Raw genomic sequence first — 115343 nt, forward strand, 5'->3', positions numbered from 1 at the left:
CTCTGAACTGGGATGCAATACCAATTTCTTCGGTCCAAACTCGCCGCAGATCGCGATCATTTCGGTCAGAAATCCGATGTTGGCCATCCGTGCGCTGTCGCTGAGCACCGAAATATCCAGCGTCCGCGAGAATGGCAAGTGACACGACCATACCTTCAACCCAGCCTCATCGGCCTTTCGGGAGCGCCTTTTCGCGAATCTCGGTCACGGTTCCGCAGCCGCTGATACCGATCTCGACATATCCGATGCCCGCCTGCACTGCTTGCGCCATCTCTTCGAGACTCATGCTGCTGGTCGAACTGCCGACACCAAGACACTGAGCCGAGAGGTTCGCCGCACACAGCAGCATGGCTGCCGTCAACAGAATCTTTTTCATCACTTCGGCTATTTGGTATAGTTTTTCACGCAACGAACGCTCAAATAAATATCCTTTGCCGCCTCACTGTTGGTCTTAGTCTGCAGGTTCAAGCTCGTGCCGCTGATCACCAGCGACCGTGCAACTGTTTCGCTGGTCTGCCCGATAAACCACATGTAGCCCCACTTGCCCAACGCACTGCTGTTAAAACTGCCGTCGGCCTTCTGATAACCCAACGGCCACCAGCCGAAACCGATGCTTTCAGCCCCTTCGACGAATTGCAGCAATGCCTCACCGGCATCGGTAAGCGTCAGGCTCGACTGAATCCAGATACCGCCGTCGGCCACACGACCATTGCCGCCGCGCAACCACGCCCCGACGTTGCCCATGTTCTTGACCGTGCAGCCAGATTTGTAGAATCCGGCCTTCGTCACTGCGTTCTCCGGTTTCCCATCGTGGCCACCGGAGAAGGTATAGCCACCCAACGCAAAATCGTCAGGAATGGCATACTCGCTCTTGATGGACATCAACATGTCCCACCAGTCGTTGGCGTTGGCCACATGCCACCCCTCGGGGCAGCAGCCGCGTATCTGGATGCCAAATTCACCGTCCTCCGTACCGTCGAGTTTGAACGGGTTGCCCACATCATCCACACCTTCGTAGCCCGGAACATAAGGACACTGCGCCGGCGTACAACCCGATATGCCGGTCATCGCCTCATACCAGGTGTAGTAGCGCCCCTTGGCTGCATCGAGCCGCAGGAGGTGCGAAGCCTCAAGTCCGGCAACAGTGAAAGCCGTCAGGTCGGGTGCAACACCCAGACGGCCGTCCTCGCCCGCCTCGTGGCAGTCCTCGGTCATCCACCAGCGCTTGCCGTATTTCTTGATCGTATAGCCCGGCAACTCGATAGGAACCGACACGGTAATCGCCGCGAAATATTCGCGCACTTTGCTCGTCCCCAGTTCGTTCTTGGCCACGACCGAAATCGACTGTGCCGGAATCACTACATCGTCGTTAACCACCCGAACGGTGATTACGTTAGTTCCCTGGCCGTCGATGATCGATATTTTTTCCTTTTCCTGCTCGGCGATCGTCCATTCGTAGGTATCGGCCCACTGAACCTTAGGCACCGAAAAGATGAACTCCTCGCCGCCGTTGCAGGTCAGCGTGGCGGGGACCTTGGAGATCGGTCCGGGCTTCTTGGGAACGGTCATCTCCTGAATATCTTCTTCGATATCGCGTTTCACGGCCTCAGTGCAGGCAACCAGCGCCGACACTGCGGCCATACATGCCGCGGCCACTATGTATTTTTGGATATTTTTCATGTTTTTTTGTTTTAAGCGTTACAAAGTATGCACTTCGGGATACCCAAACGGGTTCTCCACATACCAGCGGGCTTTATAAATCTGGTAGCCCGCACGGTTGAACAGACGGTTGCCGCCAAGGTCGCAAACCTCGGCCGACCACCAGTTGCTCCCGCCCGACGTGGGGCGCATGACGATCGTGGAATAACCTTCGGGCCCCGTCGAAAGGCTCTTGATGTCCTTCTGCTGGAAAATCTGTACGTCAGAGAACTTCGCCGTCTTGCAATCAAACTTATAGACGTGCTCGACCGTAGTGACGTACATCGCCTCCTCGCCGTAAACCGGCGCGAGGTCGTGTGCCATGGTATTTCCCGTCCCCATGTCATAAGAATAGACCTGCGAGAGTTCAGGAGCCGTACGGTTGCCATTGTAGGAAAGTTTCAGCAACTGGGCGCCCGTCGCCGTCCACAGACAGTTGCGCGTGCGGTCCCAAACGACGTTATGGGCCGAATAGACCGGCATAGTGAAGGCGGGTTTCGAAACATAACTGGCGTCCTCATTGTAGACGTAGACGCTCAGCAGGTTGCCCGTGCTCGACGCCACGACGATGTTCTTATCGGGAAGCACCTCGGCCGAGTGGGGATTTCCACCCGGCTTGGCGTAGAAAAGCACCTTCTTGTCCGCAATGCGGATCAAGGCTACGCCGCCGCCCGAGGCCGTAACAAGTACACATGTGCGGTTGTAGACTGGCTTGGCCTCGTCGGGCGTATTGAACCACGCCTGCTCAGAGACCGAAAGTCCGCTGTCGGCAGCCTTCCACTCCCAGGCGATCTTCCCCGTCGGCTGGTCGATCATCAGGATGCGGTTCTTGCTCTGCTCGGTCAGGATCATCACTTTCGTGGCCTTGTCCAGCTCGATCGTCTCCTCCGTCTGATCTCCGGGCCTCCAGGGCACATAAGGCCCCTCCTCCTCATCCTTGCTACAAGCCGAGAGGAAGCATACGGCTACCAGCATCCACAGATACTTTTTCATAATCACAAATTACAGTTTATCGGATTAATAATTGGGGTTCTGTTCGAGTTTCTTGTTCAGCAGGATCTGATCCGCCGGAACAGGCCACCAGTAGTCGCGGTCGGGATCGAACGCACGCACGGCGATGTCCGTGCCCGCATAGTCCTGAATCACGGCGTTCATCACCCGTTCTGCGGTCATCCAACGACGGATGTCGTTATAATAGAGGCCCTCACCGGCAAACTCGATCCGACGTTCATGGCGGATGATCTCGCGCATCTCCGCCTGACTTTTCGTTCCAAAAGTGTAAGTAGGCATGCCGACACGCTCGCGCACGCGATTTACCGCATCGTAAACCTCCTTCGACGGCGTGGCATCGACCTCGTTCTGCGCCTCGGCGAACATCAGCAGCACGTCGGCATAGCGGATGAACATGTAGTTGGTCTCGCCGTTGCCATCGTCCGAATCCCGCTTCTGTTCGTCATAAATCGTGAGCTTTTTGTGTGCAAAGCCTGTGAACTGACACACCTCCGAAGCCGGGCAGTTGGCTTTGCCGAGGAACGTACTGCCAGGATAGAAGTTCGTCGCAGCGAAACGCGGGTCGAGGTTGTCATACTTGCCCATCGTGGCCGCGCCATCGGTCGTCGTCCGGTAATCCATTACCAAATCAAGCAGCGGCGCGTTGTTGCGATACTGAACGCTATAGACATTGAACGAATTGACAGCCGTGTTCTTGGTCTTCGAAAACTCAACATTGAAGACACACTCGCAGCTGTGCTCGTTTGCCGGCAGGAAGAGCTTCCGATAGTCGCCGAACAGGTCGTAGCCTGTCTGCGCCTCTTTTTCGATCAGGTCGCCGGCCGCCTTGGCCGCAGCCTGCCACTTCGCCGAGTCGTTCGAGGGATTGACCAGCTTGCTGGCCTCGAAGAGCAACAGACGGGCCTTGAGTGCCATTGCCGCGCCGAGCGTGGCGCGCCCCCGGTCGGCCGTCTTCGACCACGTCCAGTCGAGTAGCCTGCGGTCGATGATGTCGTTCAGGTCGTCAAGGATCGCCTGCACCACCTCCTTGCGCGAGGCGCGGGGCAGCGAACCGTGAGCATAGACAGGTTCTTCAAGGATCAGCGGCACACCGTTGTAATAAGTCACCAGCATATAATAATAGAGTGCGCGGAGGAATTTGGCTTCACCCTCCATCTGGACGCGGCGGTCGTCCGCCACCACGGCGCCGGACAGACGATTCAGATGGGTGTTGCAACGCCCGATGCCTTCGTAACACTTCTTCCAACGGTTGGCAATGATACCCGAACTGTTGGCCGTATGCGTGCCTTGTGCGATGACGTTATATCCACCTGCATTGTTGTAATTATAAGCATTGGGCGTGCAGGTCTCTTCGAGTAGCGGTGCCGAATCGCCGAACAGTGCACTGCTGGTCAAAACGTTGTAACAGCCTGACATAGCGGCTTCAGTTCCCTCCTCGGTTTCCCAGAACGTCTCGACCGTATATTTGTCGGTAGGAATAGTGTCAAGGTTGCAGGAGCCCAGCGTCACTGCACCGCAAAGCATCAATCCGAATACTGTCTTTTTCATAATTTTCCGTATTTGAAGCGATTAGAAAGTGATGTTAAACCCGAAGTTGATCGTCCTGAGCGAGGGATACTGCATCAGGTTGGTCGACGAGAGGTCGATCTCGGGATCGAACATCTTCAGCGGGGAGATCGTAAAGAGGTTCTCGCCGTTGACGAAGATCTGGCACTGGCTCATGCCGAGTTTCGAAATCCACTTCTTGGGCAGGGTGTACGAAAGTTGCAGCTGCTTGCAGCGCAGGTACGACGCATTGTAGAGCCACTGCGTATTCTTATAGTCGTGCATCTCGGGAGCGCCCGTGGCTGTGTGGAGGATCGGCAGTCGGGTGTTGTGGTTCTCGGGTGTCCACGCGTCGGTCGCCCACTCCTTCAACACGCCTGCGCCGTTCCAGAACGGGGCAGCCAGGTTGCCCGAAAGGTAGGTCTTCACGTCAGCGACGCCCTGGAACTGTGCCGAAAGTTCAAGGCCCTTCCAGCCCAGCGAACAGTTGAAGGCATAGGTGATGCTCGGAGTCAGGTTGCCACTGACTGCGCGATCGTTGTCGTCGATCTTATCGTCATTGTTGAGGTTCTTGTAACGGATGTAACCCGGCTTCACGCCGCTGCCGACAGTCACCGAATTGGCGATCTCCTCGTAGCTGTTGTAGAACCCGTCGGCCTGGTAGAGATACCATGCGTCGATAGGCTCACCCTCACGGATGATATTGAAGGTCTTGATGTACTCCTGCCCGTCGAGGTCCACGACGATGTTCTTATTGTAGCAGAAGTTACCGCCCACGCTGTAATGGAAATTCTTGATCGTACTCCGCCACTGGAGGTTCAGTTCGATACCATCGTTGGCCACCACGCCGATGTTCTGCTTCGGACCGTTCAGGTTGCCAATCTGCGCCGGAATCTTCACGTCGCGCAGAATACCCTCGGTGCGCTTCTTATAGAGGTCCACACTGAACAACAGTCGGTGGTCGAAAGCCTCGAAGTCCAGTCCAAGGTTGTAGGTGCGGGTTGTCTCCCACGAAATGTTCTCGTCGACGAAGTCCTTGATCGCCGCGCCACCCGCAAGCACGTCGCTGAAACTGTAATTGTAATCCTTGCTCGCCAGTACGGACATCAGATATTCATAGTTTCCGATGGCCTGGTTACCCATCTCGCCAACCGAGCCGCGAAGCTTGAGGACGTTGATCTGCCGGATGTTCTGCATGAAACTCTCCTTGTCGATACGCCAGCCGACCGACACGGCGGGGAAAAAGGCCCAACGGTTACCCTTGGCGAATTTCGATGAACCGTCGTAACGCGCCGTCACGTCGATCAGGTATTTCTCCTTGTAGTCGTAGGTGATACGTCCGAAGTAGGAGAAGAGCAGTTCGAGCGACGATCCGCCCGAGATCTCATCCATCGTGGCTCCGACCGACAGGGCCGTAAGCTGGTTGTTGAAGTAATCGCGCTTCTTAGCCTGGAAGTTCTTGGCATCGTAACGCTTATACTCCGTGCCGACCATCACGTTGAAGTTGTGGCTGCCGCCGAAACTCTTGCCCCACGAAAGGGTGTTATAGAAGGTGTAGTTGATCGAGTTGTTGTCCCAATCCTTGGCCGACACATAGGCGCTGAAGTCCTTCCGTTCGAGGGTTTTGGGGTTGTAGGTGTACATCGCGTGCTTGAAATCCTTCGAATAGTGGTCGATCTTCACATAGCCCAGGTTGGCGTTGTACTTGATGCCCCACGGCAGGTCGTAGCCGATATTGATCCGGCCCAGAATGCGGTGGTACTGGCGACGGGTGTTACCTTCGTTCAGATACATAAGCGGGTTCTCGGGATTGTTGCGTCCGGGAGTCGAGAGCCACGTCGAGAGCCACTTGCCGTCGGGCAGCTGCGTACCGAAGATCGGCAGGGCACGGTTGATGATGTTGACCGTTGTCGAAACACCGTAGATCGGGTCAGTATTGTAACGCAGGTTGCCCAGCAGGCTGACACCCACCCTCAGGCGCTTGGTCACCTGCGCGTTAATCTTCATGTCCCACGAAAAACGCTCGGCATCGTCATTGGCGATCATAATGCCACGCTGATTCATGTAACCGCCGCCCAGCGAGTAGGAAATCTTGTCCGTACCGCCCGAAACGCGGGCGTTGTATTGCTGGAGGAAGCCGTTCTCGTAACAAAGGTCGTACCAGTCCGACGCAGGATAGATGTAGCGGTCATGCTTCATACCCTCCTCATATTCGAGGATATCATCGTCGTTGTAGGTCACCGTCAGTTTGCCTTCGTTGCGCTCAGCCTGGTTACGCATGCGCATATACTGGATCGGATCGGTCACCACGTCGGGAACGTACGTCGCCGACTGAATACCGAAGTTGGCGCTGAACTTCACCACGGGAGCGCCTTTCTTGGCCTGCTTCGTGGTGATCAGAATAACGCCGTTCGCCGCCTTCGAACCATAGATTGAGGCTGAAGCGTCCTTCAGCACCGAGATCGTCTCTATATCACCTGGATTCAGTTCATTAAGCGAATACTCCATGCCGTCGACCAGTACCATCGGGCTCGAGCTGCTCATCGTCCCGACGCCGCGGATGCGGATCGTCGCGCCGTCACTGCCGGGCTTCGCCGAGGCCTGGTTGATGTAGACACCCGGCATCGAATAGAGGGCCTGCGAAGCGTGGGTCATCGGCTGGTTCTCGATCTCCGACATCTGACGCACGGCGATCGAACCGGTCAAGTTGACCTTTTTCTGCACGCCGTACCCGATCACCACCACGTCGTCGAGCATCTGCGTATTCTCCTTCAACACCACTGTCAGGCGCGTCCGGTTGCCGACGGCCACCGTCTCGGGATTGTATCCGATAAACGAGACGTTGAGATGCGCGCCGGGCGTCACGCTGAGTATGAATTCACCTTTCGAATTGGTCACCATACCGTTTGTCGTGCCGTCAACCAAAACGTTCGCACCCACGACAGGATCACCGGACTCCGTCTCGACACGACCCGTCAGTTGGTATTCGGCCTCCGAACGCCCCGGTTCGGGCTTGTACAACACGATGTGGCGGCCTTCGACCTTCGCCTGAATTCCCTGGTCGGCCAACACGCCGTTCAGGAGTTTCACGACGTTCTGCTCGCGGGCATCGACCGAAACGCGTTTCCGCAGGTCGATTTCACTCTCGCGATACCAGAACGAGTAGCCGCTCTGCGCCTTGACCGCTTCGATCACCTCGCGCACAGTGGCATCCTTCAGCGTCAACGAAATCACGGGATTCTGCGCGTAAAGGGCCTGCGTCGCGACCGTGAACCAACACAGCGTCAGCAATCCGCTCAGTCGGCACAGCGTCCGCCGCCCGAAAAGGCCCCGAAAGGGCCTCCTGCTGGTAGAATTTGTACTCATAAGGTTTAAAATTTAGGTTGTAGTGAAAAAAGTTAGGTTGACTCTCTCTTTGTTCCTATCGGTTTCTGTAAAGTTCGAAACGGTTCTTGCGGTTCCGGTAGAGGATGCGGCTGTCGGCTGAGATAATCCGCATGATCTCATGGATGTTCTCGCCGTCGACGAATTCGCCCGTGAAACAGATTTTGCGCAGCCGTTCGTCCGCAATCACAATGTCGACGTTGAACTGCCGTTCGAGCGTCTGAGCGATCGACGCCAGCGGTTCGGCCCGGAAATAGAGCTTATCCTCCTGCCACGAAAGTACATGATCGACATTCACCCGGCGCAGCGACAACATCCCGGAGGTGCGTTCGAAGAATCCCTGCTCGCCGGGCCGCAGCCGTACGCTCCGCGATTCGCGTCCACCGTCCACCAGCAGGCTGCCCGTCGCCAGTGTGATCTGGTAATCTTCGTCCTCGGAATAAGCATGCACGTTGAAGGTCGTACCGAGCACCGTCGAAGAGACTTCTCCCGTGACAACAACGAACGGCCTGCGGGCATCGTGCTCGACCTCGAAATAGGCTTCGCCGTCCACCTCCACGCGGCGCTGATCGCCGAACAAGGTCAGATAAACGATGCGCGTACCACCATTGAGACGCACCCGCGAACCGTCGGGCAGTATCACATCGGACTTCACACCCCGCGGTGTCGAGATGACCACAGGATGCGCCTCGGCCACGAGACGGTTCTCGACCCTCAGCCCACCCATAAACCAACTGCCGCAGATCACGCCCACCATGACGGCCGCAGCCGCAGCATAGCGTGCAATCCGCATCCGGAGTCCTCGGCGGCGGATGCGCAAGCGGACATCGGCCCACACCACTTCCCGCATCTCATCGGCCATGGCATCAACTCCGGGGCCCACCCGAATGCCGTCCAGCAATTCGGACAGCCTGCGGCGATCGCCTTCCGAACCTTCGATCATCTCCGCTATCTCCGGCTCCTTTTTCGTATCCTCAATTCGCATGATTTCTCCTTTAGTCGTGTATATAGTTAGAGAGTACGAAATCCGCGATTCCGTTTAAGGGAACCGCGGATTTTTTCGTATTTTTTCGATCTTATCGTCAGAAACGCGACGAGAACAAGAACATGAGCAGCGAAACCAGCTTCAGGTCGGGATAATGTTTGCGAATCCCCGCCACGATCCTATCGACGGCGATCTTGATCTGAACGCGCACCGTGCTTTCCGACAGCGACAGCACCTCGGCAATCTCACGCGACGACAACCCTTCCTGCCTATTGAGCAGGAATACCGTGCGGCAGCGTTCGGGAAGGTCATTGACCAGACGTCCCACCAACTCTTCTATTTCCGATTCAATCAGGCCGCTATCAGGCGTATCTGCATCGTGGGGGGGGGAATTGCGGTCTATCACCGCGACGGGAATCTCTTCGAGCGACAAACATCGTCGCTGCGCCTGGCACTCCCTCAGGTAACGGTTCGATTCATTGCGGGCGACGACATAGAGATAGGCTTCGACGTTGCCGATCCGCCGCAATGAGACACGCGATTTCCAGATCGCGACGAAGACGTTGCTCACGACCTCACCGCACACCTTCCTGTTGCGCAGAAAATAGTAGGCGAACCGGAAAACGCTCCGGTAATAGAGATCATAGAAAACCCGAAAAGCATAATCATCATTCTCGCTCACAGAAATAAGCAAATCGTTAAGGTCGTTTTTCTCCATGCCCGGCTTATTCAAACTTTTTTACTACAAAAATAATCAGAAATGCAGTTTTCAGGTTACATGTATATTAAATATAGACATCTATATACTTTAATGTATCAAACTGAAAATAGGATGCCCTATATGCAAATATAAGAATTTTAAGTATTTATACAATAAATACAACCAAATTATTTTCTACTAATTCCCGTTATAAGAAATAAACAAAAGAGCCACCTTGCAAAATTGCAAGGTGGCTCCAATTAGATACAGGAATTGTTTTATGACACAGCAATCATGTCTTGTATCCAAGAAGTAACACTGCTCCCAGATTCATTTTTTATTTGGACTGGTTCTGTCCATGTCTCACCATCAGAAGAGGTCGTCATGTACCCATTTTGACTAATGGCCACAAACATACCATCTTTATATATCAGAAATGACCAACTGATTGACACCGCTTGCACAAGAGTTTTCCATGATTGACCATCAACAGATGTAGTTAATACCCATAATATATTATGATTTATTTGCGATTTGGCAGATTTGTGCGGATTTTGACTTTTCAATACCGGCTCCGGGTACAGGACGAATCGCTTAATTCGCCATTATCAGCGAATTAAGCGATTCCTGTTTCGAGGATGTTCTCCACACTTTCCCCACCGCGTCGATTCAGACAGAATTTTGCTTTTTCGTGTCCGCACCATATCCGCAATTTTTCCAAGACGACAAAGGCCGAGACCTGACCCGCGATTTATTTTCGCCCCTCCCCGGCCGCTTACCTCGCACGGCGGGGTGTAATCTCCACAAGACATGATTTTTCATGTCGGCAGGGAACGACACCCTCCACAGCCGTCATCCGTTAAAATTTCAACACCCAGCCGCAATGCGCAGATACGACGTGCACGATGCGATGCGGGAAAAATACGACCGGTGTCCGGACACCGCCTTGCGATCCGCCCGCAGCCATGCGACGAAACGAGGGAGCCCGCTTCAAAACGGACTCCCTCGTACTTATCGGGCGACTGCCGCTATTTCTTCACGATCGACACATCGTCGATGAAGAAACGCCCCTTGCCGGCCTTCGCCTCGTTCGTCTTACCCATGATCGTGATCGTATCTTCCGGTTTGAGATTGGGAATCTCCACCACGACCTCTTTCCACACCATATCCGTCAACACGGCCGGATCTCCGTCGGCGGCATCGGAATCGGTGATGCGGACATCGGCAGCCACGACTGCATCGTTCACATAGACGTCTACCAGCTTGTTGTCCATCGTGTACCCCGCACCGGTGGTCACCTCGCTCCACGGCGTCGCCTTGAACGTCAGCGTCACGGCGTCGCCCTCCGCGCTCAGCTTCTCTGCGCCCAGCGCGAGGATGCGGAACGCGCCCACGTTGCTGCCGTTGCCGCACTTCGTGTAGCCCGGACAGGGCTGTATGTCGCCCTTGCCGGTGCCCCGATCCCAAATGCGGGTATAGCCGATCCACTTGTAGACTTCGGCGTTGAAATTGGCCGCCGTGTAATAGTTGCCGTAGGTCGTCACGGCAGCTTTCACGGCCGTATCCCATTGCAGTTTCCAAATACTCGTCTGCGTATTGTCGTTCTTCGTACGGGCGCACGCAGCCTGATTGAGCCAGTCGCCGCCGCCCACGCAGGCCCGGTCGAACCCTTCGTAGAAGATCTCGCCCGCAGGTGCAGTGCGCGTCTCGGGCGTCGCCGAAATCCACTCCGACCACTTGGCCTCGTCGTTCGCACCGCCGCCGCGCACGCGGAAATAGTAGGTCTTGCCCGGGCGGATCAGATTCTCCTCCGAACCCACCGAACGGTCGCCGCCCTTCATCAGGCCGAGGAAGGTCATGCGCGTAGGATAGTCGTAGGGCCACTTGTCGGAGGTCGATTTGGTCGTCCACGTGTAGGTATACTGCGCCATCAGCTCGGCATCCTCCGAAGGTGCGTCCGCACACTGCACCGTGTAGGTGCGTGCGGCGTTCGTATCGTCCCACGCGAAGGTCAGCGACGAGGTGCTCTTGGCATAGAGCCGTACGTTCGTAGGCGCCGCGGCGAGATTCTTACCCTCCTGCCCGATACCGATGTAGCGGAACTCGCCGTTGCACGTCACCTTCAAGTCGGCTTCACGCAGGGCGTCCAGATTCTCCGAATAGTCGATCGTGATTTCGCGCGAGCCGTCCGCCTCGGTCGGAACCACCGTCACCCATTCGGGAATATCGGTGATCGTCCACGCTCCCGGAGCCGAAACGATCACATGTACCGTCCCCGCATCGCTGTCGAGCAGCAGCGTATCCTGCGACACCTCGAAAGCGACAGGTCGTTCGTCGTCATCGCTGCATCCGACCGTCGTCGCGGCCCACCCGATGCAGAGGGCATATATCAATAGTCTTTTCATCTTTTCACCATTTAATGTGCGTTATCATCCTGTTTTTCAATAGCCCGGGTTCTGCACCAGCTGCGGATTCTTGTTGATCTGGTTCAGCGGAATGGCCAGCCAGTAGCTCTTCGGCGATTCGAACACGCGCACGCGGCCTCCCTGAGCGGCCTGGATCACCTGATAGAAGTCGTCCTGCGTCTTGGCGTCGCGGTTCCACGAACGCGGCTGCTTGTTCATCACCTCGGGCGCCTCCTTCCAGCGGCGCAGATCGTGGAAGCGGCGGCCTTCGAACAGGAATTCGATCGAACGCTCCTGATGCAGCACCTTGCGCAGTTTCTGGCCCGAGGGAATACCGCCCGCGAGCGCCCACGAATCCTCGAAATCGGGCAGACCGCAACGTCTGCGCACCCGATTGATGTATTCCAGCGACTTGCCGCTCAGCGATCCGTTGTACTCGAAATCGGCCTCGGCGTAACTCAGATAGAGCTCCGCCAGCCGCAGATAGGGATAGGCATAGCGGGTGTAGGTATAGGTGTTCAGCGACTTGTCGTAGTAACTCGTCCGGCTGATCCATTTCTGGCAGACGTATCCCGTGCAGCTCTGATACTCGTCGGTCTCCTTCAACGTGCTGCCGTGCAGTTCGCCGCCGCGCAGTTTGAGCGTGATGGTCGTACCGTCGATCTCGAACGTTCCGCGGTCGAAGCCGATGCAGGCGTAGAAGCGGGGTTCGCGGTTGCGGTGCAGCAGCGCCGTGCTGTCGCCCGGCGCGACACGGTAGAGGTCGGCGTCCTTGGTCAGCGGGTCGTCTTCGAGCGGCAGTCCGTTCTTGGTGTAGTACATCTCGACGGCCTCCATCGTCGGCACGCACGTCGTCTTCCAGCCTTTCGACATGTCGCCCGCGATCGAACGCGGTCCGCCGTAACGCTGTATGTTCTGAATGCCCGTTTCCGCGCCTTTGGCCATGATGAACTCCTCGCCGTTCCACAACTGATCGACGAAGGCGCCGTGGTAGTTCTTCACGCCCTGTTCGAATTCATCGAGCGTCGAATCGATATTCGTGTAGAGGTAGTAATTCTGCTTGCCGCCGTTCTGGCCGGTCTTCTCCGAGAGCTGGATCGCCGCCTCGGCGGCATCCATCGCCAGCTTCCATTTCTCCCTGTCGTAGGTGGTGTTCATCAGCGGCGTACCGTCGGGATTGTTGAATCCCACGTAATCGGGATTGCCGTTGACCAGCGGCGAGGCGGCGTAGAGCAGCAGGCGCGCCTTGTAGCTGAGCGCCGCCATCTTCGTCGGCATACCCAGTTCGGCCGGCACGACCGTCTCGGGCAGCAGTCCGGCCGCCTTGTCGTAGCAGTCGGCGATGAACTTCACGCAATCGTCGTAGGGCGTGCGGGGTACGAAAATCTCCTCTTCGGGCGCATCGATCGGGATAAATCGTTTCACCAGAATCACCGGCCCGTAGTATTCGAGCAGACACTGGTGGTAGTAGCCGATCAGGAACCACGCCTCACCGGCATAACGGTCGGCGTTCTCGGGCGAGATGACCGGCACTTTATAAACGTTGTCGAGCATGTAGTAGCAGTAACGGATACCCCGGTAGATGTCGTAGTTGGTACCGCCGCTCACGCTGCTCGGCTCCCAGCGGCCGAAATAGGTGTTGCTCGACGTCTCCTCGTTGTAGAGGAGGCTCTTGCTCGAGAAATAGTAGGTCGTGCCGCGCGCACCCGTTATGAAATCGTCGCCGGCGAACTGGTCGGGCGACCAGTCGTAGCCGATCAGATTGGGCATGTAGGTCTGCAAGTAGTAGCGGAACTTGTCGGCCTGCTCGGTCGTTTTCCAGATGTCCTCCTCGGTCGCCTTGCCTTCGGGCACGACGTCGAGATAGTCGCACGAGCAGCACAGCAATGAGGTGAATGCGAGTATGCTGATTATCTTTTTCATGATCTGTCGAATGGTTGTAGGGTTAGAAGGTGAATTGGAAACCGAGGTTGCACGTGCGTTGCAGCGGGTAGCTCAGGCCGTTGCCCGATCCCTTTTCGGGATCCCAATACTTGAACGGAGAGAAGGTGAGCAGGTTGGTGCCCGACACATAGACGCGCATGAACTTGTAGGTATAGCCGATCTCGGCATTTTTCAGACGCAGCATCCGGCCGTTGCGCACGTAGAGCGAGTTGGCCTGCGTGTTGTTGGTATTCCACTCGGGCGACAGACGCGGATAACGGGCGTTGGGATCGGGCGCCTCTTCGCGCCAGTGCTCGTCGGCCATCCACTGCATCAGGCCGCCGCCCGGCGTCGCCTTGGTGCCGAACGGATGGGAGTCGTACATGATGATCGACACCTTGCCCTGTCCCTGGAAGAAGGCCGAGCAGTCGAAGCCCTTGTATTTGAGCGAAAATCCGAATCCGTAGATGATTTCGGGCACGGTCGGGTTGCCGTACCAGCACTTGTCGTTGTCGTCGATCACACGGTCGCCGTTGAGGTCTTTGAACTTGATGTCGCCGGGTTTGAGGGGGAACACCGTCGCATAGGCGGCCTGCGAGGGCGACGAGGCGATCTCCTCCTCGTCCTGGAACAGTCCTTCGGCGATCAGGCAGTTGATCGAGTTGATCGGATGGCCCACCTTCGAGAGGTAGTCCCATTTGTAGGCGGGTTCGTCCATCTCGACCACCTCGTTGTGCGCGTAGGTGAACGAACCGCGCAGCGAAAGGATCAGATCCTTCGAGAAGGCCTTGTTGTAGTCGATCGAGATGTCGACGCCCCGGTTGTCGACCTTGCCGATATTGGCCCAGGGCGTGATGTTCGACATGCCGAACGACGAGGGAAGCGACGCGCGCTGCATGAAGATGCCCGAACGCTTCTCCTTGAACCAGTCGAAGATGATGTTCAGGCTGTCGAACAGGCCGATCTCCACGCCCACGTCGAGTTTGCGGCTCTCCTCCCACGTAGCGTCGGGATTGCCGTAGACCGACAAGATGGGTCCGTATTTCCGAATATGGTTCGTGCCGATGTAGACGTCGTACCCCTGATCCATATCGACGGTGGTCAGATAGGGGAAGCGGTCGGCATACTCCGACGAGATGACGTCGTTGCCGACCAGACCGTACGAAACGCGGAATTTCAGCAGATTCACCTTATCCTTGATGGCGCGCCAGAAGGGTTCGTTCGAAACGACCCACCCTGCGGCCACCGAGGGGAAGAAGCCGAAGCGCTTGCCCGGCGCGAAGTTCTCCGAGCCGTTGTAGCCGAAATTGGCCTCCACCAGATAGCGCTTGTCGAATCCGTAGGTGATGCGGCCGGCCAGACCCTGCTGGCGATAGGGCAGCACGGCGTACTCCTCCGAGTCGGAGATGTGCATCATGCGCTCCTTCTGGTGGTAGACCAGCGTGGCGCCCACGTCGTGTTTCTCGTTAAAGGTGCGGTTATAGTCCAACTTCACCTGAAAGGCCAGCTCGCGGTAACCGTCCTTGCCGCGCGAGGTGCCCAGATAGGTTGTGCCCGTGTTGGCCGATTCGCTCACGTAGCTGTAATTGCCCGCATCGTCGATGCTGTAATCGGTCAGCTTGTACAGGAACGGCGTGAACGAGCGGTAGACGGCCGAATAGACGCGGTTGTAGAAGGTCGCCATTCCCGTCGCGCTCAGGCCCTTGGTGATGAACCCGAGATCCTGATCTACGGTCAGCGCCGAGGTGAAATGGCCGCGGAACTGGTCGCCGTACCCGCGGCACAGCTGGGCATAGGGATTGGTGAACAGACTGCCGTTCCAGGCGTCGGTCACGCCGAAGCGCGTGAAGGTGTCGGACGATTCGCCGGGCAGCGTGGCCGGGAATTCGCTGGGCATGGCCGTCAGCGCATACTTGAAGAGGTCGGAGACGTCCTCGATCGGCGCATGGCGGTAGTGCAGCTGGGTGTTCATTTTCAGCGACACGCGCGTCGTCGGCGTGGCGTCGGCCGAGACGTTGGCCTGGAAGAGGTACTTCTGCGCGTTGATGTTCGTGTCGTATTTCGAAATATCGGGCTTGCGGACGATGCCGTTCTCGTTATAGGCCGTGGCGTTGAGGAAATAGTCGAGCTTCTTGGAACCGCCCGTCATGTTGAAGTTGAAATTCTGGTTGAACGAAGCGTCCTTGAAGAGCATGTCGTACCAGTCGACGTTGGGATAGACATACGGATCGAGCCCCAGCCGCGTACCCATGATCTTCTGGTCGCTGTAACGCGGCGAACGTCCACGCGTGAGACTGGCCTCGTTGTAGGTCTCCATGAAGGTGACGCCGTCGGCGATTTCGGGCACGCGCGTCGGCGCCGACATGCCGACCTCGGCGCGCAGGTTGATGGTCATCTTCTCCGAGTCGCGGCCGCTCTTGGTGGTGATGATCATCACGCCGTTGGCGCCGCGCGAGCCGTAGAGGGCCGTGGCCGTGGCGTCTTTCAGCACCGAAAACGATTCGATCGTCTCGGGCGGGATGTTGTTGAGCATCTGGCTGGTGATCTCCACGCCGTCGAGAATCAGCAGCGGCGACTGTCCCGAACCGAAGGTCGAGATGCCGCGGATCCAGAAGTTCGCCCCGTCGGCGCCCGGCTCGCCGGTCTTCTGCACGGCGATCACGCCGGCGATCTTACCTGCGAACGAGGTCGAAAGGTTGCTCGACGACACCTGCAACTCGCTGGGCTTGACCGACTGGACGGCACCCACCAGCGACTCCTTCTTCTGCACGCCGAAGCCGACGACCACGACATCCTCCAATTCGTTCGAGGCGTCGACGAGCGTCACCAGCTTGAAAAGTTCGCTGTCCTTGACCGCGATCTTCTTCATGTCGTAGCCGAGGAACGAGAAGGTCACCTGCCGTGTCGAGGCCGGCACGGTAAGCGAATAGTTGCCGTCGATGTCGGTCGTCACGCCGAGCGTCGTCCCCTCGACATAGACGTTGGCCCCCACGATGGGCTGGTTGTCCGACGAGGAGATGACCGTACCGGAGAGTGTCACCGAACCGTCCTTCGCCACGGTCGCACCCTGCCGGGGCCGCTGCGAAATGGTCACCAGCTTGTCGTTGATCGTGTAACGCAGCGATCCGTCCAGTACTTTGTCGAGCACGGTCTGGATCGTTGCATTTTTGAACGAGGCCGTGACGGGTTTGTCGACATCGACCTCTTTGCTTTCGAAAAGGAACGAGTAGCCGGTCTGCTTTTCGACCTCCTCCAACACCGTTTTCAGGGGAACGCCCCGAAACGACTTGGTAATGACCTGCGCATGGATCGACAGGGTCAGCAACAGCCCCGCGACCAATGCGACGATCCGTCTGAATCGTAGATGTAAATGCATAAAGTTTAAGGATTAAGGTTAGTTAGTGAATCAGGTTTCAGTTGGATCGGAGCGGCGGCATCACTGCGGCAGGGCGTCCACCACATAGCGGCAGCCTTCGCACGAGACCGAAATGGGCAGGATGTCGCACAGCGCCCGCATGACCGATTTGATATTTTGGGCGGACGAGAGCGAGATGCGGAACGTCGTATCGTCGAACCTGCGCGTGCGCAGGTCGATCTCCACGTCGTACTCGCGGGCCAGCCTCCTGAGCAGCGACGGCAACGTAATGGCGTCGTAACGGATCACCCCGTCGATCCATGCCCGGTACTGCCGCACGTCGACCTGCTCCCGACGCACGGTCGCTGTCGCACAGTCGTAAGTGACCAGATCGCCCGGCGTCATCGCCTCCTGCTTGTCCTCCGACTCGAAACGCAGCGCCCCTTCCAGCAGCGCAGCCGTCACGGCGGGATCTTCGGCATAGGCCGAGATGTCGAACTTCGTGCCGAGAACGGTGAACGTACAACCGCGCGCTTCGACACGGAACGGCAGTGCCGCATGGCGCGCCACCTCGAAATAGGCTTCGCCCGAGAGGGAGACCTCGCGCGAGGTTTCGTTGAAACTCGATCCGTAGCTCAACGCCGATCCCGCATTGAGCCACACCTGCGTACCGTCGGGCAGCGAGATACGGCTGTGCGTGCCCTGCGGCGCCTCGACCGTAAAAAGCTGTTCGGGCCTTTCTGCCGGAAGGAGATGCAGCACGAGCGTCGAGACGAGCGCCAGCACCGCGGCCGCAGCCGAGATACGCAGCCACAGACGGCGCAGCGGACGCCGCCGCCGAATCTTCCGCCTCAGCGAATCGAGCGAATCGAGCACGTCGGCCGGCGGAACATGGTCGCGCTTCCAACAGCTCTCCCACTCCCTCATCTGCGCGAGGCCCTGCGGATTTCCGTTGAGAAATCCATACAGTTCGCACTCCTCTTCCGCCGTGATCGTCCCCTCGAAAAACCGGAGGGCGATCTCTCTGATCCGTTCGTTCATGGCCCGTATTTTCGTTGCTCGTTCTAAATCTTATAACAACTCAAAGAGCCTTTACCCAACCTGCCTTATCGAAAAAAAACGCTCCTCCGGCATTTCGTCCGCTCGTTCGCGCCGGCTGCACCTATTTTTATTACGACGCCCGTTCGCCGCCCGTCCCGGCAGTTCCCAATCTTCGCGACCGCACGGCATAAAGAATAAAAAAGAGAAGCCGACGCACGCCGGAACGGTCGCGCGAACGACGAGGCACGTACGGAATCCGGACGAGTCCGGTTCGGCACACGCCTCAGCGAAAGCCCTTCGGGATCAAAAGTTCAGGGGAAAAATCCGCTGTTAGAGCTTCCCCCCCCCGAAAGAAGCTGTGAAATTTTCTGCCGGAAACAGGTCGGGATTCGCGGAGCGCACGCCCGATACGGCAAGCCGCCGCGGCTGCCGACCGCGACCTGAAAAAATGAAAGCACGACTCCGAACTTCGACCAAAGCAGACGTGAACCCTGCGGGATCGGACGGAGTTCGGCGACCGCGCCGCATCAGCGGTTCGCGTTCATCATCCACAGCAGAATCAGAATCGTATAGAGGGAATTCTCGCGGCCGAGCATCTCGGAAAAAATCCGGAGCGCCTTCTGGATATGCTTTTCGACGGCCTGCAACGAAATATGCAGCCGCTCGGCGATCTCCCGGTTCTTCATCCCCTGAAAACGGCTGAGGATGAAAACCTCGCGGCAGCGCTGAGGAAGCGAATCCGTGATACGCTGGATCTCGCGCTCCAACTCCTGATAAAGATAAGGGTATTCGGCCTCGTTATAGGAAAAACAGAGATTATAGAGACGTTCTTCCCCCCCCCTCCGGTCGGGACGTATTCGGGAGATCTGACGGTCGGCATACTCCCTGACGATACGTTTGTGCTTCAAAAAATTCAGACAGCGATGCCGCATCATGGTGAAGAGCAGCATCGGCGCCTCGTCCTCTTCCAGTTCGGCATAGTCGTCCCACAGTCTCACGAAACAATCCTGCACCAAGTCCTGCGCTTCGACGGAATCGCCCACGAACCGCAGCGCATAGGCGATCAACCGCGGCTGATAATCGATATACAACCGCTCGAAATTATTCCATATGGCCCTGTCGTGCATCCCTAAAACTCTTTAACGCCGGACTGTCGTTCAGACCGAGTTTTTCGCATAAATCTAAACAAAGATAAAATTTTTTCCATTTCCCGCCAAGCGCCGCTGACAAAAACAGGGCGCCGCCCCGCTGCGGAACCGAACATCCGCACGGTAGGCCCCTTCCGCAGAACACGCGGCATCCCGACCGGATGTCTCCGACAATCACGACGAAAAGCCGTGTCCCCGAATAGGCGATTCCATCTTTATTTTCCCGTATTCCAACTTCATCTCAACGATTTCATCCCGACAGCATCGCATCGTCATTTGCTTCTGCACCCGACTTTTCGTATCTTCGGCTGCGTCTTAGATACTCCGTCTCGGCAATGTTCGAATAAAATTTGACATTGCCCTCGCTTATTCGTATTTTTGTCGGAACCCAAACTTCGGAACCCCGAACTCCGCCATGATCCGACCGCACTGCACCCTATCGCTTCTGACGGCCGCATGTCTGTACGGCCTTCTCGCCGTCTCCTGCTCCCCGACCGTCGACTACGGCTATGCGCCGCAGACGCTCCGCGCCCTGAACGAGCTGGACGAAGCGATGCTCCGCGGCGGGGAGTACGACGCCGGACGGCAGCGGCGCATCGCGTCGCTCCGTCGCAACCTGACGGCCGCACGCAGCGACGAAGAGCGCGTTCGGGCACTGCTCGACCTGCAACAGGTCTTCGTCACCTACGAACTCGACTCGGCCGCCCGTTTCGTCGACAGCCTCTACGCATTCGCCCGCAGCAGGGAATCGCACAACTTCGAACGGATCGCCGCACTGGCCGAGACCGACGTCCTGATGGGACGCGGACTGACCGACCAGGCCGAGACGCTCTTCCGGCAGATCGATACGGCCGGAATGACGACGCTCGAATACCGGAACTGGTATGCGCGGTACAATGCGATCGTATGGCGGCGGCAGGCCGAAGCCACCGATCCCGGCGAACACCGGGCATGGCTCGATTCGTTGCGCCGCATCCGGCACATCCGCATCGGCGTCGAATCCCTTCCTGCATTCACCCGCATTCGGGAACGGGCGCTCGAACTGGCCGACAACGGCCGCTACGACGAAGCTTATGCCGAGCTGGAACCCCTCCGGCACAAGGAACTCGCCCCCTGGAACACGGCGGTGCTCTATTACGACATGGGGCAGATCGCCGAACAGGCAGGACAGGAAGAGCGCGCCGTCGAGTACTACACGCGCTCGGCCATCGCCGACCTGCAAGCCGGAACGCGCTCCTACTTCTCGCTCTACAACCTCGCGCTGCGGCTCTTCGAGCGCAACGACCTCGAACGCGCCTCGCGCTACATGCAGCGCACGCTCGACGATGCGCTCGCCTGCAAATCGGGCGCCCGCATCCCCCTCACTTCGTCGGCCGCCACGGCGATCAACCGCGCCGTGGTCAACGACCTGGCCGTGCGCAACCGGTTGCGGCTGTGGACGACGGCCGTCACGTCGCTGCTGCTGGTCACCTTCGCCGCAGCCTTCGCCAACGCACTCCGCCAGCGGCGGCGGTTGCAGCACAGCCGGCGGCAATTGGCCCTCACCAATGCCGAACTCCGTGAAAAGAACCGGCAGCTGACGCGCATGAGCGACCGGGTGCGCGACATCAACGCCGCGCTGGTCGACTCCAACCGCATCAAGGATCGTTACGTGTGCCAGTACGTCGACCTCTCCGTCTACTATATCTCGCGGCTGGACGACCTGCGGCGCATGATCTGCCGCCAGGCCAAAACCGAAAGTCCCGAAGCGCTGATCCGCCGGCTGAGCCTGCCCCAAAACAGCCTGCGGCAGGAGTTCGCCGAATTCTACCGCCGCTTCGACGCCTCGTTCCTCGAAATCTTCCCCCGCTTCATCGAACAGGTCGACGCACTGCTGCTTCCCGAAGCGCGGATCGAACCCCGTTCGCCGCGCTCCCTCACCACCGAACTGCGCATCCTCGCCGCAATCCGCCTGGGCATCACCGACAGCGGCCGTATCGCCCGCTTCCTGAACTGCGCGCCGACGACCGTCTATACCTACCGCACCAAACTCCGCAACATGGCCCTCGACAGGGAGGGATTCGAGGAGCGAATCCGCCGGATCGGGCTGTTCGATGCCGAAGAGCATCTATATAAGACGGACAACGAAAAATAGTCAATCCGCTTTTTATCAGCATATTCACAGAAATATCAGTCTATATTTCTCCCCCGAAAGGGAAGAGAATCCGAAAGAATTGCCTAATTTTGAATTCGAAGCCGCACCGAATCCTTCCGACCAGGATCCGGCCGGCGCCCCGACCGAGAAACCTTTATAACTATTCGTAACCATGAACTTCATCTCGACCTTCAACTGGCGCCCGACGCTTTCGGGCATCGCTCTCTCGCTGCTGCTGGCGACGGGATGCGCACAACGACACAACACGCTCAGCGAGCAGGAGATCGCCGACGGCTGGGAGCTGCTCTTCGACGGCAAGACGCTCGACGCGTGGAAAGACTACAACGGCGACTCGCTCACCATGCCCTGGCGCGCGGTCGACGGCTGCATCCAGGCGCACGGCGACGGCAGCGACCTGTCGGGCTACATCGTCACCCGCAAGCAGTACGAAAACTTCATCCTCGACTGGGACTGGAAACTCTCCTACGGCGGCAACAGCGGAATGCTCTACCACGTGGTCGAAGACCCCTACTTCAAGGTGCCCTACGTCACGGGGCCCGAATACCAGCTCATCGACGAAGCGGGCTGGGAGGAGACCAACGCCCCCACCAAGCTCGAACCGTGGCAGCGGCTGGGCGTCGACTACGCCATGCATCTGCCCGACGCCGCCAAGATGCGGCTCAATCCGCAGGGCGAATGGAACAACTCGCGCATCGTCTACGACAACGGCCACGTCGAGCACTGGCTCAACGGTGAGAAAATTCTCGAATTCGACGCCTACACCGACGAGTGGTTCGCATTGAAGAACAGCGGAAAATGGGCCGACGCCCCCGAATACGGACTGGCGCAGCGCGGTGTGATCTGCTTGCAGGATCACGGCTATCCGGCATCGTTCCGCAACGTGAAGATCAAGGAGCTGCCGCGCAAGGCGGGACGCACGGTCGAACTCTTCAACGGCCGGGATCTCACGGGCTGGGAGAAGTACGGCACCGAACTGTGGTACGTCGACGATGCGGGCAATCTGGTCTCCGAGAGCGGCCCCGACAAGAAATACGGCTATCTGGCCACGCGCGAATATTACGACGATTTCGATCTGACGGTCGAGTTCAAGCAGGTGGCCAACGGCAACTCGGGCCTCTTCTTCCGTTCGTTCGTCGAACCTCCCGTGAAGGTTCACGGCTGGCAGTGCGAGGTGGCGCCGCGCAACCACGACACGGCGGGCATCTACGAATCCTACGGCCGCGGCTGGTTGCAGACCATCCCCGACGAGAAAGAGTCGATCCTCAAAGAGGGCGAGTGGAACACGCTGCGCCTGCGCGTCGAGGGCGACCGCGTGCAGACGTGGCTCAACGGCGAGCCGATGGTCGACTTCCGCGACGCGAAGATCGGCGCGGCACAGGGACGCATCGCCTTGCAGATCCACGACGGTGGCGGCATCAAGGTGCTGTGGCGCAACTTCCGCCTCGAAACGTTGTAAACCCCGACGCCGGGAAATATCCGTCTCTTCGACAAGGCCCGAACGAGTTTTGCCGAAGAGACGGACAACCGCAAAAGCGAACCTTAAACGACATCATATCATGAGTATCAATCGAAGAAACTTCATCAAGCTGCTGGGCGGTGCGACGCTGCTGACCGTCGTGCCGCGCCGTGTGCTCGGCGGTCCCAACCACGTGGCTCCGAGCGACCAGCTCACCAAGGGCATCATCGGCGTGGGCGGCATCGGCAAGAGCAAATACCACTTTACCAGCGACGAACGCTGCCGGCTGGTGGCCGTCTGCGACGTCGACCGACGACATCTCCGTTCGGCCGTCGAACTGGGACACAAGAAATTCAACGAGACGCTCCAAGCCTACGAAGACTACCGCGACCTGATCGCCGACCCCAACGTCGACATCGTGCACATCGCCACGCCGCCCCACTGGCACGGCATCATGGCCGTCGAAGCCGCGCGCGCGGGCAAGGACATCTGGTGCGAGAAACCCATGACGCGCACCATCGGCGAGAGCCGCCGCGTGGTCGAAGCCGTCAAGCGCAACAACCGCATCTTCCGCCTCAACACGTGGTTCCGCTTCAAGGACACCTTCTACGGGCTGGGGACGACGGTCGAACCGCTCAAAAAACTCGTCGACAGCGGGATGCTGGGCTGGCCGCTGAAAGTGACCATTTCGGGCGCCACGGGCTTCGCCTGGAAATTCTACTGGGTCGGCAAGGAGAACCTCCGGCCGCAGAGCGTCCCCGCCGAACTGAACTACGACATGTGGCTCGGCCCCGCGCCCTACAAACCCTACAACGAACACCGCGTGCACCAGACCTTCCGCGGCTATTGGGATTACGACGGCGGCGGCCTTACGGACATGGGGCAGCACTACATGGACCCCGTACAGTATTTGCTGGGCAAGGACCGTACGTCGCCCGTGAAGGTCGAGGTCGACGCCCCCGAACAGCACCCCGACGCCGTGGGCATCTGGCGCAAGATCGTCTACACCTACGACGACGGCTGCCAGATCGTACTCGAAGGCGAGGGTTTCGAGAGCAAAGACGACACGCCCTACATCGAAGGGCCGCTGGGCAAGGTCTACAAAGGGTTCCGCTGCACGATTCCCGACGTCATGGAGAAGCTGGCCGAACTGCCCGATCCCGAGCCGCAGAACACCGATTTTCTGGAATGCGTGCGTACGCGCCGGCGCTTCGCGCTCGACGAGGAGATCGGCCACCGCAGCTGTACGCTGGTCAACATGGGCGCCTGCGCGCTGCGTCTCAACCGCACGCTGCATTTCGATCCCGTCAGCCAGCTCTTCGTCGGCGACGACGCGGCCAACCGCCTCGTCGACCAGCCGATGCGCCGCCCGTGGCAAATCTGAACATCGCTAACCGTAACGAACACCGACTCATGAAAACGATAAGACAAACGTTGATCCTGCTGACGTTCGCGCTGTTTTTCGCCGCGAACGTCACGGCCGCACCGCTCGACGAACGCCAGCGTACGGTCGAAACCGTCGTCGCCGACGCGCTGGCGCAGCTTCCCGCCGCCACTGCCGGGGATTACGACAAGATTATGGGCGAACTGGCCGCCACCGGCGCCGAGGGCGTCGGCATCCTGGCCGACATGCTCGTCCCTGCCTCGCAGGGCGAGAACGCCGCCGTGGAGTACGCCCTCAACGGCGTGGCGAGCTTCGTCACCGCCGCCGGACGGGAGCAGCTGCGCCCCGCCGTATGCGAGGGGCTGCTCGCCGCACTGGCACGCTGCAAGGACGACGCCAACCGCGCCTTCCTCGTCTCGCAGCTGCAACTTTGCGCGACGGCCGACAATGCCGCCGCACTGGCCGCCTACATCGACGACCCCTATCTGGGCGACCCCGTCCTGCGCGCGCTGATCTCCATTCCCGACAGCGAAGCGACCCTGTTGTCGCTCGCACGCCGCAGCGACCTTAGCGATGCGCAGCGCGCTGCGCTGGCCTATGCCTTCGGGGAGAAACGCACCGCCGCGGCCGAACCGATCCTGCTGGGCTGGATCGACGGCGCCGACGACGCGACCCGTGCGGCCCTCTACCCCGCGCTGGCTTCCTGCGGCACGGCCGCCTCGGCCAAGGCGCTCGAAGCGGCAGCCCGCGCCGTGGATTACGGCTGTGACGAAACCGCCGCGACCGACTCCTACCTGCGCCTGCTCGACCGCATGGTCGACGAAGGCGCGGCACGCGACGCAGTGAAGGCGGCCAAACGGCTGCTCAAATGCGAACGCGCCAACGTGCGCGGCGCGGCGCTCGAAGTGATCGTCCGCGCCGAAGGCACCCGAGCGATGCCCTACGTGCTCGCCGCACTGGAAAAGGGCGACATCCAATACCGCAACGCCGCTCTGCGCTACATCGGCGACAAGGCCGACGACGCGGTCTACGCCGCGATCGCCGCCGACCGCAAACGATTGAGCGACGAGGCGTGGGCCGACGTGATCGAGTGGTTCGGCGTGCGTCACGCCGCGTCGCAGACCGGAGCGGTGACCGAAGCCGTCGGCTCGTCGAACGACGCCGTGGCTCTGGCCGGCATCCGCGCCGCAGGCCGCCTGGGCGGCGACGAGGCGCTCGCCGCGCTGATCGCCGCGCTCGGCGGCCCGCACTCCGACGCCGCGGCACAGACGCTGCTGGCCTTCAACGGCCGTATCGACGAAGGCGTCGTCAAGGCACTCGACGGCCGAGGCACGATGCAGGTACAGGCGCTCAACCTCGCTGCCGCACGGCGTATCGATGCCGTCGCGGACAAGGTCTTCGCCCTGCTCGACGCACCGGACGCCGCCGTCTCGGAGGCCGCCTACCGTGCGCTGGCCAGCATCGCCGCTCCCGCCGACGTCGACCGCCTGAGCCGGCTGCTCGACACCGCCGACGCGGCACATGCCGGGCAGCTCTCGGCTGCGCTCACCCATGCCGTACGCACGCTCGCACCTGAAAAGCAATACGAGACCGTCTACGCCCGGATGAGCGCCTCGCCCCGTCCCGAACGTTACTACCCCACACTGGCACAGACCGGTACGCAGCAGGCGATCGACTGCCTGGTGGAGAACTTCGCCGGCACCCGCCGCGCCGAAGCCTTCGACGCGCTGCTGCGCGTCGACGCTCCGCAGATCGCCGGCGTGCTCTATACGATCGCCGCGGGCAATCCCGATCTGGCCGACCGCGCGCTGACGCGCTACACGGCCTGCGTGGCGGCGCTCGACGCGACGCCCGTGCGCAAATATCAGCTCTACCGCCAAGCGCTCGAACTGAATCCCTCGCCGAAGATCGCCGTCGGCATCCTGCGCAAGCTGGAAGGCATCCGTGAATTCCCGGCGCTCGTGCTCGCCGGCCGTTATCTCGACGACGAGGCGACGGCGCGCGCCGCTGCGGCTGCCGTCAAGACCATCGCAGCGAAAAGCGCCCGCCCGCTCGGCGGCGACACGGTACGCGCCCTGCTCGAAAAGAGCCGCGACATCTACCGCGAATGGGCCAAGAGCGACGCCGACGCCGGCTATGCCGTCGACGAGCTGACGCTGATGCTCTCGAAACTCCCCGCCGAAGGGTTCGCCGCCGTCGCGACCGACCTTGCGCAGTGGAGCGCCGTCACAGCCGATCCCGCCCGCCGCGCCACGATGAAGGCCGCTGCGCTCAAACGGGCCGAGGCGGCCGCCGCGAAGGCGATGCAGCAGAGCTGGACCACGGCCGACGGCACGATCGCCTATGCGGGCGGCGAGCCGAGCACGATCGCCGCACCCGGCACCTACGAGAACTTCGAATTCTGGATCGACTGCCGCACACGAGGCGCCGCCGGCATCGCCGTGCGTTCGACCAACCGGATCGGTCTGGGCGGCGACGCGGGGTCGGGCGCACTGACCGGCAACCGCACCCACGCATCGACCCCCGCGGTCGATGCCGACAACGCCGACGGGGAGTGGAACACGCTCCACGTCAAGGTCGTGGACGACCGCGTGACCGTCGAGGTCAACGGCCGCACCGTAACCGAAAACGTCATCTTGGAGAATACCTGCGCGCCCGGCGAAGCGGCCTACGCGAGCGGAGCGATCGAGCTGCTGGGCGAAGGCGATGCTGCGGAGTTCCGCGACTTCTACCTGTGCGAGCTGCCCGCGACGCCCGTCTTCGAACTCTCGCCCGAAGAGCGGGCCGAAGGCTACGAAGTGCTCTTCGACGGCCGTTCGCTCCACAAGTGGACGGGCAACACGACCAATTACGTCCCGCAGGAGGGAACGATCTACGTCACCGCATCCTACGGCGGCAAGGGCAATCTCTACACGGTCGAGGAGTACGGCGATTTCATCCTGCGCTTCGAGTTCCGCTTCCTGCGCGAAGGGGTCAACAACGGCATCGGCCTGCGTACGCCGATGGGCGTCGACGCCGCCTACCACGGCATGGAGATCCAGATCCTCGACCACGACGCCCCGATCTACAAGAACCTGCGCGTCTACCAGCAGCACGGCTCGGTCTACGGCATCATTCCGGCCAAGCGGATCAAGTTCGGCGAGCTGGGCACATGGAACGTGGAGGAGATCCGCGCCGTGGGCGACCGCATCACCGTGACGGTCAACGGCGAGGTGATCCTCGACGGCGACATCCGCGAAGCGTGCCAGGGACACAACGTCTCGGAGGACGGCTCCAAGAAGAATCCCTACACCGTCGACCACCGCAACCACCCGGGACTCTTCAACAAGAAGGGGCACATCGGTCTGCTCGGACACGGCGCAGGCATCCAGTTCCGCAACATCCGCATCAAGTCTCTCGACGCGAAGACACAGAACGGGAAATAGACGACCTCGGCGGGACGCGCTCCCGCGACGAACAACCCACCGGCCGGAGACACCGCGTCTCCGGCCGGTATCGAAACGACCGTTCCCGACCGGCGAAGGCAGCGCACCCGAAAACAGGCTGCCGGACGCAGGAAACGGCCGCAAACACAAACTCCGATCCATGAATTTCCAGAAAGTCCCCGAAGGGCGTCCGCTGCGCATGGCGGTCATCGGCGCGGGCAACCGGGCCAATAAATACTTGGAATACGCACGGCGGCACCCCGAACGGCTGCAACCGGTTGCCGTCGTCGACGGCAACGAACTGCGGCGCAACGAAACGGCCGAGCGGTTCGGGCTTGCGGCCGAACGCCGCTACGCCGACTACGACGCATTCTTCGCCCGACCGACCGACACCGACGCCGTGCTCATCACCACGCCGGACGACGTCCACTTCGATCCCTGCATGAAGGCGATCGACGCCGGACTCCACGTGCTGCTCGAAAAGCCGATCGCACAGCGGCTCGACGAATGCCGCGCCATCGCGCGCCGCGCCCGCGAACGGGGTGTGCTGGTAGGCATCTGCCACGTGCTGCGCTACCACCCCTACTTCGCCAAGATTCGGGAGATCGTCGATTCGGGCGAGCTGGGACAGATCATCTCCGTCAATCACGTCGCGGCGGTGGGTATCGACCGCACGACGCACAGCTACGTCCGCGGCCCCTGGCGGCGCGAAGAGACCTCCAACCCGATGCTGCTGGCCAAGTGCTGCCACGACGTCGATTTCCTGCTCTGGATCACCCGAAGCCCCTGCCGCAAACTCAGTTCGTTCGGTTCGCTGCGCTGGTTCCGCGCAGCCAACGCGCCGCAGACGAGCGCCGAACGCTGCATCGACTGTCCGGTGGAGCACGACTGCCCCTATTCGGCCGTCGACCTCTACTGCACGCGCCGCGACTGGATCTCGAACTTCGACGTACCGCAGGGACGCACGCTCGACGAGGTGCTCCTGGAAGAACTGCGCCACGGCCCCTACGGCCGCTGCATCTACCGCTGCGACAACGACGTGGTCGACCACCAACTGCTCACCATGGAACTCGCGGACGAGACGATCCTCTCGCTCTCGATGGACATCTTCACGCAGGACGACTGCCGGCGCACCCACATCAAGATGACGCACGGCGAGATCTTCGGCGACGAACGCAAGCTCCACGTGCATCGCTTCCGCCGCGGCCACAACCGCGTCTACGATTTCGAGGAGCTGGCGGGGCACCCCTTCCATGCGGGCGCCGACCTGCGGCTGATCGAAGATTTCGTCGACGCGCTGACCCGCCCCGGCCACCCTTTTCTCTGCACGATCGAGGATTCGATCGAGAGCCACCGCATCTGTTTCGAGGCCGAGCGCAGCCGCCGCTGCGGCGAAACGATCCGGCTGGAATAACGTCCGAGGGGCACGGAACGCCCCCCCCGAAGCCGTATGAAGCGACACCCTCTTTCGCGATAGGCGCGAAGAGGGTGTCGCCGTTATCGCCCGTTTCGTCGACGGAAAAAGCCCGTCCGTCTATTTTAATTGCATTCGCGCGCGCCGTGCGGTAGCTTCGCGGCAAAACGGAATGCCATGAATCGCAAACTGCTGACAGGATGCGCCGCACTGCTGGTCTGGCACGCGGTCGCGGCGCAGGACTCGCTGAAAGTCTGGACGCTGCAAACGTGCCTCGACTATGCGCTGGAAAACAATATCCAGTTGCAGCAGAGCCGCAACGACTACCTCTCAGGGCTCGAAGATACCCGCGAAGCGAAGGCCGCACTGCTGCCGTCGCTCGCAGTCTCGGCGACACAGGGCTACACGAACTACCCTTCGTCGAACGCCGAAAACAACAACAGCTACACCGGCACTTACGGAATCAACGCAGGGCTGACGCTCTACGAAGGCGGCAAACTGCGCACGGCGGTCAAGGAACAGAGGCTCCAAAACCGCATCGACGCACTCTCGGTCGCCGAAGCCGCGAACGACATCCGCATCGCCATCGTCGAAGCCTACATGCAGGCGCTCTACGCCGCCGAAGCCGTGGAGGTAGCCGCCGGTACGGCCGAAGTCTCGCGCGCCCAGCGCGACCGCGCCGAGCAGATGTGGCAGGCGGGATCGATCAGCAAGGTCGATTTCGCCCAGCTCGAAAGCCAGTATGCGAGCGACCTCTACCAAGTAGTCGTCGCCCGGTCGTCGCTCGACGACTACAAGTTGCAGCTCAAACAGCTGCTCGAACTCGACATCACGGAGGAGATGAATCTTGCCGCGCCCGCAGAGGGAGAAGAGACCGTCTTGCAGGCCCTGCCCGCCAAAACCGACATCTACGCGACGGCGCTCGACGCCATGCCGCAGATCGAACGGGGGCGGCTGGGCGTCGAGACAGCGGAGTTGGGGATAAGAGAGGCGCGTGCAGGATTCTATCCCTCCGTTTCGCTTACGGCCGGTCTCGGCACGGGACACATGACGGGCGGCGGATTCCAGTCGGGAAGTCAGGTCTGGAACCGCTTCAACGAGAATGTCGCGCTCTCGGTCAGCATCCCGATCTTCTCGAACCGCAAGAACCGGACGGCCGTCAACAAGGCGCGCATCGCCGCCTCGAACAGCCGTCTCGAACAGCTCGGTCTCGAAAAGGAGCTGCTCCGCAAGGTCGAGTCGGCCTACCTCGACGCCATCTCGTCGCAATCGCGCTACACGGCCGCCCGGCAGAAGGAACGTTACGCCCAGCAGAGCTACGACCTCACCGACGAGCAGTTCCGCGTCGGCCGGAAGAACACCGTCGAACTGATTACGGCGCAGAACGAACTTTCGTCGGCACGGCAGGAGGTGTTGCAGGCCAAGTACATGGCGCTGCTCAACATCGGGCTGCTCGACATCTATCAGGGACGATAGCCCCTCCGGAGATCGAAAACGACCGCTGAAAACAAACGAAAAGCACATGAAGATGAAACGAAAAAGCACGGCCGTCCTCGTCGCGGCCCTCGTCGCGGCCTGCGGGCTCTGGTTCGCGCTGCGCCCTTCGAAGCAGACCGGAATCACGTTGGAAACAGCTGCGACGAGCCGCATCACGATCCGCAACTCCGTCACGGCTACGGGAACGGTGGAACCGGTCACCGAAGTGGAGGTGGGTACGCAGGTATCGGGGATCATCGACCGGCTCTACGTCGACTACAACGACGTGGTGAAAGCCGGACAACTCATCGCCGAAATGGACAAGGTGACCCTGCAAGCCGAACTGGAATCGTCGCAGGCCGAGCTGGCGAGCTGCAAGACCGAATACGAATACCGCATGAAGGAGTACTCGCGCACGCGCACCCTCCACGAGAAGGAGCTGGTAAGCGACGCCGAATACGACGAAGCCCTCTACCTCTACGAGAAGGCGCGCAACGCCTACGAACAGGCCCAGGCCGCCATCGTCAAGGTCAAACGCAATCTGGGCTACGCGACGATCACCTCCCCGATCGACGGCGTGGTCATCAGCCGCGCCGTGGAGGAGGGGCAGACCGTGGCGGCGGGCTTCGAGACGCCGACGCTCTTCACCATCGCCAACGACCTGACGCAGATGCAGGTCGTGGCCGATGTCGACGAAGCCGACATCGGGCAGGTATCCGACGGACAGCGGGTGGAGTTCACCGTCGACGCCTACCCCGACGACACCTTCGAGGGGGTGGTGGAGCAGGTCCGCCTCGAAGCGACGACCGAATCGAGCGTCGTGACCTACGAGGTGGTCATCACGGCCTACAACCCCGAACTGAAACTCAAACCGGGGCTGACGGCCAACGTGACGATCTTCACGCTCGAAAAGGACGATGCGCTGGCCGTCCCGACCAAAGCCCTGCGGTTCGTCCCCGACGGGGAGCTGCTCGCGGCGCTCGGCCTGCATGCCGAAGCCGCCGCAGAGGCCGAACCAAGCAAACGGGAGCTGTGGGTAAAACAAGGGACGACGCTCGTACCGCGGTACGTGACCGCCGGCTCGGCCAGCGGCGAACTGACCGAGATCGTCGACGGGCTGAACGACGGCGAGGAGGTGGCCGTCTGCCTGACGGCGGAGCGGACGGAGCCCGAAGCCGCCGCCGAACGGAGTCCCTTCATGCCTGCCCCTCCGGGCGGCGACAAAAAGAAGAAATAAACCCATGAAAGAGATCATCAGGCTGGACGACATCCGGCGCGATTTCCGGGTGGGAGACGAGACGGTACATGCACTGCGCGGCGTCACCTTCACGATCTGCGAAGGGGAGTTCGTCACGATCATGGGTACCTCCGGATCGGGCAAGTCGACGTTGCTCAACACGCTCGGCTGCCTCGACACCCCCTCCGCGGGCGAATATTACCTCGACGGTACGGCGGTGCGTTCGATGGACAAGAACCAGCGCGCCACGCTGCGCAACCGCAAGATCGGTTTCGTCTTCCAGAACTACAACCTGCTGCCCAAGACGACGGCCATCGAGAACGTCGAACTGCCGCTGATGTACAACCCCTCCTGTTCGTCGGCCGAACGGCGCGACCGCGCCGTGGCCGCGCTCAAAGCCGTCGGACTCGGCGACCGGCTGCTGCACCGCAGCAACCAGATGTCGGGCGGACAGATGCAGCGCGTGGCCATCGCCCGCGCACTGGTAAACGATCCGGCGGTCATTCTGGCCGACGAGGCGACGGGGAACCTCGACACGCGGACGAGTTTCGAGGTGCTGGTGCTCTTCCAGCAGCTGCACGCCGCGGGACGCACCATCATCTTCGTCACGCACAACCCCGAAATCGCACAATACAGCAGCCGCAACATCACCCTGCGCGACGGCCGCGTCACGGGCGACGTGCGCAACGCCGCTATTCTCGACGCGGCCGAGACGCTGGCTCAGCTGCCCGAACAGGAGGATTGAACATGAATTTCACGAATCTCTTCAAAATAGCCGTCAAGGCGCTCGGAAACAACAAACTGCGCGGATTTCTGACGATGCTCGGCATCATCATCGGCGTGGCGTCGGTCATCACGATGCTCGCCATCGGGCAGGGATCGAAGCAGAGCATTCAGGCCGAGATCAGCGAAATGGGGTCCAACATGATCATGATCCATCCGGGCGGCGACATGCGGGGCGGCGTCCGGCTCGACGCCGACGACATGGAGTCGCTCAAACTCAAAGATATGGAGGACATCCGCGAAAAGACCCGCTACGTCTCCTACGTCTCGCCGGCGGTCAACAGCGCCGGACAAGCGGTCTACGGCGCCAACAACACGCCCACGACGGTCTACGGCGTGAACCTCGACTACTTGGAGATCCGCCGCTACAAGATCGCCGACGGCGATGCCTTCTCCGAGCAGGAGATCAAGACGGCCGCCAAGGTGTGTCTGGTAGGCAAGACGGTCGTCGACGAACTCTTTCCCGCCGGCGAGAACCCCGTGGGGCGTGTCATCCGCTTCGGCACGATCCCCTTCCGGATCGTCGGCGTGCTCGAAAGCAAGGGCTACAACAGCATGGGCATGGACCAGGACGACCTGATCGTGGCCCCCTACACGACGGTGCAGAAGCGCATCCTCGCCATCACGCACTTGCAGGAGATCGTCTGCTCGTCGCTGAGCGAAGCCTGCACGGACGAGGCGATCGCCGAGATCAGCGACATCCTGCGCACGAACCACCGCCTCAAAGCCACGGACGACGACGACTTCTCGATCCGTTCGCAGCAGGAACTCTCGTCGATGCTCACCTCGACGACCGACATGATGACCGTCCTGCTGGCGGCCGTGGCGGGCATCTCGCTGCTGGTGGGCGGCATCGGCATCATGAACATCATGTACGTCTCCGTGACGGAGCGCACGCGCGAAATCGGCCTGCGGATGTCGATCGGCGCCAAGGGACGCGACATTCTGGCGCAGTTTCTCATCGAATCGATCCTCATCAGCGTCACGGGCGGCCTGATCGGCGTGGTATTCGGCATCGGGGCCGCCGTGGTGGTCAATCTGGCGGCGGCCTTCCCCATCTACATCCAGCCGTGGAGCGTCCTCCTCTCGTTCGCCGTCTGCACGCTGACGGGCGTCTTCTTCGGGTGGTACCCCGCGCAGAAGGCGGCGATGCTCGACCCGATCGAGGCGATCCGTTATGAATAATCGGAAATAATCGTTAATTTTGTTCGGCTATGACCGCTCTGCAATCGAAATATTCGGGCTGGCTGATCCACCTGACGGCATGGGCCGTGATCTTCGGGATGCCGCTGTTCGTCACCTCCCCCGACCGGCCGCTGATGACCGGTTCGGAGTACCTGCGCTTCCTGCTCGTACCGCTCTCGTTCATGGTGGTCTTCTACACGAACTATTTCCTGCTGATCGAACGATACCTCTTCACCCGTCAGACAGGCCGTTTCCTGGGCGGCAACGCGTTGTTGATCGCCGCGGTGATCGTCGGGCTGCACCTCCTGTTCCGCTACGTGCTGCCGCCCGATGCGCAGCACCCGCCCCTGCCGCGGCCGTGGCAGGACTCCGTGCGTTTTTTCGCCGGAAACGCCGCGCTCTACCTGCTGGTGGTGGGTGCGGGAGTCGCCATCCGCATGACGGGCGGCTGGTACAAGGCCGAAGCAGCCCGGCAGGAGCTGGAACACAGCCGCACGCAGGCCGAACTGCAAAACCTCAAAAGCCAGCTCAACCCCCATTTTCTGTTCAATACGCTCAACAACATCTATTCGCTCATCCAGATCGACGCCGACCGCGCGCAGCAGGCCGTCCACGACCTGAGCCGGATGCTGCGCTACGTGCTCTACGAAAGCAGTTGCCCCACGGTGCCGCTGGCCGCCGAGGTCGAGTTCCTGCGCGACTACATCGAACTGATGCGCATCCGCCTGCCGCGCCACGTGGAAGTCGGAGTCTCGCTGCCCGAAGAACCGTCGCCGACGCCCGTGGCCCCGCTGCTGTTCATCTCGCTGATCGAGAATGCCTTCAAACACGGCACGAGCAACGACAGACCGTCGTTCATCCGGATCGACATCCACGAGCGAGGCGGCGAACTGGTCTGCCGCATCCGCAACAGTTGTTTCCCCAAGACGGCTTCGGATCGGAGCGGTTCGGGCATCGGGCTGAAAAACCTCTCGAAACGGCTGGAGATGATCTATCCGCAACGCCACACTTTCGAATACGGAGAGCGGGGCGGCACCTACACGGCGTTGCTGCGCATCAAACTGCACGAACGATGAAACTGAACTGCGCGATCATCGACGACGAACCGCTGGCCGTGGAGCTGATGGAGGGATACGTGCGCAAGACACCGTTCCTGACGCTGTGCGGCTCGTTCGGCAGCGGCTCGGCGGCCTTCGACATGCTGCGCGACCGCCCCGTCGACCTGCTTTTCTGCGACATCCAGATGCCGGGGCTGAGCGGCATGGAACTTTCGCGGATGCTCCCCGCCGACACGCGCGTGATCTTCACCACGGCTTTCAGTCGCTACGCCGTCGAAGGCTTCCGCGTCAACGCGGTCGACTACCTGCTCAAACCGATCAGCTATGCCGACTTCCTCGCAGCGGCGAACAAGGCGCTGGCATGGTTCGAACTGAAAAACCGCGCCGAAACGCCCCCGCCGGCCGCAGCTCCGCAAAGCCTCTTCGTCAAGACCGAATACCGGCTGCGGCAGATCGGATTCGACAGCATCCTCTACATCGAGGGGCTGAAAGACTACGTGAAGATCCACGTCGAGGAGGAGACGCATCCCGTGCTCACGCTGACCAGTCTCAAATCGCTGGAAGAACAGCTGCCCGCCGACCGGTTCGTCCGCGTCCACCGCTCCTTCATCGTGCAGCCTTCGAAGATCCGCTCGATCGAACGCAACCGCATCGTCTTCGGCAAGGAGTACATTCCCGTCTCGGAGAACTACCGGCAGGCGTTCTTCGACTTTCTGGCCGAACACTCGCTGCTCTTCTGATCTCCGCACGGCATGCAATCGGCAGACCCGCCGCTCGACAAGCCTACCGCTCCATCCGCTCCGCCTCGCGGTCGCGGATCGCGCGCAGCTCCTCCCGTCCGACGGGAAGACCGACGAAATCGGCCGGATAATCGGTTTCGATAATATCCGGTTCGGAGAGGAGCGTGCGCAGGTACTCCACACGCCGGTCGCGGCGATCCTTCACCCGATCGGCCGATCCCGTGACAGAGACGATCACCATCACGCCGCGGTCGTGGAGCTTTTCGTAGATCTCCGTCATGGCGGGATCCATCGCCTTGCGGCTCGCGGCGATGAGGTAGCTCCACGGAATCCCGCTCCGCTCGAAAGCCCGAAACTGCTCGGGCGTACTGATCTCGATGCAGAACATTGCGTTGCGCACCCCCGCATTCCAATAGTACAGCGCCTCGTCGAGCGAGCGGACGCTCAGGAAGATGTTGTGGTATTCCGACCATGCGCCGCCCGGCAACAACTGCTCGACGTAATAATCCAGCGCCCGCCGTCTCTCCGCCTCACCGACGCCCTTCGTGTTGATATACTTGTTGTCGAAATTGAACGCCACCTTGTCTTTCCCCCATTCGAGCACCTCGGCGAGCGTCGGAATGCGGTAGTCGGTCACGTTTCCGTCGCGGTCGACCAGCCGGAACCGCTGCAACTCCTCGTAGGTGTAGTCGGCCACGCGCCCCTTGCCGTCGGTCGTGCGGTCGATCGTCAGGTCGTGCATGAGCACCATCACGCTGTCCTTCGTGAAGCTGAAATCGATCTCGAAGAAGGTCGGCATCATCGACAGCGTCTTCTCGCACGAAGCGATGCAGTTCTCGGGATACCCCTCCTGCATACCGCCCCGATGGGCGCTGATGATGATGTCCCGCCCGGGGACATAGCGGAAATAGGACTGGAACTCCTCGAACGAGGCGATCTTCACCGCGTGGTCTTCGCCCGCGACCGGATAACCGGCCTGCCGGCCGCCGCAGGAGAGCATCGTCGCCGCGGCGAGTATCGTCAAATAGCGTTTCATCGGTTGTATTCGTTACGAAAAATTACATGCGACCCGTCCGTCACGCCCCGACGGCCGACGGCACCCGCGCATAAGCGTCGACCAGCGCCGCCACGAGCCTGTCGTCGTCGATGCCGGTAATCCGCCGCACGGCAGCCGGCAGACCGATCCGGGCGATCGTCTCCCTGATCTCGGCACACTGCCCGTCGGCCGGATCGTCGAAATGCAGCGCTGCGGCGGCCGCGAGCGCCAGCTTGTCCACGGCAAGCCCGTAGCCCGCCGCCAGCGTGATCGGATAGGAGAAATAGAGCGGTGCGGAGAGCTTGCGGGCGGGATCGTGCCCCACGCGGGCTACCGTATCGCGCAGCCACGGATTGCGGAACCTCCGCAGCACGGAGTCGATGTAGGCGGCGTGCTGCGCCCTGCCGAAACCGAACTTGCGGATCAGCGCCTCCCCGCTCTGCCGCATCGCACCTCGCACCAGCCCGAAAATCCGCTCGTCGGCGAGCGCCTCGGCGATGGTGACATACCCTTTGAGATGTCCCAGATAGGCCGTCGCGCAGTGTCCCGTGTTCAGCGTGAAGAGCTTGCGTTCGATGTGCGCCTCCAACTCGTCGGTCAGGTGCATTCCCGACAGTTGCGGCGGTTCGCCCACCCACGCGCTCCGCTCGACGTTCCATTCGTGAAACGCCTCGGCGGCCACGTCCAGCGGTTCGGGAAAGGCGACGGGCGGCACGATGCGGTCGACCGAACAGTCGGCGAATCCGACCGTGCGCTCCGCCCATGCGGCCGTCGGCGCATCCAGCGCCTCGTATACGGACGCTTTGAGGCGCGAGGTCGCACGCACGCCGTTCTCGCAGGCGACGACGTTGAGCGGCGCAGCGACTCCGGCCGCTTTACGCGCCCGCAACCCTGCGGCGATGACCGGTGCGACCCGAGGCAGGACACCCAGCCCGACGGCCGTCGTCACCAGATCGGCGTCGACCAGCCGCCGTACCGCCTCCCCGCTGTCCGCCCGCACGGCCGACACGCCGGCGATCCGCAGCTCGGCGCAGATTTCGTCCGTCACATGGACCGTATAGCCCCGCCGCCGGTTGATCTCGTCCACCAGCTGCGGATCCGCCTCCGCGAAACAGACCTCGTATCCGGCCTGCGACAGCAGGGCGCCGATAAAACCGCGGCCGATCTTGCCGGCCCCGAAATGAATGGCTCTCTTCATGATCGTCGTTCGTTTTCGGCAGTCGCTTCCCCGTACCGGACTCCGCCTTCGCGGAACGGAGCGGAGGACTGCATTTTCAGAAAAGAATAGGGAACCGGAGTCCCCCATTCGCGTATTTTCGAATCACTTCGCAGTCGAAACGCAGGTGATCGCTCCCTGCTCGACGACCAGCTTGGAAGCCGCATCCTGCAACGCACCGTAGAGATAGTTGTCGGCCGGCACCGTCGTCGTGAAATCGATCGTCCTGGTCTGCCCCTCGGCGTTTATCGTCCGCGTCAGCTTGCCGTAGATCTTCACCGATTCGACCGTTACCTCGATCTTCGACTTGATGCGTCCGACCAGAATGCCCGCGCAGCTGCTGTTCTCGTGCGCCGGATCGGCAGTCGTACCCTTGTCGCCGTCGTAATTGTAGAGCGTCGTCGACACCACGTCGGCATCCAGCGCGCAGTCGGTGATCGTGAAGGCGAGCGTCGCCCATCCGAACAGACCTCCGGTATGGGCGAGAAGATTCTCCCTGCCGGTGTTGTTGAGCACGTCGCCGAAGTTGCGGCAGCCGGTCGCATCGTGCGCGATCATGCCGCTGATACCGCCGATCGAGAACTCCGATGCGCCCTTGCCGCCGCCCCGGGCCTCGACCTTGCCGTAGTTGGTATTCCCCTCGAAGACCGCCGTACCGCCGCAGATACCGCCCATGCGGGCCTGACCGGTCTTCGCCTTGTCCGACACGGGGGCATCGGCCAGAACGTCGCCCCGGTTCTCGCAGTTGCGGATCGTGTTGGGCGTATCGCGGTTCTCGCCGTTGGCGTAGGCCGCGATGCCGCCCAGCAGGTTGTTGGCCGCCTGCGCGGTCGCCAGCGTGACGGGGGCCTCGTTGCGGCAGTCCTCCACGACATACCCCTTTCCGATATCGAGCCGTCCCAATACGCCGCCCACATAGACGGCCTTGGCCGCCGACACCTCGTCCGAGTAACGGATCTCGCCCTTGTTGACGCATCCCGTAACGTCCGAGTAGGCCCAGCCGCCGACACCGGCCACGGCCGCAGCGTCGCCCGGCGTCTTGCGGCGGACGGTGATCCGCCCCTCGTTGGTATTGTCCGCGATGACGTTGCCGGCAGCTCCCTGACCGAAGATTCCGCCGATCACGGTCGTACCGCTCGCATCGACGTTCATCGCGATGCCGGCCGTATTCGTACACCCCACGATCTGCGCCTTCTCGCCCAGCTTGCCGGCGACGGCACCCAGCGTCACCTTGGCCGTCGCGGTCGTCGTGAACGAGCCTGCTACCCGCAGGTTCTTCACCGTACCGTCGAGCGTGGCGAAGATTCCCGCCTGTTCGTCGCTGCCCGAATAGTTCACCGTGAGCGTCTTGCCGTTGCCGTCGAACACACCCGCGAATCCGGCGATCGGCGTCCATGCCTCCGACACCGCGATGTCGGTGTGCAGGACGACCTCGCCCGCCGCGTTTTGGAAACGTTCGGCCGTGGGATCGACCGCCACTTCGGCCGCGAAGGCCCGCAGGTCGGCCTCGGAGCGGATGCCGTCGTAGACCTTCGTCGCGGCCTCGACCTTTTCGATCAGCCATGCGGGATAGTTCGTGCAGAGCGCCTTGAAACGCCCGGCCGCCGAGCAGTAGTAGTCGACCGCTTCGGTCGTATAGACGGCATTGCCGTCGCCCGCCTGCCGGTCGACGTTGAAGACGCTCAGCGCCACGCCCTCCTTTTCGAACTCTTCGAGCGTCCGCGTACCCTTACCTCCCGCCTCGGCCGACATGTAGCTCGCCGCCGAGAGGTTGGCCCAGGAATACCCCAGTCCGACGTATTCGCCGGCCGGGCGGTTGCTCATCCAGCCGATCGGTATGCCGGCCGCCTTGGCATAGGCGAATGCCGACTTCATCACGGTAGTGTTTCCGGTGCAGATGAACTCCACGAAATGTTTCGCCCCCATCTCCGTCGCGATCTCGCACGAACGGCGCGCGGCGTTGATCGCATACTCGGTCAGCGTCGAGGGATAGGTGATGTTCTTGATGTCGAGCCACAACCGCGTGGGGCATCCCTCCTTCATCACCTCGCCGAGGAAATCTTCCAGCGAGGGCAGCTGTTCGCCGTTGGAGAGTCCGCCTCCCGCGCGCAGTTCAGCCAGCGTATGCTCCCACGGGTGCATCCCGTTGATCTGGCACTTGCCGTCGGCATGGGCCACGACGACGTTGTCGTCCTTCGTCCAGTAGATGTCGCACTCCGAGCCGTAGCATCCCTGCCCGATGGCATAGCGGAGCGAAGCCAGCGAATTGTCCGGCGCCTTGCACTCGGTCGCGCCGCCGCGGTGGGCGACGATGTTATTGGTACACGCGGCTGGCTTCAACAAGCCGTCGTCGACCTCTTCGTCGGGATTGGGAATCTGGCTCCAATCGGGCTGCGCGGGCCACTCGTCGTCGGTGCAGGCGAAAAGCAGGAGCGCGGCCGCAGTCAGTGAAAATATCTTTTTCAACATGGTTTTCGTTTTTTGAACATGCTATTCGTTTGCGATCGTTTCGCCGCCGCTCCGTACCCCCGATCCATCCGCAAAGGGAGAATCGGGGGCCGGACGGACGACGCAGAGAGATCGGACATTACTTCTTGTAGTTCTTGACGCACCGCACGGCACCGCCGCATCCGTTGCCGAAATCGAATCCGCCGTTGGTGCGCATGTTGGCTTCGCGGCTCTGGTTCCAGATGCGCCAGCCGGCCTTCTTCGTGGCCGAATAGTCGCCGATGAGCGGGATGAACGAGTACATGCGCGGATCGTTGTCGCCCGGACCGTAGTCGTAACCCGTCTTGTAGAGGCGCCAGCCCTGACTGAACATGTTGAATCCGAAATCGGCGGCCGCTGTCGAAATCTTCTCGGCCGGACAGTCCGGATTGTAGATGTTCCAGTCGGAGGTGAAGAGCAGCGCTGCGAAGTTGGTCAGCGTACCGCCGCCGAAGGCGCGGTAGGTGGCCGTTGCGGCATCGACGGGATAATCCGCCGCGCCCTGTGCATGGGCCGCCCAGACGAGGTCCTTCCAGTCCTGCATGTTGGCGATGTGCCAGCCGTAGGGGCAGATGCCCTGGATCTGCATCTTCAGGTTGGGATGCTCGGCTTCGGCCTGCGCGTCGCCCGCGGCCGTAGCCGCATAGACGGCCAGATCGGCCGGCATGATGCTTTCCAATACATAGCGATCGCCCACGGCATCGATCAGCGTCGTGCCCGGTTCGCCGAACGGACAGTTTATCAGCACCGACGAACCGCCCTCGCAGGCGTTCAGCGCACCGTTGGCGGAACCCGTCAGCGACTCGTAGGAGCTGTACAGACGACCGTAGGTCTCGGCCAGCGGCCGGCCCGAGCCGTCCTTCGCCTCGACGATCGATCCGCCGTTCTCCTCCGTATCGTAGGCCGGATTGCGCGAAGCGTAGGGCGCTTCGTTGCCGTAGCCTCCCGTCTGATGACCGCTCACCAGCCCGCTGCCGAGCTTGTAGCGGCCGATCGTCGCGTCGCCCGCCCAGTGCAGACCGACGGTCATCCACGTCTTCGTACCACCGTCGCGCGTCACGTATGCCTTGGTCGGATAGGCCGCCACCTCCGTATCGGGCATGCAGTTGGGCGTCGTCACGCGCTCCCACGACCAGGTCATCGCATTGAAATCGACCGTGAACCTGCGCACGCCGTCGATGTCGATGTCGGGGCCGGCGGGCAGCTGCGTCTCCGCCGTCGGTATCTCCGCGACGGTACCCTCCTTCGTCAACGCATAGCAGGGATAGGAGACCGTGCGGCCGTTCTTGTTGAGCAGCACGGGATTGCCGCCGTCGGCCGAACGCAGGAAGTAGAGCGTCCCCGTATATTCGCCGGCCGCCTTGCGCGTCAGCTCATAGGCATCGCCGACGGCCAGCGCGTCGGCCGACGCGCCGTACATGTAGTAGTAGTCGTAGGCGGCATTCTGCGTCACCGGAATTTCGAGCGTCGCCATACTCGTATCGGCCGATCCCACGACGATGCGGAGCGTCGCCGCACGCGGCCGTTCCTGATCGTCCCACTGCGAGGCGGTCAGCGTCAGCGTGCCGACGCCGCCGTCGCCGACGGTCAGCCAGTCGGCGGAGCCCTCGCCATAGACGACTTCATACGCATAGGCATCGCCCATGTTGCTCGTATAGGTCACCGTCTCCGACCCGCCGGCAGCCATGAACACGAGCTGTGCGGTCTCGGACGTAACCGCAGCGTCGGCCTTCTGACCGAGCTGCGTGAATTCGTAGTCGGCCGTCGTACCGTCGGCCGCAGCGATCGTGACGACCACCGTGCGGCGATACTCCGTGTTGGGTTGCAGCACCAGTTCGATGCCGTCCGCCGAGAGATCGTGGCGCGCGCCGCCGGTCGCCTCCTCGAAGATCGACGCCACGGTCGTCCTGCGCACCGTCGCCCATACGGCCGAGGCCGGAACGGAGGCCTCCCACGCCATATCCGAAACCGCAGGCCCGACGTTGACGGTCACGGCCGAAACGAAGCTCTCGTTCCCCGATGCGGTGGTGCCGTCGGCATTGAAAAGTTCCACGTCGGGATAGAGCGAGATCCGCGTCGCGGTGTCGAAGCAATCGGTGCCGTCGTCGTAGCACGACACCGAAACGAGCAGGATCGCACAGATCCATGCCGCTGTTTTTATCGTAGATTTCATGTTTCTGTCGAATTAGATGTGTATCAATACCAGCCCTCGGTCTGCGTGAGATTCGAGTTCTTGTCCCGCGCGGATTTCGAGATCGGCCACAGAAGGATGTTCGTGTTGTTCCGGTTCGCCGCAAGGTAGTCGTTGTAGTCCCATATCTTGTCGAGCCGGATCAGCGCCCACCAGATGACGCCCTCGGCCGGAAATTCGAGGAAATACTCGTCCACGAGCGCTTCGAGCACGGCTTCCTGCGAGGCATCGGTATAGTAGTCGTCTTTTCCGTAAGCACGTTTTGCGATGATGTTCAGCGATTTGAGCGCACCGCCGTAGTCCTTGCGGTAGTACTTCAACTCGGCATCCATCATCACGGCCAGCGCCGCACGATAATAGATCAGATCGGCGTCGAGCACCATCTTGCCGGCACTCATGTCGCCGAGGAACTTGCGGCAGAAGGTCAGCCGGCCGCCGTCGGCACCGTAGTCGCCCTCGCCCAGATTGTACTTGACGCGGGTGTCGCCCCGATTGTCGCGGCTGTCGCGGAGTTTTGCGAGGAATCCCTCGCCGTAGTCGAGCCACTGCGTCTCGTAGATCGGCACGGGATTGCCCTGATAACCCTTGGCCACGTAGGCTTCGGGAAAGGCGAAATACCAGCTGTAACCGCCCGTCTTGGATTCGGTCTGGTCGTTGTAGAGGGCGAAGACCACCTCCTTGCTGTTCTTCGAAGGCTTCGCGTTGTCGGCCATGCGGTCGAAAATCTGGCCGTAGTCGTCGCACAGCAGCGACGGGGAGATGCCGATCGCTTCGAGCGCATCCTCGGCACCGTCCAGGTAGGCGTCGCCGCCCTTCTGGGCGGAGTACATCCAGAGACAATACTCCGCTTTGAGCATCAGCACGGCCGTCTTCGTAGCCAGATACTTGTCCGATCCGAGCGCGTCGGAGAGCGCCAGCGCCGATTCGATGTCGGAGCCGATCCGCGCATAGACGTCGGCTTTCGGCGCACGCACGGGGTAGGTCTCGGGTTGGTCGACCGATTCGATCGGCCGCAGGTTCAGCGGCACGTCGCCCCACAGGCGCGCGGCCCAGAAATAGGCGTAGGCACGGGCGAAATAGGCCTGTCCCATCGCCCAGTTGCGCTTGGCGTCGGTCATCGGGATCGCGGTGTCGGGCGCGTATTTGAGCACGGCGTTAGCCTGATCGATCGCCGAGTAGAGGCCCGACCACCCGCAGGAGGTGATGTTGGCCGTCATCGTGTTCTGGATCACCTCGCGGCCGACCCATACGTTGAAGAGCGACGACGGCCCCCACATGTATTCGCCCACGCGCAACTCGCCCCAGTAGAAGACGTTGATCTGGCTCTGGACGAAATTCGAGCGGAGCTCGGAATAGATGCCGTAGGTGGAACCTTCGACCTGCTCCGCCGTTTTCCACATGTTGCTGACAGACAGCTTATTGTCTTGCGTTATATCGAGCATGTCGCAGGATACGGCCGAGACGGATACCGCGACGACCGCGAACCATCCCTTTATGCTGCTTTCGATTCTCATGGTTGATTCGATTTAGAAGGTGACTTTCAGGTTGAAGAGGAACTTGCTCGTAGGCGGGAAGATGTTCGGCCGCGAGTCGGAGCTCGAATTGGCCGTCGACACCGAGGTGTAGTGGCCCGAACTCGACGTGGCTCCCATACCCGTTTCGGGGTTGATCGCACCCGTGACGCCCGTCCAGTAGGCGATCGTATTGCAGGTAATGCCCACCGTCAGCTTCTTCATGTGCAGCTTGCGCACCCACCGTTCCGGCAGGTCGTAGTAGAGCGACACGTCGCGCAGACAGAGGTAATCGGCCTTCTCGACGTTGAAGTCGGAGGCGCGGCCCCAGTTGGCATTGCCGTAATCGCCGTCGTTGGGGAAATAGCGGGCGTATTTCGCATTCGTGTCGCCCGGGTACTTCCAACAGTCGTAGACGTAGGAGGCGATGGCCGAGTTGCTCTGCCCGATCGTGTTCTGGATCATGCGGGTCTTCATGTAGTTGTAGATCGAATGTCCGAGCGCATAATCCAGGTAGATCGACAGCGTCAGCCGCTTGTAACGGAACGTGTTGCTGATACCGCCCGTCGAGTGCGGCACGACGTTGCCCAGGTAGAACATGTCCTCGGCGTTGATGATTTCATTGCCGTCGGCATCGCGCGCCGAACCGTAACGGTTGCACCACTCGTAGTCGCCGGCGTCCTTGCGGCCCGGAATCTGCTGTCCGTCGCTCACGCGGTGGCCTTTCGACAGGGCGTCGTAATAGGCTGCGTCGGCCTCGGCCTCGGTCTGGATGATGTGGTCGATCTTGTAGCCGTAGATACGCCCCAGCGACTCGCCGACAGCCGTGCCGCCGAATCGGTATCCCGTCTCCGACATCTTGTAACCGCCTATGCGGTAGGCCTTCCGGCCGGTAGGGTTGCCGTACATGTCCACCTCGTCGTAGGCGTACTCCTCGGGCAGCGACAGCACCTTATTGCGGTTGTAGGAGTAGGTCAGCCCGAGGTTCCACGAGAAGTTCTTGGTACGGATCACCTCCGCGTTCAGTTCGGCCTCGAAACCGTAGAAACGGGCGCTGCCCACGTTGGCCTTCACGCTCGAATAGGGGCCCGTGTCGGGCATGGTGATCGAGAAGAGCATGTTGTCGGTCTTCTTGTTGTAGTAGTCGAAGATGAAGCGCACGCGGTCGTTGAGGAACCCGACGTCCAGCCCCACGTCGAGCTGCGTGGTCGACTCCCACTGCATGTCGGCGTTCTGCATGGCCGACGGCAGGAAGGTCGTATGACCGTTGTACTGCCCCGTGGCGAAGGCGCCGTAGGTGTCGTAGAGTCCGATGCCGTTGTTACCCGTCTGACCGTACGACACGCGGAGTTTGAGGTTGTTCATCGTGCGTCTGACCCCCTCGAAGAAGGGCTCTTCGCTGATGACCCACGCCGCCGAAGCCGCCGGGAAGAATCCCCACTGGTTGCCCTTGGCGAATTTCGAGGAGCCGTCGTAGCGGAACGTGGCCGAAACGATGTATTTCTGTGCGAAGTCGTACGACACGCGGCCGAACAACGACATGAGCGCCTGCTTTTCGTCCTTGTTCGACGCCTTGAAGTTGATGCCCGAATCGAGAATGGGCACGTCGTCCGAAGCCGAACCCGTCGAGTTGGAGGTGAGGTACCAGTAACGCTGGCTCATCAGCTCGTAACCGAGCGTCGCCCCTACCGTATGTTTGTCGGCGAAGGTGCGGTTGAAGGCCAGGTGCGCCGTGAAGGTGTCGCGGACGGTCTGCGTGCGCGTCTCGGTAGTCGAACGCGTCTGGCTGATGAGGTTCGGGTAGCCGTCGACCTCGCCGCGGGCGTAGTAGCTGCCGCGGTAGTTGTTGCCGTAATAGTTGTACTGGGCCGTCGCCGTAAGCCCGTCGATGATCCGCCATTTGAGGTTGAAGGTGCTCGAAATACGATCCGTGGCGGCCTCGCGGTCGTAGAACGCTTCGTAGAACGAGGCCAGCTGGGCGTTGGCGTTGCCGCCGCTGGACATCCAGCCGACCTCTTCGTCGAAGCCGCGCGCCGTCGGGGCGAACATGATTCCCCGGCCGAAGGCGTTGAAGTAGTTGTCCACGAACTTGCTGCTCCGCTGGCGCGAAATGTCGAACGTCGTGGAGGCTTCGAGGCTCTTGGTGATCTTGAAGCTGGCATTGCCGTGCGTGGTGAAGACGTCGTAGTCGCTCATGGCGAAGACGCCGCCGTCGTCGAGGTAGCTGATCGACGCGGCGTAGCTCATCCTGTCGCTGCCGCCGTTGACGCCGATATACTCCTTCTGCCAGAAGGCTTCGCTCATCCATTGATCCTGGAAATCGGTATCCGTGAAGATGATGACCTTGCTGTTGTCGAGCGGATCGAACATCCACTCGTAGCCGTCGGGCACCGTACCGCCGTATTCCAGATAGCGCGTGGTGAACTGGTTCCTGTTCGACGTGTTCCCTGTTCCCACGGCGACATTGGCGCCGTCCAGCCACGAACTGGCGGCCAGCGTGCCGGTCGACTTGGCGTAGATGTTGGCGATGGCCGGACGCACCAGCGCGATCTGCTCGCGCGAACTGAGCAGGTCCCACTTCTTGGTCGGCGCCGAGAAACCCACCTGTACGTCGAAGACGACCTGGGGTCCCTGCGAGGGGCTGCCCTTCTTCGTCGTGACGATGATGACGCCGTTCGATGCGCGTGCGCCGTAGATCGCGGCCGAAGCGGCGTCCTTCAACACCTCCATCGACTCGATGTCGTTGGGGTTGACGCCGCTCAGGTCGTCGCGCAGCGCCCCGTCGACGATATAGATCGGGTCGTTGCCCATGTTGATCGACGATCCGCCGCGGATCAGGAAACGGGGCGCCTCGCCCGAAAGCGAGCTGTTGGTGGCCACCCGCAGACCCGCGACCTTGCCTTTGAGGGCGTCGCCCACGGTCGAGACGGGAGCGCCGTAGAGCTTGTCGCCGTCGATTTTGGAAATCGAGGTGGTCAGCGTCTTGCGCGACTGGGTACCGTAGCCGATGACGACCACCTCGTCCACCATTTTGAGATCCTCCTCCATCGCCACGTCGATCGTCGTGCGTTTGCCGACGGTCTCCTCGACGTTCTTATAGCCCAGATAAAGGAATTGCAGCACCGACGCCTCACCGTCGACACGCAGCGCATAGCGCCCGTCGTTGTCGGTGGTAACGCCCTTGTAGGTTCCGGCCACCATGACCGTAACGCCCGCCAGCGGATTGCCCGACCCGTCGCGCACGACGCCCGAAACCGCGATCGTCGACGCGGAGGAGGGGGGGGTACGGCCGCCTTGGAGATGCGCACCAGCCGCCCGTCGAACTCGAAGGCGACCTCCTGCCCGGCGAAAATCCGGTCGAGCACCGCACGGAGCGGTTCGTCGACCACGTCGATCGAAACGCGGGCGTTGGTGTCGACGTTGGCCGTGCGGGTGATGAAGGCGTACTGGTAACGTTTGGTGATGTTTTCGAGGATGTCCGAAATCGCGGTGTCGCGCATCGACAGCGTGATGCGCTGTTCGGCGCCCTGCTGTTGGGCCGCCGCTCTCCCGATTCCGCAGCATGAGAAGAGGATCAGCAACAGCAGGCCTCCGAATATTCCCACGCTTCTTCGGTTCGTGTAGAGATAATTCATAGGTTTGTTCAGGTTTTGCAGATTTAATTTAGGTCTCAAAATTCGAGTCGGAAAATGGGCAACGACATTTTCCGGCTTTTTCCATCATTCCTTTCCCATAGGCATATATGCGTGTTTCAGGTTCGTTTTCAACAGTCGGCTTCGGTGCGTCATACGGCCCCTACCGGCGGGCGCGCTCGATCTCGATGATGCGGCCGTCGCGCTGGATGTGCAGCGTGTGGTGGATATTCAGCGCGTCGAGCAGTTCGTCGATCTCCCAGCCGCTGGCGAACGTGGCGAAATACTCCTCGCCGAGCAGCGACGTGTCGCGGATGACGATCTGCACGTCGAACATACGTTCCAGATCGCGGGCGATCTCATCGAGCGTCTTGTGGCGGAAGACGTGGAAACCGTCGCGCCACGAGATGTAGTGCGCACAGTCGAACCGCTCGCGGACGACCGCGTTCGTGGCGTTGTCGACCAGAATCTTGTCGCCCGGACGCATCAGGATGGTCGCGCCGCCGTCGCGCTTCAACCCCAGCGCGACGCTTCCCTCCACGAGCGACGTCTCGACATACTTGTCCTCGTTGTACGAGCGGAGGTTGAAACGGGTTCCCAACACTCGGATACTGACGTTGCGCGTATCGACGTGGAAGGGCCGCTCGGGATCCTTGGTCACGTCCATGTAGACTTCGCCGCTGACGAAGAGCTGCCGCTCGCGATCGAAACGGTCGGGGTAAAAGACATAGGTCCCCGAATTCAGCCATACGCGGCTCCCGTCGGGCAGCGTGATGCAGCGGGTCTGCCCGTAGGGCGCGTAGACCTCGACCCACTCCGGCTGCTCCGCGACCTGCCGCGACGCGAGCAGATAGGCGCAGACGATGAGCGGCACGAGCAGCACCGCCGCAGCCTGCGACAGCCTCCGCCACAGCCGTTGCAGGCGGAGTTTTCGGCCGAAGAGCCGCCCGGCCAGAGCACGGTAACGCTCGTCGAGCGTCCGCTGCGGCGCAGACCGTTGCAGCGAACGCTCCCAGAAGGCGTACAGCTCCCCGCTCACGGGATCGTCTTCCCGCAGGGTAAATTCCTCCTCGGCGTCGTGTTCGAGAAACCATTCGCGCAAACGTTCGCGCACGCCGGCATCGCCCCCGTGTTCGAGGTAATGCCTGAGCAGCTCCTTATCTATTTTTTCCATCGGACTTCCGGCTTTTAATACTAATACGCAACAAGGCAGCAGGCACACCCGGTCGGACATGCGTTTTTTTCGAAAAATTCGTTCTGCTGTAAAATACGGCCGTCGGTTTTCGCCGTTTTCGCAGTGCGATCCCGCAGGCCGAAAGCCTGCTAAAACCGAATAAAAGGAATCAAAATCATGGTTGCACGAAGCGCACAACAGTCTCCGCCTTGCGAAAAGTGCGGAAAAAGAAACGAGCAGCGACGAGCGTTAAAAAACGGGGCCGGTTTGCTTGCAAACGACGATCAGCAGGTGAGCGCAAAGTTTACTTTGCCGAGCCGCCACAGTCGAAACGACACTTCGTGTCGTAACCCGCGGCAGGCGCCCGTTTTAGCGAGGCGCTGTGAGTTTCCCGCAGCTTTTCGCCTGGCGGACACTTTTGGTACCACCTTTTGGTGACAAAAGGTGGTAAAAACTGCTCCTCGCAGGAAATGCCCAATCGAAAGTCGGGATATTTCTGACATGTTCACAGTCAAATTCTGCTAAAAAGATTCACTCTTCGGTCAAAACCCGAAGAGCGGCAGCCCGCGGAAGAACGATGCGGGAACGCCCCCCCTTCCGGCGGAAACTACTGCAACAGGATAAAGAAGGTGAGCCAACAGACGAACTTCCCGACTTTGACGCGCAACGTTCTGAGCGCCGCGTTCAGATGGCCTTCGACAGTGCGTTTCGAGATGCGGAGCCGCCGTGCGATCTCATCGTTCGTCAGCCCCTCGATGCGGCTCAGCCGGAAAACCTCCCGCCGCTGGGCGGGCATCCGGTCGATCTCGTCCAGCACCAGCTGCCGCAGCCGGTCGGCATCGTAGGCCGCGGCGAACTGCTCCTGCACATGTTCCGCGTCGTGGAGCAGGTCGAGCCGGAGCCTGCGCCGGTCGTAGCGATCCGAACGGAAGTAGTCGGCGATTTCGTGTCTGGCGAGCGTGTAGAGGAAAGCTTTGAAATTGCGGGAGGGATCGAGCGCCTCCCGTTTGAGCCAGAGGCGGATAAAGACGTTCTGCGTGATCTCCTCGGCATGGAACCCGTTATCGACGACCCCGCGCGTAAAGGCATGGACACCGCCGTAATACCGTTCAAACACCGCTTTGAACGATACGAGATCGCCGCGGCGAATCCGTTCTATCAGTTCCTGTTCCGATACCATTGGGGCAGTTCTCTCCACGCACTCCGTTTCACGCCGCCCCGTTGCCGGACGTTGCATCCGCAACAAGGCCGGCGGCATGGATTTCAATGTAAAAGTAGGGATAATATCTTATTTTTACAACTTCACCGCCTATTTTCGGGAGCGCCCGCACCTTCCCCGAAAGACGAGAAAAGGGAGAGCATAGCTCTCCCTTTTCTCGAAGGCACCGCAACCCGCTACTCCCGGACGATCAGGATACCCAGTTCGTAGAGCAGGTAGAGCGGCAGGAAGACGACCATCAGCGTGAACGGATCGCCCGAAGGGGTAATGACGGCCGAAAGTACCAGCAGGATGACCACCGCATGGCGGCGGTAGGTGCGGAAAAAGGTCTTGTTCACCAGCCCCAGCTTCGAGAGCAGCCATGCCAGCAGCGGCAGTTCGAAAACGATCCCCATGACGAAAACCAGCATCAGGAAATTGCCCATGTAGGAGTTCAGCGAGATCTGGTTGACGATCGACGCGCTGAGCTGGTACTCGGTCAGGAAACGGAACGTAAAGGGGAAGACCAGACAGTACCCCACGGCGCAGCCCAGAAAAAACATAACGGTTCCGCCCAGAAAGGCCAGCCCCACGCTGCGCCGCTCGTTCTCGAAGAGCGCCGGCTGCACGAAGCGCCACACTTCGAAGATCAGGTAGGGGAACATCAGCACCAGCGCGAACCAGAACGACGTGCTGATGTGGGTCAGGAACTGCGAAGCGACGTTGATATTGATGATCTCCACCGCGAAATCGTCGTTGCTGAAATCGGGAAGGAACATCCCCGTACCGCCCAGGTTCGACAGCCACCGGTAGAGGAAAAAATCCGACGTCGTCGGCCCCAGCACGAACGAATCGAACAGGTCGGGCATGACGCAGAAACACGCGATCATGAATACGAGCAACACCGCCACCACGCGGAACAACGTACGGCGGAGCTCCTCCAAGTGGCCCCAAAATGACATTTCCTTCTCTTCCATCGTTCAGGTTTGCTTGTTTGCAGCCGTTTTCCCGCCTCGGCAGAATCCGCGCAAGTCGGCGTTACGCTCGGTTCAGTGAAAACGGATAGTTCCACTCTTCATTTTTCCGCCTCGACAAAACCCGCGCAAGGCGAATCGGTACTCGGCTTATCGAAAACCGCGCTTACGTTCACTCGCCGGTCACAGCTTGTCGATCAGGCGATACCGCAGCCGGCCGTCGTCTCCGCCGGTCGGAGACACACGTCTACGGGCGTTCTCCCAACAGCGGAACCCCGCCGCATGCACAGCGGAACGGGTCTCCATGCGACGGACGATCCGGTTATCCTGCGACAACCGAATCGTCCCGATCCGACCGCAGGGCCGGACTATTTCGCATAGGAAGCCTCGACGAAGGGGGCTTCGTTCAGGTAGTCGACGCACTCGCGCACGCTGCGCAGCACGTCGCCGTAGCTCGATCCCTCCATCTCGACGATGATGTTCTCCACGCCGGCGGTCGCGGCATTGCGGAAAATGGCGTCGTAACCGACCATTCCGCTCTGTCCCACCTCGCGGCGATCCTTGATATGAAGCAGCCGGAAACGGCCCGGATACTTCGTGAAGTAGTCGACCGGACTGGCCTGCCCCATCACCGTCCAGTAGACGTCCATCTGGAAGAAGACCTTGTCGGGATCGGTATTTTCGAGCATGTAGTCCAGCATCACGCGATCCTCGACCTTCTCGAACTCCCGCGAGTGGTTGTGGTAGCCGAACTTGATGCCGGCGGCCTTGCAGCGGGCGCCGACCTCATTGAAATAACGGCAGTAGGTCGCCAACCCGTCGAGCGTCTCGATACGCCGCATCGACGGCACGACGATATACTCCACGCCGGCTGCCTTATGCGCCGCGATGCATTCGTCCCACCATTTGAGCGCCTCGGTGAAATCGCCCGTGGCCAGCTGCTTGTCCGAAAGGTTGAGCGTGCAGTGGGTCGACAGCACCTTCATGCCCGTCGCCTCCACGTCGCGGCGGAACTGTTGGGGGGGGGTTCCGTAAAGCAGTCCGTCCTTGTAGCTGGCGGCCTCCACGAAGGTATATCCCATATCGGCGAGCGCCTGCAACACGGGCTTATAGTCTCCCTCGCTCTTGCCGAACACCCCGATGAGCGAGCGTACCGAATAGAGCTGGATGCCGACCTCCTTCTTGGGCCCCTTCCCCGCGCCTGCGGCGGATGCCCCCGAAGGGAGCATCGCCGCAGCGAGCAGGAAGCAGACCGCTGTAAACAGTTTTCGTTTCATCGCACGAACGGCCGTTTAGTCGAGCACCTTGACGCGGATGTTGCGGAACCAGACGTCGTCGCCGTGATCCTGCAAACCGATGTACCCCTCGTGGTTCTCGCCGCCGCAATTGTTGAGCAGCTCGAATGCGAGCGGCCACTTCTGCGACGAGAACTTGCTGTTTTCGAGCATCTCCGTCCACTGGGGCGTCCAGAGGTGGTACTCCACGACGTTCTGACCGTTCTGGCCGTGAACGACCGTACCCTTGTAAACCATGATCTTCGCCTTGTTCCACTCGCCGAAGGGCTTGGCGTTCTGCGGCACGGCGGGGATCATGTCGTAGAGCGACGCCGACTTGCGGTTGCCGTCCACGCCCAGTTTGGCGTCGGGGTGATTCTCGTTATCCAATACCTGATATTCGGGGCTGGAAATATAGATCGGCTGCAATTTCATCTGGCCGTTCTTCTCGGCCTCGACCTCCTGGGCCAGGTAGAGGATACCCGAATTGCCGCCCTTGGAGATCTTCCACTCCAATTCGAGTTCGAAATTCTTGAACTTGTGCGCGAAGATCAGGTCGCCGCCGTCGGCCTTCTGCGCTTCGCCGCCGCCCGTGCCGTTGAATTTGATCGCACCGTCGTCGATCGTCCACTTGGCCGGAACGTTGTCCTTGCCGTAACCGCGCCAGCCGTTGAACGTCTTGCCGTCGAAGATCACGTAGTAGCCCTCCTTGTCGACCGGAAGCGTCGCCAGGTCGACCTGCGGCTTGTCGATTACGTTGTAGACGGGAGCGGCTTTCGCTTCGGCCTTCGTTTCGGCAGCCGCCTCGGCGTTCTTCGCCTTATTGGGGTTTCCGCCGCAAGCGACCATCGACAGGCTCAGCGCGGCACATGCAGAGAATAAAATCGTCTTTTTCATATTCGTTTTATGATTTTAAATTGGGTTTGTTTTCATACACCTTTTCTTGCCTCGGCACAGCCCGAACAAGTTCGGCTCTGCACCCGGCTTGACGAAATGGCTGAATTTCTTTCGTCCATTTCTCGCCTCGGCAATTCGAGCGAGCTCGATTGCGCTCGGCCTGACGAAATGGTTCTGAAAAATTACATCGGCATGTCGGGCAGCTTCCAGCCTTCGCGGTAGTTGTGCTTGATAAGCTCCTCGGCGAACTGGTTGGCGTTGACCGGATCGGTCCACGTCTTCTTGAAGGTGGGGTGTCCGTCCTTGATGCTGAAACCGTCCTTGATGACCGTCTTGATCGTAGCGTCGGCGGGGATGTTCGTGAAACGCATCTTCTCGCCGTCCCAGTGCAGCTCCTGATTGAGTCCCTGCAAACGCACGGCCAGCACGCCCATGACGACCATCTCGTTGAACGGGCCTGCCTCGCTGAAATCCGATGCCGACAGTGTACGGTCGTCGGCGTCCTCCTTGCAGGCGCGCACCCAGTCCATCTGGTGCGACTCCTTCACCTCGCGCATCACCGGCGGGCACTTGGGCTCGCGGCCCGACACCAGATAGGGATCGGCGCCGTAGCAGCCGCAGATCAGCGTATCTTTCGTACCGTAGAAGATCGCACCGCCGCCCTTGACATTGAGATCCTTGCCTGCGGGCAGCCCTTCGGGACGCGTCGGCATCAGACCGCCGTCGTACCAGTATACCTCGACTTCGGGCATGGCGACCTTCGGCATGTTGTCGCGTGCCGGGAAGACGAACTTCACGGTCTGCGCCGTCGGGCACGACTCGGAGAGCAGCAGCGTCGAACTGCCCTGCACCTTGGTCGGATAGCCCAGTTTCAACCCCTTGAAAACGGGATGCAGGATGTGGCAGGCCATGTCGCCCAGCGCACCCGTGCCGAAATCCCACCAGCCGCGGAAATTCCACGGGGTATAGATCGAGTTGTAGGGACGCATCGGCGCCGGCCCGATGAAGGCGTCCCAGTTGAGCGTCTTGGGCACGCGCTCGTCGTTTTCGGGACGCATCAGCCCCTGCGGCCAGATCGGGCGGTCGGTGAAGGCCTCGACCTTGCGCACCTCGCCGATTTCGCCGTTCCATATCCATTCGCAGACCTTGCGCACGCCTTCGGCCGAAGCGCCCTGGTTGCCCATCTGCGTGGCTACCTTGTGCTTGGCGGCCAGTTTGGTCAGCAGACGCGATTCGTAGACCGTGTGCGTCAGCGGTTTCTCGCAATAGACGTGCTTGCCGGCCGTAATGGCGTCGGCCGCGATGATCGCGTGGGTGTGGTCGGCCGTAGCCACCATGACCGCATCGGCCGATTTGAGCATCTCGTCGTACATGCGGCGGTAATCGTTGTAGCGTTTGGCCGCAGGGTAACGCTGGAAGACATGCTCCGCGTATTTCCAGTCGACGTCGCACAGGCCGATGATGTTCTGGCTTTCAAGGCCCTTCAATACCGAAGCGCCGCGACCGCCGATGCCGACACCCAGGATATTGAGTTTGTCGCTGGGCGCGGTATGCCCGAATTTCTTACCCAGAACCGTGCTGGGTACGACCGCCAGCCCGATTGCGGCGGCAGCCCCCTTTTTCAGGAAGCTTCTTCTCGACATTTCTTTTGCCATCGTTCTAAGATTTATTGGGTTAGGTTAACAATTGATTGCATTCGACAACGAGTTCCCGCTCCCGCCGGAGAAACGGCGCATCCCGTCGGCCGCACTCCGTGCACGGCGTCCGCCGCCTGCGAAAAACCGTCCGCCCTCCGTCTCCGGGCGGGTCCGCCGAAACGCCCCGCCCGTTTCGAAGCAGGGCAACGGCCCCGTCCGCGTCCGGCCGATCGGCAGGCTCCTCCGCCCCGGCGGCCGGAACCGTCTATTTCTTCTCCTGATCGGGGTTCTCGATCTCTTTCTCGATGTTGTTCATCCCCTCCTTGAAGCTGCGGATGCCCTTGCCGAGCCCTTTCATCAGCTCAGGGATCTTCTTGCCGCCGAAAAGCAGCAGGACTACGAGCGCGATGACGAAGATTTCGCCGGCGCCCAGGTTACCGAGAAACAGTAATTTGTTCATGATCCAAGTTTTATAAGGTTAAATTCAGGTCTCGTCCGAAATGCGGTCACGCGCGCTTGCGCAACAGGCCGTAACCGTTCTTCATCGTCCGCCGCCGTTCGCGAATCTGCTGCAACGTCCGCAGGTCGCCGATGGCCGGCAAGTCGTGCGTCCGTGCATCATGGATGAACTTCCACGCATACTCCGAAGCGACCGCCGCATCGCGGAAACGGGGAAGCTCCTCGCACCGCCGCCCCGACTCGATCGACTGCGCGAACCGTTCGCAGAGCACGTCGATGTTCTTGCCGCCGTAGGGGCGCTCAATCCGGTGCGTCTGCGTCACGCCGTGAAGTTCGACCACCGCCGTCTTGAAATCGTGCGTCATGCGCGCGATACCCTTCGTCCCGACGATGTCCACGTAGGAGTTATGCGTCTGCTTCGCGGACAACTGCCCGTAAACATGCCCCTGCGTGATGTCGAACACCACGCCGTTTTCGAACGTTCCGTGACACTGCAACCACCACGGGTCCTTGTAGTTCCACATGCGCACGGCCTGCGCGTTCCATGTCTTGAACTCCGATTCGGCGTACCAGCGCGCGATATCGACGTAGTGCATCCCGCAGTCGTGGAACGCAGGGCCTTCGTATTCGTGCCCCTCGCCCGGCGCCAGCCCCGGCGTCATGTGGCATACGCGGATGATCGCCAGTTCGCCGATCTCGCCCGAGGAGATGAACTCCTTGATCGTATTGTGATACCACGAATTGCGCAGATAGAGGTTGACCGTGGAGAACAGCGGCGCCTTTTCGACGAGCGACACCGCCTGCCATTCGCGTTCCACGCTGTCGGCGATCGGTTTCTCCGCGATGATATGCTTGCCTGCCGCGACGGCCTTGCCGATCTGCGACAGACGGGAGTCGGCCAACGCGAAGAGACCGACGACCGCCACCTCGGGATCGTCGAAGATGATCTGTTCATCGGCGATTACCTGCGCCTGCGGAGCCAGCCGGCGGGCCTCCTCCCGCGATTCGGCAGAGACGTCGCAGATGTAGGCCACCTCCCACCGTCCGCTCTTCTGCATCTGTTCGAGATAAAACCCGCCCATTCTGCCGAAGCCGATCATACCGATTTTAATAGGATTCATTTCGTTTTGCAGTAACTATTATTTTAGGTTGTAGAAAACATGCCCGTCGGACGGCCCGCTTCCGGAGCCTGTCCAGACCGGAGCCCTCCGCCCGTTGTACAAAATTAAGTTAATTTTACAAGATAAACAAACGTTTGAAAATATCGCTCTTAAATATAGCGGATATAAACCTTCAATCACAAGATATACAATCGATTGAGCCAGATCGAACGCTAAAAAAATATAGTCCTTTCAGAGAGGATAATCCATCGTTTCCGAAGTCGCTGGCCCGATCCGGCCGGCATTCCGGAGAGGTGAACGGTCCTGCTCCGACAAACAGTCGTGGGCGGCGGCGCCCCCCACGGAAAGCCTCGATGATTCCTTCATTTTCATGCTCCATTTCTCGCCTCGGCAATTCGAGTAAACTCGATTGCACTCGGCTTAACGAAATGGTTCGTTTGTTTTCAACTGTCGTTTTCCCGCCTCGGCATAGCTCGCGCAAGCGCGGCTCTGCTCATTTGGCTTAACGAAAACGTTGAATTTCATTCTTCGTTTTCTCGCCTCGGCATAGCCTGAACAAGTTCGGCTCTGCGCTCGGCTTAACGAAAACGTTCCGTTTTCCGGAACAGGCAAGGGCTGGCTCAGGGTACGGAACATGGAACAAAGCCAATGATACCGGAACCCGCCGATACCCCACCGCTCCGTCCGGACGAACGGCACCTCTCCTAAAAATTCCACCGCACCGCCTTTTCCGCATCCCCGCAACGGTCGTAACCATCTCCTCCGTCCGAATCGGTCGGAAACAGGATCATCCGCCAAAATACCCCGACGAGGTTTCGTATCGACAGTCCTGCACGCTGCATGATGTCGGGCGATCCGAACGCCCGACGAACGAACCATAGGTATGGATAAGCGTTATCGAAAACGATCGTCCCGCAAAACGGCAGCAAGCGGAGCAGTCTTCGCAAAAGATTGCGCCAAACCGTTGTGCAACGAAAATCGAGTGCGGGAAAATCCTCCGGAAACAGGAGAAACGGGGACTTCCGCACAGATCCGTTTTTTTAATTTTATTATTAATATAAATCGATCGCTTCTCATAATTTCATGATTTATAACGAAATAATTCAAGGAAACGATTTTTCAAAAAATTTAATTTCATTCGAAAGCGAAAAATATATTTTATTTGATTGTGAAATTTACAGTGAATTTTTATATTTGCACAAACGTTTGCGCAATACGGAATACACCAACCGGATACGCGACAGAAAGATCGCTATCAAAATCCGATGGAATAAAAACCGCATGAAATGAACGTTTTCGCCAAGCCGAGCGCAGAGCCTAACGCAGTTCGGACTATGCCGAGGCGAGAAAACGAAGAATGAAATTCAACGTTTTCGCCAAGCCGAGCGCAGAGCCTAACGCAGTTCGGACTATGCCGAGGCGAGAAAACGAAGAATGAAATTCAACGTTTTCGCCAAGCCGAGCGCAGAGCCTAACGCAGTTCGGACTATGCCGAGGCGGGAAAACGAAGAATGAAATTCAACCATTTCGTTAAGCCGAGTGCAATCGAGTTTACTCGAATTTGCTGAGGCGAGAAATGGAGCATGAAAATGAACGTTTTCGTTAAGCCAAATGAGCAGAGCCGCTCTTGCGCGAGCTATGCCGAGGCGGGAAAACGACTGTTGAAAACGAACGAAAAAACTCGACCGTTATGAAAAGACCTTACGACGCTATGAAACCGCTCGGCCGCCTCCTGGGAGTCTTCGCATTGCTCCTGTCGACCAGCACGATCTGCCTCTGTTGCAGCTCCGATCCCGCTACGCCCGACGCTCCTGCCGAGGAGGGGGGGGGAATTTAGATCCCGACGAACCTGACAAGCTCCCCGATGTCGCCGCCTACAAGGTTCCGGATGTCGTGGAGATGGGCTTCGCCGACACTTTCTTGCTTCCGTGCAGCGGCGCCGGCACCGACGATTACCTGCTGCTGACCGCACGCAGCGATGCCTCCGAAATCCACCGGATGCCGGTGACGGAGGTCGACCAAACGCAGGGGGCCTCCCTGCAAACGCCCGCCGGTTTCATCGGGGGCATGTACGACTTCACCTTCTATAAAAACGGGAAAGCCCTCGACCTGGGCACGGCCTTCGTCGACGTGGTCGACCGCACCGACGTGCCGCAGGTACCCGGCAGCACCGTCTACGGCCGCGTGATCGACCATACGGGCAAACCGATCGCGGGCGTTTCGATTTCGGACGGCGTCTTCGTGACCGCCACCGACGACGAGGGGCGTTACTACCTCTCTTCGCTCAAACAGCGAGGCTACGTCTTCATCACCGTCCCCGCCGGATACCGCGCAGCGGTCAACCGCACCATTCCCCAGTTCTTCCGGCGGCTGAGCGGTTCGCCCCAGACCTACGAACAGCGCAGTTTCGTACTGGCGCCCGAAGCCAACGAACGGCACCGCATGATCGTCTTCACGGACACGCATCTGGCCAACCGCACCAACGACATCCACCAGTTCGAAAACGGCTTCAAGGCCGACCTCCGCAAACAGATCGCACAGGCGAAAGCCGAGGGCGTGAGCCTCTACGCCATGGCGCTCGGCGATCTGACGTGGGACGAATACTGGTACAAGAACAGCTACCAGCCGTCGCACTACGTGCGCCAAATGGCCGATCTCGACATTCCGATCTACAACATTCCGGGCAACCACGACAACGATCCCTACGTGGCCGACGATTTCGAATCCGAAAATCCGTGGCGCGAAAATCTGGGCCCTACCTACTACTCCTTCGACATCGGCGACATCCACTACATCCAGCTCGACAACACCCTCTTCACCAACACGGGCGGCGCACAGGGAACCGTCGGGAAACTCGACTATACGGAGGGACTGACGGCCGACCAGCTCCGGTGGCTCGAAGCCGACCTGCAACGGGTTCCGGCAGGGAAAACAGTCTTCGTGGGGATGCACATCCAGTTCACGAACCGCTACCGCATCGCCGACGGCAAACTCTCGTGGAGCTATGCCATGCCGGCCGACTGCCGCGCGAAGATGCTCGACCTGCTCGCTCCCTACACCGTCCATTTCGTGACGGGCCATACCCATATCAACTACGCCAACCGCATCACCGAGCGCATGACCGAACACAATATCGCCGCCGTATGCGCCACATGGTGGTGGACGGGCAACTACACCAACGGCCGCACCCAGATGTGCCGCGACGGCGCACCGGCCGGCTACGGACTCTTCGAGATCGGAACCGCCGGAGCGGACGACGTGCAATGGCATTATCAGGGCATCGGCAAGGCAGCCGACTATCAGTTCCGCGCCTACGACCTCAACCGCTGCCTCATCACGCGCGACAAATATTGCCCCGACATCAAGAACAATTTCGGGACGGTCAGCGCCGAATTCTTCGCGCAGTACGCCAACGGCTACGACCGTCCGCGCTCGGACAACGCCGTGCTGATCAACGTCTTCAACTGGAACGAGAAATGGAAGGTGGAGGTGCGCGAAGTCGAGACCGGCAACCGACTCCCCGTCGAACAGGTCGACACCTACGACCCGCTGCATACGATCCATTTCAACATGAACCGCATGAACACCAATTCGACGGCCATGACCTTCCCGACGCTGCTCACGTCGCACATGTTCGAGGCGGTCTGCTCCTCGCCCACGACCACGCTCGAAATCACCGTGACCGACGAATTCGGCCGCAGCTATACCGAAACGATGTCGCGCCCGCGCGAACTCTACGATATGTCCGTCTCCCCGCAGTGGTAACGGCCGCCGTCCGGACGGAAGCGGAGCGAGGGGGAAGGCTCCGCTCCGACCGGCGGCCCTGCGCGGCGGCAGAGGGCGTCCGCATCCCGATTCATCTCTTCATCTAACCTAATAATTTATCTCACTATGAAAAAACTACTGACCATGTTCGCAATCGTATGCGCGTTCCTCGCGTCGTGCGATTCGGAAGGGGGCGACCTGAACCGCACGCCCCTGCTCAAAGTCGTCGGTCCCGACGGCTCCGATCCGTCGCAGCCGATCTCGATCGACGGCAAGAGCCAGGAGGTGGCCTTCACCGTCCTGGCCACGGCCGACTGGACGGCCGACATCGCGGGCGACGAGGGCTTCGCCCTCTCCGACCGCAGCGGCGCGACGGGCAACACCAAGGTGACCGTCGTAGCGGCCCGCAACCTCAGCGGCGCGACCCGCTCGGCTACTGTGTCGTTCCGTCTCGGCGGCGAGGAGCGTTACGCCTACACGATCTCGCAGACCGAGGAGCAGCCCTATCTCGACGTCGATCCCGCGACGATCTCGATCGTCGGCGACCGTACGGAGTTCACCGTCGCCGTCTCGACCAACCAGAGCCCGTGGAAGGTCGAGATCGACAGCCCCGACGGCGACGGCTGGCTCACCCAGCAGTCCAAAGAGAGCGCCTCGATCACCTTCCTGGCCGAAGAGAACACGACGGGCAAGAACCGCACGGCGACGCTCAAATTCGTCTCGGAGCTTCACCCCGAAGTCTTCAACTACGTCACCGTCACGCAGGGGTACGTGGTTCCGGCCCCGACGGCCGACCTGCTCGACGTGGTCTTCGCCGAAGACGGCACCGCGAAGGATGTCTCGGCCATGGGCATGACCGTCGAACTGCTTCCCGACCCGACCCTGTCGACCGTCTTCCTCGAAAAATACGACCGGTACGCCGCACGCTTCACGCGCGAACCGAGCGGTCCTTCGGCCGTGCTGGAAAGCGGATTCTACAAGGTGGAGTACAACGACAACGCCGCCTTCAAGAGCAAACTCGAAGACGGCTACGCAATGGAGGTGCTCCTGCGCCGTTACGACGATCCCCAAAAATTGCAGATCAAACCTTTCGCTTCGAGCGAAGGCGGCGGCGTCAGCATCTGTTTCTGGGCCGACGACTCGAACCAGATCGTCATGGAGACGGGCACGAAGAATGCCACGGGCGGCAACGTGTGGAAAACCGCCAAGAGCGGCGTCACCCCATTGAAGGATGTCTATTACCACATCGTCGCCGTATGGGACAAGGCCGCCGGCACGCAGAAAATCTATGTCGACGGAGAGTTGAAGGCCACCAACAATTCAGCCGGCGGCGAATTCCGCCACATGAACACCAACGTCGACAAACGCTGGTTCGGAATCGGCGCCGACCCCAATCCCAACGACAAGGGGCAGATATCATTCAACGGAGAGGTGGTCATCGCACGCATCTACGACGATCCGATCAACGCCGATCAGGTTCACGCCCTCTGGAAACTCGTGAAGTAACTAACCCAAATACGAACGCGATATGAAAAATCGAAAACAGATATTCGCAATCATGGCCGCAGGACTGCTCGCGCTTCCCTTCGGCACGGCTCACGCCGCAGAAACGCCGGTGTACGACACCTCGCAGGCCGCACTCGCCCAATCGCAGCTGCGCGACGTCACGGGGCGCGTCACCGACCGTGCGACCGGCGATCCGATCGTCGGCGTCACGGTGGCCAACAACTCGACCGGTTCCGGAACGGTGACCGATGCCGCCGGAGCCTTCACCGTAAAGGCAGCCACGGGACAGCTGCTGACGATCTCCTGCGTGGGCTATACCTCGTGGACGGTCAAGGTGCCCGCCTCCGGCGCGATCGACGTGGAGCTGAGCGAAGACGCGCAGCAGCTCGACGACGTAGTGGTCGTGGGCTACGCCACGCAGAAGAAGATCAACGTCACGGGCGCCGTCTCGTCGATCTCGGGCGAGGAGCTGGCCCAGCGGCCCGTGGTCTCGACCATGCAGGCGTTGCAGGGCATCGATCCCTCGCTCAACATCAGCATCGACTCGGGCAACCCCACGGCAGGCAACAGCCTCAACATCCGCGGCGTGCCCTCCATCAACGGCGGTTCGCCGCTGATACTGGTCGACGGCGTGCCGGGCGTCTCGCTGCGGCTGGTCAACGCCGCCGACATCGAGTCGATCTCGGTGCTCAAAGACGCTTCGGCCAGCGCCATCTACGGCGCCAAGGCTTCGGCCGGCGTGATCCTCGTCACCACCAAGAAGAGTGCGGCGGGCAAAGCCACGGTGAGCTACTCCAACAACATCGGCTGGACGCAGCCCACGACGCCCACCGACTTCATCACCAACGGCTACGACTACGCCACGATCGTCAACGACCTCTACTTCTCGCGTTACGCCTACAACGCCTTCAACTACACCGACGCCGACTGGGCGGCGCTCGAAGCGCGTCGTTACGACACCACCGAACACCCCGACCGGCCGTGGGTCGTGATCGGCGACGACGGCAAGTACCACTACTACGGCAACTTCGACTGGTACCACAGCATCTACAACACCAACCGCTTCCATCAGGAGCACAACCTCTCGCTCTCGGGCGGCGGCAAGGACGTCAACTACTACGTCAGCGGCCGCTACTACCAGCAGGACGGCGTGCTGGGCGGCAACATGATCCGGAACAAGGAGAACTACAAGAACTACTCGTTCCGCGCCAAGTTCGACGCACAGCTCTTCAAATGGGCCAAGTGGTCGACCAACGCCTCGCTCAACGCCGTGAACCAGAAGTATCCGGGGCCGCTCAACGAGGCGCAGACCATCGCCGCGCTCGAAGAGAACGTCGCACCGATGTTCGTCCCCTACAACCCCGACGGTTCGATCGTGATGTATCCCGCCGACCTGCGCAACGTGGCGCTGGGCAAGGGACGCACGGCGGCGCTGGCCGACCCCACGAACAAGCACACGATCGAGAACCTCTCGCTGACGCTCTCGAACAGCCTGCAACTCAAACTCCACAAGGATCTGACCTTCGACGCCAGCTACAACATCAACAACTACCGCCGCCTCTACAAGGATCGCACGGCGGCGAACATCTACTCCGACGCCGTGGGCGTGACCAAGACCACGACCCACTACCAGAAGGACACCTACCGCGAACGCCCCTACGAGTACACCTACCACAACGTCGACGCCTACTTCACCTACGAACACAGCTGGAACAAGGAGCACAACTTCAAGGCGGTCGCGGGTATGAACTACGAAAAATACCGACTCGTGGACAACATCGTCGAGCAGTTCGGACTGGGCAGCGACCAGATCGATTCGTTCAACTCGGTCAACGACGACACCTACTGGCTCGTACAGCAGGATATCTCGGCCTACAAGACGCTCGGGTTCTTCGCCCGCATCAACTACGACTACAAGGGCAAGTATCTCTTCGAAGCCTCGATGCGCGCCGACGGCACGTCGCGCTTCGCCAAAAAGGATCGATGGGGCTACTTCCCCTCGGTGTCGGCCGGCTGGCGCTTCACCGAAGAGCGGTTCATGGAGGGCGTCCGCCACTGGTGGGACAACGGTAAGATCCGCCTGTCGTACGGTGCGCTGGGCAACCAGCAGGTGAGCAACTACCTCTACCTGCAAACGATCGGCACCGGCACGCTCAACTACCTCTTCGACGACAGCGGCAAAGCCAGCTATGCATCGGTATCCGATCCCATGTCGTCGAACCTCACGTGGGAGACGGTCTATACCTACAACCTCGGCCTCGACCTGAGCTTCCTGCAAAACCGCCTTTCGTTCACGGGCGATTTCTTCATCCGCGACACGAAGGACATGCTCACGCAGTCGCTGACGCTGCCTTCGGTCTACGGCGCGGCGACGCCGACCGAGAACTGCGCCGACCTGCGCACCAAAGGGTGGGAGCTCTCGATCACGTGGCGCGACCAGTTCAAGCTGGGCGGCAAACCCTTCCACTACGCCCTGACGGGTCAGATCGGCGACTACCAGACCGAAATCACGAAGTACAACAACCCCACGAAGCTCTTCGACAGTTACTACGAAGGCAAAAAGCTGGGCGAGATCTGGGGCTACCACGTGCCGAAACTCTTCGACACCGACGAGGAGGCCGCCGCCTACCAGGTGGCGATCAACAACAGTTCGAACGTCTACCAGCGCGTCTACAACATGCAGAACAACCTGGGCAGGCTGATGGCCGGCGACGTGATGTTCGAGGACCGCGACGGCAGCGGCTCGATCGGCACGGGCGCGGGGACGGTCGACGATCCGGGCGACATGATGATCATCGGCAACACCACGCCGCGTTACAGCTACTCGTTCCGCATCGAAGCGAGCTGGAACGGATTCGACATCTCGGCCTTCTTCCAAGGCGTCGGCAAGCGCGACTGGTATCCGACGGCCAACAAGGACGATATCTACGGCGCCAACCAGTTCTGGCAGCTCTACGGCTACACCATTCCGTCGTTCATCACCTACGACTTCATGGATGACGTGTGGAGCGAACAGAATCCGGGCGGCTACTTCCCCCGCCTGCGGCCGATCCAGAGCTACAACGGCGGCCCGCTGGGACAGAACAACGACCGCTACCTGCAAAGCGTGGCCTACCTGCGCTTCAAGAACCTTACGATCGGCTACACGCTGCCGGTGCTGAAAAAGTACCTCTCGAAGCTGCGCATCTACGTCTCGGGCGAGAACCTCTGTTACTGGTCGCCGCTCAAAAAGCACTGCAAGCTCATCGATCCCGAGCTGGCGATTTCCAGCGGCACCTACAAGGGCGGAACGGGAACGGGCTACACCATGCCCCGCACCTTCTCGTTCGGCGTCGACATCACCTTCTAACAACTTCAAGCCGGAAAGAATATGAAAATCATCTGTAAAATCTTAGCTTTCGGAACCATCGCACTGAGCGTCGGCGGCTGCGACCTGACGATGCTCCCCGAACACGAGCTTTCGCCCGAACAATATTTCCAGAACGAGTCCGATCTCACCCTGTGGAGCAACCAGTTCTACAACGACAACCTCGAATCGGCCGACATCGGCATCAACGACGCCGACGACAAGATCGACAACGGACTGAGCGACTACATCACCGGCAGCCGCAACGCCGCCTCGCAGACCTGGTCGTTCAGCGCACTGCGCAAGATCAACTACCTGCTCGAACACCTCGACCAATGTCCCGACCGAGCGCTGGCCACCAAATACGAGGCCGTGGCCCGGTTCTTCCGCGCCTACTTCTACTTCCTCAAAGTGCGCACCTACGGCGACGTGCCCTATTACGACCACGTGCTCGGCTCGACCGACGCCGACGTCTACAAGGCGCGCGACGACCGCGGCTACGTGATGGACCGCGTGCTGGAAGATTTCGACTTCGCGGCCCGAAACCTTCCGGGCACGTGGGAGAGCGGCAACACCCGCGTGACTAAATGGGCCGCGCTGGCCTACGCCAGCCGCGCAGCGCTCTACGAGGGGACGTTCCGCAAATATCACGGCATGGCCGACGCCGACAAATATCTCCGGCAGGCGGCCGCCACGGCCAAGGAGTTCATCACCGACTCGCCCTTCCATCTCTACGAGGAGGGAGCGGAACCCTACCGCGAACTTTTCTACTCGGAGAACGCCAAGACCTGCGAGGTGGTGCTCTGCCGCCGCTACGACAAAGCCTTCGGCATCTCGCACTCGGTGCCCTACAACATCAAGTTCGGCCGCACGAGCCTCACGCGCCGCTTCATGAACCACTACCTCATGGCCGACGGCTCGCGCTTCACCGACAAGGAGGGCTGGGAGACGATGCCGTACAGCGAGGAGACGCAGGGCCGCGATCCGCGCATGGCGCAGACCGTCCTCTGTCCGGGCTACAAGCAGGTGGAGGCCACGACCGTCACGCGCAACACCCTCTCGTCGCACACCGGCTACGAACCGATCAAGTTCGTCGGCACGGCCGCCAACTCGACCACGTCGGGTGCCGCGAGCAGCGACTGGATCCTGATGCGTGCCGCCGAAGTCTACCTCAACTACGCCGAGGCGGTGGCCGAATTGGGAACGATCACGCAGAACGACCTCGAAATCTCGGTCAACCTGATCCGCAAACGCGCGAAGATGACCGGCATCGATCTCACGAAGGCCGACGCTTCGCCCGATCCCTACCTGCTCGAATGTTATCCCAACGTGACGAAGAGCGCCCACACGGGCGTCATCCTCGAAATCCGCCGCGAGCGCACCGTCGAACTGGTCATGGAGCCCCCCTACCGTTCGTGGGATCTCTTCCGCTGGAACGAGTGCAAGCAGGTGCTCAACCACTACCGGCCCTACTACGGCTGCTACATCGCCGGTGCGGGAACCTACGACATGGACAACGACGGCACGCCCGATCTGGAACTCTACATCGACGAGGCGACCTCCTCCTGCCCGACGAAATTGCAGATCGGCAAGGAGGTGATTCTCAGCGAGGAGACCAAAGGCTACATCGTCGGCTACCCGGGCGTCGTCCACGGCCGGAACTGGGACGACGCGCGCGACTACCTCTGGCCCATTCCCGCCGCACAGCGCACGCTGAACCCTGCGCTGACGCAGAACCCCGGCTGGGACGACGGCCTGAACTTCTGACGCAACGACCGTCGGGAGACGATTCATCCGAAGGAGGAAACCGCGACGGTTTCCTCCTTTTTCGTCGCGGCGATCTCCCTCCGGAAACCGGCGGCGGAGCAACAAAAACGGTCGAAACCGCCGTCAACTCGCTTTTTTTTACTATTTTCGCACGACAGCCCTCCCGACCCGTTCGGGGTACGCCGGGGCGAAAAACGACTGTCGAATACAAACGCATGAAACCGCTCCCTCTCCTTCTCGCCGTCCTGCTCTTCGGCATCGGTACGAGTTGTACCGACCGTACCGATCGCCATCAGAAGGCGCTCGAAGAGCTCGACCGTATCATCGAACGACGCGACACATACGGCCGCACGAAGAATCTCCGCATCGCAGCGCGGCGCGACGAACTCGCCGCAGCGAAAGACCCGCGCAAACGGATCGCCCTGGCGGAGGAGATCTACAAGGAGTACTACAACTACGACATCGACTCGGCCTACCACTACGCCCGCAGAATGCTCGCCCTGGCCCAAAGCTACGGCGACGGCACGCGGATCAACTGTGCACGGGTCTATCTGGCCAAAACCGTTCTCAACGGCGGCATGTACGGCGAAGCCTTCCGCATCCTGCATCAGGTCGACACGACCCGTCTGGCGCCGGAAAACAAGAGCGAATACTACAACGTCTACCGCTCCTACCTCTCCAAACAGCTCTCCGGCGCCGATCCCGCGCTCAAAGCCCGTTACCGCGATTCGCTGCAATTCTACAACGTGCTGCGCATCCGCAATCTGCCGGAAGGCTCCGTCCCGCGCAAGGAGCTCGAAGCCATGATGTACTGCAAGGCGGGGGAAGCCCGCAAGGCGCTGGATCTGCTCCTGCCCGAATACGAAGCCGGCATCGAAGACACGCACCTGCGGGCGATGGTCGCCTACCGGCTGGCGCTCATCTACGAACAGCTGGGCGACGCCGACCGCCGCAAGGAGTACCTGATCCGTGCGACGGCCGACGACCTGCGCACCCCCGTGCGCGAGGGCATGGCACTCTACACGCTGGCAGGGCTGCTGCTCGAAGAGGGCGACGTGGAGCGCGCCAACCGCTATATCAACTGCTCGATGGAGGATGCCCTCTACTGCAACTACCGTTCGCGGATGCAGCAGTCGTCCGAGATGGTGCAGCAGATCGCAGGCGCCTACATCGACTCGCTCGACGCCAAACGCCGCGCGATGGGCTATGTCACGATCGTCGTCAGCCTGCTGGTCGTCGTGCTGCTGGGAAGTTTCTTCACGATCCTGGTCTACTACCGCAAAATCCGGCAGATCAGCGCCGCACGGCTCGAAATGAACCGCCAGCTCCGGGAGCTGAACGAACATATCCGCAGCATCAACGGCGAATTGCGCGACGCCAACAACATCAAGGACGAATACGTCGGCCACTACCTCTCCCTCTGCTCCCGCTACATCGTCCGCATCAACGACTACCGCAAACTGTTGTTGAAGGTCTACAAGGACGGCGACTGCGACGCCCTGATACGGGAGTTGCGCACCAAGAACCCCGCCGACGCCGAATACAAGGAGTTTCTGGCGATCTTCGACGAGACCTTCCTGCACCTCTTCCCCGATTTCGTGGCGCACGTCAACCGGCTGATGACCGACGCGGAGCGCTTCTCGCCGCGTCAGCCCCGGACGCTGAATACCGAGCTGCGCATCCTGGCGCTGATCCGGCTGGGAGTGACCCACAGCGCCAAGATCGCCGCGATCCTCAACTGTTCGGTCGCCACGATCCACACCTACCGCGCGCAGCTGCGCAACGCCGCGATCGGCGACCGCAACGCCTTCGACGACGCGATCCGCCGCATCGACATCGCCGGTGCGGAACCGTCGCAGACGGCCTGACGGCGGCACGATGCCCCCTCTGCTCGGCACACTCGTGCGGCACGCCCCTCCCCCGTTCGGCTCCCTGCGCGGCACACGGCGGAAAATCGCGCGACGATTTTTCGTCGCGCAACCGGCTGCGGATCAGGATTCGTTACCCGCAGGTAAGTTGCTTACCCGAAGGTAAGTACTTGTTTTTTACGATTCCCCGCCCTATCTTTACATCATGCGGGCCCGTCGGGGCCCGTGCAGTCAACGTTTTCGTTAAGCCGAGGGCAGAGTCGAACGCAGTTCGAGCTATGCCGAGGCGGGAAATGGAGCATGAAAATGAACGTTTTCGCCAAGCCGAGCGCAGAGCCGAACTTATTCAGGCTATGCCGAGGCGGGAAAACGACTGTTGAAAACAAACGAACCTTTAAAATCGCACAATCATGGCAAAGAAAGCAGCTGTTCTGGTCGTCGATCCGGTCAACGGAGCGGGACTGTTCCACTATCTGGAAGCATTTTTCGAGAACGGGATTCCATTCCGCACGTTCGCGGTGGCCGAGACGCCGCAGGTGACGACCAACTCGGGCGTCGCCCTCCGCCTCGACGACACGGTGTCCCGTCTCGCGGGCCGCGAGGAGGAGTACGATGCGCTGGTCTTCGCCTGCGGCGACGCCATGCCCAAATTCGCCGAGAACGCCGACAAGCCCTTCAACCGGGAGATGCTCCGCATCATGAAACGCTTCGCCGAGCAGGGTAAACCGATGATCGGCCACTGCGCTGCGGCGCTTCTCTACGACAACCTGGGCATCGCCCGGGGACGACGCGTAGCACTGCATCCCTTCCTCAAAACGGTGGTGCGGGAGTGCATCCCCACCGACGACAAGGCGGTCGTCGACGGGAATTTCTACACCGCCCAGACCGAGAACACCCTCTCCGAGCTGATGCCCCGGGTGTTGCAGGCGCTCAAATAGTCCTGCCCCTCAAACCGTTCCGCCCCTGCCGCAGATCGTTGCGACAGGGGCGGAGCCTGTTCGGGGCGGCCGGCGTCACTCGGCCATCGCGTGCGAGAAGCCCTCGACCTTGCGCCATGCGCCGCGCGTGAAGTCGGGCATCGCGACAGGCATCGAGCCGTTGCGCACCGACGCTTCGGTCAGCTCCGCCAGCGACGACCACTCGGCCGCGTCGTAGACGTCCTGATCGAGCGGCAGGCCGTGGCGCAGGCAGTAGACCAGCCGGTAGTCCATGATGAAATCCATGCCGCCGTGGCCGCCCACCTCGCGCGCCTTCTCGCCGATTTCGCGCGTAATGGGATGCTCGTAGCGGCGCAGCATCTGGTCGAGCTGCTCGTCCGAGAGCCGGTGGTGGGCGTCGGGATCGAACGCCAGACTGCGGATCGGGTATTTCTGTGCGAAGCCCTTCGTTCCCGAGATCGTATGGAGCCGGTTGTAGGGCCGCGGAGAGGTGATGTCGTGCTGGATGAGGATGCTCTTGCCCCTGGCCGTGCGGATCAGCGTCGTATTCATGTCGCCCAACGCATAGGGCCTCTCGGCCTCCGCCGACTCCGCGCCGTACTTCGCCGTGGCGTAGGCGCTCATGCCGAACTGGTCGGACGAGAGCGAGACGAGCCGCTCCATGCGGTCGCCGCGGTGGATGTCGAGCAGCTGGCACAACGGACCCAGGCCGTGCGTAGGATAGGGATTGCCCGTATGCAGCGCATTGTGTTCGAGCCGCCACATGTCGACGTAGCCGTGCCGGCGGTCGAATTGCAATTCGCGCAGGTCGTGGATATAGGCCCCCTCGACATGGACGATCTCGCCGAACAGCCCCTCGCGCGCCATGTTGAGCGTCGTCATCTCGAAGAAGTCGTAACAGCAGTTCTCGAGCATCATGCAGTGGCGGCGCGTCCGTTCGGCCGCGTCGACCAGCGCCCAGCAGTCGGCGACGGTCAGCGCCGCAGGCACCTCGACGGCCACGTGCTTGCCCCGCTCCATGGCGTAGAGCGCAATGGGGACGTGCATCTGCCAGTCGGTGCAGTTGTAGATCAGATCGACGCCCTCCAACTCGCAGACGCGGCGCCAGTCGTCGGCGCCCGTGAACTCCTGCGCCGCCGGCAGGCCGTGTACCGAAAGCGTCCGCTGCGCCCGCTCGACGTGGGCGGGCACCTTGTCGCAGAGGGCGACGATCTCCACGCCGTCGAGCTGCGTGAAACGCTCGACGGCCGTGCTGCCGCGCATACCCAGGCCGATGAAGGCCACGCGCACGACGGGAATCGGATCGCAGCGCAGTTGCAGCACGTCGCACTGCCCCTCGGCACGTGCGGGTTCCGCGAAGACGATCGTCCCCTCCTCGATCCGGTAAGGCGCGTCCGAGGCGGGGTGCGGCGTGCAGGCGAAGAGCGGAAAACCGCAGACGAGAAGAAGTGCTGTACGAAAGAGCGTTTTCATGAGAAAGAGGTTTTTCAGGGTTCTGTTCACAAAGTTAGAAAAAATTCATTACCTTTATCCTACCGGACGGGAAAACCGAAGGCGGAGTCCGCGACTTCTCCGCAATTCCCGGATACGGTTGCCCAAACCCTCTACCGCATGAAACGAATAGCCGAACAATTCCGTCTCGACGGCGCCGTGCAGTCGGTCGCCACGCTGGGCGAAGGATTCATCAACGACACCTACATCGTCACGACCGAACGTGCGCGGTACGTCCTCCAACGCAAAAACCGCAACGTCTTCACCGACATCCCCGCCATGATGCGCAACATCGAGGGCGTAACCTCCTTTCTCAGGGAGAAGGTACGCCGCGCCGGCGGCGATCCGCGGCGCGAAGTGATGACCGTCATCCCCACGCACGACGGAGCGCTCTATTACGAGGATGCGGCGGGCGACTATTGGGCCGCGACGCTCTTCATCGAGGATTCGGTGACCTGCCAGTCCGCCTCGACCCCCGAACTGGCCCGCTGCGGCGGCGAAGGCATCGGCCGCTTCCAGCGGATGCTGGCCGACTACGGCGAACCGCTGGCCGACATTCTGCCCGGCTTCCACGACATCCGTTTCCGCTTCCGGCAATGGGACGATGCCCTCGCGCGCGACGCCGCGGGACGCCGTGCGTCGGTGGCACGCGAAATCGAATGGATCGAATGCCGCCGCGACGAGATGCTCCGCTTCTGGCAGCGGGTCGAAACGGGCGAGATCCCGCGCCGCGTGACGCACAACGACACGAAGATCAACAACATCCTCTTCGACCGCCAGGGGCGGGTGCTCTGCGTGATCGATCTGGACACGGTACTGCGCAGCCCCTGCTTCAACGACTTCGGCGACGCGATCCGCACCTACGCCAACCACGGCCGCGAAGACGACGAACACCTCGACGACGTATGGCTCGACATGGCCATGTTCCGCGGCTTCGCCGAGGGCTACCTCTCGGAGGCGCGCGCCTTCCTCACGCCGGCCGAAACCGACGCACTCGCCTTCTCGGTACGCTACATCACCTACGAACAGGTGCTGCGCTTCCTGATGGACTATCTCGACGGCGACACCTACTACAAGATCAAGTCGCCCGACCACAATCTCGTCCGTACGCGGGCGCAGTACGCACTGCTCCGCAGCGCCGAGGAGCGTTACGACGCGATGCGGGCGATCGTCGCCGAACTGGCCGCACGGCCCTGACCGCCGGAACGGACAAAAACGGGGACGACCCAGACGAATTCACCCCGGCGCAGATCGTTGCGCCGGGGTGAATTTCTGTCGGACGATACGCCCGCCTCAGTAGCGCACGGCCAGCAGATCGGCCGCGGCACGGACGACCGAAGCCGTATCGCCCTCCTGCTGCGCCCGTTCGGCCGCTTTACGCGCCTTCCGTTCGGCCTTCGCCGCCCTGCGTTCGGCTTTGCGGATCGCCTTCTCGCTGCGCTCGGTAGCCTCTTCGATCTGCTCGGAGGTCGCCGACGCCTGCTCGCGGAGCTGCTGCTCCCTGATACGAAGCTCCTGCTGCTCCGTGAGCGGCTCCTGCGACGGACAGCACGCCGCATTCACCCGAATGCAATCGCGCTGGCGCAGCCCTCGTTTCCCCATCGGGACACCGATGCCCAGATTGAAGTTCATCCGCCCCTGCTTGATAGGAATCCACTGCGCGCTCTTCTTGGTCAGCAACACGTCGGTAGCGACATAGAAATTGATCCAGCCCGGATTGAGGTTCAGTCCCAACCCCAATGCGCTGGCCCGATTGTCGATGAACGAATAGCTGCCCGAAAGCCCGAACCAGCGCACGGGCTGGAAGTTGACCGAAGCGGTCAGGTTGTGCAGCGCCGCATAGTCGTACTTGTGAATCTGGTACAACGCTCCGAAACCGACGCGCCGGTCCCACAGCCGGTATTCGGCGCCGAGATTCATCGTGTAATGGAGCATCCGCGTCGCGCTCTCTTCGTCGACCTGCTCGAACTTCAACTCGCCCAGATCGAAATCGATGTCGGCAACCCCCGACGCATCGACCTGCGCACCGTCAAAGGTCAGCCTCCGGCTTACGGTGCCGTGCATCGAACTGGCCTTGTTCCACGCGATGAAACCGATGTCGTTGACCGCCGCCGAAACCAGCAGGTTCGGGATCGGCTCGTAGGTCGCACCGATGTCGAAGGCCGCACCGTAGCCGGCGGGCTTGAACTTCGCGTCGAACTCCATGTCGTCGAGCTGGTAGTAATTGCGGTAGACCCCGTCCTGTCCCGCCTCCTGACGGGTGGGGATGGTCAGCAGGTTGCTGTTGACCTCCAATTCGCCGACGGCCTCGGCATACCACTCGTTCTCGCCGAGCGAGACGTTGAACTGCGTGAAATAGGACTTGGCACGGGCCAGCCCGACCAGGAACTTCACGCGCGCACCGACATAGAACTTCTCGCCGATAGGAAACGAGTAGTTGAACCCGGCTTCCGCATAGGCATCCGAACTGAGGCCCAGATTGCGTACCTGCACGCTCTCGCCCGTCTTGAAGAAGTGGAACAGCTCGTAGGGGAACTGCGTCGAAACGCTCGTGCGCAGATTGAGGTCGAACGACCAGAAGTGCTTGCGGTTGGCGGTATAAGCGCCGAAACCGAGCAGATTGACCCGAATGTCGGCGTTGACCAGATTTTTCGAATGGAGATCCGAAAGGGCGTCGGCCGACGAGACCGACGGACTGAGCAGCGTCACCAGCCTGCCGTCGCGGCGGAAGAGCAGGTGGTCGAGCGACGTGTTGCCGCCCGCCGTCACGGCCAGACCGCCCAGTACCGGAATATTGAAATAACCCCGTTGCGGAGCCAGCGCGGGGTTCATCTGCGAACGCAGGGGTACCCCCTCCATGAAATACAACGTGGGATTCTGCGCCGCAGCGCCCGTGCAAACGAGAACGGCGGCCAGCGTATAGAGCAATTTTTTCATGGCTGTCACTAAACGTTAAAGATTAAACCGCCCTTCTTGCGAACTTTCAGGTTGATGGTAATTCCCTGTCCGAGATCGAGCGAACGCCCGGGATAGTAGTTTTCCAGCTGCATGTTCAGTTCGATGCGGGTCTCCTGGTCGAAGATGACCGTCAGTGCATCCGCAGAGACGGACGTCTCCTCGATTTCGACGGGCGCCTCCGCCGTCGGGAAGACGGTAAAGGAAGGAAAGCTGAACAACGTGCGGTCGCTGCCCTCCACCTCGGCCTCGAACGACGGTTCTGCCGAGAAGGAGACCGGCAGGTCGGTCGCAATATCGCCGAAGAGCGACAACGAGGTTTTCGATTCGTCTCCGCCGACGATCATGTCGCGCACGTCCGCCCCCACGTCGATGCCCGAAAGGACGAAGGGCCGGACATCTATCCGAAGGTTCGTCGTCAGGTAACGGGCGGCGAACAGTTCGATATTCTCCCAGATCAGATCGTGCGTCGCCTGCTGGTGGTAGACGGTCCTGAACGCCGCGATATACTCCGCCTCGTCCACATCGACAGGGAGATAATCGGGGAGAAAATCCTCCCTATACTCCGCATAGATCTGTCGGGCGATCTGTTCGAGCTTCCGGTCCGAAGCATCGGCGTCGATCTCCTCCTGCAAGACCGTCAGCAACGTCTGCACATAGGCCTGTTGCGCCTGCTGTCCGTCGCCGCCGGTAAGCCGTTTCACGTCGACCGCCTCCGCGCCGTCCGGCAGCCGGCTCGGCAACCAGACATCGGCTTCGGCCAGGATACCGTCGAGATCCCCCTGTTCGTTCACGATGTCCGCGACGGCGACCCTCAACGTCATCAGCGGGCAGGTGAAGACCGAGTTTTCGTCTCCGATGCCGATGTCGTCCGTATCGATGTCCGACAGATCGTAGTCGTTGTCGATACATGACACCGCGAGCAGGGAGAGGGTGAAAATCGTCAAAAATTTCCTCATGTGTTGTGCGTTTAAATAATAATAGTAAGTATAGATTGCGGGGCAAATATAGGAAATTTTGACACAACAGCGAACCTTTCGACCAATTTACGCATTCTTTCCGGGAAACCGCCGGATAAAATAAGGCCCTGGTTTGCAGCAGCCCGTCCGCACTCCCGTCGGCATCCGTCCCGATCAGTCGAGCAGTCCCCGTTCGGCGGCGTAACGCACGGCCTCCATCGAGTTGTCGGCACGGAGTTTCTCCAAAATGCGTTGCCGATGCGTGTTGACCGTATGTACGCTGATCGAGAGTTCGACAGCGATCTCTTTGCTCAACCGGCCCCTACCTATGAGCCGCAGAATTTCGCGCTCGCGCTCCGATAATGGATCGGACGATGCCCCGCCTCCTGCGAAAGGCAGTGCCCGACCACCCCGGAAATCGAACAGCTGGCTGCGTACCCCGTCAAAAGAGCCTTGATTGGGCGACATATCCAGCACGCTCAGCGTCAGCCAGATATTCCCTCTCCGATCGCATTCCAAAACCTGGAACTGCTCTACGACCCGCACATACCGGCCGCCGATTTCAATCCGGTACTCAGTGAGGAATTTTCCGTTATCGATCAGCTCCTTATGCCCGAGCATGAACCGCAGGCAATCGATACCGTTGCGGTGGACGTCCGGCAGGTCGTCGGGATGGATCCGCGCGGAAAAATAGTCGGAATCCTCCGAAGCGATCCGATCCATGTCGTAACGGAACAGGTCAGGGAAATTGTACGAACTGAAAACATGCCGCCGTCGATACATGTCGAAAACCGTGATCCCGCTATTGACCACCTGCGAAAGCTGCGTCAACCGCGCCACATGGCGATTGAGCACCGCATAGTCCAGCTCGCCGGCATCGAACCGCTGCATATCCAGCAGAGCCTCGAACTCCCGTTGCATTGTCTTCATTAATGATAAATCAGTATTGATCCGCAGGGGAAGACCCCCGACCTTTGCAAAGACAAAAATAATATTTTCCAATTTAAACCCATCTTGTCATGAAAAAAATCGTGTCGACTTTCCTGCTGCTTTTCGCCGTATGCGGCGCATCGGCCCAACTGCATGTCGACCTTCGTGTCGGTGCGTCTGCCTCGATGCTGAGCGAGCAACACCTAAAACTGGGATTACGCGGCGGAGTGAATATCGGGTATCTTTTCGACGAACATTTCGGACTCCGAACCGGTCTCTGCTACGTCATGAAAGGCGCTACGACGTCGAGCGACGTTTTCGACTATGCAAGCGACCGTGCCACGCGACTCTCCTACATCGATCTGCCGGTCGAGGCGACGGTCGGATTCCGACTTTCGCCGACATCGCGCTTCGATCTCCACGCCGGTCCCTACCTCTCCCGACTGTTGCGTGCCAAGGTTCCACGAACGGCTCCGTACACGATCCGCAACTGGGACACGGGCATCTGTATCGGGTTCGATTTCATCGTCGGACACTTCGTCATCGGCCCCGAAGTGCAATACGGCTTGCTGCGAGTTACCTCCTCCGGCAATGAACACAATATCGGCTATTCGTTCACCGTCGGCTATCGTTTCTGAAACCGGAAATTCCAACACGCGAGGGGCGTTTTCGGATTCGAAAACGCCCCTCGCCTAATATCGATCGTCGGCTACTGTTGCTGCGCGGCGATCTGCTGCTCGGCCTGCTCCATGAGTTTCTGCGCCTGCTTCTCAGCGGCCGACACCAGCGCGTCGCCGCTGGCCTGCGCCGCGATCCTGGCCAGTTTGCCCGACGCCTTCCCGACGAGTTTGTCGCGCTGCGCCCTGGCCTCCTCGACGAGCTTATCGCCTTTGGCCTTCGCATCGGCGCGGATCTCGTCGGCCGATTTGCCCTCGGACGATCCGACCGACAGGCCCAGTTTCTCACCGATCGCATTGCTCACGGCGTCCTTCACGGCATTCTTCACGTCGAGCGTGATCTTCGGCGACGAGAAACTGCCGCCGATGCCGACGTCGACCGCCGTAAGAATACCGCCCGCCGATCCTTCGGGCAGCATCACCCGGGCCGTGTAGTCGATCGTCTGATCCAGCCCCGTCGAACCCGACAGGTTGAGCGAAATACCGCCCACGCTCAGATCGAAGGGCTGCGTGGCGATGCGTCCGTCGCGGATCGTGAAACGGATGTCGACATCCTTCGCCTCGATGCGGCGCAGGGCGTCGTTTTTGAGCGCTGCGGCCAACTGGTCGAAGACGGCGATATTCTGCACGCGGATGTTCTTCGAACGGATCGCCCCGTCGGCCTGCAAGGTCGCATAGTCGGGATCCATCGTCTGCGTCAGGCGGGTCGCCAGATCGAGCGACATCGAGTAGTCCCCGCCCGTCTTCTCGAACAGGGGCACCATGCGGCGCACGACGTCCAGCTGGTCGAAGGTCGTCGAGAACGACGCATCGGCGATCTCGGCCTTCAACTTCAACGCCGGCCGCTGCGCGTCGGCTGCCGTCGAGTAGCTGCCCGAAGCCGACATCCGGCCGCCGAAGGCATTCATCGCCAGCCGGTTCATCGATACAGTCCCCTTCGCCACGGTCAGCGAACCGGTGAAATCGTCGAGCACCATTTTCTGAAACAGTATCTTTTTCAGCGACGCACCGAGTGCCAGATCGAGGTTCTGCGGCACGACGACGGCACGCATCGCCGCCGTATCGGCCGGAGCGGCGGCCGCACCGGTATCGGCCGAAGCCTCCGAAGCGTCGCCCAGCAGTTCGTTGAGATCGAGCAGCGACGAACGGACGTCGAGCCGCCCGCGCAGCGTTTGGCCGCGCAGGAGATAGCCGATATAGTTCGACAGCGTGCCCGACGCTTCGATGTCGCTGCACCCCACCGTGACACCCAGCTCCGAAAGGGTCAGCGCCGCAGGGCTGACGCTCATCGCGGCGCGGCGCACCTTCACTTCGGGCAATCCCGCGAGTGCCGCCGTAACCCCTTCGACGGTGAGCCGCCCCGAAGCCGCGATCGCCTCGTAACGCTCCCGCTCGATGTCGGACATCCGCCCCGACGCCTGCATGTCGGCCGTCACGACGCCCGCCAGCGCGATCGAATCGCCCAGCGGATAGACCTCCTTCACAGCCCCCAGATCGACCTTGCCGGCGGCGGCCGCCTTGAAGCGCAGGTCGCTCATCGGCGTTGCGGCCGAGAACGAGCCGCGCAGCGCGTTGCCCGCCATCGTCAGCGCGAAGGTCGGCACGTCGACGGTCGTAGCGTCGGCCGTCCCGCCCGGATTGGCCGCCCTGGCATCGATCGTAATGCCCGTCACGGCCTTGGGCAGCGAGGCGTATTTGAAGCTGCCGTCGCGCACGGCCAGCGTCGTTTCGAAGGCCGGCAGCCGGTCGCCCGCCAGCACGCCTTTGGCCCATGCGTCGAGCGTCAGCTGCCCCGAAGCGGTCAGGTTCTCGAAATCGCGCGTGTAGAAGGCCGGAACCAGCGACAGGACGTCGCGGAACTCGACTTTCGAACTGTTGACGCGCACGTCCATCTCGGTGCGGTCGTCCGCCAGCGCCACCCAGCCGTCGAGGCTCAGAGCGATCGCATTGAGGCTCAATCTGTTGTCGGAGAAAGTGAAACGCTTGTTTTTCAGATCGGCGTCGAGCGTGACGTCGGCCGTCAGATCGGCGTCGCGCAGCAGCGCCACCCCGCCGGCCGCATACGAGAGGCGATGCGCCTCCAACCGCAGGTCGAGGTCGCTGCGCTCGCCCGACAGGTCGCCGCTCAGGCGCAGGTCGAGCGGATCGACACCGGCGCGCATTCCCGTCGAGTCGTCCTCATAGCGGACGACGGCCTCCGACAGACGCACGTCGCGCATCCGCAGACGGAAGGCCGACGGCTCGTCCGCCTCGGCCGGCTCCTTCTCCTCCGCCGGTTCGTCCGAAGGTTTCATCACGTCCCAGTTCACGCTGCCGTCGGCGAGTTTGCGCGCATGCAGATGCGCCTTGTCGACGAGCAGTTTGGTCACCTCGTAGCCCGAATCGCCGAAGAGCGACATCAGGTCGACGACCACCGAGATGCGCCCGACCGAAGCCAGCGTATCCCCTTCGAACGGCGCGGCGCAGACGACCGTCAACCCCTCCAACTCGACCGAAGCGTGCGGGAAATGGCGCAGCAGACTCAGGTCGAGCGAACGGAAATCGACTTCGGCGGTGAGCAGTTCACCCGCCTCTTTCTTCACGATGTCGCCCACCTTCGATTTGAGTGCGAGCGGCACGACGAGCGCGACGGCGATGAGCACGACCGCCACGATCGCAACGATTTTCAGAAACTTTTTCATACGATGGAATTTTAGGAGACCCGCAAGTCCCGCATTCTTCTACCTACTCGGCCGAGGTCAGCAACCCCGCCGTAATCTGCCGCCGCATCCGCACGAGCCACGCCGCACGCCGCACGCGGCCCGTCAGGCAATAGCCGAGGGCGATCCCCAGCGTGGCGCACCACTTGGCCGCCTCGCCCGTCCACAGGCGCAGCAGACCGCCGTCGATCGCGGCCCGCGTGCGCTGGCTCACGCCGATATTGCGGCACAGACGGTCGAAATAGCCGCGTGTGAGCTTCGACGGCGGGATGATGTGGTACATCACCGCCCCGGGCACGTACCAGCACTGTTCGCCGCCGCGCCGCAGCCGTGCGAACAGGTCGCTCTCCTCGCCGCCCAGCAGCCGCGCGCCGCGCCGTCCCAGTTGCGGGTCGAACGCTCCGTAGCGCCCCAGCGCCGTGCGGCGCAGCGCCATGTTCCCTCCGCCGGGAATCCGCCCGCGCGGGAAGGGACGGGGCGTCGGCCCCAGATCGATCGGGTTGGCGATCGGCCGTTCGGTATAGCGCGACATCCATGCGGGACGCCCTGCGGGATACTCCGCTACGATGGGGCCGCCGGCCGACGCCACCGAGGGGTGCGCATCGAAAAAGGCGATGTATGCGGCGATGAACTCCGGCACGATGCGCTCGTCGTCGTCGATGATGGCCACGATGTCGCCCGTCGTCTCGGCGATGCCGCGATTGCGGGCCCACGAAAGGCCCTGCCGCGTCTCGGACACCCGCCGCAGCGGCAGCCCGGGATGCGCCGAGAGAAACTCCTCGAAACGCGCGGCCGTATCGTCGGTCGAATTGTTGTCCACCACCACGCACTCCCACTCGGCTGCGGGCGCCGTCTGCGCGGCGACCGACCACAGCGTCGTGAGCAACTGCTCCGCACGGTTGTAGGTGGCGACGATGAGCGAAAGGCGCGGCATACGGCGGAGGATCAGTCGTTGAATTCGTCGAACATCGTCGTGCTGAGATACTTCTCGGCACGGTCGGGGAAGACCACCACGATGTTGCCCCGCTCGATGCGGGCGGCCGTCCGTACGGCGGCCAGCAGGGCGGCGCCGCTCGACATGCCGGCGAAAATCGCCTCGCGGGCGATGATCCGGCGGGCCATGGCGATCGCCTCCTCGCTCTCGACCATCTCCTGAATATCGATCTTCGAGGGGTCGTAGATGTCGGGTACGATCGCCTCCTCCATATTTTTCAACCCCTGGATGTAGTGGCCGCGCGTAGGCTGGGCGCAGACCACCTTGATGTCGGGCTTCATCGCCTTCAAAAAACGCGACAACCCCATGAGCGTTCCCGACGTGCCGAGGGCACAGACCAGATAGTCGATCTTGCCGCCCGTCTGCTGCCAGATTTCGAGCGCCGTCGACTGATAGTGCGCCAGGTAGTTGCTGGCGTTGGCGAACTGATCGGGCATGAAATAGCGGTCGGGGTCCGACGCTACGGCCGCACGCGCATAACGGATCGCCCCGTCGGTACCCTCCTCGGCGGGAGTGAGAATCACCTTGGCGCCGTAGGAGCGGATGATCTTGCGCCGTTCGATCGACACGGCCTCCGACATGACGATCTCCACGGGATACCCCTTGACGATTCCCACGATCGCCAGGCCGATGCCCGTATTGCCCGACGTGGGTTCGATGATGGTTTTGCCCGGCGTGAGCCTCCCCTCGCGCTCGGCCTCCTCGATCATCTTGACCGCAATGCGGTCCTTGATGCTGCCCGTAGGGTTGAAGCCTTCGAGCTTGGCGAAAATATTGACCTGCCGGTTGGGGGAAAAGTGGTTCAGGCGCACCATCGGCGTCGAACCGATCGTTCCCAGGATATTGTCGTAAATCATAATGCGGGGATTCTCTTTTACCCTGACAAAGGTACGATTTTTCCCGACGCGATGCGCTCCCGCGGCGAAAAATATGAGATTATTCGCACTTTCACCGCCGGAGCCCGACAGCGGATCGGAGCGTCGGCGGGCGGACGAAGGGCGCATCCGCAACCCCGACAGCGATTGCACCGCTGAAACAAGCTCGCCCGATTTTTAATCGCAAAACCCGCGTTTGCGCCTCTACGTCCGACTTTCCGCGTCTTGGCTGCGCCGAAGACACTTACGTCCGGCAATGTTCGAATAAATTCGACATTGCTCTCGCTTATTCGTATCTTTGGCTGCGCCTTAGATACTGCGGTTCGGAAAAAGAAAAACGGTCGTTTTTTCTTTTTCTCTCACCTTAATCGTATCTTTGCATCGGAATCTACGTCGCACCCGCCGCCGCGGGCCTCCGGCAAGCCGCTAACATCTCATCGCATTTATGACAGTCATCAAGGGAGCAGCTACTGAACTCGGAACGGAACGAATCCGCAAATTGCTCGTCCAATACTCCGTACCGGCCATTATCGCCATGACGGCCTCTTCGCTGTACAACATGGTCGACAGCATCTTCATCGGACTGGGCGTCGGACCGATGGCCATTTCGGGACTGGCGCTCACCTTCCCGCTGATGAACCTCGCCGCGGCGTTCGGATCGCTCGTCGGCGTCGGCGCCGCCACGCTCATCTCGATGCGGCTCGGACAAAAGGACTACGCCTCGGCACAATACATACTGGGCAACGTCGTGGTGCTCAACTTCATCATCGGACTCGGCTTCGGACTGGTCACCCTGCTCTTCCTCGACCCGATCCTCTACTTCTTCGGGGCGAGCGAGGCGACGATCGGCTACGCCCGCGACTACATGTCGATCATCCTGATGGGCAACGTCGTAACGCACATGTATCTGGGACTGAACTCCGTCCTGCGTTCGGCGGGACACCCGCGCAAGTCGATGTACGCCACGATCAACACCGTAGTCATCAACACGATCCTCGACCCGCTGTTCATCTACGGCTTCGGCTGGGGCATCCGCGGCGCAGCGATCGCCACGGTGCTGGCACAGGTGATCTCGCTCGTCTGGCAGTTCCGGCTGCTCTCCGATTCGAGCGAACTGCTGCATTTCCACCGGGGAATCTACCGGCCGCGCAAGCGGATCGTCAAGGAGATTCTGGCCATCGGCATGTCGCCCTTTCTGATGAACGTGACGGCCTGCTTCATCGTCATCCTCATCAACAAGGGGCTCAAAGAACACGGCGGCGACCTGATGATCGGGGCCTACGGTATCGTCAACCGGCTGGCCTTCTTCTTCGTGATGATCGTCATGGGGCTCAACCAGGGGATGCAGCCCATCGCAGGCTACAATTTCGGCGCACGGCAGTACGACCGTCTGATGCACGTGCTCAAACTCACCGTCATCGGCGCAACCTGCGTCACCTCGCTCGGATTCCTGCTGGGCGAGCTGCTGCCCCATTGGGCCGTGGCGGTCTTTACGACCGACGAGGAGCTGATCCGGCTCGCGGCCGAAGGAATGCGCATCGTCTTCCTCTGTTTCCCGATCATCGGGTTCCAGATGGTGACGACCAACTTCTTCCAGAGCATCGGCATGGCCCCGAAGGCGATCTTCCTGTCGCTGTCGCGCCAGCTGCTCTTCCTGCTGCCCGGACTGCTATTCCTGCCCGACATCCTCGCCGGCATGGGCTACAACGGCAGCTGGGGCGTATGGTGCAGTATGCCGCTGTCGGACCTTCTGGCATCGCTCGTCGCGGCCCTCATGCTGCTGCGCGAACTGCGCCGCTTCCGCAAACGAATGCAGATTTAACGATTCTACCCTACCATGAACGAAAAATTCGTCATCAACATCGGACGTCAGCTCGGCAGCGGCGGCAAGGCCGTCGGCGAACGGCTGGCCGAGCGTTTCGGCATCCCCGTCTACGACAAGCGGCTCATCAAGATGGCCGCCGAACACAGCGGCTTCGGCCAGGAATTCTTCGAAAAGGCCGACGAAAAGCCTGCCAAGGGGTTCTTCGCCACCCTGCTCGGCTATCTGCGCAGTCCGTTCGCGGGCGACGACGCGATCTACAACAACCCGCTGAGCCACGACGCGCTGTTCAAGATGCAGAGCGACGTGATCCGCCAGCTGGCCGAGCGCGAGTCGTGCATCTTCGTGGGCCGCTGCGCCGACTACATCCTGCGCGAACATCCCCGCTGCGTCAACATCTTCGTCTCGGCGTCGCGCGAGGACCGCATCGAACGGCTCGTGCGCACGCGCCGGCTGACTCCCGAAGCGGCCGAACAGCTCATGGATTCGACCGACGAAAAGCGCGCCGACTACTACAACTATTACAGCAACCGCACGTGGGGCGCCGCCGCGACCTACCACCTCTGCATCGACTCGTCGGTGCTCGGCATCGACGGCACGGCCGCCTTCGCCGAGGAGTTCATCCGCAAGAAACTGAACCTCGCCCGCAAGGATTGAACGCTCCCCGACCTACGACCTCCCCTTATCGAAAAAGCAGCCGTCCGACGATCGGACGGCTGCTTTTTTCGGATTTCTCAGGGCCTATTCCCGCTCGATGCGCAAATCGTCGAACCACATCCGGCAGGAGTTCGATCCCGTCACGGCTCCCGTTCCGTCGAGCGACGTAGCGATCGTAAAGGTCGTCGCGCCCGTCGCGCCCGTCACACGAAGCGTATGGAGCGTATACTCCATATACCCTTTGGCATCGGCGCCCGTTTCGACAGGCGTACGATTCCGGAGCGTCTGCGTCTGCGTGCCGTCGTCGAAGGTTCCGTCGCCGTTGACGGTCACCACGACGGTCGTTCCCGACCCCTGATTGGGAGCCGTCTCGAACTTGCCGGTAGCCAGATTGGGCTCATAATAAGGCGCGGCATTGAACGACAGCACGACATTCGCCGGCGCATCGACGCCGAGCGACGCCAATGTCGGCGTAGTCAACTTGCCGATCGCGGAGGCGGAACCGAATTTCAACGCACCGCAGACGGGAAAGAGACCCGTATTGTCCGCCTTGTCGGCCGACCACGCATAATCCGACCAGTGCACCGCACGATACGAAGCGTGCTGCTTCGTGCCGAACGCATCCTCCATACATCCCATCGGATGGCAGACCGACACGGGCAACGCATCCTCGACCGACTCTTCGGTATAGTCGATCGAAGCCTGCGTCCCCTTGACCTTATGCGCCCATGCGTTATCGATCGACGACCCTCCGTAACGTGCATCCTCGAAATCCTTATACAGCAACACCTTGTCGCCGAGAACGGGTGCAGCGTCGGTCGTCACGGAGATGTCGGTCCACGCGGAGTCTTCGAAGCGCGCGGCATCGGTCGAAACGGCCTGTACGCGAATCGTATACGACGTCGCAGCCTTCAAACCTCCGAAAGCGAACCGGTTGTAGAGATAAGAGTAGATCGTTCCGTTCTTGCCTCCGTATTTGAAACTGTATTTGTCATACGACCGCAGCACCTTGTCGCCCTCCAACAGACGGATATTGAACGTCCGCCCCTGCGTTTCATAGGTGTCCACCGACTGCTCGAACTCGGCTACGATCATGCCGTGCGTCTTGCGGAACACCTTGATCCCGGGTGCGGGAAGCTCTTCGGAGAGCGTCTCGACCGTCATGCTGCCGTCGGCTACCAATTCGTTGACATCCAACGGCATCGTATAACGCACCCCCGCTTCATAACGTTTGGAGGCCCTGACCCGCAGCGTTGCCTTCTTCGAACCGGCATAGAGCGTCACGGTCATCGGGTCCCCTTCCTCGACGACGGGATTGACCAGCAGCCAGCCGGAGACCGGTTTTTCCAGCACGGGCTTGTCGGAAAACGAAAGCGTCGATTCCGCACTTGCCGACACCGGCGTAAGCGCCGCCTCCGGATCGGTCAGATCGGCAGTAAAATCACCCGACAGATCGCGGTTGTCCACCGCAAGAACGATCCGGTCGAGCGGCTGGCCGAACAACTCGCTGCCCGTCAGATCATCGACCGTAAAAGCCAGCAGAGACAACTTGTTGCGAAGCGAAAAACGCTTCTGCGCGGCATCGTAGGAACCGATCTTGAAATCATTGGCGCCGATCGATGCCGTCGTACTGTTTTGTGTCTGTTCCGCGTCGACGGTCACGGCCAGCGTCGCGGTCGACGTTCCCGCGTCGGCCGAATAGGGATAATAGACGTACTGCGGGACAGCTCCCTTCGAGAGCGCCCCCTCGAAGCGTCCCACCGACTCTCCGGCTCCTTCCGAAAGCAGGAACGAAACGTTGGCATCGCCCTTGTCCGAAAATACGCCCAACCGATCCTGATTCTCCCACAGCACTTTCAGGCCGTCGTCGCCGAGTACCGTACGCGACCCCTGCTGCAACTCCGCCGTGAGCCGGATCGTCGTCTCCGGGCGCTGCAACTCCGAACTTCCGTCGTTCGTACAACCGGCCATCACTCCCGCAAGGGCCAGCAAACACATCATTTCACGTATCATTTCCTTATCTGTTTTTTTACGATTCATACTTTGATTTTATTTTCAGAAACCGTCGCCTCCGTTGCCGTAATCGCCGCCCGAAGCCGAGCCGCCCGGAGTGCCGCCCGTATCAAACCCGTCGCCGCCGTCGCCATAGGATCCCCCTCCGGCCGAACCGCCCGAGGAGGCGGAACCCTCCGTATCGAATCCGTCCCCGCCGTCGCCGTAATCGCCGCCCGAACCCGAGCCCGACGATCCTTCGCTCTGACCGCCGTCGTCGCGCACGATCATCAGATCATCGAACCACATGCGATAGTAGCCTTTCTGCGCAACGGTCGAGATGGAGACGCGAGTATGCGAATCGGCACCCTTGATCCGCACCGAATGCTCCGTCCACGAATAATGTCCGTTGCCCTGGGCATCGGTCTGATCGGGGGTGAGATTGGTGAGCGTCATCTCGGTCGAACCGTTCTCGAACGTACCTGCACCCGCCCAGATCGAGATATTGAAGGTCGCGCCGCAGAGAATATAGGGGGAAACCATCAGATTACCCGTGGTCAGATTCGGTTCGGTGTAGGGACAAGCCTTGAACGAGACGACGATATCCGAAACTCCGCTCAGACCGTACTGCCCCAGCGCCGGCGTGGTCATACGGCCGTAGGCCGAACCGCTGCCGAACTTCACGGCCCCGCAGATCAGGAACAGTCCCGTATTCGACTTTCTGGCGATATCTTTTTCACCGATATCGCTCCAATCCCAGCCGCTCCAATATTTGCGACGATACTGTTCGGGCAGTTTGGCCGTATTGAAACTGTCCTCCATACAACGAATCGGGTAGACCACATAGAGTTCGATGCTCTCCTCGGCATCGTAATCCAGATCGAGCTGATTGCCCGACGGGTGCTGCCCCCACGCCACATCGATGGCGCTGCCGCCGAACCACGCCTCTTCGAAATCCTTGTAAAGCAGGCAACCGATCGGCAACTGCGGCCGCGGATCGGTCGTCGCCTCGCAGCAGACCCAATTCGAATCCCTGTATTGCTCGGAATCCGAAACATACTGCACATAGAATCTGTAATCGGTCGAGGGCTGCAATCCGCCGAACGCCTGCCGGTTGTAGACGTAAGAGAGGTTGTAGGTAGCGTTGCTGGCGTAATTCACCCGACTCTGCTGACGGACGACCACGCTGTCGCGGTCGACCAACACGAAATTGTAGCGGCGGCCGTAGGTCGTCGTATACGGATCCTTCGTCCACTCGAAGACCAGCATCCCGTGCGTCTTGCGCAGCAGACGCACCTCGGGATCGGGCAACAGCCCGACGGTCGTCGCCTCCAACTCGGCGGCCTCCGACGCACTGTAAATCGTCCCTTCGGCAGGTACGGCACGCACCGAGAAACGATAGGTCGTACCCATCTCCAACCCCTCGACGGCGGCCGTCGTCAGCGGCGTCGACCCTTCGGCCACCCGCACGCCCTGTTTCGTATACAGTTCGTAATCGTAGCTCTTGGCGTTGCGCACGGCATCCCACGAGAAGGTGAGCGACCGTTCGGCGATCGCGCATTCGAGCCCCTCCGGTGCAGCCAGCTCCCCGCCCAGTTCGAGCAATTCTCCCTCGGCTTCCTCTCCCTCGACGAGTGCCGGATCGTCGATCCGCACGCCATCGGCCCCGGTCGAGAGCCGGAACCAGAGCTGCGTCACGTCTTCGGCAATGTAGAAAGCGGTCATCGGACAACTCCACCCTGCCTCCGGCGCGACCGCGAACGGCACGTCGATCCATTGCGTCGCATTGCGGCTGGCCTGCAACCGCACGCTTCCGGCCGCTTCGGCCGAAGGCAGATAGAACCCCGTCGAGAAGCGCAGATCGAGCGCACCCTTCACATCGACCGGTCCCAGCGTAAAGAATCCGCCCGCAGCCAGGACGATATTCCCGCCGCCGCTCGCACCTTCGTATCCCGTCGAAGGAGCGTCGGCGGCCACCGTCGCCCGTTCGGCCCCGTAGACCGTTTCGAGCGCACCGCAGCCCGCGATGCGGAAATCCTCGTAATCGGAGGGTGCGACGGCCTCGTCGGCACCGGCGCCGAACGAATCTTCATAGTAGCGCAAGCGGGAGCCGGCGCCCTCCTGACGCACCTCGACCTCTTGCGTCGTACCGTCGCCGCAGCCGATCCGCAGCACGGCCGTCCGGGCCGGGCCGTCGTTGGCCTCCACGCTCAACGTCACCGTACAGCTCCCCGAAGCAGCCGAAGGATCGGTCCGCACCCACGCGGCGGAGGACTCCGCGAACACGCGCCAGTAACCGTCGGACTCGACCTCGATCGACGGGATGCGGCCGTCGGCGGTCAGTCCGTTCTTTCCGACCTCGACCCTCGCGGCGCTGACCTGCAACAGGCTCACCGCATCGCCGCCGTCGGCACACCCCGCCAGCAAGGAGACAACTCCCCAAAGCGGGATGAGAATAGATAGAAATGGATTATTTTTCATCGTCTCTTCGCTTTATCAGTTCATATCCGCAGTAAACTCCTTGGGACGGCGCATCGTCTCCTCGTAACGGCGGCCGAAACGGTCGGTCGCCTCGACATGCAACGATGTGCGCGGCGACGAAGCCACGACACGGAACATGTGCGAGTGACGCAGCGACTCCCAGTCGTTGACTGGATCGAGCCCGTTCAGAATCCGCGCATAGTCCAGACAGATCGTATGCAGCGGATCACGATGCCACACCCGTTCGACGGGCAACTCGCGGCCGTTCTCCGTCACGCGGAGCGTCCACTGCGAATCCCAGTTCCAGACATTGATGAAGACCGTATTGTCGGCCACGTCGAAATAGTCGTCGCCCGCACCGTCGTCCGCACGCCGCGGCCATTGCGAGAGAATCTCGATCACGGCCGGCGTGTAGAATTCACGCACCTTGTTCATGTCGTAGGTGCGGAACTGCTTGTCGCGATCCTGACCGACACCCTTGTAGTACCAGTTCAGCTCGCGGCCATCGGCCTCGTAAACGGCGTAACCGGCCGGCGACCCGTCCTTGCAAACCCCGACGCCCGACAGTTTGCCGGCCCACCACCACGTCTCGCAGACGGCGGCGACATTGTGTTCGAAAATCGCTCCCCGCTCCATATTGGCATTGTAATGGGTATGTCCCGTCAGAAAGTGGACGTCCGAGAATCCTTTGAAACAATCGAACAACTCCTGCGTTTTCCCCGCGGGATTGAAACTCTCCCTATTCTCGAACGCCGCGTTGTAGTTGTTCATCGCCGGACAGTGCATCCCCACGACCACGGGCTGCGACTTGTCGCGCAAGGCCGCCAGATCGTCGCGCAGCCATGCCAGTTGCTGGTCGGTCACATAGGAGTGGTAGTTGCGTTTGCCCATCGAACCTTCGGTGCCGCCCGTATTGATGTAAACCGTGTTGTCGAGCATGACGTAGTGCACTTCGCCCACGTCGAACGAGTAATAGGTCGGACCCAACGCCTTGCGGTAGGCCGCTTCGGCGGCGAAATCACCGGCGAAATAGGGATCGTTGTCGTGGTTGCCCATCGTGTGGTAGATCGGCACGGGATACCCCTGCATCGTGGTGCGGTAGTTGCTCAGGCTGTAAAGATTGGAGTACCAGAACTCGTCCCACGTCATGTCGCCCAACACCATCAGATAGGTAGGCACGCTCTGTGCCGAAGCGAAGGCCGTCGTCTCGGCGATAAACCCCTCGGCGAACTGCCGGAGGTCGCCCGTCGCCGTGGGACGGTTGGCCAGATGAAGGTCGGCGGCCACGATCATCACATGGCGCGACTGATCGACGCGGCGCAACTCGAAATCGTGCTGCTCGCAGACATCCGCCGCCTCCGCGAGCGGCGCCCAGAAAGCCGGAGCGGTCGTGTCGGTGCTCTCGGCCTCGTAACCCGACGGCAACGAGACGAACACATACCCCTGCCGCTTGTCGGACGCGAGCCAATAGTAACCGTCGGCATCGGTCACGGCGGTCTCGAAACCATCCGACACGCGCACGCCGGCCACAGGTTCCAATCCGCAGTAGACGACGCCCTTGATCGTCGCCCCTTCGCGGTCGGGAATCCGTGTCGGATCGAGCGTTATGCGCAGGTTCACTCGCGCCAGACGTTGCGATGCCGCCCCTCGCACCAGTGTCAGGTCGTAACCGCCCGAAGCCATGCCGGCCGGAACGGTCGTGCAGGCAAAGCTCTCGGAGACTTGTGCGAGCGGACTTTCGAAGCTGCCGGTTCCGCTCTCGAAACGGACGACATCGCCTTCGGCGAACCCCGTTCCCAGCATCGTCAATGTCTGACCGGCGTGAACCGGCAGCGGCGACGCAATCCAGAACCCCGTAACCAAACGCCCGTCGTCGGACAGAGCCTCCTGCACGGGATCGTCCGTGCAGGCAACCGCGCCCAAGAGGACGAAGAGGCAGCAAAGGGCAATTTTATAACAGCGTTTCATAATCGGTTCTCATTGTTTAGTTGTTCGACTGTTTCACGGCGAGCGACACTTCGCACGCCGTTCCGGGAATGTAGAGCCGCACCGCGCCCTCGCGCGATGCACCCGTGTCGTTGACCGCGCAAACGACATTCAACCGGGTGGCGGTACGTTCGCCCAGCGAGAGCCATGCCTCGTCCTCCGGCGACACCTCGGCACGCCATTCGGCGTTGCAGGTCACCAACACGTCGAACGAAGCAGCAGACGCCGCCACCTGTTTTTCGGTAAAATTCGTCGCAATCGCAGGCGCGGGCGCCTGCTGCCGCACTTCGAGCGTGCGCATCAGTTCGCCGCCGGCATAGATCTCCAAATGGTCGTAGCGCAACTCGGCACGGTCGTTCTCGTCGACGGTCACCGAGAAACGCCCGTCGAAATCGCCCTCGGCGGGCCACACGTCGATCCACTCGTCGCCGTAACGGCAACGAATCGACCATTCGGGGACATTCGAGTAGAGCAGAAAAGTTTGCGAACCTCCTTCGGTCGTAAATTCGAGCGATTCGAGCGCCGGTTCGAACGTCAAACGCGCCCCTTCGGACGACTCGTCGTCGCAGGCGGACGTCAGCACGCAAAGGCCGGCGGCAAGGAGCAAATAGTGTATCGTCTTCATCGTTTCAAGGTTTTTGGGATTGTCGCGCCGCCTGCAAACTCCACCACACGGGCGTGCGCATGTTGTCGCCGCCGCCGGGCCACGACTCGGCCAGACGCGCGACTGCCTGTGCATAATTCACCGGGTTGGTCGTGGAGGTGTTGACCGGATATTCGAAACGCGTGGGCAGAATATGGTCGTTGCTCGTCGCCGACCCGATCGTCAGCTCCGGATATCCGGTGCGGCGATACTCGTTCCACGCCTCCATACCGCACCAGAACAGGGCGATGTATTTCTGTTCGATGATACAGCGCAACGTCCCGTCGTAGGCGACATTTTGCAGATAGGCCTCGATCACGCTTTCGGGCAACTCGGCGCCCGACGTATCGACGCCGTGCCAGTAACCGATCGAAGCGCGGATCGCCGCTTCGTAATACTCCTCGGCCCCGACGCCCGCAATCACGCCGCGCTGCGCGGCTTCCGCAAGCAGAAAAAGCACTTCGTCGTAGCGCATCACCGAAAAAGGCGACGTACTCTGCGCCAGCACCTCCCAGTTGAGATTGGCCACGTTCTCGGTCGTAGTCGTCTCGTCGACCGGTTCGCCGCTCGGATAGCCGCCCCATGCGTCGCCGCGGCGCACGAAATAGATCGACAGCCGCGGATCGCCGATGGCAGCCATGCGGTCTACGAACGATGCGGAGGCCCGACGGCCGTAGGTGGTGAAATTCTCGTAGGTGGTATTCTTGAAATAGTTGACGAAAGGCACGACACCCGTATAGAAGAGCGTGGCATTATCGTCATTGCTCTCGAACAGCGGATAGAGCGTCGGCTGCGAAACGAGCGAACGGATACGTTCCGATATGCCCAACTCCCCGTCGCGGTTGATGCAGCGCATCAGCAGCCGCAGGTGCAGCGAATTGGTGAACCGCTTCCATTTGGCCATGTCGCCGCCGTAAAGCAGGTCGCGCGAAGGCGATTTGAGCGATTTCGAAACATCGTAGAGGCTGTTGGCCAACTCCAAATCCTCGTAGAGCCGTTCGTAAATCGACCGCTGCGTATCGAACAGCGGCTGGGCGAGGCCGTCGCGTCCCTGAAACGCCTCCGTAAAGGGGACGTCGCCGAAACCGTCGGTGCAGTGCGCCATGCAGAAGGCGCGCATCGTCAGCGCGATGGCCTGGCAGTTGACGTCGTTCTGTTCCAACGCCAGGCGATACATGTGGTCGGCCGTGGCCGCCCACTGGAACTGCGTGGCCCAGTGGTCGGAGGGAACGCCGTTCGAAATCACGTAACGATGGAAGGCATTGAGCGACGAACCCGACACCGTGTACTGGATCAGTTCTCCGTTGATGTACCACGTGCGGTGGAGCAGGCATTCGAACTCCTTGAACACCAGATTCTCCAACAGGCTTTCGGGGCCTATCTCCCACATTTCCATCTGATTGGGATTGGTGTTGTACTCCTCGAACGAAGCCGTACAGCCCATCCCCAGAAACGCCATGCAGCACGCCGCATAGCATTTGAATCGTATCGTTTTCATCGCGTCAGAAGGTTAGTTTAAGATTGAATCCGTAAGTCCGCGTCATCGGATAGCCGCCGGTCTCGACACCCTTCGAGAGCGACCCGCCGGCCCACGACGCCACTTCCGGATCGTACTGCGGCCACTTCGTCCAACAGAAGAGGTTCGTGGCGAAGAAGCCCAGCTGAATGGACCGCACCACACGCAGCCGGCGGCAGATCTGTTCGGGAAAACTGTAATCCAGCCGCAGTTCTTTGAGTTTCAGGAACGAAGTCGAGTAGACGTGCTGCTCAATGTTGTTGCGGTACTGCGCATAGAGGTTGTAATATTCGACGACATTCCGGGTCACCGTACGGTTCTTCGAATAGGTTCCGTCGGCATGGAGATTGACCCCGTCGGCGATCAGACCGTCGTAACGACCCGGCAGGGAATTTTCGAGTTTGCCCAGCGTCGAGAGCACGGCGCTCGTCACCGAATAGGCCCGTCCGCCCTGTTGCGCCGTGAAAGTCATCGCCAGCGACAGTCCCTTGTAACTAAGCCGCGTGTTCAGACCCGCCTTGTAGTTGGGATAGATGCTGCCCAGATCTTTGAGCGTCTCCGTCAGCACGGGATTTCCCGTTTCGGCATCGATGATCCTGGCTCCGGAGCAATCCACGAACTTCCCGGCCTCGTCGACGTAGAAACTTCCTTCGGGCGCCGTCTCGTAGCCGATCCCGTAAAGGCGTCCCAGCACACCGCCCGGATAGGCGTAGGTGAAGACCGTCGAGCCGACCGTCAGCTTCGAATTGAGCTGCCACATCTCCACGCCCGGCGCCAACGCCACCAGCTCGTTCCAGTTCTTCGACCAGTTGAGACCGATGTCCCAGCGCCAGTTCTTCGTCTCGACGGGACGCAGATCGAGCGCCACCTCCACACCGCGGTTGTTGACCTCGCCCGCATTGATGAGTTTCGATGCCGCACCCGTGGCCCAGTCGGCGGGAACGGTGATGATCTGGTCGGTCGTCGTCGAATCGTAATACGCCACGTCGAGTCCGATGCGTCCGCCGAAGAGACGGGCTTCGATGCCGGTCTCCCAGCTCTCGATGTTCTCGGGTTTGATGTTGTAGTTCTGGATCGCGCTCGAAAGACGATAGCCTCCCTGGAAATCGCTGTTGCTGTAAATGGCCGTCAGCTGATAGGGGTCGGTATCGTTGCCCACATTGGCCCACGATCCGCGCAGTTTCAGCATGTCGATCCACGGTGCGCGTTCCCGAAAACCGAGCGCCTCGTCCAGCAGGAAGCTGACTCCCACCGAAGGATAGAAATAGGAGTTGTTGCCCGGCGCCAGCGTACTCGACCAGTCGTTGCGTGCCGTCAGATCCAGAAACAGCATGTCGCGCCAACTGAGGTTCACATAACCGTAGAGGCTGTTCACCCCCTTTTCACGCCGCGTGTTGGACGACAGCAACCGTCCGTCGACATTGACCAGCAGAAAGACGTCGGGTTCTTGAAGATTCTCGGCCGTCTGCGTCACATTCTGGAATTTCTGATACATCCGGTTGCCGCCCAACGCCGCCGAAAGATGGAAATCGCCGAACGAGTCCTTGTAGTTGAACATGAAATCCGTGTTCATCTCGAAATTGCGCACCGTCTGCTCGCGGTACCACCCCTTGGTGTGCCCGATCGAATACTGCGGTTTGCGCTGCGTGCGAAAATCGTTGTTGAGATCCATGCCGCCGCGCAGCATGAGCGTCAGCTTTTCGCGCCAGATATTGACGTTCACCGAGACGTTGCCGTACACGCGGTCGCGATCCTGCGTGTTGAGCTGCTCGTAAACCATGAAATAGGGATTGTCGCTGCTGGGGTTGATCAGATTGCCCGATCCGGTCGTTCCTGCGGCATTCATGGCCGCGATACGCCCTTCGCTCCACTCGGCGTACATATCGTCGACGCTCACCGACGAAGGATTCCAGATCAGCGCATAGAGCGGCGAAGCCGTGCTGTAACCGGCCGAAGGAAGATTGTCGCTGTTCTTGCGATAGTAGTTGGCCTTACCGCTCACGGTAACGGCCTTGGAAATGCGGGTCGAGAAGGAGAAGCTGAGATTCTGGCTCTCGTAACCCGTATTGGGGACGATCCAGTCGTTGCGCATGTCCTTGAACGACACGCGGGCCGAATTGCCCTTGCCGTTGCCGCCCTCGATGGAGATCGAATTGGAATAGGTGACGCCCGTACGGAAGAATCCTTTGTACCAGTCCTGCGCCACCCACGGTTTGCGCGTATACTCGTCGGTATCCCAGTTGCGGGACGAGTAGATGTAGCGCATCTTCGAGGGATCGTAGCGCTCGCCGAAAGACGAACGGGCGTGATAGCGGGTGATCTTCTGCCCCGTGTCGCTCTTGTCGGCCGCCACGTTCCAGTAGGAGTATTCGGGCGGCGTGGTCACGCCGTCGATCTGCGCCGACTCATAGACGCCCGATCCGTACTCCTCCTGGAAATCGGGCCAGAAACCGGCCTGTTCGAGCGTGACATTCGAATTGAATGTCACGCGCAGCCCTCCGGATTTGAGTCCCGACTTGGTGGTGATGATGATCGCACCGTTGGCTGCGCGCGACCCGTAGAGCGCCGTGGCTGCGGGGCCCTTCAAGACCGATACCGACTCGATATCGTCGGGATTGAGATCCGAAGCGCCGTTGCCGTAATCGATCGTACTGACGGTGCTGCCGTAGGAGCCGTTCTCGGTATTGGAGGTCATGCCGCTGTTGATCGGCACGCCGTCGACAACGAACAGCGCTTCGTTCTTGTCATAAGCCAACGACCCCTCGCCGCGCAGCGTCACGCGAATCGATCCGCCGGGACCGGCCGACGAAGTGTCGAAATTCAGACCCGCCACCTTCCCGGCCATCCCGTTGAGCCAGTTGTTCGTGACGGTGTTGTTGAGGTCTTCGGAGCCGACCGTCGAAACGGCGTAGCCCAGACTTTTTTCCTTGCGCGTCAGTCCGAGCGCCGTCACCACCACGGCGTCGACCTGCTGCGATTCGGAGAGCATCTCCACATCGAGGCGGGTGCGCGAACCGACCACCCGCTCCAACGGTTTATAACCCAGATAGGTAAACTGCAACGTGTCGGTCGAAGAGGGGACGCGGATCGAGTAACGTCCCTGCAAATCGGTGACGGCATGGTTTCGGAGCGACCCCTTCACCACCACCGCCACGCCGACCAACGGCACGGCGGCCTGACTGCCTTCACGACCGACAACGGTGCCTTCGACCATCCGGGACTGAGCCTTTGCGGCTTCCCCGGAAACTACGGCGAGCAACAGAGCCAGGGACAGGAGTCGTAGAATTCCCCCCCCCTCTGCCTCATCGGTTTCAATGAGGTTAATTGTTCCATTTTAAGAAGTTTTAAGGTTAAAAAGAGGTGCAGACGAGGTGCATCTGCGCCTCTTTGCTCAGACTATCGCATGTAACGCAACGGCCGTTCGGGCAGCGCACGCAGGAAATAACCGAGAATCATGCCCGCCTGCCGGTCGGAAGCGGTGATGTAGCGGTGCTGTCCCGCCTTGTCGGGCGTGAAGAAGATGAAGCCCTGCTCGTCGACCGTAATGCGGCCGGGGATGCTGAGCGTGAGCGACGACGGCTCGTGCGGCAGGACGTAGTAGGTTGCGATCACGTCCCACGTAGGACGGTCGTAGGGCATCTCGTGATAGGCCTTGTAGGCTTCGACCATCGGATGATGCTCCGCCCAACCGAAATCTTCGGCGATGCTGCGGCCGGGATAGACCACCTGCTTGCCGATCTCGAAGGGCGTCAGCACGATCGGCGAGGGGCACTCTGCGAAGAACTTGCGCGCGGCCGGAATGTCGTTGATGACGTTGTACTCGGCGCGCTTCTTCACCCCGAAGCTGCCCGCCATGACCGAAAAATACTTCACCTTGCGCGCCACCAGTTCGCGGCCCGTGAGCGGCGACACGTCGTCGCCACCGCTGGCGAGCAGCGCCGCGAGATTGCCCGAAAAGCCCACCGAGACGACCACGACCGAATTGTCGGGCTCGGCCGCCAGCAGCCGGCGGTACATCGCCACCGGATCCTCCCAGCTGCCGGGCTTGCGGCTGCGCTTGAAGAGCGGTTTGCCGTCGGAGGCCTTCAATTCGCAGACGGGCGTCGTATAGTCCCGATCCTTGTTGTCCACCGCCCGGGGCGTGTAGGCGATCGGAATATCGGGATAGCCGTACCATGTATTCATCAGGTCGATGAACTCGAACGAGGTCGAACTGCGTTTGTTGAGACTCACGCCGATCAGACGGATATGGCCGGCGTCCATGCCCTTATAGAGCAGGTCGAGCGCCAGCGCATCGTCGATGTCGTTGCCCATGTCGGTCTCGAAAATGACGGGGACAGCCCCCTTCTCCGGCGCTGCGGCGCCGGCGCACCACGGCAGCAACAGCGCCGCGGCAAACAGAATCATAGAAATTCGCTTCATATACATTCAGGTTAGATCAGTTCAGGTTTCCCGTACGGCGTCCGCACCGCCGTTCCGCACAAAACGCGATGCAAGACAGCCGGATAAAAATCCTCCGCGACCGCCCGCCCTTCCGCATCGCACCGACCGAAAGCGCCTTCTTGCAGCCTTCACCGCCCGGCCGCCCTTCCGAGCGGGGCCGATTTCGTATCGGAGATTCGGATACCGAAGCCGGAGAGCTTGCACAATCGTTTGCGCAAATATATGAAAAAATCAGGCATTTTTCAAAATTTTACACCGATTATTTTTCAAGCGCGATCGGAGACCCAAACTCCAATCCGCAAAAACACCTTGCGGGGCTCTTGGCGGGCAGTCCGTGTTCACCGTCGGCGAGAGGTCGGGCCGAGACGTCCGGAATCGGTCGGAGAGAGAAGCCGAAGCGGTTCCGCGAAGATCGGGCGTGCCCCGAAAACCGACAGGGGCGGGTGCATTCCGAGAATACACCCGCCCCTGTGTCCTACGCAAAACGTTTTCGTCAGGCCGAGCACAAGTCCCGAATCCGCCCGGACTACGCCGAAACGAGAAAACGACCGTCGCAGACCGATGTTATTCGGCGTCCGTCTCGTACCCGTCGCGTCCGGCGCCCCACATCAGCAGGAAGACCGCCATGCCGACGAGTGCCATGGCGATCATGGCGATGTAGGCGTGGTTCCAGCCGTAGTGCTGCGCCAGATAGCCCAGTCCGGCACCCGACACGATCGTCGAGGCGTAGCCGAACAGACCAGTGAAGCCGTTGGCCGTGGCGGCCGCCTTCTTGGTAGCCTGCTGCGCGGCGGCGATGCCGATGAGCGCCTGCGGCCCGTAGATGCAGAAACCGGCCATCATCAGGAAAAGGAACGTCAGCCACAGCGGCGCGCCGACGGGCAGCTGCCAGAAGAGGAAGATGAACAGCGCCGCGCCCGCCATGCAGAAGACGCAGGTGCGGTGCGCGCGTCCGCCGAGGAACTTGTCGGTCGCCCAGCCGGCCACCAGCATCCCCACGATGCCGGCGATCTCGAACATCGCCACCAGCCAGCCGGCGTGGCTCATGCTGACTCCCTTGGACTGGCTCAGCAGCGTGGGGCCCCAGTCGAGCACCGAGAAACGGACGATGTAGACGAAGAAGTTGGCGAAGGCCAGAATCCAGATCAGCGGATTGCCGAAGACCTTGCGGCGCAGGAAGGCCTTGTCGGCCGCCGACGGAGCGTCCCCGCTCTTTTTGCTCTCGGTGCCGGGCAGTTCGGGCAGTCCCACCGAAGTGGGCGTGTCGCGCAGCGAAATGAACAGTCCGATCGCACCGGCGAACGAAATGCCCGCCGGAATCCAGAAGCACCAGCGCCATGCGCCGACATGGGCGTCGCCCGTGCCCATGTGGCTCATGATGTAGCCGCAGAGGATGACGACCAGTCCCGCGCCGATCGAATGCGAGGTGTTCCACACCGACATCTTGGTAGCCAGCTCCTTGGGCGGAATCCAGTGGGTGAGCAGCCGCGCGCAGGGCGGGAAGCCCGTCCCCTGCAACATGCCGTTGACCACCCACATGACGCCCATGAAGAGGATCAGCGTATTGTTGAACTGCGAACCCGAACTCTCGCCCGTGATCCACTCGCTCACGTCGACGCCGAAACCGAAGGCGAAATTGGCCAGCGCGCAGAGCGCGAGTCCCGTGGCCATGAAGAAGCGTGCGTTGAGCCGGTCGGCCAGAATACCGTTGACGAAACGCGAAAGGCCGTAGACCAGCCCGTTGAGCGTAAGGAAAATACCCAGGCTGGTTTTCGAAATACCCAGGTCGGCTTCGAGCCCCGGCATGGCCAGCGAAAAGTTCTTGCGGACGAAATAGAAGAGCGCATAACCGATCATCGTGGCGATGAGCGTGCGCATCTGCCAGTACTTGAAGCGTTTCTGTACTTCAGGAGTAAAACTTTGCATGTCGTAAGTCAGGTTAGCGGTTTGCGAAGGCCCGGCGACCTGCCGGCTCCCCGCGGGTTTTGCGGTTACCCGAAAGGCAAAGGTAATCAATTCTTTCGATCTTGTCAACCCGAAGTGCAAGAAAAGAGAATCCCGGATTGGTTTCCGTTGTGTTTCGGAGTATTCCCGCTCCCGAACTCCCGCCATTCCGGCAGCGGAAGCCCCCCCGACAGCCCGCCGCGGAAAAAAAGTGCGCGGCCCGCCGAATATCCGGAACGAACGAAGCGCACATGCGCGCGCAGTAACAGAGAAAGGAGCAACAATTTCGGATTTCGCTTGACCGATTCCGAGAAAATCACTATTTTTGTTTGAATATATATCTAATGATACGATTATGACATTGGCCGAAAGACACGATTTCATCATGGATCTGCTGCAACAGCAGGGCTCGGTAAGCGTCGCCGCTCTGGCCGAACGGCTCAAAGTGTCGGAGGTGACGATCCGCAAGGATCTCACGCTGCTCGAAGAGAAGAAGATGCTCTACCGCGCCCACGGAAGCGCCATTCTGATCAATCCCTATATCAACGACCGTCCGGTCAACGAAAAGGAGAAACACAACGCCACCGAGAAGCGTGCCATCGGCATCCGCGCCGCGTCGCTCGTCACGCCCGACGACTCGATCCTCATCGCGTCGGGAACCACGATGCTCTTCCTGGCCCGCGAGATCAAGGCGCAGGGGCGGCTGACGGTCATCACCTCGGCGGTCAACATCGTCCCGATCCTCGTGCGCGACCACAACGTCGACGTGGTGCAGCTGGGTGGCATGGTGCGCAACACCTCGGTCTCGGCCGTCGGGGTCTATGCCGAACGGATGCTGCAAGACTTCTCGTGCAGCAAACTCTACCTGGGCGTGGACGGTATCGACCTCGAATACGGGCTCTCGACGACCAACCTCATGGAGGCGGGCCTCAACCGCGCCATGATCCGCACCGCACAGAAAACGATCGTGCTGGCCGACAGCTCGAAGTTCGGCCGCCGCGGGTTCAGCAAAATCTGCGACCTGAGCGACGTAGACCAGATCATCACCGATAGCAACGTCTCGCCCCACACCCTCGCGCAACTGCGCAGTCAGGGTATCGAGGTGACGGTGGTGGAGGCCGTCTAACCCCCGTGCGACCGAATCAAGAATGAAAGGCGGCGATTCCCTCGTTCCGTCCGGAACGAGGGAATCGTTCGTTCGGAGCGTCGCAGCGCTTCGCGCAACAAATCCTCTTTCCGCGGAAGCGCGCACCGCGCGCACAACATTGCATCCGATTGCCTATCTTTGCAGTCGGAAACCTCCGGCCGGCGGCGACGGCACCCTACGGCCCGCCCGCGGCCTCCGACCGGTTCAACCTACGCCTCATGTCCGCCATCGCACCGCTCATTTCCGACCTGGCGATCATCCTCGTCGCCGCCGGCTGTTCTACGCTCGTCTTCAAGGGATTGCGCCAACCAGTCATCCTCGGCTACATCGTGGCCGGCGTGCTGGCAGGCCCTTCGGTATCGTTCATCCCGACCGTCTCCGATGCGTCGAGCATCCGCGTGTGGGCCGACATCGGCGTCATCTTCCTGCTTTTCGCCATGGGACTCGAATTCTCGTTCCGCAAACTGCTGAGCGTGGGCGGCACGGCCGTCACGGCCGCCGTGACGATCGTGGCAGGAATGATGTTCGTGGGGTACGGAACGGGCATGTCGCTGGGTTTCTCCCACATGAGCAGCATTTTCCTGGGAGGGATGCTCTCGATGTCGTCGACGGCGATCGTCTTCAAGGCCTTCGACGACATGGGGCTGCGCGGACAGCGCTTCACGGGCGTGGTGCTGGGCATCCTCGTGGTCGAGGATCTGGTGGGCGTCGTGCTGATGGTGCTGCTCTCGACGCTGGCCGTGAGCAAGCAGTTCGAAGGCGCCGAGATGCTGGGCAGCATCCTCAAACTGGGAGCCTTCCTGATCTTCTGGTCGCTGCTGGGCATCTACCTGATCCCCACGCTGCTCAAACGGCTGCAACGGCTGCTCAACGACGAAACGCTGCTCATCGTGGCGCTCGGCCTGTGTCTGGGGATGGTGATGATCGCCGTCAAGGCCGGTTTCTCGGCTGCACTCGGCGCCTTCGTCATGGGATCGCTCCTGGCCGAAACGGTCGCAGCCGAACGGATCACACGACTGGTCGAACCGGTCAAGAACCTCTTCGGCGCGATCTTCTTCGTCTCGGTAGGCATGATGATCGAACCGGCGCTGCTCGTGCGCTACGCTGGCCCCATCGTGCTGCTCACGGTCGTAGTACTCGCCGGACAGGCGACTTTCGCCACGCTCGGCGTGCTCGTATCGGGACAACCGCTGCGCGTAGCCGTGCAGTCGGGATTCTCGCTCACGCAGGTCGGCGAGTTCGCCTTCATCATAGCCACCCTGGGCACGACGCTACACGTGACCGACGACTACCTCTATCCCGTCATCGTGGCCGTATCGGTCGTCACGACCTTCCTGACGCCCTACATGATGCGGGCCGCCGACCCCGCCTGCGACTATCTCGAACGGCACCTGCCTGCCAAATGGCAGCGGTCGCTGGCGCGTTACGCATCGGGCGCAGGCCCCGAAAGCCGCCACAACACCTGGCTGCGGCTGCTGCGGCGCATGATGCTGCCCGGCGCACTCTATCTGGTCTTCTGCATCTTCGCCGAAGCGGCCTTCCTGCGCTACGCCGCACCGTGGATCGAGGCGCGGATTCCGGGTCGGACGGGCGCTGCGGTGAGTCTGGCGGCGATCCTCGCCGTGCTGGCGCCGATCCTGCTCGTCGTGCTCCGGCAGGGCAACCGCTCGCCCGAATTCCGACAGCTGTGGAACGACAGCAAATTCAACCGCGGGCCGCTCGTCTCGCTCATTCTCATCAAATGCCTGCTCTGCATCGGGATTCTGATGACCGTCGTGGCGTCGCTGTTCGACACCGCTTCGGGCATGGGCTTCGCCGTGTCGCTGGCGCTGCTCACCGGCATCGTCTTCTCGAAACGGCTCCGCCGCCGTTCGTTCGAAATGGAGGAGCGTCTGCGCGAGAACTTCGGCGGCGACGACACGGCCGATGCAGAACGGCCGCTGAATGAAGGGCAGCTGCCGTTCGAGCAGCTCCACATGGCCGAATTCGGCGTCGCGGCCGAATCGATCGTCGCAGGACGGACGCTCCGCGAGATCGACTTCCGCCGCCGCTACGGCGTCACGGTCGTGGCCATCCGCCGCGGCGAACGCCGGCTGCAACTCCCCGACGGCCATACGATGCTTTTTCCCTACGATCGTCTGACGGTCGTAGGCACCGACGAAGAGTTCCGCATCTTCCACCGCGTACTGGACGAACAGCGGTCGGAACGCAAACGCCGCCGCGAAGAGAAGACCGCCACGGCTCTGCGGATAGGTTCCTACACCCTGCCTGCCCGGTCGGCGCTCGACGGTACGACGCTCGGCGAAGCGGAGGTACGCCGCCGCGCCTCGGCGCTGGTGCTGGGCATCGAACGCCCCGAAGGGCCGGTGACGAATCCCTCCGCCGGCGAACGGCTCCGCGCGGGCGACGTAGTTTGGGCAGTGGGCGACCCGCAGCGCATGAAGCCCTTCTTCGAGGCCGTCCGGCAGGAGTAGCGCACGGGCCGCTGCCGCTCACCGACCGGTTACGATCCGTTCCAACTCGCCGAGATCGGCGGCGATACGGGTCGCTCCGGCCCCGGTCAGCTCCGCACGGCTTCCGTAGCCCCACAGCACGCCGCACGAATCCATGCCGGCGGCGGCCGCTCCCGCGACGTCGTGGCGCCGGTCGCCGATCATCAGGCAAGTCGCCGGATCGACGCCGCCCAACCCCTGCAATACATGGGCGATCACGTCGGCTTTGGCCTGCCGGCTGCCGTCGAGTTCGGCGCCGCCCACGAAGGCGAAATAGCGCGCCAGATCGAAATGGTCGAGAATGCGCCGGGCGAACACGACCGGTTTCGACGTGGCGACCGCCAGCGTAAGTCCGGATGCGCACAAACGTTCGAGCAGCTGCGGCATCCCGTCGTAGAGGCGGTTCTCGCGCCAGCCCCGTTCGCTGAAATATTCGCGCATCAGGCGGATCGCCTCGGGGATGCGTCCGTCGTCGAAGCCGTAGAACTCGCGGAACGACTCGGCCAGCGGCGGCCCGATGAAGGGCGTCAGGCTGCGCAGGTCGGTCACCTCGATGCCGAAATGGCGCAGGGAGTACTGCACCGATCGTGTGATCCCCTCCATGGGGTCGGTCAGCGTACCGTCGAGGTCGAACAGCAGGTGGGTGTAGGTCGTTTTCATCCGTATGTTTCGCGTAAGGTAAAAGGCGGCAGGAAAATTCAGGCAGCTGTATACAACTCTGCACCCCGTCGGTTTTCCGAGCCACTGCACACGACCGACTGTCGGAGCATTCGCGGCAAAGCCGCGTTTGCAGATCGGCCCCGCCCGGGCGGGGCTTCGGACAAAGCCCGCTTTGGAGGAGCGGCGGTGCAAAACGGGATATAGCCGCCTTGATTCAAATCATCCGCACGAATATTCCGGCATCCGTCACCGGAGGCGGTAACGTACCTGAGCGGATCAGCCGAAGATCGGCTTCTCGTAAGCCAGCCGCACGGCTTCGTAGCGCACCTTGCCCCGACAGGCGAACCCCTCCCTCACAAGCAGCGCACGCATAGGTCCGTTGTCGGGATGCGTGTCGATGCGGAACGAGCGGATGCCGCGCACGAGCGCCTCGCGGGCGGCTTCGCGCAGCAACGCGGCGGCAACTCCCCGCCGCACGAAGCGCTCGCCCACGACCAGCCGGTGCACCGCCACATAAGGCCCTTCGGCGGCCCAGCCGCCCTCCTCGATCCGGTCGTAGGCCGGTTCGCCGTCGAAGAAGAAGGCGGCGTAGGCGGCCGCCGCACCGTCGATGCGCACGATGCGTCCGTCGCCGCGCAGCAGGTCGCGCCGGACCGTCTCCGGCGAGGGATAGCCGTCCTGCCACTGGTCGACGCCCTGACGGGCCAATGCCGCGCGCCCCTGGGCGACGAGTTCGATGACGGCCTGCAAATCGGCCTCGGTTGCGGGGAGAATCACCATGTTCCGGAGTATTCGTTCGAGGGGCGAAATTAGTGAAAAATCGCCGTTTTCTGTGGCGGGAACCGAACAAAATTACTACCTTTGCGGCGGAATACAGTTACACGTTCAACGAATTTCAATAAAATTTAACGGTTATGATTTATTCACACGAAGTGCAACAGATGTGTTGCGTTAAGAAGGGTGCAAATCACGAATCCGCACCGATCCCCGAAGAGGGCAAGTGGGTTGTAGCCAAGGAGATCAAGGACATATCGGGTTTGACGCACGGTGTGGGCTGGTGCGCGCCCCAGCAGGGTGCCTGCAAGCTGACGCTCAACGTCAAGGACGGCATCATCCAGGAGGCGCTCGTCGAGACGATCGGCTGCTCGGGCATGACGCATTCGGCCGCCATGGCATCGGAGATCCTGCCGGGCAAGACCATCCTCGAAGCGCTCAACACCGACCTGGTCTGCGACGCGATCAATACGGCCATGCGCGAGCTGTTCAAGCAGATCGTCTACGGTCGTACCCAGTCGGCCTTTTCGGAGGGCGGCCTGGTCATCGGCGCTTCGCTCGAAGACCTGGGCAAGGGCCTGCGCAGCCAGGTGGGCACGATGTTCGGCACGCTGGCCAAGGGCACGCGCTACCTCGAAATGGCCGAAGGCTACTGCACCCGCATGGCGCTCGACGAGAACGACGAGGTGATCGGCTACGAGTTCGTGCATCTGGGCAAGTTCATGGATTTCGTGAAGAAGGGCATCGATCCCAAGGAGGCGCTCGAAAAGGCCAAGGGCTGCTACGGTCGTTTCGCCGAGGCCAAGAAGTACATCGATCCGCGTCACGAATAACCGTTGTTTAACCGAATAATAAGAAATTGAGATATGGCAAGTTTGTTTGAAAGCTACGAGCGCAGAATTGATAAAATCAACGCTGTACTTGCTCAGTACGGGATAAACGGCGTGGAAGACGCGAAGGCGATCTGTGCCGAGAAGGGGCTCGATCCCTACAAGACCTGCGAGGAGACGCAGCCGATCTGCTTCGAGAACGCCAAGTGGGCCTATGTCGTAGGCGCCGCCATCGCCATCAAGAAGGGCTGCAAGAATGCGGCCGACGCCGCCGAGGCGATCGGCGAGGGGTTGCAGGCGTTCTGCATTCCCGGATCGGTAGCCGACGACCGCAAGGTGGGCATCGGCCACGGCAACCTGGCCGCACGTCTGCTGCGCGAGGAGACGCAGTGCTTCGCCTTCCTGGCCGGCCACGAATCGTTCGCCGCAGCCGAGGGCGCCATCAAGATCGCCGAAATGGCCAACAAGGTGCGCAAGAATCCGCTGCGCGTGATCCTCAACGGCCTGGGCAAGGACGCCGCACAGATCATTTCGCGCATCAACGGCTTCACCTACGTGCAGACCAAGTTCGACTACTACACGGGCGAGCTGGCGATCGTCAAGGAGACCCCCTATTCGACCGGACTTCGCGGCAAGGTACGCTGCTACGGCGCCGACGACGTGCGCGAGGGCGTGGCCGTGATGTGGAAGGAGGACGTCGACGTGTCGATCACGGGCAACTCGACCAACCCCACCCGCTTCCAGCACCCCGTGGCCGGCACCTACAAGAAGGAGCGCGTGCTGGCCGGCAAGAAGTACTTCTCGGTGGCTTCGGGCGGCGGCACGGGCCGCACGCTGCACCCCGACAACATGGCCGCAGGCCCCGCTTCCTACGGTATGACCGACACGATGGGCCGTATGCACTCGGACGCCCAGTTCGCCGGTTCGTCGTCGGTTCCCGCACACGTGGAGATGATGGGCTTCCTCGGCATGGGCAACAACCCGATGGTCGGCGCTACGGTGGCCGTCGCGGTGGCTGTCGAGCAGGCGATGAAATAGTCCTGCCTCCGCAGGATCGCAGAAAAAAGGAGCGTACCCGCGCGGGTACGCTCCTTTTTTGCGGAATCTCCCGATCCGCAGGGCCGCACGGCATCCGCAGCCGCTTTCCGCCGCACGGCCGATGGTCCGGCGAAAGGCGGGACGTTCCCGACATCCTTCTGCCGACACGGCTCCGGCAGTTCATCCCCGACTGCGGCCAATGCTTCGGCAGCACTCCGCCGCGGCCGGCAAACCGCCCCGCCAGCCGCGGCACCCTCCCCGCAGACCGCCGTCCACGAAAAACCGAGGAGATTTCCGCATGGAAATCTCCTCGGTTTCACAATCGTATATTGCGGCTCTACTGAGCGGCGGCAGTCAGATTCTCGACGTCGGATTTGAGTCCGACGAGCAGGTCGTCGTACTCGCGAAGACCCGTACCGCCGGGGATCAGGTGACCGCAGATCACGTTCTCCTTCAAGTTTTCCAGCGGATCGACCTTGCCCTGGATCGCAGCCTCGTTGAGCACCTTGGTGGTCTCCTGGAACGAAGCGGCCGAGATGAAGCTCGACGTCTGCAACGCCGCACGGGTGATACCCTGCAAGACCTGATTCGAGGTCGCGGGCACGATGTCGCGCACCTGTACCTGACGCATGTCCTTGCGTTTGAGACTCGAATTCTCGTCGCGCAGCTTGCGAAGCGAAATGATCTGCCCCGGCTGCACCGACGTGGAGTCGCCGGCGTCGGTGACGACCACCTTGTCGTACAGCGCGTCGTTGACATCCATGAACTCCCACTTGTCGACGATCTGATCTTCGAAGAAGCGGGTGTCGCCCGGATCCTCGATCTGCACCTTCGACATCATCTGACGGACGATCACCTCGAAATGCTTGTCGTTGATCTTCACGCCCTGCATACGGTAGACCTCCTGCACCTCGTTGACGATGTACTCCTGTACCTTCGTCGGGCCGAGAATGCGCAGGATGTCGCTCGGCGTAATGGCACCGTCCGACAGCGGGCTGCCCGCCTTCACGTAGTCGTTCTCCTGCACGATGATCTGACGCGACAGCGGCACCAGATAGCGCTTCACGTCGCCCTGCTTGGAGGTAATGACGATCTCGCGGTTACCGCGCTTGATCTTGCCGAACGAAACCTCGCCGTCGATCTCGGAGACGATCGCCGGATTCGACGGGTTGCGCGCCTCGAAGAGCTCCGTGACACGCGGCAGACCGCCGGTGATGTCGCCGCCCGACTTGCCGACGGCACGCGGAATCTTGATCAGGATGTCGCCCGCATGGATCTTGGCGTTGTCCTTCACCACGACGTGGGCCGAAACGGGCAGGTTGTAGGACTTGACCTCCTCGCCCTCCCGGTTGATGATCTTGATGACGGGGTTCTTGGTCTTGTCCTTCGACTCGATGACCACCTTCTCCGACAGACCCGTCTGCTCGTCGCGCTCCTCGCGGTAGGTGACGCCCTCGATGACGTTCTCGTAGGAGGCCTTGCCCTCGAACTCCGAGATGATGACCGCATTGTAGGGATCCCACTCGCAGATCAGGTCGCCCTTCTTCACCTCGGCGCCGTCGGTCATGAAGAGCGTGGCACCGTAAGGCAGCGGATGCGTATAGAGTACGATCTCGGTCTTGGGATCGACGATGCGGATCTCCGACTGGCGCGAGATGACGACGTTCGTCGCCTCGCCCTGAGCGTTCTTGCCCTTGATCGTACGCAACTCCTCGATCTCCAAACGGCCTTCGTATTTCGAAACGACGTTGGTCTCGACGACCGAGCCGCCGGCCACGCCGCCGACGTGGAACGTTCGCAGCGTCAGCTGCGTACCCGGCTCGCCGATCGACTGTGCGGCGATGACGCCGACCACTTCGCCCTTCTGCACCATGCGCGCCGTGGCCAGGTTGCGGCCGTAGCACTTCGCGCAGACGCCGTGACGCGCCTCGCAGGTGAGCACCGAACGGATCTCGACCGACTCCAGCGGCGACTTCTCGATCGCCTCGGCGATGTCCTCGGTGATCTCCTGACCCGCCTTGCAGATCACCTCGCCCGTGAGCGGGTGGATCACGTCGTTGAGCGCCGTGCGGCCCAGAATGCGGTCGTAGAGCGTCTGCACCACGTCGTCGTTGCGTTTGATGGCCGTAGCCGTCAGACCGCGCAGCGTGCCGCAATCCTCCTCGTTGATGATGACGTCCTGCGCCACGTCGACCAGACGGCGCGTCAGATAACCGGCGTCGGCCGTTTTCAACGCCGTATCGGCCAGACCCTTACGGGCACCGTGCGTCGAGACGAAGTATTCGAGCACCGACAGACCCTCCTTGAAGTTCGAGAGGATCGGGTTCTCGATGACCTGCTGACCGCCTTCGACACCCGATTTCTGCGGCTTGGCCATCAGACCGCGCATACCCGACAGCTGGCGGATCTGCTCCTTCGAACCTCGGGCGCCGGAGTCGAGCATCATGTAGACAGGGTTGAAACCGTCCTGATCCTTCACCAGCGTGTCGATCACCACCTTCGTGAGTTTGGTGTTGATGTTCGTCCAGACGTCGATGATCTGGTTGTAACGCTCGTTGTTGGTGATCAGACCCATGTTGTAGTCCTCCATGATCGCGTCCGAACGGTCGTAACCCTCCTGCACGAGCTTCTCCTTCTCCTCGGGGATAATCACCGCGTCGAGGTTGAACGACAGACCGCCCTGGAAAGCCATGCGGTAACCCATGTTCTTGATGTCGTCGAGGAACGCGGCCACCTTGTCGGCGCCGGCCTTCTTCATCACCACGGCGATGATGTCGCGCAGCGACTTCTTCGTAAGCACCGTATTGATGTAGCCCACCTCCTCGGGAACGACCTGGTTGAAGAGGATGCGGCCGATGGTCGTATCTTTCAGGACGCTCACCCGCTGACCGTTCTCGTCGATGTCGTTCACCATGCACTTCACCTCGGCGTGCAGGTCGGCGCGTTTCTCGTTGTAGGCGATGATCGCCTCCTCGGGGCCGTAGAAGACCAGCCCCTCGCCCTTGACGCCCTTGCGCGGCTTGGTGATGTAGTAGAGTCCCAGAACCATGTCCTGCGACGGGACGGTGATCGGCGCACCGTTGGCGGGGTTCAACACGTTGTGCGAACCCAGCATCAGCAACTGCGCTTCCAGAATGGCGGCGTTGCCCAGCGGCAGGTGGACGGCCATCTGGTCGCCGTCGAAGTCGGCATTGAAGGCCGTACAGGCCAGCGGATGCAACTGCATGGCCTTGCCCTCGATGAGCTTGGGCTGGAAGGCCTGGATACCCAGACGGTGCAGCGTCGGGGCACGGTTCATCAGCACCGGATGCCCCTTGATGACGTTTTCCAGAATACCCCAGATGACGGGATCCTTGCGGTCGATGATCTTCTTGGCCGATTTGACCGTCTTCACGATACCGCGCTCGATGAGCTTGCGGATGATGAACGGCTTGTACAGCTCGGCCGCCATATCCTTCGGGATACCCATTTCGTGCATTTTCAGCTCGGGGCCGACGACGATGACCGAACGCGCCGAGTAGTCGACACGCTTACCCAGCAGGTTCTGGCGGAAACGGCCCTGCTTGCCTTTGAGCGAATCCGACAGCGATTTGAGCGGACGGTTCGACTCGTTCTTCACGGCGTTGCTCTTGCGCGAGTTGTCGAACAGCGAGTCGACGGCCTCCTGCAACATGCGCTTCTCGTTGCGCAGAATCACCTCCGGCGCCTTGATCTCGATCAGGCGTTTGAGGCGGTTGTTGCGGATGATGACACGGCGGTAGAGGTCGTTCAGATCCGACGTGGCGAAACGGCCGCCGTCGAGCGGAACGAGCGGGCGCAACTCGGGCGGGATGACGGGGATCACCTTCAACACCATCCACTCGGGTTTGTTCAACCCGTTCGAAGCGCGGAACGACTCGATGACGTTCAGGCACTTCAACGCCTCGCTCTTACGCTGCTGCGAGGTCTCGGTCGAAGCCTTGTGACGCAGGGCGTAGGACATCGAATCGAGGTCGACCTGCTGCAAGAGCGTGTAGATCGCCTCGGCACCCATCTGGGCGACGAACTTGTTGGGGTCCGAATCGTCGAGCGACTGGTTGCCCTTCGGCAGCGCGGCCAGCACGTCGAGGTACTCCTTCTCGGCGAGCGTCTGCAAACGCTCGATGCCCTGCTCGGCCGCAGCGCCGGGGTTGATGACCACGTAACGCTCGTAGTAGATGATCGCTTCGAGTTTCTTCGAAGGGATACCCAGCAGGTAGCCGATCTTCGAAGGAAGCGAACGGAAATACCAGATATGCACCACCGGAACGACCAGCGAGATATGGCCCATGCGCTCGCGGCGCACCTTTTTCTCGGTCACCTCCACGCCGCAGCGGTCGCAGACGATGCCCTTGTAGCGGATACGCTTGTACTTGCCGCAATGGCACTCGTAGTCCTTCACCGGGCCGAAGATACGCTCGCAGAACAGACCGTCGCGTTCGGGCTTGTACGTTCGGTAGTTGATCGTTTCCGGTTTGAGCACCTCGCCGCTCGACTGGGCGAGAATCTCCTCGGGAGATGCCAGTCCGATCGAAATGCGATTGTAGCCGCCAGCCGGTTTGTTATCTTTGTTGAATGGCATAATGATTCAGTTTTTCTTTCTCGTTTTACTACCCTTTACTCCAGTTTGACCGAAAGCGCCAGACCGCGCAGCTCGTGCAGCAGGACGTTCATCGCCTCCGGAATGCCCGGCTTGGGCAGGTTGTCGCCCTTGACGATCGCCTCGTAGGCCTTGGCGCGGCCCGTCACGTCGTCCGACTTGATCGTCAGAATCTCTTGCAGGATGTTGGCGGCACCGAAGCCTTCGAGCGCCCAGACCTCCATCTCACCGAAACGCTGACCGCCGAACTGCGCCTTACCGCCCAACGGCTGCTGCGTGATGAGCGAGTAGGGACCGATCGAACGGGCGTGCATCTTGTCGTCGATCATGTGGCCCAGTTTGAGCATGTAGGTCACGCCGACGGTGGCCGGCTGGTCGAAACGCTCACCCGTCTCGCCGTTGTAGAGGTAGGTGCGGCCGCTGCGCGGGATACCTGCCTCGGCGGTATACTCGTTGATCTGGTCGAGCGAAGCGCCGTCGAAGATCGGCGTGGCGAACTTCACGCCCAGCTCGCGGCCCGCCCAACCGAGCACGGCCTCGTAGATCTGGCCGAGGTTCATTCGCGAAGGTACGCCCAGCGGGTTCAGACAGATGTCGACGATCGTACCGTCTTCCAGAAAGGGCATGTCCTCGTCGCGCACGATACGCGCCACGATACCCTTGTTGCCGTGACGGCCGGCCATCTTGTCGCCCACCTTCAACTTGCGCTTCTTGGCGATGTAGACCTTGGCCATCTGGATGACGCCCGTCTGCGGCAGCTCGTCGCCGTTGGTGAGGTTGTACTTCTCGCGCTTGATCGCGGCGTCGGCCTTCTTCCACTCGATCGTATAGTTGTTGATCGTAGCCTCGATCAGGGCGTTGACATGCTCGTCCGACGTCCAGCCGCACGATCCGAGATTGAGGAAACCCGTCGGGACGCCCGTGCGCTCGTCGGTCGTCTGACGCGACAGCTCTTCGAGCATCTTCTGCGTGAATTTCGTACCGGCGGCGTAAAGCTCCGCACCGAAATAGTCGGTGACGCCCGTCGTGGTCTTGCCCTGCACGAGCGACCAGAGCTTCTGCACGAGCAGTTTGGTCAGATCGGCGATCTCGGCGGCGAATTTCTCGTCGAGCTTTTCGAGCATCGCCTTCTCGGCGGCCTTCGACTTCTTGGCCTCCTTGCCGGCGCGGCTGTAAAGTTTGGTGTCGATCACCACGCCGTGCAGCGAGGGCTGCGCTTTGAGCGAAGCGTCCTTCACGTCGCCCGCCTTGTCGCCGAAGATGGCGCGCAGCAGCTTCTCCTCCGGCGAAGGATCGCTCTCGCCCTTGGGCGTGATCTTGCCGATGAGGATGTCGCCCGGGTGGACGTTGGCGCCGATGCGGATAATACCGTTGGCGTCCAGATCCTTCGTGGCGTCTTCGCTCACGTTGGGAATGTCGGAGGTCAACTCCTCGACACCGCGCTTGGTGTCGCGCACCTCCATGATGTACTCGTCGACGTGCACCGAGGTGAAGATGTCCTCGCGCTGGATACGCTCCGAGATCACGATCGCGTCCTCGAAATTGTATCCCTTCCACGGCATGTAGGCCACTTTCAGGTTGCGGCCGAGCGCCAGCTCGCCGCCCTGCGTCGAGTAGCCTTCGGTCAGGATCTGCCCCTTCGTCACGCGGTCGCCCGTCAGCACGACCGGTTTGAGGGTAATCGACGTATTCTGGTTGGTACGGCGGTAGCGCGGCAGCTCGTAGGTGGTCACCTCGGGAGCGAACGAGCAGACGACTTCGTCCGGCGTACGTTCGTATTTGATGCGGATCTGCGTGGCATCGGCGAAAACCACCTCGCCGTCGCCCTCGGCGACGATCTGGATGCGGCTGTCGGAGATCATGTCCTTCTCGATGCCCGTGCCGACGATCGGCGCTTCGCACGTGACGAGCGGAACGGCCTGGCGCATCATGTTCGATCCCATCAGCGCACGGTTGGCGTCGTCGTGCTCCAAGAAGGGGATCAGGCTGGCGGCGATCGAAGCGATCTGGTTCGGAGCCACGTCCATCAGGTCGACCTCCTTGTCCGTCACCACGGGGAAATCGGCGCCTTTACGCGCCTTGATACGGTTCGGTTGGAGGAAATGGCCCTCGTCGTCGATCGGAACGTTCGACTGGGCGACCACCTTTCCCTCCTCCTCTTCGGCGGAGTAGTAGCGGATATGGCTGTTGTCCAGATCGATCACGCCGTCGTTCACCGAACGGTAGGGCGTCTCGATGAAGCCCATGTCCGAAATCTTGGCATAGACGCACAGCGACGAGATCAGACCGATGTTGGGACCTTCCGGCGACTCGATCGGACAGAGACGGCCGTAATGCGTGTAGTGCACGTCGCGCACCTCGAAACCGGCGCGGTCGCGCGACAGACCGCCGGGACCGAGCGCCGACAGACGGCGTTTGTGCGTAATTTCGGCCAGCGGATTGATCTGGTCCATGAACTGCGACAGCTGGCTGGTGCCGAAGAACGAGTTGATGACGCTCGACAGCGTCTTGGCGTTGATCAGGTCGACGGGCGTGAAGACCTCGTTGTCGCGCACGTTCATGCGCTCGCGGATCGTACGCGCCATACGCACGAAGCCCACCGAGAACTGATTCGACAGCTGCTCGCCGACGGTGCGCACACGGCGGTTCGACAAGTGGTCGATGTCGTCCACCTCGGCGCGCGAGTTGATGAGCTGGATGAGGTACTTGATAATGGCGATGATGTCCTCGCGCGTAAGCGTGCGGATTTCGGGATCGATCTCCAACCCCAGCTTCTTGTTGATACGGAAACGGCCCACGTCGCCCAGATCGTAACGCTTGTCCGAGAAGAAGAGCTTCTCGATCACGTCGCGCGCCGTAGCCTCATCGGGCGGTTCGGAAGCGCGCAGCTGCCGGTAGATGTAGACGACAGCCTCCTTTTCGGAGTTGCACGGGTCTTTCTGCAACGTATTATATATAATGGAGAAATCGATGCCCGACGGATTCTCCTTGTGCAGCAGGATCGTCTTGGCACCGCTCTCGATGATCTGTTCGATGTGCTCCTCCTGCAAGACGGTCTCGCGGTCGACGATGACGTTGTTACGCTCGATGGAGACTACCTCGCCCGTATCCTCGTCGACGAAATCCTCGACCCACGTCGAGAGCACGCGCGCGGCCAGCATCCGGCCGACGGCCTTTTTCAGATTGGCCTTGGTGACCTTCACCTCGTCGGCGAGATCGAATATTTCGAGGATCTGCTGATCCGCCTCGAAACCGATGGCCCGCAAAAGGGTCGTGACGGGCAGCTTCTTCTTGCGGTCGATGTAGGCGTACATCACGTTGTTGATGTCCGTGGCGAACTCGATCCACGACCCCTTGAAGGGGATGATACGCGCCGAATAGAGTTTCGTACCGTTGGTATGCATGCTCTGTCCGAAGAAGACACCCGGCGAGCGGTGCAGCTGCGACACGATGACGCGCTCTGCACCGTTGATGACGAACGTACCCCGTTCGGTCATATAGGGAATCGTACCGAAATAGACGTCCTGAACGACGACACCGAAATCTTCGTGCTCCGTATCGGTGCAATAGAGCTTCAACTTGGCCTTCAAGGGCACGCTGTACGTCAGACCGCGCTCCAAGCACTCCTCGATCGAGTAACGGGGCGGATCGACGTAGTAGTCGATAAACTCGAGAACGAAATTGTTTCTGGTATCCGTAATTGGGAAATTCTCCTGAAACACCTTGTAGAGGCCCTCGTTCTTGCGATTCTCGGCCGTGGTGTCCATCTGGAAAAAATCTCGAAATGATTTCAGCTGTACCTCGAGCAGATCCGGATAGGGAACCCGGTTTTTCACTGTCGAGAAGCTAATTCTTTGTTGTGTTGTATTTGTGGACATCGGTAAATCCAAATTAAGTTGAAGTTTGTTCTTTCAATCGGGTACCTTCCTTTCCGACAGGTCTCCATAACCTGCGGCAATGCTCTCAGCGTAAACACATTATACCCTCAGAGCATTCCAAAATCCAAGAAAAGGGCACAGCTCCGACGGCACTCCCTTTTCTTAGACGAGAAAAGGCATAGAGCTTACTTTGGGGGTAAACTCTACACCTGAGTTGTCTGAAACTACGAAAGTAGTGACGAAACTACTTGACTTCAACTTCAGCACCTGCCTCCTCGAGCTGGCCCTTGATCGACTCAGCCTCCTCCTTGGAGACACCCTCCTTAACGGCCTTGGGAGCACCGTCGACCAGCGCCTTGGCATCGCCCAGCGACAGACCTGCGATCTCCTTAACGACCTTGATCACCTGGAGTTTCGACTGACCTGCGTTTTTCAGGATGACATCGAACGACGTCTTCTCGGCGGCGGCAGCCTCGCCGGCACCGGCTGCGGGAGCAGCAACCGCAACAGCTGCAGCAGCGGGTTCAATGCCGTACTCCTCTTTGAGGACGGTAGCCAATTCGTTTACTTCCTTAACAGTCAAATTTACCAATTCTTCTGCCAGTTTCTTTACATCTGCCATAGTTGTAATTTTTATTAAATTCTTGTTTTTGTTCGTAATTAGTTTCTTTCTTCGAGCGTCTTCACGAGGCCCGCAATCTTTTGGCCTGCATTAGCTTGCAATGCAGAGATAACATTCTTCGCAGGCGACTGCAGGAGCGAAACGATCTCTCCGATGAGTTCTTCCTTGCTCTTAATGTTGCACAGGGCATCCAACTGGTTGTCGCCGACATAAACGCACTCCTCCACGAACGCTGCCTTCAAGACGGGTTTCTCGCTCTTCTTGCGGAACTCCTTGATGACAACGGCAGGGGCCTTCGCCGTCGTTGCAAACATTACCGAGGTCGAACCCTCTAAAACCTTCATCAGATCAGCATCCGCCTTCTCGGCCTTTTCGAGCGCCTTGCCGAAAAGGGTGTTCTTCACGACGACGAGTTTGATCTCGTTCTCGAAGCACTTTCTGCGCAACTGAGCGGTCTGCTCGGCGTTGAGCGTTTCGATGTCGGTCAGATAGAAGTGAGGATACTCGTTGAGCTGCTCGGCGAGGTTGTTGATTACAACCGCTTTTTCTTCCTTGGTCATCTCTTAAATCCTCCTTCGTTATTTGGTTTCAACTGATTTCGCATCGATCTGCAAACCGGGGCTCATCGTCGACGAGAGATAGATACTCTTCACGTAAGAGCCTTTGGCGGCAGACGGTTTGAGTTTCATGATCATCGAGAGGAACTCGTTGGCAT

At 60.8% G+C, this 115343-nt stretch carries 75 protein-coding genes and 1 pseudogene (2 of these 76 only partly in view); 26 read left to right on the forward strand and 50 right to left on the reverse strand.

Annotation, left to right across the window (positions count from 1 at the left end; genetic code table 11):
• The 13 genes from FMF02_RS03175 to FMF02_RS03230 all read right to left on the reverse strand — a co-directional run.
• Positions 1–159, reverse strand: the 5' end (the start) of a protein-coding gene (locus FMF02_RS03175; protein WP_317129837.1) for a sugar phosphate isomerase/epimerase family protein. Its footprint begins 465 nt before the window's first position; 159 of the gene's 624 nt are visible here — the first part of the coding sequence; the start codon lies at positions 157–159; its stop codon lies beyond the left edge, outside the window.
• A 7-nt stretch (positions 160–166) separates the two neighbouring features.
• Positions 167–376 (reverse strand): hypothetical protein, encoded by a 210-nt coding sequence (locus tag FMF02_RS13860; protein ID WP_244611615.1) that lies wholly within the window; start codon positions 374–376, stop codon positions 167–169.
• Positions 377–384: 8 nt separating this feature from the next.
• A complete protein-coding gene (locus FMF02_RS03180; protein ID WP_244611616.1) occupies positions 385–1602 on the reverse strand; it encodes an FISUMP domain-containing protein in 1218 nt (405 codons plus the stop codon).
• A gap of 96 nt (positions 1603–1698) precedes the next feature.
• Entirely contained in the window at positions 1699–2691 is a 993-nt protein-coding gene (locus tag FMF02_RS03185; RefSeq protein ID WP_019131400.1) for a DUF6528 family protein, read from the reverse strand.
• A gap of 24 nt (positions 2692–2715) precedes the next feature.
• Positions 2716–4257 carry a RagB/SusD family nutrient uptake outer membrane protein gene (locus FMF02_RS03190; protein WP_141412190.1) on the reverse strand — a complete coding sequence of 514 codons (1542 nt, stop codon included), beginning with the start codon at positions 4255–4257 and terminating at the stop codon, positions 2716–2718.
• Between the two features lie 21 nt (positions 4258–4278).
• Complete coding sequence (locus tag FMF02_RS03195) at positions 4279–7620, reverse strand: TonB-dependent receptor (RefSeq protein ID WP_244611617.1); 3342 nt, start codon at positions 7618–7620, stop codon at positions 4279–4281.
• Positions 7621–7675: 55 nt separating this feature from the next.
• Positions 7676–8623, reverse strand: coding sequence for a FecR family protein (locus tag FMF02_RS03200; protein ID WP_141412191.1), 948 nt, complete (start codon positions 8621–8623; stop codon positions 7676–7678).
• A 97-nt stretch (positions 8624–8720) separates the two neighbouring features.
• Entirely contained in the window at positions 8721–9305 is a 585-nt protein-coding gene (locus FMF02_RS03205; RefSeq protein ID WP_161602006.1) for an RNA polymerase sigma factor, read from the reverse strand.
• A gap of 1046 nt (positions 9306–10351) precedes the next feature.
• Positions 10352–11728 carry a BACON domain-containing protein gene (locus tag FMF02_RS03210; protein WP_141412192.1) on the reverse strand — a complete coding sequence of 459 codons (1377 nt, stop codon included), beginning with the start codon at positions 11726–11728 and terminating at the stop codon, positions 10352–10354.
• Between the two features lie 36 nt (positions 11729–11764).
• Positions 11765–13651: a RagB/SusD family nutrient uptake outer membrane protein gene (locus FMF02_RS03215; protein WP_141412193.1), complete on the reverse strand. Its 1887-nt coding sequence runs from the start codon at positions 13649–13651 to the stop codon at positions 11765–11767.
• A 22-nt stretch (positions 13652–13673) separates the two neighbouring features.
• Positions 13674–17027 (reverse strand): TonB-dependent receptor, encoded by a 3354-nt coding sequence (locus FMF02_RS03220; RefSeq protein WP_244611618.1) that lies wholly within the window; start codon positions 17025–17027, stop codon positions 13674–13676.
• A gap of 60 nt (positions 17028–17087) precedes the next feature.
• A complete protein-coding gene (locus FMF02_RS03225; RefSeq protein WP_141412194.1) occupies positions 17088–18047 on the reverse strand; it encodes a FecR family protein in 960 nt (319 codons plus the stop codon).
• Between the two features lie 527 nt (positions 18048–18574).
• On the reverse strand, positions 18575–19174 hold the full coding sequence (locus tag FMF02_RS03230) for an RNA polymerase sigma-70 factor (RefSeq protein WP_141412195.1): 600 nt from the start codon (positions 19172–19174) through the stop codon (positions 18575–18577).
• A gap of 436 nt (positions 19175–19610) precedes the next feature.
• Here FMF02_RS03230 and FMF02_RS03235 point away from each other — a divergent pair, with 436 nt between their 5' ends.
• From FMF02_RS03235 to FMF02_RS03285, 11 genes are all read left to right on the forward strand, one after another.
• Positions 19611–21329, forward strand: a complete 1719-nt coding sequence (locus FMF02_RS03235; protein ID WP_141412196.1) for a DUF6377 domain-containing protein — start codon at positions 19611–19613, stop codon at positions 21327–21329.
• Between the two features lie 172 nt (positions 21330–21501).
• Complete coding sequence (locus FMF02_RS03240) at positions 21502–22806, forward strand: 3-keto-disaccharide hydrolase (RefSeq protein ID WP_141412197.1); 1305 nt, start codon at positions 21502–21504, stop codon at positions 22804–22806.
• Positions 22807–22906: 100 nt separating this feature from the next.
• The gene (locus FMF02_RS03245) at positions 22907–24190 is read left to right on the forward strand and encodes a Gfo/Idh/MocA family oxidoreductase (protein ID WP_019131414.1); all 1284 of its coding nucleotides are present in this window, start codon (positions 22907–22909) and stop codon (positions 24188–24190) included.
• A 29-nt stretch (positions 24191–24219) separates the two neighbouring features.
• A complete protein-coding gene (locus tag FMF02_RS03250) occupies positions 24220–27615 on the forward strand; it encodes a DUF1080 domain-containing protein (protein ID WP_244611619.1) in 3396 nt (1131 codons plus the stop codon).
• Between the two features lie 160 nt (positions 27616–27775).
• The gene (locus tag FMF02_RS03255) at positions 27776–29029 is read left to right on the forward strand and encodes a Gfo/Idh/MocA family protein (protein ID WP_141412198.1); all 1254 of its coding nucleotides are present in this window, start codon (positions 27776–27778) and stop codon (positions 29027–29029) included.
• Positions 29030–29206: 177 nt separating this feature from the next.
• A complete protein-coding gene (locus FMF02_RS03260) occupies positions 29207–30505 on the forward strand; it encodes a TolC family protein (protein WP_141412199.1) in 1299 nt (432 codons plus the stop codon).
• Between the two features lie 52 nt (positions 30506–30557).
• Positions 30558–31742 carry an efflux RND transporter periplasmic adaptor subunit gene (locus FMF02_RS03265; protein ID WP_141412200.1) on the forward strand — a complete coding sequence of 395 codons (1185 nt, stop codon included), beginning with the start codon at positions 30558–30560 and terminating at the stop codon, positions 31740–31742.
• A 4-nt stretch (positions 31743–31746) separates the two neighbouring features.
• Positions 31747–32487, forward strand: a complete 741-nt coding sequence (locus FMF02_RS03270) for an ABC transporter ATP-binding protein (RefSeq protein ID WP_019131419.1) — start codon at positions 31747–31749, stop codon at positions 32485–32487.
• A gap of 2 nt (positions 32488–32489) precedes the next feature.
• A complete protein-coding gene (locus tag FMF02_RS03275; RefSeq protein ID WP_141412201.1) occupies positions 32490–33710 on the forward strand; it encodes an ABC transporter permease in 1221 nt (406 codons plus the stop codon).
• Positions 33711–33739: 29 nt separating this feature from the next.
• Positions 33740–34786: a sensor histidine kinase gene (locus FMF02_RS03280; RefSeq protein ID WP_141412202.1), complete on the forward strand. Its 1047-nt coding sequence runs from the start codon at positions 33740–33742 to the stop codon at positions 34784–34786.
• The gene (locus FMF02_RS03285; RefSeq protein WP_141412203.1) at positions 34783–35508 is read left to right on the forward strand and encodes a LytR/AlgR family response regulator transcription factor; all 726 of its coding nucleotides are present in this window, start codon (positions 34783–34785) and stop codon (positions 35506–35508) included. Before FMF02_RS03280 ends, FMF02_RS03285 begins: the two co-directional genes overlap by 4 nt.
• 43 nt (positions 35509–35551) lie before the next feature.
• Here the strand turns inward: FMF02_RS03285 and FMF02_RS03290 are convergent, their stop codons facing one another.
• The 15 genes and pseudogenes from FMF02_RS03290 to FMF02_RS03355 form a co-directional block, all read right to left on the reverse strand.
• Complete coding sequence (locus FMF02_RS03290; RefSeq protein ID WP_141412204.1) at positions 35552–36544, reverse strand: glycerophosphodiester phosphodiesterase family protein; 993 nt, start codon at positions 36542–36544, stop codon at positions 35552–35554.
• Between the two features lie 40 nt (positions 36545–36584).
• The gene (locus tag FMF02_RS03295) at positions 36585–37742 is read right to left on the reverse strand and encodes a mannitol-1-phosphate 5-dehydrogenase (protein ID WP_141412205.1); all 1158 of its coding nucleotides are present in this window, start codon (positions 37740–37742) and stop codon (positions 36585–36587) included.
• A 123-nt stretch (positions 37743–37865) separates the two neighbouring features.
• Complete coding sequence (locus FMF02_RS03300; protein ID WP_141412206.1) at positions 37866–40229, reverse strand: glycerophosphodiester phosphodiesterase family protein; 2364 nt, start codon at positions 40227–40229, stop codon at positions 37866–37868.
• A gap of 118 nt (positions 40230–40347) precedes the next feature.
• The gene (locus FMF02_RS03305) at positions 40348–42420 is read right to left on the reverse strand and encodes a BACON domain-containing protein (protein WP_141412207.1); all 2073 of its coding nucleotides are present in this window, start codon (positions 42418–42420) and stop codon (positions 40348–40350) included.
• 23 nt (positions 42421–42443) lie between these two features.
• Positions 42444–43952, reverse strand: coding sequence for a RagB/SusD family nutrient uptake outer membrane protein (locus tag FMF02_RS03310; protein WP_141412208.1), 1509 nt, complete (start codon positions 43950–43952; stop codon positions 42444–42446).
• A gap of 12 nt (positions 43953–43964) precedes the next feature.
• The gene (locus tag FMF02_RS03315; RefSeq protein WP_244611620.1) at positions 43965–47192 is read right to left on the reverse strand and encodes a SusC/RagA family TonB-linked outer membrane protein; all 3228 of its coding nucleotides are present in this window, start codon (positions 47190–47192) and stop codon (positions 43965–43967) included.
• A gap of 110 nt (positions 47193–47302) precedes the next feature.
• Positions 47303–47584 (reverse strand): annotated as a pseudogene (locus tag FMF02_RS13995) (hypothetical protein); the annotation flags it as partial.
• Between the two features lie 160 nt (positions 47585–47744).
• Positions 47745–48755, reverse strand: a complete 1011-nt coding sequence (locus FMF02_RS03320) for a FecR family protein (protein ID WP_162502265.1) — start codon at positions 48753–48755, stop codon at positions 47745–47747.
• 607 nt (positions 48756–49362) lie between these two features.
• Positions 49363–49935: an RNA polymerase sigma-70 factor gene (locus FMF02_RS03325; RefSeq protein WP_162502208.1), complete on the reverse strand. Its 573-nt coding sequence runs from the start codon at positions 49933–49935 to the stop codon at positions 49363–49365.
• Between the two features lie 215 nt (positions 49936–50150).
• Positions 50151–50930, reverse strand: a complete 780-nt coding sequence (gene tatC / locus FMF02_RS03330; RefSeq protein WP_019131431.1) for a twin-arginine translocase subunit TatC — start codon at positions 50928–50930, stop codon at positions 50151–50153.
• Between the two features lie 365 nt (positions 50931–51295).
• Entirely contained in the window at positions 51296–52204 is a 909-nt protein-coding gene (locus FMF02_RS03335; protein ID WP_019131432.1) for a sugar phosphate isomerase/epimerase family protein, read from the reverse strand.
• 15 nt (positions 52205–52219) lie between these two features.
• Positions 52220–53098, reverse strand: a complete 879-nt coding sequence (locus FMF02_RS03340; RefSeq protein ID WP_019131433.1) for a 3-keto-disaccharide hydrolase — start codon at positions 53096–53098, stop codon at positions 52220–52222.
• Positions 53099–53280: 182 nt separating this feature from the next.
• Positions 53281–54753, reverse strand: coding sequence for a glycoside 3-dehydrogenase (locus tag FMF02_RS03345; protein ID WP_019131434.1), 1473 nt, complete (start codon positions 54751–54753; stop codon positions 53281–53283).
• Positions 54754–55000: 247 nt separating this feature from the next.
• Complete coding sequence (locus tag FMF02_RS03350) at positions 55001–55195, reverse strand: Sec-independent protein translocase subunit TatA/TatB (RefSeq protein ID WP_019131435.1); 195 nt, start codon at positions 55193–55195, stop codon at positions 55001–55003.
• A 46-nt stretch (positions 55196–55241) separates the two neighbouring features.
• Entirely contained in the window at positions 55242–56315 is a 1074-nt protein-coding gene (locus tag FMF02_RS03355; RefSeq protein ID WP_141412211.1) for a disaccharide 3-dehydrogenase, read from the reverse strand.
• 1690 nt (positions 56316–58005) lie between these two features.
• On the opposite strand from FMF02_RS03355, the gene FMF02_RS13630 reads away from it, so the two are divergent.
• The 7 genes from FMF02_RS13630 to FMF02_RS03385 all read left to right on the forward strand — a co-directional run bounded on the left by FMF02_RS13630 (position 58006) and on the right by FMF02_RS03385 (position 69505).
• Positions 58006–58152: a hypothetical protein gene (locus FMF02_RS13630; RefSeq protein WP_162502266.1), complete on the forward strand. Its 147-nt coding sequence runs from the start codon at positions 58006–58008 to the stop codon at positions 58150–58152.
• 62 nt (positions 58153–58214) lie between these two features.
• A complete protein-coding gene (locus FMF02_RS03360) occupies positions 58215–60080 on the forward strand; it encodes a calcineurin-like phosphoesterase C-terminal domain-containing protein (protein ID WP_244611646.1) in 1866 nt (621 codons plus the stop codon).
• 126 nt (positions 60081–60206) lie between these two features.
• Complete coding sequence (locus FMF02_RS03365) at positions 60207–61586, forward strand: LamG-like jellyroll fold domain-containing protein (RefSeq protein ID WP_081584317.1); 1380 nt, start codon at positions 60207–60209, stop codon at positions 61584–61586.
• Positions 61587–61608: 22 nt separating this feature from the next.
• A complete protein-coding gene (locus FMF02_RS03370; protein WP_244611621.1) occupies positions 61609–64935 on the forward strand; it encodes a SusC/RagA family TonB-linked outer membrane protein in 3327 nt (1108 codons plus the stop codon).
• A gap of 21 nt (positions 64936–64956) precedes the next feature.
• The gene (locus tag FMF02_RS03375; RefSeq protein ID WP_141412213.1) at positions 64957–66699 is read left to right on the forward strand and encodes a RagB/SusD family nutrient uptake outer membrane protein; all 1743 of its coding nucleotides are present in this window, start codon (positions 64957–64959) and stop codon (positions 66697–66699) included.
• Between the two features lie 215 nt (positions 66700–66914).
• Positions 66915–68567 carry a SusR-related protein gene (locus FMF02_RS03380; RefSeq protein WP_141412214.1) on the forward strand — a complete coding sequence of 551 codons (1653 nt, stop codon included), beginning with the start codon at positions 66915–66917 and terminating at the stop codon, positions 68565–68567.
• A 410-nt stretch (positions 68568–68977) separates the two neighbouring features.
• Positions 68978–69505 carry a DJ-1/PfpI family protein gene (locus tag FMF02_RS03385; RefSeq protein WP_019131444.1) on the forward strand — a complete coding sequence of 176 codons (528 nt, stop codon included), beginning with the start codon at positions 68978–68980 and terminating at the stop codon, positions 69503–69505.
• Between the two features lie 75 nt (positions 69506–69580).
• Here the strand turns inward: FMF02_RS03385 and FMF02_RS03390 are convergent, their stop codons facing one another.
• Positions 69581–70978 carry a Gfo/Idh/MocA family protein gene (locus FMF02_RS03390; protein WP_141412215.1) on the reverse strand — a complete coding sequence of 466 codons (1398 nt, stop codon included), beginning with the start codon at positions 70976–70978 and terminating at the stop codon, positions 69581–69583.
• A 138-nt stretch (positions 70979–71116) separates the two neighbouring features.
• Here FMF02_RS03390 and FMF02_RS03395 point away from each other — a divergent pair, with 138 nt between their 5' ends.
• Entirely contained in the window at positions 71117–72193 is a 1077-nt protein-coding gene (locus FMF02_RS03395) for a phosphotransferase enzyme family protein (protein WP_019131446.1), read from the forward strand.
• Between the two features lie 96 nt (positions 72194–72289).
• On the opposite strand, the gene FMF02_RS03400 is transcribed toward FMF02_RS03395, so the two are convergent.
• The 3 genes from FMF02_RS03400 to FMF02_RS03410 all read right to left on the reverse strand — a co-directional run bounded on the left by FMF02_RS03400 (position 72290) and on the right by FMF02_RS03410 (position 75840).
• Positions 72290–73933, reverse strand: coding sequence for a DUF5723 family protein (locus FMF02_RS03400; RefSeq protein WP_179952783.1), 1644 nt, complete (start codon positions 73931–73933; stop codon positions 72290–72292).
• Positions 73934–73941: 8 nt separating this feature from the next.
• On the reverse strand, positions 73942–74910 hold the full coding sequence (locus tag FMF02_RS03405; protein ID WP_141412216.1) for a hypothetical protein: 969 nt from the start codon (positions 74908–74910) through the stop codon (positions 73942–73944).
• Positions 74911–75084: 174 nt separating this feature from the next.
• On the reverse strand, positions 75085–75840 hold the full coding sequence (locus tag FMF02_RS03410; protein WP_141412217.1) for a helix-turn-helix transcriptional regulator: 756 nt from the start codon (positions 75838–75840) through the stop codon (positions 75085–75087).
• Positions 75841–75929: 89 nt separating this feature from the next.
• On the opposite strand from FMF02_RS03410, the gene FMF02_RS03415 reads away from it, so the two are divergent.
• A complete protein-coding gene (locus tag FMF02_RS03415) occupies positions 75930–76478 on the forward strand; it encodes a porin family protein (RefSeq protein WP_141412218.1) in 549 nt (182 codons plus the stop codon).
• A 71-nt stretch (positions 76479–76549) separates the two neighbouring features.
• Here the strand turns inward: FMF02_RS03415 and FMF02_RS03420 are convergent, their stop codons facing one another.
• From FMF02_RS03420 to FMF02_RS03430, 3 genes are read right to left on the reverse strand one after another with little or no spacing between them, the layout of a single operon-like run.
• Positions 76550–79198 (reverse strand): AsmA family protein, encoded by a 2649-nt coding sequence (locus FMF02_RS03420; protein ID WP_141412219.1) that lies wholly within the window; start codon positions 79196–79198, stop codon positions 76550–76552.
• A gap of 43 nt (positions 79199–79241) precedes the next feature.
• The gene (locus tag FMF02_RS03425; protein ID WP_141412220.1) at positions 79242–80150 is read right to left on the reverse strand and encodes a glycosyltransferase; all 909 of its coding nucleotides are present in this window, start codon (positions 80148–80150) and stop codon (positions 79242–79244) included.
• An 11-nt stretch (positions 80151–80161) separates the two neighbouring features.
• The gene (locus tag FMF02_RS03430) at positions 80162–81067 is read right to left on the reverse strand and encodes a PLP-dependent cysteine synthase family protein (protein ID WP_141412221.1); all 906 of its coding nucleotides are present in this window, start codon (positions 81065–81067) and stop codon (positions 80162–80164) included.
• A 463-nt stretch (positions 81068–81530) separates the two neighbouring features.
• On the opposite strand from FMF02_RS03430, the gene FMF02_RS03435 reads away from it, so the two are divergent.
• Positions 81531–82907, forward strand: a complete 1377-nt coding sequence (locus FMF02_RS03435) for an MATE family efflux transporter (RefSeq protein ID WP_026075108.1) — start codon at positions 81531–81533, stop codon at positions 82905–82907.
• A gap of 15 nt (positions 82908–82922) precedes the next feature.
• Positions 82923–83564 carry a cytidylate kinase-like family protein gene (locus tag FMF02_RS03440; RefSeq protein ID WP_019131455.1) on the forward strand — a complete coding sequence of 214 codons (642 nt, stop codon included), beginning with the start codon at positions 82923–82925 and terminating at the stop codon, positions 83562–83564.
• 84 nt (positions 83565–83648) lie between these two features.
• Here FMF02_RS03440 and FMF02_RS03445 read toward each other — a convergent pair whose 3' ends face one another.
• The 8 genes from FMF02_RS03445 to FMF02_RS03480 all read right to left on the reverse strand — a co-directional run bounded on the left by FMF02_RS03445 (position 83649) and on the right by FMF02_RS03480 (position 98551).
• The gene (locus FMF02_RS03445) at positions 83649–85577 is read right to left on the reverse strand and encodes a fimbrillin family protein (protein ID WP_162502267.1); all 1929 of its coding nucleotides are present in this window, start codon (positions 85575–85577) and stop codon (positions 83649–83651) included.
• A gap of 42 nt (positions 85578–85619) precedes the next feature.
• On the reverse strand, positions 85620–88037 hold the full coding sequence (locus FMF02_RS03450; protein ID WP_141412223.1) for a fibronectin type III domain-containing protein: 2418 nt from the start codon (positions 88035–88037) through the stop codon (positions 85620–85622).
• A gap of 15 nt (positions 88038–88052) precedes the next feature.
• Positions 88053–90005 carry a calcineurin-like phosphoesterase C-terminal domain-containing protein gene (locus tag FMF02_RS03455; protein WP_141412224.1) on the reverse strand — a complete coding sequence of 651 codons (1953 nt, stop codon included), beginning with the start codon at positions 90003–90005 and terminating at the stop codon, positions 88053–88055.
• A 16-nt stretch (positions 90006–90021) separates the two neighbouring features.
• Complete coding sequence (locus tag FMF02_RS03460; RefSeq protein ID WP_141412225.1) at positions 90022–90648, reverse strand: BACON domain-containing protein; 627 nt, start codon at positions 90646–90648, stop codon at positions 90022–90024.
• A gap of 4 nt (positions 90649–90652) precedes the next feature.
• Positions 90653–92164: a SusD/RagB family nutrient-binding outer membrane lipoprotein gene (locus tag FMF02_RS03465; protein ID WP_141412226.1), complete on the reverse strand. Its 1512-nt coding sequence runs from the start codon at positions 92162–92164 to the stop codon at positions 90653–90655.
• 4 nt (positions 92165–92168) lie between these two features.
• Positions 92169–95396, reverse strand: a complete 3228-nt coding sequence (locus FMF02_RS03470) for a SusC/RagA family TonB-linked outer membrane protein (protein WP_141412227.1) — start codon at positions 95394–95396, stop codon at positions 92169–92171.
• 182 nt (positions 95397–95578) lie between these two features.
• On the reverse strand, positions 95579–96604 hold the full coding sequence (locus tag FMF02_RS03475) for a nucleoside hydrolase (RefSeq protein WP_162851466.1): 1026 nt from the start codon (positions 96602–96604) through the stop codon (positions 95579–95581).
• Positions 96605–97189: 585 nt separating this feature from the next.
• Positions 97190–98551 (reverse strand): MFS transporter, encoded by a 1362-nt coding sequence (locus tag FMF02_RS03480; protein ID WP_026075114.1) that lies wholly within the window; start codon positions 98549–98551, stop codon positions 97190–97192.
• A gap of 373 nt (positions 98552–98924) precedes the next feature.
• Here FMF02_RS03480 and FMF02_RS03485 point away from each other — a divergent pair, with 373 nt between their 5' ends.
• Complete coding sequence (locus FMF02_RS03485) at positions 98925–99695, forward strand: DeoR/GlpR family DNA-binding transcription regulator (RefSeq protein WP_141412228.1); 771 nt, start codon at positions 98925–98927, stop codon at positions 99693–99695.
• Positions 99696–99934: 239 nt separating this feature from the next.
• On the forward strand, positions 99935–102190 hold the full coding sequence (locus FMF02_RS03490; protein ID WP_141412229.1) for a cation:proton antiporter domain-containing protein: 2256 nt from the start codon (positions 99935–99937) through the stop codon (positions 102188–102190).
• 18 nt (positions 102191–102208) lie between these two features.
• On the opposite strand, the gene FMF02_RS03495 is transcribed toward FMF02_RS03490, so the two are convergent.
• Both FMF02_RS03495 and FMF02_RS03500 read right to left on the reverse strand, forming a co-directional pair.
• The gene (locus tag FMF02_RS03495) at positions 102209–102868 is read right to left on the reverse strand and encodes an HAD family hydrolase (RefSeq protein ID WP_141412230.1); all 660 of its coding nucleotides are present in this window, start codon (positions 102866–102868) and stop codon (positions 102209–102211) included.
• 276 nt (positions 102869–103144) lie between these two features.
• Positions 103145–103648 carry a GNAT family N-acetyltransferase gene (locus FMF02_RS03500; protein WP_141412231.1) on the reverse strand — a complete coding sequence of 168 codons (504 nt, stop codon included), beginning with the start codon at positions 103646–103648 and terminating at the stop codon, positions 103145–103147.
• A gap of 134 nt (positions 103649–103782) precedes the next feature.
• Here FMF02_RS03500 and FMF02_RS03505 point away from each other — a divergent pair, with 134 nt between their 5' ends.
• Together FMF02_RS03505 and FMF02_RS03510 are read left to right on the forward strand one after the other, a co-directional pair.
• Positions 103783–104475 carry an iron-sulfur cluster assembly scaffold protein gene (locus FMF02_RS03505; protein WP_019131481.1) on the forward strand — a complete coding sequence of 231 codons (693 nt, stop codon included), beginning with the start codon at positions 103783–103785 and terminating at the stop codon, positions 104473–104475.
• Between the two features lie 33 nt (positions 104476–104508).
• On the forward strand, positions 104509–105510 hold the full coding sequence (locus tag FMF02_RS03510) for a GGGtGRT protein (RefSeq protein ID WP_026075117.1): 1002 nt from the start codon (positions 104509–104511) through the stop codon (positions 105508–105510).
• A 337-nt stretch (positions 105511–105847) separates the two neighbouring features.
• On the opposite strand, the gene rpoC is transcribed toward FMF02_RS03510, so the two are convergent.
• The 5 genes from rpoC to rplA all read right to left on the reverse strand — a co-directional run.
• Entirely contained in the window at positions 105848–110110 is a 4263-nt protein-coding gene (gene rpoC / locus FMF02_RS03515) for a DNA-directed RNA polymerase subunit beta' (protein ID WP_019131483.1), read from the reverse strand.
• 35 nt (positions 110111–110145) lie between these two features.
• The gene (gene rpoB / locus FMF02_RS03520) at positions 110146–114006 is read right to left on the reverse strand and encodes a DNA-directed RNA polymerase subunit beta (protein WP_141412232.1); all 3861 of its coding nucleotides are present in this window, start codon (positions 114004–114006) and stop codon (positions 110146–110148) included.
• A 244-nt stretch (positions 114007–114250) separates the two neighbouring features.
• Positions 114251–114628: a 50S ribosomal protein L7/L12 gene (rplL, locus tag FMF02_RS03525; protein WP_019131485.1), complete on the reverse strand. Its 378-nt coding sequence runs from the start codon at positions 114626–114628 to the stop codon at positions 114251–114253.
• A 38-nt stretch (positions 114629–114666) separates the two neighbouring features.
• A complete protein-coding gene (gene rplJ, locus FMF02_RS03530) occupies positions 114667–115188 on the reverse strand; it encodes a 50S ribosomal protein L10 (RefSeq protein WP_019131486.1) in 522 nt (173 codons plus the stop codon).
• An 18-nt stretch (positions 115189–115206) separates the two neighbouring features.
• Positions 115207–115343 carry the final stretch of a 50S ribosomal protein L1 gene (rplA, locus tag FMF02_RS03535; RefSeq protein WP_019131487.1) on the reverse strand. The gene runs 562 nt beyond the window's last position, so the window shows 137 of its 699 coding nt (coding positions 563–699); the start codon falls outside the window, past its right edge — the gene reads right to left on this strand; it ends in the stop codon at positions 115207–115209.

Origin of the sequence: Alistipes communis (assembly GCF_006542665.1) — a bacterium.
Classification (GTDB): domain Bacteria; phylum Bacteroidota; class Bacteroidia; order Bacteroidales; family Rikenellaceae; genus Alistipes; species Alistipes communis.

What these genes read in the sequence shown, in the direction of transcription:
- FMF02_RS13860 (WP_244611615.1), bottom strand. Translation starts at nt 376, where the DNA reads ATGAAAAAGATTCTGTTGACGGCAGCCATGCTGCTGTGTGCGGCGAAC.
- FMF02_RS03185 (WP_019131400.1), bottom strand. Translation starts at nt 2,691, where the DNA reads ATGAAAAAGTATCTGTGGATGCTGGTAGCCGTATGCTTCCTCTCGGCT.
- FMF02_RS03190 (WP_141412190.1), bottom strand. Translation starts at nt 4,257, where the DNA reads ATGAAAAAGACAGTATTCGGATTGATGCTTTGCGGTGCAGTGACGCTG.
- FMF02_RS03195 (WP_244611617.1), bottom strand. Translation starts at nt 7,620, where the DNA reads ATGAGTACAAATTCTACCAGCAGGAGGCCCTTTCGGGGCCTTTTCGGG.
- FMF02_RS03200 (WP_141412191.1), bottom strand. Translation starts at nt 8,623, where the DNA reads ATGCGAATTGAGGATACGAAAAAGGAGCCGGAGATAGCGGAGATGATC.
- FMF02_RS03210 (WP_141412192.1), bottom strand. Translation starts at nt 11,728, where the DNA reads ATGAAAAGACTATTGATATATGCCCTCTGCATCGGGTGGGCCGCGACG.
- FMF02_RS03215 (WP_141412193.1), bottom strand. Translation starts at nt 13,651, where the DNA reads ATGAAAAAGATAATCAGCATACTCGCATTCACCTCATTGCTGTGCTGC.
- FMF02_RS03220 (WP_244611618.1), bottom strand. Translation starts at nt 17,027, where the DNA reads ATGCATTTACATCTACGATTCAGACGGATCGTCGCATTGGTCGCGGGG.
- FMF02_RS03225 (WP_141412194.1), bottom strand. Translation starts at nt 18,047, where the DNA reads ATGAACGAACGGATCAGAGAGATCGCCCTCCGGTTTTTCGAGGGGACG.
- FMF02_RS03230 (WP_141412195.1), bottom strand. Translation starts at nt 19,174, where the DNA reads ATGCACGACAGGGCCATATGGAATAATTTCGAGCGGTTGTATATCGAT.
- FMF02_RS03235 (WP_141412196.1), top strand. Translation starts at nt 19,611, where the DNA reads ATGATCCGACCGCACTGCACCCTATCGCTTCTGACGGCCGCATGTCTG.
- FMF02_RS03240 (WP_141412197.1), top strand. Translation starts at nt 21,502, where the DNA reads ATGAACTTCATCTCGACCTTCAACTGGCGCCCGACGCTTTCGGGCATC.
- FMF02_RS03245 (WP_019131414.1), top strand. Translation starts at nt 22,907, where the DNA reads ATGAGTATCAATCGAAGAAACTTCATCAAGCTGCTGGGCGGTGCGACG.
- FMF02_RS03250 (WP_244611619.1), top strand. Translation starts at nt 24,220, where the DNA reads ATGAAAACGATAAGACAAACGTTGATCCTGCTGACGTTCGCGCTGTTT.
- FMF02_RS03255 (WP_141412198.1), top strand. Translation starts at nt 27,776, where the DNA reads ATGAATTTCCAGAAAGTCCCCGAAGGGCGTCCGCTGCGCATGGCGGTC.
- FMF02_RS03260 (WP_141412199.1), top strand. Translation starts at nt 29,207, where the DNA reads ATGAATCGCAAACTGCTGACAGGATGCGCCGCACTGCTGGTCTGGCAC.
- FMF02_RS03265 (WP_141412200.1), top strand. Translation starts at nt 30,558, where the DNA reads ATGAAACGAAAAAGCACGGCCGTCCTCGTCGCGGCCCTCGTCGCGGCC.
- FMF02_RS03270 (WP_019131419.1), top strand. Translation starts at nt 31,747, where the DNA reads ATGAAAGAGATCATCAGGCTGGACGACATCCGGCGCGATTTCCGGGTG.
- FMF02_RS03275 (WP_141412201.1), top strand. Translation starts at nt 32,490, where the DNA reads ATGAATTTCACGAATCTCTTCAAAATAGCCGTCAAGGCGCTCGGAAAC.
- FMF02_RS03280 (WP_141412202.1), top strand. Translation starts at nt 33,740, where the DNA reads ATGACCGCTCTGCAATCGAAATATTCGGGCTGGCTGATCCACCTGACG.
- FMF02_RS03285 (WP_141412203.1), top strand. Translation starts at nt 34,783, where the DNA reads ATGAAACTGAACTGCGCGATCATCGACGACGAACCGCTGGCCGTGGAG.
- FMF02_RS03290 (WP_141412204.1), bottom strand. Translation starts at nt 36,544, where the DNA reads ATGAAACGCTATTTGACGATACTCGCCGCGGCGACGATGCTCTCCTGC.
- FMF02_RS03295 (WP_141412205.1), bottom strand. Translation starts at nt 37,742, where the DNA reads ATGAAGAGAGCCATTCATTTCGGGGCCGGCAAGATCGGCCGCGGTTTT.
- FMF02_RS03300 (WP_141412206.1), bottom strand. Translation starts at nt 40,229, where the DNA reads ATGTTGAAAAAGATATTTTCACTGACTGCGGCCGCGCTCCTGCTTTTC.
- FMF02_RS03305 (WP_141412207.1), bottom strand. Translation starts at nt 42,420, where the DNA reads ATGAAATCTACGATAAAAACAGCGGCATGGATCTGTGCGATCCTGCTC.
- FMF02_RS03310 (WP_141412208.1), bottom strand. Translation starts at nt 43,952, where the DNA reads ATGAGAATCGAAAGCAGCATAAAGGGATGGTTCGCGGTCGTCGCGGTA.
- FMF02_RS03320 (WP_162502265.1), bottom strand. Translation starts at nt 48,755, where the DNA reads ATGGAAAAAATAGATAAGGAGCTGCTCAGGCATTACCTCGAACACGGG.
- FMF02_RS03325 (WP_162502208.1), bottom strand. Translation starts at nt 49,935, where the DNA reads ATGGTATCGGAACAGGAACTGATAGAACGGATTCGCCGCGGCGATCTC.
- tatC (WP_019131431.1), bottom strand. Translation starts at nt 50,930, where the DNA reads ATGGAAGAGAAGGAAATGTCATTTTGGGGCCACTTGGAGGAGCTCCGC.
- FMF02_RS03335 (WP_019131432.1), bottom strand. Translation starts at nt 52,204, where the DNA reads ATGAAACGAAAACTGTTTACAGCGGTCTGCTTCCTGCTCGCTGCGGCG.
- FMF02_RS03340 (WP_019131433.1), bottom strand. Translation starts at nt 53,098, where the DNA reads ATGAAAAAGACGATTTTATTCTCTGCATGTGCCGCGCTGAGCCTGTCG.
- FMF02_RS03345 (WP_019131434.1), bottom strand. Translation starts at nt 54,753, where the DNA reads ATGGCAAAAGAAATGTCGAGAAGAAGCTTCCTGAAAAAGGGGGCTGCC.
- FMF02_RS03350 (WP_019131435.1), bottom strand. Translation starts at nt 55,195, where the DNA reads ATGAACAAATTACTGTTTCTCGGTAACCTGGGCGCCGGCGAAATCTTC.
- FMF02_RS03355 (WP_141412211.1), bottom strand. Translation starts at nt 56,315, where the DNA reads ATGAATCCTATTAAAATCGGTATGATCGGCTTCGGCAGAATGGGCGGG.
- FMF02_RS13630 (WP_162502266.1), top strand. Translation starts at nt 58,006, where the DNA reads ATGAAAAGACCTTACGACGCTATGAAACCGCTCGGCCGCCTCCTGGGA.
- FMF02_RS03360 (WP_244611646.1), top strand. Translation starts at nt 58,215, where the DNA reads ATGGGCTTCGCCGACACTTTCTTGCTTCCGTGCAGCGGCGCCGGCACC.
- FMF02_RS03365 (WP_081584317.1), top strand. Translation starts at nt 60,207, where the DNA reads ATGAAAAAACTACTGACCATGTTCGCAATCGTATGCGCGTTCCTCGCG.
- FMF02_RS03370 (WP_244611621.1), top strand. Translation starts at nt 61,609, where the DNA reads ATGAAAAATCGAAAACAGATATTCGCAATCATGGCCGCAGGACTGCTC.
- FMF02_RS03375 (WP_141412213.1), top strand. Translation starts at nt 64,957, where the DNA reads ATGAAAATCATCTGTAAAATCTTAGCTTTCGGAACCATCGCACTGAGC.
- FMF02_RS03380 (WP_141412214.1), top strand. Translation starts at nt 66,915, where the DNA reads ATGAAACCGCTCCCTCTCCTTCTCGCCGTCCTGCTCTTCGGCATCGGT.
- FMF02_RS03385 (WP_019131444.1), top strand. Translation starts at nt 68,978, where the DNA reads ATGGCAAAGAAAGCAGCTGTTCTGGTCGTCGATCCGGTCAACGGAGCG.
- FMF02_RS03390 (WP_141412215.1), bottom strand. Translation starts at nt 70,978, where the DNA reads ATGAAAACGCTCTTTCGTACAGCACTTCTTCTCGTCTGCGGTTTTCCG.
- FMF02_RS03395 (WP_019131446.1), top strand. Translation starts at nt 71,117, where the DNA reads ATGAAACGAATAGCCGAACAATTCCGTCTCGACGGCGCCGTGCAGTCG.
- FMF02_RS03400 (WP_179952783.1), bottom strand. Translation starts at nt 73,933, where the DNA reads ATGAAAAAATTGCTCTATACGCTGGCCGCCGTTCTCGTTTGCACGGGC.
- FMF02_RS03405 (WP_141412216.1), bottom strand. Translation starts at nt 74,910, where the DNA reads ATGAGGAAATTTTTGACGATTTTCACCCTCTCCCTGCTCGCGGTGTCA.
- FMF02_RS03410 (WP_141412217.1), bottom strand. Translation starts at nt 75,840, where the DNA reads ATGAAGACAATGCAACGGGAGTTCGAGGCTCTGCTGGATATGCAGCGG.
- FMF02_RS03415 (WP_141412218.1), top strand. Translation starts at nt 75,930, where the DNA reads ATGAAAAAAATCGTGTCGACTTTCCTGCTGCTTTTCGCCGTATGCGGC.
- FMF02_RS03420 (WP_141412219.1), bottom strand. Translation starts at nt 79,198, where the DNA reads ATGAAAAAGTTTCTGAAAATCGTTGCGATCGTGGCGGTCGTGCTCATC.
- FMF02_RS03425 (WP_141412220.1), bottom strand. Translation starts at nt 80,150, where the DNA reads ATGCCGCGCCTTTCGCTCATCGTCGCCACCTACAACCGTGCGGAGCAG.
- FMF02_RS03430 (WP_141412221.1), bottom strand. Translation starts at nt 81,067, where the DNA reads ATGATTTACGACAATATCCTGGGAACGATCGGTTCGACGCCGATGGTG.
- FMF02_RS03435 (WP_026075108.1), top strand. Translation starts at nt 81,531, where the DNA reads ATGACAGTCATCAAGGGAGCAGCTACTGAACTCGGAACGGAACGAATC.
- FMF02_RS03440 (WP_019131455.1), top strand. Translation starts at nt 82,923, where the DNA reads ATGAACGAAAAATTCGTCATCAACATCGGACGTCAGCTCGGCAGCGGC.
- FMF02_RS03445 (WP_162502267.1), bottom strand. Translation starts at nt 85,577, where the DNA reads ATGATACGTGAAATGATGTGTTTGCTGGCCCTTGCGGGAGTGATGGCC.
- FMF02_RS03450 (WP_141412223.1), bottom strand. Translation starts at nt 88,037, where the DNA reads ATGAAAAATAATCCATTTCTATCTATTCTCATCCCGCTTTGGGGAGTT.
- FMF02_RS03455 (WP_141412224.1), bottom strand. Translation starts at nt 90,005, where the DNA reads ATGAAACGCTGTTATAAAATTGCCCTTTGCTGCCTCTTCGTCCTCTTG.
- FMF02_RS03460 (WP_141412225.1), bottom strand. Translation starts at nt 90,648, where the DNA reads ATGAAGACGATACACTATTTGCTCCTTGCCGCCGGCCTTTGCGTGCTG.
- FMF02_RS03465 (WP_141412226.1), bottom strand. Translation starts at nt 92,164, where the DNA reads ATGAAAACGATACGATTCAAATGCTATGCGGCGTGCTGCATGGCGTTT.
- FMF02_RS03470 (WP_141412227.1), bottom strand. Translation starts at nt 95,396, where the DNA reads ATGGTCGAAGGCACCGTTGTCGGTCGTGAAGGCAGTCAGGCCGCCGTG.
- FMF02_RS03475 (WP_162851466.1), bottom strand. Translation starts at nt 96,604, where the DNA reads ATGAAGCGAATTTCTATGATTCTGTTTGCCGCGGCGCTGTTGCTGCCG.
- FMF02_RS03480 (WP_026075114.1), bottom strand. Translation starts at nt 98,551, where the DNA reads ATGCAAAGTTTTACTCCTGAAGTACAGAAACGCTTCAAGTACTGGCAG.
- FMF02_RS03485 (WP_141412228.1), top strand. Translation starts at nt 98,925, where the DNA reads ATGACATTGGCCGAAAGACACGATTTCATCATGGATCTGCTGCAACAG.
- FMF02_RS03490 (WP_141412229.1), top strand. Translation starts at nt 99,935, where the DNA reads ATGTCCGCCATCGCACCGCTCATTTCCGACCTGGCGATCATCCTCGTC.
- FMF02_RS03495 (WP_141412230.1), bottom strand. Translation starts at nt 102,868, where the DNA reads ATGAAAACGACCTACACCCACCTGCTGTTCGACCTCGACGGTACGCTG.
- FMF02_RS03500 (WP_141412231.1), bottom strand. Translation starts at nt 103,648, where the DNA reads ATGGTGATTCTCCCCGCAACCGAGGCCGATTTGCAGGCCGTCATCGAA.
- FMF02_RS03505 (WP_019131481.1), top strand. Translation starts at nt 103,783, where the DNA reads ATGATTTATTCACACGAAGTGCAACAGATGTGTTGCGTTAAGAAGGGT.
- FMF02_RS03510 (WP_026075117.1), top strand. Translation starts at nt 104,509, where the DNA reads ATGGCAAGTTTGTTTGAAAGCTACGAGCGCAGAATTGATAAAATCAAC.
- rpoC (WP_019131483.1), bottom strand. Translation starts at nt 110,110, where the DNA reads ATGCCATTCAACAAAGATAACAAACCGGCTGGCGGCTACAATCGCATT.
- rpoB (WP_141412232.1), bottom strand. Translation starts at nt 114,006, where the DNA reads ATGTCCACAAATACAACACAACAAAGAATTAGCTTCTCGACAGTGAAA.
- rplL (WP_019131485.1), bottom strand. Translation starts at nt 114,628, where the DNA reads ATGGCAGATGTAAAGAAACTGGCAGAAGAATTGGTAAATTTGACTGTT.
- rplJ (WP_019131486.1), bottom strand. Translation starts at nt 115,188, where the DNA reads ATGACCAAGGAAGAAAAAGCGGTTGTAATCAACAACCTCGCCGAGCAG.